The following is a 115,343-nucleotide window of genomic DNA, read 5'->3' as shown; positions in this document are numbered from 1 at the left end:
GGGAGACCACACTGCTGGTGTGGACGAAGGACGGGGCGCGCAAGGCGTACAAGCTCGCCATCCAGGGCTGAGCCGGGCCCGGTGGCTTCCCGTGACGGCGCGCGCCTGCGACAATCCAGAAGCGATGTCCCTGGAATCGAGGTTCCGCGCGCCGGACGGGTGCCCGGACGAGAATGTGCTCGCGGGTTTTGCCTCGGGCGCGCTGTCCCATGAGGACACGCCGCGCCTGGAGCAACACCTGGACGGGTGCGCCGCGTGCCGCGCCCTGGTGGCGGCGGTGGCGGCCGAGGCCTCGCAGCCTGGTGACAGCCTCGCTCCCACCCGTCTGGATACGGGCTCGCCCACACTGCCCATGCACTCCGGCGCGCTCTCGCTGGAGCCGGGGGCGCACGTGGGCCGCTACGTCATCGAGGGGCTGCTCGGTGAGGGCGGCATGGGCGTGGTGTACGCGGCGAGGGACCCCGCGCTGGGGCGCACGGTGGCGTTGAAGCTGCTGCGCCCGGGCGGAGGCGGGGAAGAGGGCCGGGCGCGGCTGGTGCGCGAGGCCCAGGCGATGGCGCGGCTGTCGCACCCCAACGTGCTGCCCCTGTTCGAGCTGGGCACGGAGGGCGGGAGCGTCTTCCTCGCGATGGAGCGGGTGGAAGGCCCCACGCTGGCGGGCTGGCTGCGTGAGCGCGAGCGGCCGTGGCGCGAGGTGCTCGCCCTCTACCTTCAAGCGGGAGAGGGGCTGGCGGCGGCGCACCGCGCGGGACTGGTGCACCGGGACTTCAAGCCGGCCAACGTGCTGGTGGGCGCGGACGGGCGGCCCCGTGTCACGGACTTCGGGCTGGTGCGCCACGAGGCCTCGGTTGACGAGGCTCTCCCGGGAGACGCCGGGGCCGGAGACACCGGAGAGGCGCTCACCCGTGCGGGAGTGGCGCCGGGAACGCCCGCGTACATGTCCCCCGAGCAGCTCGCGGGCCGCGAGGTGGACGCGCGCGGAGACCAGTTCAGCTTCTGCGTGGCGCTCCATGAGGCGCTGTATGGCATTCGCCCCTTCGACGCGCGGGCCCGGGGAGAGGCGCGATGGAGCCGGGTGCCGGTGCCGCGAGGCCCTCGCCTGCCGGGCTCCGTACGGGCCGCGCTGGAGCGGGGCCTGTCGCTGTCTCCGGAGGCGCGCTTTCCCTCCATGGATGCACTGCTGGTGGCGCTGGCCCCGCCCTCGGGACCGCGCTGGCTTCCGGTGGTGACGGTGGTGGCCGGGCTGGGGCTGGTGCTCGCGGGGGCGGACGTCGTGGTGTGGCGGACGCGGGCGCCCGTGGCGGAATCGATGCCGGAGGCCGTGCCCGTGGCTCTGGTGTTGGGCTCGCCCGTGGAGCTCGTGCTCCCCGAGGTGGTGCGCGTGGCGGTGGGGGCCCCAGGCGTGGTGGATGTGAAGGTGCTGAGCGGGGACAAGGTCCGGCTCCAGCCCCTCGAGACGGGCACCACCTCGGTGCTGATGTGGACGCGGGACGGTACCCGCCGGGCGTACACCGTGTCCGTGGGTCCTTGATTGAGCGGAGCCCCCTTACGGGTGCGTGGGCGCGGGGACTATCGTGGGAGTCCACTCGTCGCGGAGGGCTGCTCGTTGCGCTCCATCAATCCCCTGGCGTCCTGGCGGTGGTGTCTTCTCGCGGTCCTCGCGGTGGGCTGCGCGCACTCGAGCACGGGCCCGGCGGCCGTGACTCCGGAGCCGGCTCCTCGTGCCGAGGTGGCTCCCGTGGACACGAATACGGCGGAAGCCCGCGCGCTCACGGACCAGATGTTCGGCCCCGAGATGCAGGCCACGAAGCGCAAGCAGCAGAAGGTGCGCCGGCTGATGGCGCTCACGGGCGCGGAGGACACGGGCCGGCAGATGATGGAGATGATGACGAGCCACTTCGAGAAGTCCTCGAGCATCCCGCCGGGCTTCATGGAGAAGTTCCGCGAGGTGGCGCAGCAGGAGTCCATCGTGGACATGCTGGTGCCGGTGTACATGAAGCACTTCTCCGAGGAGGACCTGGACGCGGCCATCACGTTCCACGAGTCCCCGGCGGGCAAGCGCTTCCTCGCGGCGCAGCCCCGGGTGATGGAGGAGGCGAAGGTGGTGGGCGAGCAGTGGGGCGTGCGGCTCGCGGAGAAGGCGCTGCGGGCGCTCGTGGAGGAGGAGGAGCGCAAGGCCCGGCCCGCGCGTCACGAGGGCCAGGAGCTGTAGGCCGCGGGGGGAGGGTCTACACGCGACCCCTCACGACACGAGGAACAGGGCGTTGGCGCTGGCGATGGGCCGGGAACGGTCCTCCTGCCAGGCCTGCACCTGCAGGTTGGCCACGCGCCGGCCGAGCCGTGTAATCGTGGCCTTGGCCAGCGTGTCCTGCGGACGGCCCGAGCGCAGGAAGTCCACGGTGATGCTGATGATTTTGGGCACGCGGTCCGTCTGGGTGCGCAGCAGCAGCTCGAAGATGGCGGCGGACTCGAGCAGGCCGCCGAGCGTGCCACCGTGCAGCGCGGGGATGGAGCTGTTGCCGATGAGCATGGGCGCGTAGCGCATGCGGCACAGCACCTCGCCGGTGGTGTTCTCCACGCCGATGCCGAGGAAGCGCGCGTAGGGGATGGCCTCGGCGAGCAGGTGGTATTCACCCGTGAGGCGCACCTGGCGCAGGATGTTGGCGATGCGGAGCGAGGGGCTGGGGGGAGTGCTGTCCATGGCTCAGTCCTCCACGATGATGAAGGTGCCCTGCGCCGAGGCCACCGGGTTGGCCGGGTCCCCGTGGTGCGCGAGCGCTCGCACGAAGGCCACCGCGCGCGTGAGCTTGTAGCACTCGGCGCGAGCCAGCAGGTCCTTGCCGGGCATGGCCGGGTGCAGGTAGTCGATTCTCAGGTCCAACGTGGCGATGCGCGCCATGCGGGCCATCTTCATGAAGACGGAGATGCCACACGCGGCGTCGATGAGCGTCGTCACCGCGCCGCCGTGCAGCACGCCCGTCTCGGGGTTGCCCACCAGCTTCTCCGCGTAGGGCAGCCGCATGGTGGCCTCCGCCACCCCGAGGTCCACCACGCTCAGCCCCAGCTCGTGGTTGTGCGGGACGGAGTCCTGGAGGAAGCGGTTGATGCTCTCCATCATCTGCCGCCGGTCATCGGGCAACGTGTCATCGCTGGCCATGTGGAGGGTGGATAGCAGCTTCAGGCACCGCGCGAAATGCACACCGGGGTGTCGGGCAGGAGCACACCCGGGCGCGCACTCGACGAACGGATGCGGCTGGTGGACGACCCTGGAGTGAATAGGCTCCGGCGCGGTCAGTCTGGAGGAGCCATCATGAAACGGATCGCACGCGTCACCCTGGGAGTCGTCTTCTGCTTCGCCACCGAGTCACTCGCGGAGGGGGCCCGCCCCGCGCCGCTCCCCGAGAGCCACACCGCGCCCGCCATGTATCTCCCGCCGGACCTGAAGGAGCTCTGGGAGAAGGCCGGGGGCACGGTCAAGGAGATCAAGACCGAGCTCAACCCCTTCTACCTCTCGGGGGACTTCGATGGGGACGGCCGCCGGGACTACGTCATCTGGGCCCGGCGCAAGGGGTGGACGGGCTTCGTGGTGCTGTTCGCGAATGGGAAGCAGGCCCGGCTGGACCGGGATGAGCAGCTCACGTACCCGGGGACGACGGACTACTGGTACGTGCACTCGCGGCACCTCCCCGTCAAGGCGAGCCCGGCCGAGGACGGCAAGCCGGCCCCGAAGCTGGAGGGAGACGCGCTCCTGTTCATCAAGTCGGAGGCGTCGAGCGCGCTGGTGTATTGGAACGGCAAGCGCTTCGTCTCGTACTGGCAGGCGGACTGAGCGCGGCTCAGAAGCGGGGATCCAACCGCACCGAGTCCAACTCCTGGCGCACCATGCGCTGGAAGAGGGCGGGGCCCACCCAGGTGTACACGGCGAGCCCCATCCAGACGAGCTGGATGATGCTGGCGAGGCCAGGCTGGCCCAGGTCCTTCGCGGCCAGGGTGGCGAAGCGGTAGGCCACGAAGGCGCCCAGCAGCACGAGCGTGCTCTTGCTGTCGCCCAGCGAGCCCATGAACATCGCATAGCGCCACCACAGGCCGAGCAGCCGGCTCTGGCGCGCCTTGATGCTGGCCAGCAGCCGCAGCGAGCCCTCGTCGGTGGCGTCCTGGCGCAGGGCCCACAGCGCGTGCTCGCGCGCGTCCTCGATGCGGCCCTGGCGCAGGTACACCTGTCCCATGAGCACCAGGCCGTCCTGGAACTCGGGCTGGGCGGTGAGGGCGTCGCGGGCCCACTGCATGGCGTGCTTCACGTCCCCGCGCTCCAGCGCGTCCTCGCCCAGCGCCACCAGCGTGGCCGGGTCGTCCGGAGCCAGGGAGTGGGCCCGTTGCAGCACCTCGCGCTTGCCGTCCTTCTTGCCCGTCAGGTCGAGGAACCGGGCCTGGAGCAGGAGGTTCTGCGTGTCGTCCGGCTCCAGCTCCAGCAGGTTCTTGATGTGCTGCTCGGCGTCCTTGAAGCGCCGGCGCGCCAGGGCCGCCGAGGCCGCGGCGTAGTGGGCCAGGGGCAGCAACGCCTCGAGCGAGAGGGCGAGGCCGGCCTCGTGCTCGGCGGCGTGGGGGCGCTTGAGGGCCAGCAGCACCAGGGACAGCAGGGCATGGGCCTCGGGATCCTCGGGGTCCTCGGCGAGGGCGCGGCGCAGCGTCTCCAGCGCGCCCCGGTGGTCCCCGCGGGCGAGCTGCATCTGCGCGTAGCCGCGCCACTGGAAGGAGGGGCCGTCATTCATGGTTTCACCCGAGCAGTGCCAGCAAGAACCGATTGCCGCCGGTGAGCGTCATGATGATGCGCGGGCCGATGAAGATGCTGGCCACCAGCACGAGGGCCCCGTTGCGGACCACGCCACCGTAGTACTCGTGGAGCGCGAAGTTGCGCTGCTGGAGGTTGAAGAGCGCGTACCCCACGGCGAGCTTCCACACGGTGAGGCTCACCCCGGCGTAGGGCCCGGACGTCGGCGTCAGCACGTCGAGCTTCACCAGCGTGCCGAGCAGGATGAACAGTAGCAGCGTCCCGGGGACCAGCAGCACCGCGAGGACCGTCTCCTTGCGGCGCGTGCTGCTGCCCATGGCGAAGCTGTTGAAGATGAACCACGGAATCCCGAGCCACGCGCCCCCCACCATGAGGGACAGCAGGGGGAACACGGGGTTGACGACGAGGTGCCCCATGGCGCCGGGGCGGGGCTCGTCCTGGATGCGGTAGGTGGTGCTCATGCTCAGGACTTTCCGTGGGCCTGGAGGAAGGCCAGCACCTCGTCGTACTGGCCGGCGTCATTGGCGTAGCGCGCGTAGTTGCGCGCGGTGGTGAGCCACTCGAGCGCGGTGGGTTTCACCTCCTGGAGGGCCTCCTTGAGGTCCGCCGAGGTGATGGGCGCCTCGTTGCCCTGCTCGAGCGAGCGCTCGATGGCGGCGTCGCTGGCCGTCTCCACCACGTTGGCCAGGTCCGCGCCGGAGAAGGTGCTGGTGTGCTTCACCACGAAGCCCAGGTCGAGGTGGGAGTCCTGGGGCCGCTCCTTGAGCAGGAGCTTGAGGATCTCCTCGCGTGCCGCGGCATCCGGCGGAGGGACGAAGAGGACGCGGTCGAAGCGGCCGGGGCGGCGGAAGGCCGGGTCGATGGCCCAGGGCGTGTTGGTGGCGCCGAGAATCAGCACACCGGCGTTGTTCTGCGCGAAGCCATCCATCTCCGCGAGGAACTGGCTGACGAGCTTGGCGCTGGTGCCCTCGCGGCTGAACTGGCGCTTGGCGGCGAGCGCTTCCAGCTCATCGAAGAAGAGGACGGCGGGAGTCGTCTGACGGGCCTTCTCGAAGAGGGCGTGCAGCTTCCGCTCCGACTCGCCGATGTACATGTCGAGGATGTCGGAGATGGCGATGTTGTAGAAGGTGGCGCCGCACTCGCCGGCGGTGGCGCGGGCCAGGAGCGTCTTGCCGCAGCCGGGAGGGCCGTAGAGGAGGATGCCGCCGCCGGCCTTCTTCTTGAAGCGCTCGAAGAGACTGGGCTTCTGGAAGGGGAGGATGATGCGCTTGCGGATCTGCTTCTTGATGTCCTCGAGGCCGCCCACGTCGGCGAAGGTGAGGGGCGTCTGGGGAGGGGCGAGGACGCGGTCCACCTCGTTGGAGGAGGTGTCGTCGTTGGAGATGACGCGCAGGCGGGGGCCGCCGAGAGCGGAGGGCTGCACGTCGCGCACGGAGGCGGTGAGCTGGGCGAGGAGGTCGCGGTCCTCGAGGGTGGGGTTGAGGGAGACGGCGCGCTGATAGGAGGAGCGGGCTTCGTCCTTGCGGCCGAGCGCGGCGAGGGCACGTGCGGAGAGGAGGGCGGCCTCGGGGGCGGGGTGGTTGGCGCAGAAGAGGAGGGCGCGCTCGTGTTCGCCGGTCTGGAAGAGGGTGCGGGCGGCGTGGAGCCGATCGGGCTCGGAGAAGAGATCGGGGGCGTGTTCGCCGAGGATGGCGCGGGCCTGGGGGACTTCGTTGCGCTCGAGGTGGGCCTTGAGGACGAGGCCGCGCAGGGGCGCGTTGTCGGGGCTCGCGGCGAGCGCGGCCTTGAGGGAGGCGAGCGTGGTGTCATCCATGGCGGGAGGGAACGTCGCACAGGCCCGAGGGCCCCTTCAAATGCGAAGGCACGGGGGTGCACGCGGAGCGTCCGGCCCCTCACGGCCGGTGTGGCTTGGTGTCCGGCTCAGCGGACCTCCAACTCCTTGAAGACGACACCGTCCAGCTCCAGGCGGCGCACCGCGTCCACCAGACGCTCGTTGGCGATGATGAGCGTGGAGGCGTCGGCCAGCCGGAAGATGTCTACGTGCTCCGGCAGCGAGGCTGCGTCGAGCACATACGGGTCTGGGACGCTGTGGCTCATGGCGACGCCACAGGTGGCGCACGGCGGATTCGGGGGCGGCAGGCAGGCAGGGTGGAAGCGCCCGTGGATTTCGAGCTGGATGTCCCGCAGGTCGGGTGAGTGTTTGGTGCGGAATCGCACCTGGGTGGGGCAGCCGGTGAGGCCACGAACGCCCGCGCTCTGCACTTTCTCAAGGGCCTCGCGGCGCATGCAGAGGGACCAGGGATTCTGCATGACGAGCTGGCCGAAGTAGCCCAGACCGCTTCCCTGAAGCGGACCGAAGCGCGCTCCCGATGTCAGCACGGCGTAGGGAGGCGCCAGGGGACGAACCAACTCGCGCAGCCGGATGAACTCCTCACGCGGGAGGGGCCAGGAATCCACCAGCGTCTCCTGGTCCTGGGGCGGCAGACCCGACAAGTCCACGCATGGGTATTGACCCATCGTATACTTCTCCGGCGGCAAATCACAGACAGGGCACCGCTCCACGCCGGGAAGCCCCCACTTGTGGGCGGCGTTCAGGTTGCCGGTGTAACGAGGGGACGGGTCTCTTCCCAGTTCGTAGAATTTCATGTGGTCAGGTCACGAGCCCGAAGCTCAAGGGGCGAGAAGCTGCGGTCCAGGTGCGGGCACCGGAGAGTAGTACGGGCGAATGGGGCCAGCGATGTCGAAGCGTAGAGCCAGCTCAAAGGCCTTGCTGATGAGGACTTCCCGTGGCACGTAGTCTGGATTGGCCCTCATGAATTGCTGCCACGCCTGATTCCACGAGCCACCATTGGCACCCCGATGGATTCGCAGGTGCACTTGCTCCGGAATGAGCATCGTCCATTCGTGGATGTTGATACCGCCGTTCTTGAACCATGTTCTGAACTCCTGCGCCTGGGGGAAGAGGTGGTGCTTGATCAGCGTGCCTTCGAGCCGAGGAAATGCGGGAAGGAAGCCCTGGCGGTAACGGAAGTGGAAGGTCATCCGGGGCCGGGCGTCCTCCCGAAGCCCCGCGCGTCTCCAGTTGCGGTGATGACTGGGGGCGCGAAAAGGCGGACGAGGGAATCGCGCCAGCTCCGCACCATGCGCCAGGGGTCCTTGTGTGAGCATTTCCGGGTCCACGTCCTCGCAGTCGAAGAAGGCACATTCGCCCTCGTCGCAGGCGAGCACGACGCACTGGTCGGCGTCCGCGTCGTCGCAGGAGATGGTCTCGTCAGTCCCGGTGCCTTCCCGGGCACTCAAAGAGGGCGAGGTGGCACACGAGGCCAGCAGCAGCGCGGTGAGGAACAGCGGCAGCAGGGGTCGGGGCCGGAGGGCTTGAGTCATGGAGCCCCGAGTCTACGGGGTACAACGGCAGGGTGGCATGACGAGCGGGCGCTGGTATCTTCCCGCCTCCGGGGAGAGTGCATGGCCAGGGTCACGGAAAGCGACATTCTTCGGCAGATGGCTGTTCGCGAGGAGCCCGGAGCCTACGTCCTCGGGTGCTTCGAGCGGCGCATCACGCTCTACACGCAGCAGGTCCGCGCGCTCAACCTCATCCATTCGCTCTTCGTCGAGGAGCGGTTGAAGGAGGGCTCGAAGCTGGCGGTCATCGGCGGAGGCGCGGCCGGGCTCACGGCCGCTGCGGGGGCCGCCATCCGGGGAGCGAAGGTCACCGTGTTCGAACAGGCGAGCGACCTGCTGGCCATGTTCCGCAACAACCGCCAGCGCTGGCTCCACCCCCATCTCTACGACTGGCCCGAGGAGGGCTCGGAAGAGCCACGGGCGAATGTGCCCGTGCTCGACTGGACGGCGGACTTGGCGGGCAACGTGGCGGAGCGGCTCCTCGCACAGTGGCAACCGCTGGTGCAGCGCCATGGCATCGAGATCCACACGCGCGTTCGGCGTCTCCAGATCCACCCCGGGTCCAGCACTCCGCGCCAGCTCACGTGGAACACGGACTCCTTCGATGAAGGGGATTTCGAGGTCGTCATCCTGGCGGTGGGTTTCGGAACGGAGAGAACGCTGGAGGGGGCTCCAGTCCGGTCGTACTGGGAGGACGACAACCTGGACCGCCTCATTCACGCATCGGGCTCGTCCACGCGCTACCTCATCTCGGGCACGGGAGACGGGGGATTGATCGATCTGCTCCGTGTCCGCCTCCGGGACTTCCGTCACGAGCGAATCATCCAGAGATACCTGGGGGAGACGTCGCTGGGAGCGGTGAGGACGGAGCTGCTGAAGCTGGAGGAGGAGTTCCGCAAGGGGCGGTTCAAGGAAGGGGACTTCTTCAGGAAGTACAAAGGTCTTCCTGAGACGAAAGTGCTCGATGCGCGCTTGCAAGAGGACCTGCGGGGAGACACCACGGCTGTCCTCAACGGGAGGGATGCGTTTCCGCTCAGTGCGGGAGCCAGCATGCTCAATCGCTTCCTGACTTCACGGCTGATGAATCTGGGCCGCGTGCGCTACGAGTCGGGAACGCTCTCGGTGAAGCGCGTCGAGAAGAAGGGGGCCTACGAGGTTTCCTTTCTCGACGAGAACGGGAAGTCGAAGCATGTTGAGGAGTTCGACGACATCATCGTGCGGCATGGCCCCGAGCCGGCGCTCGAGCGCTCCTTCGAATCCATCTGGAAGAAGACGGGTGCGAGGATGCGTGAGCTCGCGGAACTGGACCAGACCCGGAGGCCACTCTTCAGAGCGGAGGACTTCGCCAAGGCTCCGAGCGGTGCCCGCCCGAGCACTCCCGCCGCGCCCGTGAACATGAGCACACCGACGGCGGCGCCCTCTCGAGGGGACTGCTTCGGCCGGGAGGAATTGACGCGCCGGCTCGTGGAGGAGGTCCTGGCGGAAGAGCCTCGACCGACGATGGTGCTCGGTCCTCCGGGCATTGGAAAGAGCACCCTCACGCGCCAAGCGTACCACCACCCCGAGGTGGTCCGGCGATACGGGAACCGGCGCTACTTCGTCCGGCTCGATGGCGCCACCTCGCGGGAGTTGGTGGTCAGCGCCGTGGCCGCCGTTCTCGGCATCGGTTCTGAGCCCCAGCTTTGGCACGCGGTGAAGCACTCGCTCCAAGCGGCTCCGGCGTTGCTGGTCCTCGATAATCTCGAGACCCCCTGGCACGAGGACCGCCCGGGGACGGAGGCGTTGCTGGCTGAGCTGGGTGCTGTTGCCGGGCTGGCGCTCGTCGGATCGGTACGAGGCGGGGAGCGTCCCTACGTGCCACGCAGTCGTCCTCCTATCGAGGTGACGCGGCTCGATGACAAGTCCGCGCTCGACCTCTTCTGCTCCATCGCCTCGAATGCCGACCGGACGGAGCCTCTGCTCGAGTCTCTCCTCCGAGAGCAGGATGGGCTTCCCCTTGCCATCAAGCTGCTCGCGTTTGCCGCGGAAGGGGCGTCGCTTGAGAATACCTGGGCACTCTGGCGGACGGAGCGCGCGGCGCTCTACGAGAGGCCCGGTGGCTCCGACAGGGAGTCCAGCCTCTCGGTTTCGCTTGAGGTCTCCATCAAGGGGCCACGCATGACAGACGAGTCCCGGCGGCTGTTGTCCCTGTTGGCGACTCTGCCCGGAGGTGCGGCCCAGTGGGACCTGGACCGTTTCCTGCCGGGCATGGCTCATGGCGCCGCGCAGGTGCTGGCCAAGGTGGGACTTGCTTTCTTCGAGCAGGGACGGATTCGCATGCTGGCGCCCATTCGGGAGCACGTGCGGCGTTCACGCCCTCCAGGCGTGGAGGAGCGCGAGCGCGTGCGCACCCATTACCTTGGAATGCCACGGGAACATGGGGGGAAGCTGGGACGCATGGGAGGAGGCGGTGCGTTGACGCTCCTCATCACTGAGTTCGCGAACATCGAAGGACTCATTGAGGAGGAACTGGATGGCAAGGAGGCCACCGATGCCATGGACGCGGCCATTGCCTTGTCGGAATTCATGCGTTTCTCGGGGCATGGCACGTCGCGCGTATTGCAGATGGCCCGCGCAGTAGCGCGGAGCAAGGGGGATGCGGGACGTGAAGCCAACTGCATCCATGGCATGGGCAACATCGCACTGGTGCGCTCGCAGCATGAGGAGGCGCGCAGGAGGTACGAGGAGGCGCTGCCGCTCTACGAGCAGGTAGGAGCCGTGCTCGGGCGGGCCAACTGCATCCAGAGGCTGGGCGACATCGCGCTGGCGCGCTCGCAGCATGAGGAGGCGCGCAGGAGGTACGAGGAGGTGCTGCCGCTCTACAAGCAGGTAGGAGACGTGCTCGGGCGGGCCAACTGCATCAAGAGTCTGGGCGACATCGCGCTGAGACGTTCGCAGCATGAGGAGGCGCGCAGGAGGTACGAGGAGGCGCTGCCGCTCTACGAGCAGGTAGGAGACGTGCTTGGGCGGGCCAACTGCATCCGGAGGCTGGGTGACATCGCGCTGGAGCGCTCGCAGCATGAGGAGGCGCGCAGGAGGTACGAGGAGGCGCTGCCGCTCCACGAGCAGGTAGGAGACGTGCTTGGGCGGGCCAACTGCATCAAGAGCCTGGGCGACATCGCACTGGAGCGCTCGCAGCATGAGGAGGCACGCAGGAGGTACGAGGAGGCGCTGCCGCTCTACGAGCAGGTAGGAGCCGTGCTCGGGCGGGCCAACTGCATCCGGAGGTTGGGCGACATCGCACTGGAGCGCTCGCAGCATGAGGAGGCGCGCAGGAGGTACGAGGAGGCGCTGCCGCTCTACGAGCAGGTAGGAGACGTGCTCGGGCGGGCCAATTGCATCCTGGGTCTGGGCGACATCGCGCTGAGACGCTCGCAGCATGAGGCTAGAGATTTCTTCGAGCAGTCTCTTTCTCTCTACATGCTCATTCCCGAGCCCTATTCCATCGGGCAGACACATCGGCGACTCGCCAGAATCGCTCCCAAGGCCGAGGAGCGCCGTCGCCACATCACCGCCGCACGACAGGCCTGGGAAAGTATTGAGCGTCCGGATCTCGTCCAAGAACTGCACGGCGAGTTCGGTGATTGATGAAGATCCGGCTCATTACGGCCGGTGCGGCCCTTCATCCGGTTCAGCGGACCTCCAGTTCCTTGAAGACGACGCCGTCGAGTTCCAGGCGACGCACCGCGTCCACCAGGCGCTCGTTGGCGATGATGATCGTGGAGGCGTCAGCCAGCCGGAAGATGTCCACGTGCTCCGGGAGTGATGTGGCGTCGAGCACGTACGGCTCCGGGACGCTGTGGCCCATGGCGACCCCACAGGTGGGGCACGGAGGATTCGGGGGCGGCAGGCATTCCGGGTGGAATCGCCCGTGGCTTTCGAGCTGGATGTCCCGCAGGTCGGGGGCATGTCTGGTGCGGAAGCGCACCTGGGTGGGGCAGCCGGTGAGGCCACGAATGCCCGTACTCTGTAATTGCTCCAGGGCCTCGCGGCGCATGCACAGGGACCAGGGGTTCTGCATGACGAGCTGACCGAAGTAGCCCAGCCCTGATCCTTGAAGCGGGCCGAACGCTGCTCCTGATTCCAGCACGGTATAGGGAGGCGCCAGGGGTCGCACCAATTCGCGCCGCCGGATGAACTCCTCGCGCGGGACGGGCCAGGCATCCAGCAGCTTCTCCTGGTCCTCGAGCGGCAGACCCGACAGGTCCACGCATGGGTATTGAACCATCGTTCCACCCTCTGGCTGCAAATCACAGACAGGGCAGGGTTCGACACCGGGCAGCGCCCACTTGTGGGCAGCGTTCAGGTTGCCCGTATAGAGGGGCGACGGGTCTCTCTGCAGTTCGTAGAATCTCATGCGGTCGAGTCTCGAGAGCTGCCCCCGCTGTGAGCGCCCCGGGCCAGAACATCAGCGCCAGTCAGGCGGGGCCAGGGTGAGGCGTGGCATCGGGTGGCCCTTGGGGTATTGCAGCACCGTCTCGAAGCGCGGGTCGTTGAGCACCACGCTGCCAGGGCTGCGGTCCACCTTCGCCGGGTCCACCACCGAGCCGTCAATGGGCTCCTTTGCCCATGTGGGCACCCCGTAGGACGTGAAGTCGTCCACCGCCACGCCGCAGATGGGCCACCACGTGCCGTCCGGCAACTGCATCCGGTCGAACTGGATGTAGAGGCGGTAGGGCGTCGTCATCGCCACGCCCGTGATCTTCGTCTCGACCTCCTTCCCCTTCACCACCGCGAACATGGTGGCCATCACAGGACCGGGTTTGATGTTGAGGGAGCCTCCCTCCTCGATGGGATTCTTCGAGGCAGGAGTGCCTGTCTCCAGGAAGGTGGGGTTCTCCAGGGAGTCGAAGCTCAACTTGACGGGGGTGGCGGTGGCTTCGGGTGGGCAGTGCGCGAGGTAGCGGGCGGAGTCGGGCGGTACGGGCGTGGTGACGCACCCGGCGAGCTGCGCGGCGGCTACCCCGCCCAGCAGGCGGGTGAGCATCGAGCACGGGCGAGAGGGCGTTGAATCGGAGGCAGTGGGAAGCGTTTCGGAAGGGGAGGTGGGCACGGGCTGTGTTCCTTTCGCCGGGGGCGCCGGAGGAGCCGACGCGGTGATCTCCGCGCGAGGGACGTCCTCCCGATGAGGAACGGGTGCCGCGCGGACGAGTGCCCACCCTAGCCCGAGCACCCCCAGCCCAAGGGCCAGCACGGCGAGCCGCGAAGGCCACCCCCACCGCTTCCCCATGCGCTCGGGCTCCGGCTCGTGAGCCTCCTCCAGCATGTCCACGTCCGGAAACCGTTCCCGCACCCACGCACACTCCGACGGCCGCTTCGATGGCGCCTGCCAGGCGGAGGTGTGTCCTTCTTGTTCGCGCAGCCGCTCCAACTCTTCGCGTACGGCGCGGGCACTCGGGGGGCGCTGCGCGGGGTCCTTCGCCAGCAGCCGCAGGGTGAGCGCGCGCAGGGAGGCGGGCATGTCAGGCGCGAGTTGCCCTGGCTCCAGTGGAGTCATGGTGGCGATGGCGGGCAACAGCTCGTCCAACGGCCGCCGGGTATCGAAGGGACGGCAGTTGGTGAGTGTCTCGTAGAGGAGCACGCCAAAGGCATACAGGTCCGCGGCGGGCCGGGCCTCCAGCCGTGAGCCCGGGGGCGGAGGATTCTCGGACAGCAGGGACGCCAGGAAGAGGACGGCCTCGGGTGGCTGGCAGTAGAGCGTTCCCGGAGCGAGTCCCTCTGTCAGTACGCGGGCCCAGGGCAGGTGTGCCGTGCCGAAGTCGATGAGGAATGGCGTGTCGTTCCCATGCCGTACCAGCAGGTTGTCCGCCTTGACATCGCGATGGACGATTCCGTCTTCGTGCAGGACCTCCAACGTCTTCAAGTGCTCGCACAGCACGCCCACCGCCCGCTCCAGCGTGGCGTGCTTGCACCAGCGCCATACATGGAAGGTGCTCCCGGAGACGTAGGGCGTGACGAAGTAGCCGTAGCCCGTCTCTGGATCGGGCCATCGTCCCCACTCCAGGACGGGCAGCAAATAGGGGTGGTGCACATGCTCCAGCGAGCGCACCTCGCGGCGCATCCAGTCATCCACCCGGTCCGCGTCCAGAGGTGAAGCGGGCCGGGCCGCCATCTTCATCGTGTAGTGCTGGCCCCCGCGCTCCAGCAGGAAGACGAAGGCGAAGCCCCCCACTCCCAACCGGCGGACCACGCGGAAGTCGCGCACGCGGTGGCCCGCGCGCAGTTGATCGGGGCGATGGGGTCTCCTCATGGTCGTGGTTCCTCGTCCTCTGGAAGTGGGTGGAAGCGGCCTGGCGCGTTTTCTCCGTCCAACGCCACTTCCGGATGCGAGGTGCCCTCGGGGAGCAGGCTGGTGAAGACGTATCGCTGGCCCTTCACTCCGGGTGAGTCGGAGACGAGATGGGCGGGCCATTCCAGGTGCGAGCCGTCCGCGAGGGTGGCCCTCAGCCGCACTTGCACCAACCTCCATGGCGGGGCTCGCTTCTGGCTGTCTCTCACGGAGGCGGTGGCGAAGAAGCGCTGGCCCATCCACAACACGGACTCCACACGCACACGGTTGTGTCCCGGGGCACTCGCCACCGTTCGGGGCCAGATGAGTGCGACGCGGGCCGGGGGCGTGGCGAGCAGGTGGAGCGCCAGAGCCCGTGCGGCCTCATCCTCGGTGGCGGACTCGGCGCGGACCACACGCACCGTCACGTCCGTTTCCTCGCGCCGGGTGACGAGCGTGAAGCGGAGGGGCTCGGTGTTGGGTCCAGCCTCCAGGATGAGTGGTACCTCTTCGCCCTCGGCCAGGGAGGTGGAGGGGAGAATCAGCCACGAGCCGGGACTCAACGGGACGAGCTGGATGCGGGCCTCGTCCACCGGCAGGCTCGGCGTGGAGGGTGGCAGCGGTGCTTCGAGCTGGAGGAGCGTGGGCACGCCGGCCGTCACGTGCAGCGCCAGGGGCGGCACCTCGCCGGATCGAGCAGGGGCCACGAGCGTGCGCGCGCGGAGTAAGGGCCCACCGGCCGATTGCCGGGCAGCGGCTGGGGCGGACGCCAAGAGGGACAGAATGAGGAGCCAGGAACCGGAGCGCACGCGAGCCTCGACGAGCAGGCGTGCACGCTAGGAGCGGCCCGTTCCAGGGAGCAAGCAAGAAACCACCTCCGCCGTCATCCCGGCGTGGGTGACTCCGGAGGACGTCCGCTATCCGTTCTCCTCTTCTGCCTCCGCCGAGTTCCGGGCAGTGGCCTTCTTCTTCTCTTCCCAATCGGCCAGGGCAGAGGCGACGTGATGGAGCGTGTGGCGCTCGAGCCTCTTGTGATGCACCGCGAAGTAGTACTGCCCGGCGATGGAGACGAAATCGAAGGGAGCGGCGGGGTGAGTTTTCAGCCTGTCGTCTGCTTCCGCGCGAGTTTCGAAGGAGGGCGCACTGGGATGTATTCCCCGCGCCACGAACTCTTCGATGTAGGGCTCGATGACGTAGTCGCGGTGTATGTCGCGAGCATTGTCTTCACGAGAAGACCAGGCCAGATGGTACTCATCCCCGATGAGGATGTCCGCTGGACTGGGGGGCTCCGCGAGTCCATTCAGCCAGGCCTCCGCCTCGGCATGCGTCGGAAAATAAGCGATAGCGAGCGGAGCGTATTCGAGGCGATGGTGGATGTAGTCCTCGCAAGCCTTGAGTTGTCCGGTGTCGGCGATGAAGTTGACCTGGTGGATGAGGGTGCTCGCGGGCTGCTTCTCGGGTGTCTCATCGAACGTCTTCAGCAGAAGCGTCATGACCCTTCGCGAGGTCGAATCCGGGCGTGCCTCAATGACAGTACTCATCTGGGGGCGTAGCGAGGGCGCGACCCCATCGAGGTAGTCCTCGAACAGGTATGCCTGACCCGTGGAGACAAGAAAGTCCCTATACGCCTTCACTTGAATCCAGAGCCGCTGTTCTGCCTGCCTGCCGGCGAGTTCCGCTGCTTGTCTCCGGGATGCGGCGATGCGTGATGCGCTTACAAGAGCCTCATGAATGCTCATTACGTCAGCCCATCTCCTGGAGCCTGTGGCGCAGGTCATCCGCGAGCCCGGATGGATCTCCCTCGCGCAGCGCCGCGAGTCCCGCCTCGAAATCCGCGCGGGCCCCGGCCGTGTCACCCAGTCTCGTGCGCAGCACGCCCCGGTCGCGCAGCAATTCCGCATCCACCGGCTCGCCCTCCTGTGCGGCGAGCGCGTCCGTGATGTCTTGCACCGCCTCCTCCAGCCGGCCCAGCCTCGTCCGCGCCGAGGCCCGCTGGTGCAGCAGCCAGGGATTGTCCGGGTCCTCCGCGAGCGCCAGCGTCCAATCCCTCTCCGCCTCCGCGTGCCGGCCGAGCGCCTCCAGCGACTCGGCGCGCTTCATGTGCAGCACGAGCGCCTTGCGGAAGCCCACGGCCTCCAGCGCATCGAAGTCGGCCACGGCCTCGGCGTGACGTCCCAACGCCGCGAGCGCGAGCGCGCGGTGCAGGTGCGCTGACGCGTGGCCGGGTGCCATCTCCAGCACGCGCTCGTACCAGGGCAATGCCTCCGCGGGAGCACGCCCCCAGATGCCGAGCGTCAACCCCATCTCCAGCAGCACGCGGGCCTGGCGCGGGTACGTTTCCGTGAGCTGGCGCATGCGCGAGAGCGCCTCCGTGTAGCGCCCGCTGCGCCGCAGCTTGTCCACCTTGCGCAGCAGCTCGGTGAGCTCCGGCGGCCACGCCTCGCGCCCGTTGCGCTCAGTCATGGTCTCTCAGCCGCGCGGCGTCTGGGTGCCGAGCCACGCCTCGACGCGGGCGCGCAGGGACTCGGTGCCGGGCTGGTCCAGGGTGCTCACGGCCTCCTGGGCGAGCACCCGGGCCCGCGCGGTGTCCTTGTGCGCGTCCGCCAGCGCCCGGGCGAGGGCGAAGCGCGTCTCGGCCAGCTCCACCGGCGCCACGGTGTGCTTCACGCGCAGGGCCAGTGCCTGCTCCAGCGGCCCGAGTGCCTCCTTGGGGCGGCCCAGCTTCAGCAGCGCCTCGCCGCGGCCCGTGAGCGGCCCGGCCAGCTCGGGGTGCTGTGCGCCCAGGGTCCGCTCACGCAGGCGCACCGCCCGCTCGAAGTGGCCCAGCGCCTCGGCGGGGCGCCCGGCGTCCACCAGCACCAGGCCCAGCGAGCTGCTCGGTCCGGCCACGTCCGGGTGCTCCGGCCCGCGGGCCAGCTCCGCGGCTTCCACCGCCTGGTGCAACACCTGGAGTGCCTCGTCCGTCTTCCCGTCCCGCCACAGCACGCCGCCCAGCGCGTCCAGCGCCATGGCGCGGAAGGCGTGGCGCGGCGACAGCGAGCGGTCGACGATGGCGACGCCCTGGCGCAGGGGCTCCAGCGCCTCGGCGTGGCGGCCCAGGGCGCTGAGCGTGGTGCCCAGGCTCACCAGCGAGCTGCCCACGCGCGGGTGCTCGGCGCCCAGGGCCTTGCTGAAGGCGGCATAGGCGCTCTGGTACACCTCGAGGGCCTCGGTGTGGCGTCCCTGGGTGCCCAGCGTGTTGCCCAGCCGGCGCAGCACCATGGCCACCTCGGGGCTGTCCGGCGGGGACACCGTCCGAAGCGCGGCGAGCGCGTTGCGGTGCGACGTCTCCGCGGCGCCCGCGTCGCCCTGGGCGGCGTACACCAGCCCGTGGGCGCTCTCGAGTCCGGCCAGCAGGCGGCCCTCGCGCCTGGTGCGCACCAGCAGGGCGCGGGCCTGGCGGTACCAGTCATGCCCGTCCTGCACGCGCGCCACGTCGTAGGCCACCAGCTGGGTGAGGGCCACCAGCGCCTCGGCGCGCACCTCGTCCAGCCGCACCTCGTCGGCCCGCCACATGGCCTCCTTGAGGGTGCGCTCGGCCTCGGAGTTGCCGAAGCCCGCCTGCAACTGGCCCAGCTCCAGCAGGGCCTCGGCCTCCAGCGGGTGGTAGCCCAGGGTGCGCGCCTCGGTGGCCACGGGGGCGGCCACGGCCAGGCCCGCGGGGAACTGGCCGGAAATGCGCAGGGCCCGGGCACGCGCGAGCGACGTGCGCAGCTCCTCCACCCGGGCGGCCACCTCGGGCTCCTTGGGCGGCTCGCTGGCGGCGAGCGGATCCGCCGTGTCGCACGGGGCGAGCTCGGACAGGCCGCGCACGGCCTCCACGGCGCGCTCCACCACGCGGCCATCCGCCTCGGCGAGCACGTCCGTGAGGGCCTTGAGCTCCGAGCGCCGGCGCTCCATGCAGGTGGTGCGCGCGGCGAGCACCTCCTCGGAGGCCTCGCCGCGCAGCTTCGTCGCCTCGCACGCGCCGCGCTGGCCCTTCACCCACTGGGAGGCGTAGGTGTCGAGCCCCTCCTTCACTCCGTTCCACGTGTCGGCCGCGTAGGGGGCGCCGGTGGCGAGGAAGGCCTGGCGCATGGCGTCCTGGCGGGGCGCGTCCCACACGCCGTCCATGCGCGCGGCCACGCCCTGGCACAGGCCCTGGCGCTGGTGCCACTCGCCCACGGCGCCGGCCACCATGGCCACCAGGAAGGCGCCGGCCACGGCGACGAAGGCCTGGCGGCGGCTGCGGGCGCTCGGGTCGTCATGGAGCGCGTCCAGCAGCGCCTGCATGGAGACGTAGCGCTCCTGGGGTTGGACGTGGAGCCCCTTGAGGACGACGCGCCGCACCCACGTGGGCACCCCCGAGTCGCGGGGTGGCGGGCGCAGGTTGCCCTCGAGGGTGGCGCGGGCGAGCGCTGCGGCCCCGCTGCCGGCGAAGGCGTGCTCGCGGTAGAGGGCGTAGTAGAGCGTGGCGCAGAAGGAGAACTGATCGGCGCGGGCGGTGACGGCCTGCTGGCGGTACTGCTCCGGGGCCATGTAGCCCGGGGTGCCCATGATGTGGCCGTGGCGCGTCACCGGCGTCTCGCGCGGCTCGCGCGTGCTCGGGGCGGAGAGGGAGCCGGACTCGGAGGTGGCGGGCAGCTCGGCGCGGAGGATGTCCGCCAGGTCCACCGGGGTGGGCGCTCCGGGGGCGCCGCTGCCCTGCTCGCAGGCGAGGCCGAAGTCGAAGACGAGCACGCGCCCATCGCGCCCCACCAGCACGTTGTCCGGTTTGAAGTCGCGGTGGACGAGCCCGGCGGCGTGCGCGGCCGCCAGTCCCCGGCCCGCCAGTGTGAGGGCCTCCACCACCTCGCGCCAGCCGCGCGGCTGCTCCTTGAGCCACTGCCGCAGCGTGCTGCCCTCCACCAGCTCCAGGGCGATGAAGACCTGGTCCCCGTGCTCGCCGATGTCGTAGACGGGCAGCACGTTGGGGTGCGACAGGCGGGCCATGGCCTGCGCCTCGCGCATCAGCCGCAGGCGGGCCTCGCCCCCGTCCAGCCCCTCGCCTCCGGGCAGCAGCAGCTTGATGGCCACCCGGCGGTTGAGCTGGGGATCGAACGCCGCATACACCTCGCCCATGCCGCCGGCGCCCAGGCGCTCCAGCACGAGGTAGCGGCCCACGGAGGTGCCTCGGGGCAGGGGCTGTCCCTCGGGGGCGGTGGGCAGCGGGAGCGGCGGGCCCACGACACAGGTGGGCTCGGTCTCTCCCTCGCACTGGCGGGCGTGGCGCTGCAGCTCCTCTTCCAGCACCTGCGCGAAGTCGTCGGCGTCTCCCGGGCGGTCGTCCGGCTGCCGCTCACCCGCCGTTTCCGGTAGGGCGGCTTGCTGCTCCGGCTGGGACCGCTTCAGGCTCTCCACCGCATCCCCCTGACGACGTCAGGCCCTCGTGTCGAATCGAGGCCAGAATATTACAACCGTGAAAAAACGGAAATATTGTTGATCCAATTTTTCGAGGAACTTCACTCCTACACGGCGGTGCATCATGGCCCAAAGGGCCCGGTGTGTCTTGCAGCCAGACGGACGGGCCCCTGTTAGCAGGTGAGGGCCTGGGAGGCGGGGCGGAGGCCCCGGCTGACCCTACTTTTAACGAGAGGTGGTGCCGTTCGCTTGGGGCCGTGAAGCGGCGGTGCGGAGGCATACACCAGGTGAGGAGAATCGGGAATGGGGGTGCGAGGAGTGGAAGGGCAGCGGGAGAGTGGGTGGAGGTTCCTGCTGAGGGCGTTGGCGCACCGCAACTACCGGCTCTTCTTCATGGGGCAGAGCGTGTCGCTGGTGGGGACGTGGCTGACGCGGGTGGCGACGAGCTGGCTGGTGTACCGGCTGAGCGGCTCGGCGTGGCTGCTGGGGCTGGTGATGTTCTGCGGGCAGATTCCGTCGCTGGTGCTGGCGCCGTTGGCGGGGGTGCTGGTGGACCGGTGGAACCGGCACCGGCTGCTGGTGGTGACGCAGGTGCTGGCGATGCTGCAGTCCTTCGCGCTGGCGGTGCTGGCGCTGACGGGGGCCGTGGCGGTGTGGCAGGTGGGGGCGCTGTGCCTGGTGCAGGGGTTGATCAACGCCTTCGACGTGCCGGCGCGGCAGTCCTTCGTGGTGGAGATGGTGGATGACCGGGCGGACCTGGCGAACGCGATTGCCCTCAACTCCTCCATGTTCAACGTGGCGCGGCTGCTGGGCCCGTCGGTGGCGGGAGGGCTGATTGCGTGGGTAGGGGAGGGTGGGTGTTTCCTGATTGATGGGTTCAGCTACCTGGCGGTGATTGCCTCGTTGCTGGCGATGCGGCTGAAGCGGACGCCGCGGGTGGAGCCGCACGGCGAGGTGTGGAAGGAGCTGAAGGAGGGCTTCCGGTACGCGTACCACTTCACGCCGATCCGGGCGCTGCTGGGGATGCTGGCGGTGATGAGCGTGATGGGGATGTCCTACACGGTGCTGATGCCGCTGATGGCGACGCGGGTGCTGGAGGGAGGCCCGTCGACGCTGGGGTTCCTGATGGCGGCCACGGGACTGGGGGCGCTGGGAGGAGCGGGGTACCTGGCGTCGAGGCGGTCGGTGATGGGATTCGAGAAGACGATCATGCGGACGGGGGCGTTGTTCGGGGCGGGGCTGGTGGCGTTCGCGGTGTCGAGGTGGATGGGGGCGTCGCTGGTGCTGTTGGTGGTGGTGGGCTTCGGGATGATGGTGATGATGGGGGCGAGCAACACGCTGTTGCAGACGATCGTCGAGGAGCGGATGAGGGGGAGGGTGATGAGCTTCTACGCGATGGCGCTGATCGGAACGGCGCCGTTCGGGAGCCTGTTGGCGGGGGCGCTGGCGGCGCGGATGGGTGCACCGGTGACGATCGGAGTGGGAGGAGTGGTGTGCCTGGGAGTGGCGGGGTGGTTCGGGGTGAAGCTACCGGCGTTGAGGGAGCGGGTGAGGCCCATCTACGAGCGGTTGGGCATCATTCCCGAGGTGGGCCCCGCGAAGGACTGAGCCCATCCACGCCCATTTCCCAGCCGAGCCCATTTCCCCTCTCCCCTCGGGAGAGGGACGGGGTGAGGGTGTCGCGGACCCCAGGTTGAACCCCGTGGTTGGCCGGTGTGCTCCTCAAGGCAAGGAGGCAGGCTCACTCGTGAAGAGCGCGTGGAAGAGCGTGGTGTTCGGCGGTTCCACCGGCTCGACATGGAGAGGAATGTGAATGCCGGCCATATCGCGCGGAAGCGCGTCCACGCGGAAGTTCGCTTCAATCCTCCTGGAGATGGCATCTGCGGGGTGTTGCATTTCAGCCGGGAGCGGCTCGAAGAAGACCCTGCGGTCGTGTCGCTTCTTGTCCATCAATATGTAGTCCACGCCATAAACCGTATAGACGGGCGCCAGGATGCTGACGCACCCGACGACGATGAACCGGCGCGCGCTCGATGAATCGTCTACAGGCGAGTAGGCCGCGCACCGGAAGCAGGCATCGGGAGTCGCGGTGGCATTGCCGAGAGTGAAGCCAGGAAGCTCCCGCCTGAGTTCATCCAGGAGAGCCCACCATTGATCGAGCTTCTTGAGCTCCAGTTCCCACAGATCGGTGAGCCGTCTGTGCTCGGGGCTACCATCGTAAGCCTTGTCGGCGCGCCAGTAGTTCCGAGCAATCGCCAGAAGTTCTTCCGTCGAGAGGAGCATGTGGTCAGCGCTCTGCCCTGGCGGATTCGGCTTTGGGATGACATGCCGTCTTGACGCGAGAGCCAACGACGGCGGCATCGAGAGTCAAATGAAATGCCGTCTTGAAGTTTTCACACAAGATGCCCATGGGTGTCTCGATGGTCGTGGGCGCAAAGGCGATTTGCGCCGCGGCATTGCCAGAATCCGCCGCGATGCGCTGGGCGGCTGGAAGAGTGATCAAGCCGTCCTCCAGGGTCTTTATCGGCATGTCGACGCCCATTTTGCAGATGATGGCGTCTCCCGTATCGCTCTTGATGGGCAACCGAAGACAGGCCGCACGCCACCCGCCTGCTTCGTCGCCGCGTTGCTTGACGATGGTGACAAACCGGAAGTTCCTCGGCACGAGCGCCCCCTCGACGAAGGTGACGGTTCTCGGCGTCGTGCATCCTGAGATCAGCACGGCAATGAGCAGAGGAAGTGCGTAGGCGTTCACGGCTGCTCCTCGAAGGGGCTCCCTGGGCTGTGGAGTCCACGAGCCGCCGATCTCAGAAAATAGCTGATCGCCAAGTCAATCCATTGGGGCTGGTCAGGTGCTGAAAACCCAACGGAGCCGTCACCCATCCGTATGCCGGGGCTCGGAGAATGGGGACTCCATGCTCCACGGCCGTGACACCGTGCTCCACTCCTCGGTGTCGAGCAAGGCGAGCAGGTTGCCCTGGATGGTTTCGCAGATGGGATCCAGCGGCAGGTGGCTGAGGTTCTTGGGGGAGAAGGGGTTCTCCAGCTCGACGGCGATCTGATCGATGGCGAGGAGCGGGTACGCCACGAGCGCCGTCACCAGCCCCGGGAACCACCACGTGTCCACCGCGGCGATGGGAAGGGCGAGCAGATAGAGAACGATGAACCGCCGCAGCTTGGACGTATGCACCTTGGGCAGAGGCGTCTTGAGGATGCGTTCGCAGCCGCCCACGTGGTCGATGAGCTGGGTGCGCTCGCGGTCCACGGCGAGGAAGGCGACGCGGTCCATCTCCCCGTGATCGACAGCGTCGCGCAGCATGCCGGCGATGACCCGGGCGACGAAGGTGGGCATGTGCTGCGCGCGGGCGATGCGCTCCACCGCATGGTCATCCTGGAGCAGTGGGCGCAGCTCGGGCACGTCGCGCTCGCCGCGCAGGCTGCGCCGGGACACGTGGCAGAAGGCGGCCGTCCATCGCACGAAGCGCTCGCGCCACTCGGGGTCGCTCGGACCGTAGGAGAGCCCCGCGATGGCCAGGTTGCGCGACTGGTTGACGATGCCGCCCCAAAGCTTGCGCGCTTCCCACCAGCGATCGTAACCACTGTTGGTGCGCAGCACGAGCAGCAGCGCGAGGAAGGCGGCGGTGAACTGCACGGGGCCGCTGCCCATGGGCGACCAGTCGAGCACCTCGTGCACGAGCCCGACGAGCAGCCCATAGACTCCGAAGAAGAGCACCCGCGGCATCACGAGCGGCGTCACCGTGCCCTTCCAGGCGAGCGCATCGCGCCAGAAGCGGCGGGCCCAGTGCTCCCGGGTGCTCGCCGACAGCAAGGGCTGCTGGGCCTCGGCCCTGTTCTTGCTCGTGCTCAAAGGCATACCCGGAGAGGTAGGTCCCCGGGGGGGCCGTGACAAGGACGGGGACGGGCGAGCAGCCGCCGGGTGCGGATTCCAATGGACGGCACCACCCATGGAGGAGAGGCTCGCGGCCATGACCATCGCAGGCATTCCCCCCGCTCCCCTGCCCGCCGACCAGGCGCTCCAGCGTCTGCGGGAAGGCAACCGCCGCTTCGTCCAGCACGTCCGCATCCCGGACGCCGCGGGCGAGCGGGCGGCCCTGGCCGCCGGGCAGAGTCCGTTCGCCGCCATCCTCTCGTGCTCGGACTCGCGGGTGCCGTCGGAGCTCGTGTTCGATCAAGGCCTGGGAGACCTGTTCGTCATCCGCGTGGCGGGCAACGTGGTGGCGCCCTCGCTGGTGGGGAGCGTGGAGTTCGCGGCGGCCACCTTCGGCACGCGGCTGGTGGTGGTGATGGGCCACTCGCGCTGCGGCGCCATCAAGGCGACGCTGGACTTCATCCAGCACCGCGTGGACGTGCCCTCGGAGAACATCCACGACATCGTGGACCGGTGCCGGCCGGCGGTGGAGAGCGTGGTGCATGCGGCCGGGCCGGGCGTGGACCAGGCGCGGCTGGTACACGAGGCCGGGCGTGCCAACGTCCGCCAGTCCTGCGCCCACCTGCGCCACGGCAGCCGGCTGCTCGAGCGGCTCATCCAGGAGGAGGGGCTGATGGTCGTCGGCGCCGACTACTCTCTGGACACCGGCGAGGTCGACTTCTTCGACGGTTTGCCGCAGTAGCGTCCGGCGGCGCCTGCATGCCTCGCGGGGCGGGTTGCGGAAAACGCGTGCCCTTCGCAGGTCTCCGGAGCATCGTTGGATGCAGGGGGTCTGCCCATGTCCGTCGCGCGATCGCGGTTCCTGCCGCTCGTCCTCTTCCTTTCGCTGCTGGCGGGCTCGGGGGCGCAGACCCCCTCACGGCGGGACGCACCCGCTTCCCCTGGCCGGACGATGCGGGTCGCCTTCATCAACATGCTGGCGCCGACCAATCCCATGCATCGCGGTCTGGGGGACGCCACGCGGGCCGCGGCGCATGACCTGGGAGTCGGCCTGGTCCAGTACGACGCGGCGTACTGGCCAGCGGAGAACCTCGAGTTGGTCCGCCGTGTGGTGAGCGGCCCCGAGAAGCCCGACTACCTCATCATCTCGATGCACCGGGGCATGTCGGTCCGCATCCTCGAGCTCGCCGAGCAGGCCCGCGTCCCGGTGTTCGTCATCATCACCGGGCTGAACGCCGAGGAGCGGGCGCGCTTCGGAGGGCCCCGCGGGTCCTTCAAGTCCTGGCTCGGCCAGATGGTGCCGGACGATGTGGTGGCCGGACAGCGGCTCGTCCGCCTCCTGCGGGACGCGGCGCAGGGGCTGGCACCCGGTGCGAGGGGAGAACGCAAGGGGCTCGTCGCGCTCACGGGGCGGGGGGATGACTACGCGCTGAAGCGCATCGAGGGTCTGCACCAGGCCCTGGGCGAGCTGGAAGACATCGAGTTGCTCCAGGCCGTGGACGTCATCGTCTGGGAGCCGGAGATGGCCCATCGCAGGATGTCGCTGCTGTTGCGCCGCTATCCGGACCTGCGGCTCGTCTGGGCCACCAATGATGTGATGGCCCTGGGGGCGCTGCAGGCGTTGGAGGAGGCGGGCCGCCGTCCCGGAGCGGATGTGCTGGTGGGGGGCATGGGGTGGACACCGCGGGCCCTCGAGGCCGTCCGGGAGGGCAGGTTGGTGACGAGCCTCGGGGGACAGACGCTCCAGGGGGCGTGGGCCCTGGTGCTGCTCTACGACTACCACCACGGCAGGGACTTCGCGTCCGAGCGGCTCTACTGGCGCACGGAGATGATCGCCATCACGCGCGGCAACGTGGACACCTATCTCCACCTGCTCGGGGCTCCGGCGTGGGAGAAGATCGACTTCCGCGCCTTCTCGAAGGTGGCCAACCCCGCCCTGAAGCACTACGACTTCTCCTTCCAGGCCTTGTTCGCGCAGCTGCGAAAGCACGAGCGCTAAGGACTGTTCCGGTCGGACAAATCTAATCCCCGGAGGGGTCAATCATCGCATGAGCCATCTTGAACTTCCTCAGGACCTCCAGCGTCCGGCTGGAAACCTCCAATCGAAAGTCCGGAGTGAGGCGGAAATCGGCATCGCGATCCTCGCCTGTAATCTTGAGCCATCGGAACTCTGGCAGGGTGCGTCCAGGGTATAGCTCCTGGAACTCTGGCGACGTGCTCACTTCGACATCGTCCAGGTTGAAACCGGTCAGCCCTGCCTCCTCCAGTGCCTTCGCGAGAAGGGAAGAGACGAGAAAGCAGGGGAAGACTTCCAGCAGTTCATCGCCCAGCCACCCCTCGAAGCGATGATGGAAGTGAGACACCGCAGGAGGATGAACCGACGTATTCATGATTGTATTCTCCCCCAGTTCTCCAGCGACCTCGGGAGACACCACCCACCGTTCCCTGCTCATGGATGCCTCTGTTCAATCTAAAGCGGGGGCTCGAAAAGCGCACCAAAGCACGGAGGAGCCCAGCCTACGGGAACATCACCGCGGAGACGATGATGCGTGCGCCGGGGCCAGGAGGGAACGCGGATTTCCCGCCCGCACCCGGCTGGGCTCGTTCTACCCGCACCGGACGTGGAAACGTGCCCGCCCGCCTGCTTCAACTCACTCCACACGTGACCTCGCCGGGGTAGGCTGCGCGCCCCATCACGCCAGACCGACGAGGAACCGCGGTGAACCGATTGAGCCTCCGTTGCCTCGCGCTCGTGCTGACGAGCGCGTTGCCCCTGTCCGCCCGCGCGCAGGCGCCGGCCCCCAAGCCCGCTCCGGCCACGCAGCCGGCGAAGGACGCGGGCAAGCCCGAGGAGAAGAAGCCCGAGGAGAAGTGGGACGTGAACGCGCCCGGCTTCCCCGCCACCCACGTGGACCTCGACGTCACCGAGGGCACGTGGATGAGCCTGGACGTGAGCCCCAAGGGGGATGAGCTCGTCTTCGATCTGCTGGGCGACCTCTACACGTTGCCCATCGGCGGCGGCGAGGCGAAGGCCCTCACCAGCGGCGTCGCCTGGGACATGCAGCCGCGCTACAGCCGGGACGGCAAGTCCATCGCCTTCACGAGCGACCGGGGTGGCGGGGACAACATCTGGGTGATGAAGCGCGATGGCTCGGAGCCCACGGCGGTGACGCAGGAGAAGTTCCGCCTGCTCAACAGCCCCGCGTGGTCGCCGGACGGGCAGTACCTCATCGCGCGCAAGCACTTCACCTCGCGGCGCTCGCTGGGCGCGGGTGAAATCTGGATGTACCACCGCTCGGGCGGTGACGGCGTGCAGCTCACCGAGCGGCCCAATGACCAGAAGGACGTGGGCGAGCCCGTGTTCTCTCCGGATGGGCGGTATGTCTATTACAGCCAGGACATCACGCCGGGGAAGGTGTTCGAATACAACAAGGACCCGAACGGCGAAATCTACGTCATCCAGCGGCTGGACCTGGACACGCGGGAGACGGAGCGCTTCATCACGGGCCCGGGCGGCTCCATCCGCCCCACGCCGTCGCCGGACGGCAAGTCGCTGGCCTTCGTCCGCCGGGTGCGCGGAAAGACAACGCTCTACGTGGCGGACCTGGCGAGCGGCGCCGAGCGCCCCATCTTCGACGGGCTCGAGCGGGACATGCAGGAGACGTGGGCCATCCACGGCGTGTACCCGGTGATGGCGTGGACGCCGGACAACAAGTCACTGGTGTTCTGGGCGGGCGGCAAGCTGCATCGCATCGACGTGGCGACGAAGAAGGTGACGCCGATTCCCTTCCGCGTGCGGGGCACCCGGACGATCCACGAGGCGGTGCGTTTCCCGCAGGCGGTGGCGCCCGAGAAGTTCAACGTGAAGATGCTGCGCTGGGTGCAGGTGTCTCCGAAGGGGGACAAGGTGGTGTACCAGGCGCTGGGGCACCTGTACGTGCGCGACCTGCCGAACGGCACGCCGAAGCGGCTGACGAAGCAGACGGACCACACGGAGCAGTACCCGTCGTTCTCGCGGGACGGGAAGAGCATCGTCTACACGACGTGGGACGACGAGAAGCTGGGCACGGTGCGGGTGGTGCCGGTGACGGGTGGCGAGGGCAAGGTGGTGAGCGCGAAGCCGGGGCACTACGTGGAGCCGGCGCTGTCTCCGGACGGGCGTTTCATCGTGTACCGGGCAACGGGCGGGGGCTATCTGCGCACGGCGTTGTACAGCCGGGAGCAGGGGCTGTTCGTGATGCCGGCGGCGGGAGGCGCGCCGAAGCGGCTGGTGAAGGACGGAGCGTTGGCGCACTTCGGGGCGGGCTCGGAGCGGGTGTTCTTCCTGACGGTGGAGCAGCGGGAGAAGGACGACGAGCGGGCGCTGAAGAGCATCCGGCTGGACGGGACCGAGCCGCGCACGCACGTGACGAGTGACGAGGCGACGGAGTACCGGGTGTCACCGGATGAGCAGTGGGTGGCGTTCCGGGAGAACTTCAACGCGTTCATCATGCCGTTGCCGCGCGGGGCGAAGGGCGCGGTGGCGAGCCCCGAGGGCAAGGCGCTGCCGGTGGCGAAGGTGTCGCGGGACGCGGGCGAGTGGCTGCACTGGTCGGGGGATGGGAAGCGGCTGCACTGGGCGTTGGGGCCGGAGCTGTACACGCGCGAGCTGAAGAACAGCTTCCGTTTCCAGGAGGGCGCGCCGGAGAAGCTGCCGGAGGTGCCGGAGAAGGGGATGGACATCGGCTTCCAGGCGAAGACGGACGTGCCGGAGGGGACGGTGGCGCTGGTGGGAGGCCGCGTCATCACGATGAAGGGGGACGAGGTCCTCGAGGAGGGCGTGGTGGTGGTGAAGGGGAGCCGCATCGTGGCGGTGGGCCCGAGGGGGAAGGTGGCGGTGCCGGCGGGGGCGAAGGTGGTGGACGTGAGCGGGAAGACGCTGATGCCGGGCATCGTGGACGTGCACTGGCACGGGGCGATGGGGGACGGGGGCGTGCTGCCGGAGCAGAACTGGAAGCTGTTGTCGTCGCTGGCGTTCGGCGTGACGACGGTGCACGACCCGTCGAACGACACGGGCTCCATCTTCGCGACGAGCGAGCGGGTGAGGACGGGGGCGATGGTGGGACCGCGGGTGTTCTCGACGGGGACCATCCTGTACGGGGCTGCGGGGGCCTCCCGGGCGCCGATCGATACGCTGGAGGACGCGCGCTCGCACCTGCGGAGGATGAAGGCGGTGGGGGCGTTCAGCGTGAAGAGCTACAACCAGCCGAGGCGCGACCAGCGGCAGAAGGTGCTCCAGGCGGCGCGCGAGCTGCAGATGATGGTGGTGCCGGAGGGAGGCTCGCTCTTCCAGCACAACATGACGATGGTGGTGGACGGGCACACGGGCATCGAGCACTCGTTGCCGGTGGACCATGCGTACGCGGACGTGCAGCAACTGTGGAGCCGGAGCGAGACGGGCTACACGCCGACGCTGATCGTCGCGTACGGAGGCGTGTGGGGTGAGAACTACTGGTACCAGAAGACGAACGTCTGGGATGACAAGAGGCTGTTGGCGTTCGCGCCGAGGCGGGTGGTGGATGCGCGCAGCCGCCGGCCGGTGATGGTGCCGGATGACGAGTTCAACCACTTCCAGATCGCCCGGGTGACGAAGCAGCTGAACGACAAGGGCGTGAGCGTGCAGTTGGGAGCGCACGGGCAGCGGGAGGGGCTGGGGGCGCACTGGGAGCTGTGGATGTTCGGGCAGGGAGGGATGAAGCCGCTGCAGGCGCTGAGGGCGGCGACGGTGTCGGGGGCGCGGTACCTGGGGCTGGATGGGGAGATCGGCTCGCTGGAGGAGGGCAAGCTGGCGGACCTGCTGGTGCTGGAGAAGAACCCGCTGGAGGATCTGCGCAACAGCACGAGCATCCGGTACACGATGGTGGGGGGGCACCTGTACGACTCGCTGACGTTGAACGAGGTGGGGGGGAGCGCGCGGAAGCGGGAGCCGCTCTTCTTCGAGCGGGAGGGTCAGGAGGCGTGGGGTCCGACGGCGACGGTGGGCACGCACGAGGACTGAGCGGGACGTTACGTGGCGAACCAAGGAGGAGTGAGAGGGGTGACCCACAATCCCCTCTCCTCCTTCGACAACGCTCGTCCGGGTGGGTTCTGCTAGAAGGAGCGCATGTTCACCTACGCCACCATCGAGAACTTCCGAGGCATCGAGCGGCTCACGGTCTCCGGGATGGGGCGCGTCAACCTCATCATCGGAAAGAATGACGCCGGCAAGACGGCTTTGATGGAAGCAGTCTGGATGGCCGGGCATGGGGAGGATGCGGCGCGAGCGCTGTGGACCCTGCAGGAGATGCGGATTCCAGACGTACCAGTGGAAGACTTCGATGGATTTTGGCGTCCCATCTTTCGTGGCAACGATGCGGAGCGGGGCTTTCTGGTGGACGCGAGGTTGATGCCGCCCGGGCAAGCTCGCGGGGCGGGAACCAGGGTCCAAATGAACAAGGCCCGGCGTTCTCCACCCCTGTCGGGTACCGAGCCGGCGGGTGGGAATCCGCGAGCGGGAACCTGGGCGCTCGAATGCTCGATCGAACGTGAGGGTGAAACCCATGAGCAGCTCGTGACGGGGAGCCCGCGTGGGGTGGAGTTCCCCGACGAGGTGTACCCGGAGTCGCTTGGAACATGGATTCCCTCGGGTTCGGTCGACTACAGAAATGCCATTCGTCTCTTCTCGCGGCTCAAACAAGAGGGGCAGGACTCCCTCGTGCGCGAGCTGATGCGGTTGATTGACGAGCAGGTCGAGGGAGTGGAAATCCTCTCTCCCACAGGCGGCCAGGCCGCTCTTTTTGTCCGCCTGAAGGGACAGCCTGTGTTGCTTCCCATCCGGTTGATGGGTGAGGGGGTCCAGCGTTGTTTCGACATCGCCGTGACTCTCGCGAGTGGGGAAGCCCTGTTGCTGGGGATCGATGAAATCGAGAACGGCCTGCATCACTCGACGCTCGAACCCGTCTGGAAATGGTTGGCGACGGTTTCAGCGGCTCGCAGCATGCAGATCTTCGCTACGACCCACTCCGAGGAGTGTGTCCAGGCGGCATGCCGTGCCTTCTCCGCGCTGGATGATCCCGGGCTCCGGGTCATCCGGTTGGATCGCCGGGCTCACGAGACCGTGGCCACTGTCTACGATCGCAACCTCGTCGCCGCAGCCGAGCGTATGGGAGTCGAGATCCGCGGATGAGTCGCCGAAACCTTCCTCCCTTTCCTGTGACCGGGTTCGGGCTCCTCCTGGTCGAAGGGGGAGATGAGCGCTGGCTGTGTGAGTCCGTCGCGGGGCCTGCGGTGTGGCAGGGCCTGGTGTGCTGGTATGGAAGCGGCCGTTCGGACCTGCCGGCGCTGGCGGCGCTGGCGGCGAGGGATCCGAGTTTTGGCCATGCACGAAGCGTAGGGCTCCTCCTGGACGTGGAGGACGACCCGAACGGAGCATATCGTCTCGCCGAGGAGACCCTGGCGGCATTCGGCGCCTCGACACCTCCGGTGCATGGCCTCCTGGCCGGGAATCCCCGCAGGTTGGGTGCATTCCTCGCCCCGGACGGAAAGGCGCCCGGGAGTATCGAGCACCTCTGTCGGCTGGCGGTTCGCAACCAGACGCTTTCCGCTTGTGTGGATGCGCTGGTCGGTTGTGCACAACCAACACATGGCACCGCGGCGTTGGCGGCCAAGGGGTGGCTCAACGCGTATCTCGCGATGTGCCCAGACCCGAGGCTTCGCTTCCATCAGGCTTTCGACCCGGGTGCTGGAGGTATCGATCCTGGGCACCCGGTGTTCGAACCGTTGAAGAACTTCCTCCAAAGCCTCTGAGCACCGTGGTTGTTACCTCTCCCTGGGACCCACGGCCGCCCCCTCGACGGAGGGCGAGTGCGAGATACGGATGGCCGGGTCATCCACGAGCGCCCCATTCTTCTTCACGCGGGAGCCGAGGATGACCTGGAAGGGAGGCTCATCGACGGCAGGCGCGGCGCACCAGGCGACGAAGTGAGTCCCATCCGCGTAGGCGACATCCTGCTGGACCTCGCGGACGAACTCCCCGGTGGAGAGCGGGAATCCAACCGGGGAAGCCAGTGAGCCATCGGCGCGCACGAAGTTGCCGCGGACGGAGAAGCGCCCGGGGCTCAACCGGCTCCAGGAGGCGAGCACGCGGGAGCCGTCGTAGGAGACGGCGGGGTCGAACTCATCATCCGGGCTCGACTCGATGAGGAAACCATCGGGGTCGGGGACGGAGCCATCGGGCTTCACGAGGGTGCCGAAGATGTCTCGGGTGCCGAGGCGCGTGTCGCTCCAGGCGATGAAGAACCCGTGCTTCGTGGCGACGACGTCCGAAAATGACTGCACGCCGGGCGATGTGGAGACCGGGATGCCGGACGGGTCGAGCACGGTGCCATCGGGCCGCACGCGCGCGGCGAGGAGCTTGGGGATGCCGGTGCGCTCATCGCTCCAGACGACGAGGAAGCGGTCGTGGCCCCAGGCGGCCGAGATGCCGAACGAGGTGAAGGGCTGGGCGGGAGAGGAGATGACGAGCTCTCGCGTGCCGAGGCCCATGTCATCGGACTCCACGATGACGCCGCGGATGCTGCTGGGGCCGGCAACGTCGGGCCAGGCGACCAGACACTTGCGCCAGCCGCAGGCGATGGTGGGCGCGGGAGACGGGCTGGCGAAGATGTCGGCGATGGGCAGGACGGGAGGCACCACGGTGCCATCGCGGTTCACGCGGACGAGGTAGAGCGTGAGGCTGCCCTGCCAGACGACGAGGAACTGCTTGCCATCGAAGGCGATAGCGGGATCTCCCGCCTCGACCGCGGGGTCCAGGTTGAGCCGGATGCTGTCGGGATCGAGCAGCTCGCCGTCCGTCGACACTCGGGCGGCGAAGAGCTGGCCGGGCCGGAGCACGTCACGCCAGGCGGTGAGGAATTGCTTCCCATCCGTGGCCATCGCCGGAACGGCGGCGAAGGTGGGCGAGGACCACGTGGGAAAGGGATCCTGCCCGCCGCCGGTGTCATGCATCCCAGAGACGGGACGCTCCTCGCGCGCGTCCGCCGCCGGAGGCTCGGACACGGCGCCGCATGCGGTGAGCGCGAGCATTCCCAGCACGAACCACTTCCAGCCCCGGTGTGGGGCCTGCATCTCGAACGTCATCGGACAACCCCCCTCGAGTGAACGTCGGGGGCAAGGTTCGTCTCACGTGAGAGGGCCACAACATCCCCGAGGTGAGGCGCGAGCGCTGGTTGGAGGACGGAGCCAGGCCCTCGGGGATCAGCCAATGCTCGCCTGCCTGGAGGGGGCGCCAGCACACGGCATGCACGGACACCCCGTCAGACGATGGCGCCCACCTCGCGCGTGAACAAGCTCGCGGGGACCGTGGGGTCGCGGGCGAGCGGGAGGGGGACGGCGTGAGACGCGGCTGGCGAATGGGTGTCGCGGTGTGTCTGGGATTGGGGTGGGGGTGCGGAGCGGTGACGGAGCCACCGGAGCCCAGGCCCTCCCTGGCGAGCCAGGCACGGGAGTCGCGGGTGGAGCGTGGGGCCACGCGTCAGGTGCGAGCGGTGGAGGGCCCGGTCTTCGGGTGGACGGTGAGCGTGGACCGGGCGGGGAACGCCTTCGCTTCCCTGGCGTACGAGCGGAGCGGGGTGGACCTCGGGGGAGGCGCGCTGCCGGGGGAGGCGGGGCTGGCGCTGGCGAAGTACGCGCCGGACGGCACGCACGTGTGGTCCATCGGCTTTCCCACGTACCACGGTGCGAGGCCCACGGTATCGGCGATGGTGGTGGATGGAGCGGGCAACCTCTACATCGCGGGGGAGCACCGGGAGCCCACGCTGAGCCTCGGGGGCGAGCCGCTGCCCGCGGGGCCCTTCCTGGCGAAGTACGGGCCGGACGGCACGCACGTGTGGTCGCGCACGGCGGTGTTGCCGGGGGTGCAACTGCTACCGGCCGGGGCGCTGGCGGTGGACGAGGTCCGGGGGCAGCTGGTGGTGGCGGTGGACTTCCTGGACAAGGGCCAGCCGCTCGGGGCGGCGCTGGTGGGCCGGGTGCGAGCGGAGGATGGGATGGTGCTCGCCTTGAGTCCGGTGGTGCGCCGGGGGCGGTTGTCGGTGAAGTCGCTGGCGCTGGAGCCCTCCGGGCACATCGCGGTGGCGGGCCACTTCGTGGGCGAGGTGGACCTGGGAGGAGGCGCGCTGTCCACGACGAAGGCGCGCAGTCCCTTCGTGGCGCGCTTCACGCCGGAGATGAAGCACGTGTGGTCGCGAGGGCTGGGGGAGGCGGAAGGGACGGCGACGGGGGTGGCGGTGGAGGCGCAACGGGTGCTCGTGGTGGGCGAGTACACGGGGGACATCGCGTTCCGGGGGCGGACGCAGAGGGCGGAGGGGAAGGACGGCTTCGTGGCGGCGTACGGAGTGAAGGGCGGGGAATTGTGGATGCGCCACTTCGGGGAGAGCGCGACGGGCGTAGCGCTGGATGAGGAGAACCGGCTGGTGGTGACGGGGCAATACCGGCCGGGAGACGGCGTGGGAGGGCCGAAGCTGCCGTGGCGGGAGGGAGGAACGCCGGACAACCACCTCTACGTGGTGAAGCTCTACCGGGGCTCGGGGGGGCACGAGTGGTCGAGGGGGCTCGTATCCGAGGGCGAGCTGCGCGCGGGAGCGCTGGCGGTGACACGGGGAGGCGAGGCGGTGCTGCTCCCGCGAGCCGGGGGAGCAGCGGACGTGGGACACGGACCGGTCACGGTGCCGCCGGACTCCGCCCTCTTCCTCCGTTTCATCCGTTGACCCGAACCCACCCACTTCCCCTCTCCCCTCGGGAGAGGGACGGGGTGAGGGTATCTGTTTCCCGGGTTCGCACTTCGGGCCACCACTGGCTCAGAATCCGAGTTCCTTGAGCTTGGGAGTCAGCTCCTCGGCCATCTTCGCGTGGGACTCGTTGGTGGGGTGCCAGTCCTCGCCGTAGGGGTCGCCGACGATGGGGGTATAGGCGAAGTAGATGACGTTCTCGTCCCCCAGGGAGTCGACCATCTCGCGCGCGTACTCCCGCATCTTGGTCCAGTGTTGGCGGCCGGCCGGGTAGTTGTCGTTCATCATCGGGCCCACGGTGCAGATGATCTTCGCGTTCGGGTAGTACTCGCGCAGTTGCACGACGAAGGCGGCGTAGGCGTCCTTGAACTCTTTTTCGGGCGGGGCGGTCGGGAGCTTGTCATCCCCGGTCACGTTGAAGTCGTTGTTGCCCAGGTTGATGACGATGAGATCGGGTTGGTAATACGCGGGGTTCCAGAGGGGCTTCTCCTCATCGGGGTAGATGCGCGTATAGAGGTAGGGGAAGGCCCTGCCCTCGGTGGAGCCATCGAGGTTGCGGTAGATGCCGGTGCCGGAGATGCAGGTGGTGACCACCTCGGCGTTGAACTTGCGGCCGAGGATGGAGCCGTAGGCCTGGGAGATGTCCTCGTTCTTCGAGTGGTAGCCGGTGTTGGGCTCGGTGTAGGTGGGGGCGTAGATGTCCACCTCGTTGCCGTAGCCGCAGGTGATGGAGTCGCCGATGAACTCGAAGCGCTTCTCGGGCCAGGGCGGCGGCTCTATCAGTGTTCCCTGCAGGCTGACGCCGAGGAAGGTCACCTTGCCGGCATAGGGCTCGGTGCGCTTGACGATCTCGACGAGGTGCTCGCCCCGGGGGAGGTTGCGGGCGCCGCGCAGCAGGTTGCGTCCGGGCTTGAGCTGCACCTTGGCCTCGGTCTTCCCGTCGACGATGACGTTGACCCAGTTGGTGTGCTCGTCGCCGCCGGTGCCAAGGTCCTCGAAGGCCACGTCCACGCCGGTGCAGTTGCAGCGGAAGCGGACGGTGACACCCGAGTGGGCATACGTGGGGCCACCCTCGGTGGACCAGTCCATGCGTCCGATGTGCTGCAACTGCTTGTCATCGGGGGCGTAATCGAACCAGGGATCGAAGGGCTCACAGCCGGCCATGAAGAGGACGGGCAGCAGCCAGGATAGGCGCAAGCGGCTCATGCGTATCTCCTCCAGGCGGCGAGTATCGCCGGGTGCGTGGGCGGCGTCATCCGCGCGAGCCTGACTATCCAGCAGGCGGGTGCAGGAATTGCGTGGGAGCGGAGCGAGCGCAGCATTTGCGCCGCGGGGGCGGGTCTTTCCGAGGGAAGGCGGGTGGGAACGGCCATTGCACCAGGGAGGGGAGACCCGACCTGGAGTGAAGCCATGAACAAGATTCAGCGAATCCTCGTGCCGGTGGACTTCTCGGAGACCTCGAAGCGGGCGCTCGAGTACGCGTACCAGTTCGTCGGCCGTTTCGACGCGAAGCTGGACGTGTTGCACGTGTGGAGGCAGTCGGAGTACGCGGGGGACGAGATGGTGGTGCTGACGCGCAGCGAGCCGGAGCTGACGCTGTCCACGTTCCTGCGCAACCACGCGGACCAGCAGTTGACGGAGTTCCTGAAGGGCGTGCCGCACTCGAGGCAGATGTTGGAGTCGGGCGAGCCGGCGCACGTCATCGCGAGGGTGGCGGGCGAGGGAGGGTATGACCTCATCATCATGGGTACGCACGGGCGCACGGGCCTGTCGCACCTGATGATGGGCAGCGTGGCGGAGAAGGTGGTGCGGATGGCGCCCTGCCCGGTGCTGACGTTCCGCGTGCCGGAGAAGAAGTAGGGCCGGTTTGGTGTGCGGGGCCCGTCTGGGGTAGCAACACCCGGGCATGGATACGGAAGACATCGTCGTCCTGACGGTGGTGCTGCTCCTCGGAGTGGGCCTCGTGGCGCTCGGAGTGGGGAACCTGTGGTGGAGCAGGACCCGGCTCGCGAGGGTGCGCGCCACGCCGAGGAGCCGGGTGAAGGAGGCGCGTCCGGGCACCACGGTGAAGGTGGTGGGCCGGCTGAGCGCCAGGCAGCCGGTGCGGTCGCCGCTCGCCGGAGTGGACTGCGCGTACTACCACCTGCGTGTCGACGAGCAGGACAACGACAGCTCGACCACGCTCTTCCGGGAGAAGGAGTACGCGGAGGGCTGGGAGGTGGAGGACGAGTCCGGCCGCATCGGGTTGGAGCCGGCCGGGGCGTCGCTGGCGGGCCTTCTGGTGCGCGAGTACACGCCCGGGGGGCTCTTCAACGGCTACGAGGTGCCGGCCCACGTGTTGTCGCGCTACGTGTACACGGAGACGGGCCGGGGAGACACCGGCCGCACGCGCCTGAGCGAGGAGCGGCTGGAGGTGGGGGCGAGCGTGGTGGTGTTGGGGCAGGTGGCGCTGGGAGATCGGGGGCCGGTGCTCGTGGGAGGGGAGCGGCTGGAGGTCTTCCAGGGCACGGAGCAGGAGGTGCTGGGGCAGAAGGACTTCAACCTCATCGCCTGGCTGATGGTGGTGGGAGGGGTGCTGCTGTGCATGGCGGGGGGCGCGGCGATGTTCGAGGAGCCGGAACCCGCACCGGTGGTGAAGGACGAGCCGCTGAGACCCGTGGTCCCCTCGCGAGCTGGCGAGAAGCCGAAGTAGGTGGAGCACGGAGGCGCTTGCGAGGAAGCGCTGGTGGACGGAGAGTGCAGGCCCCCTCTCACCCCGGAGTCACGACGTGTCCTCGGTTCTTCCTCTGTCCGCCGCGCTCCTGTCCCTGCTCACCGCCGCGCCGAAGACGCCGGCCCCGGCGGCGGTGACGGGCCCCTCGCCCCAGGTGGCGGAGAAGCTCATTGGCGCGGCGCTCACCGAGGGCCACGCGTACGCGCGGCTGGCGGAGCTGACGGATGGGATTGGGCCGCGGCTGTCGGGCTCGGAGGGGGAGAAGGCGGCGGTGGCGTGGGCGAAGCGGAGCTTCGAGGCGGACGGGGTGAAGGTGTGGCTGGAGCCGGTGAAGGTGCCGCGCTGGGTGCGAGGGCAGGAGAGCGGGCGGGTGCCGGGCACGGAGCGTTACCGGGAGCACCGGCTGGCGCTGATGGCGCTGGGCGGGAGCGTGGGGACTCCGGCGGAGGGGCTGACGGCCGAGGTCATCGAGGTGCGCTCGCTGGAGGAGGTGGCGGCGCTGGGGGAGAAGGTGAAGGGGAAGGTGGTGCTGTTCAACCACTCGATGTCGGTGGCGGCGGATTACGGCAAGGCGGCGGCGTTGAGGACGCGGGGCGCGTCGGTGGCGGCGAAGGCGGGGGCGGTGGGGATGCTGGTGCGCTCGTTGGCGACGGCGTCGCTGCGCTCACCGCACACGGGGGCGATGCGTTACGACGAGGATGGGCCGAGGATTCCGGCGGCGGCGGTGTCGGTGGAGGACGCGGAGTTGCTGCACCGGTTGCTGGCGGGAGGGCCGGTGAAGGTGGAGCTGAAGCTGGGGTGCCAGACGCTGCCGGACGCGGATTCGTTCAACGTGGTGGCGGAGGTGCCGGGCCGGGAGAAGCCGCGGGAGGTGGTGTTGCTGGGGGCGCACCTGGACTCGTGGGACGTGGGGACGGGGGCGCACGATGACGGTGCGGGGGTGGTGATGGTGATGGAGGCGGCGAGGTTGATCGGAAAGCTGAAGCCGGCGCCGAGGCGGACGGTGCGGGTGGTGCTGTTCGCGAACGAGGAGAACGGGCTGAAGGGAGGGCGGGCGTACGCGGAGGCGCATGCGGGGGAGCTGGCCAACCACGTGGCGGCGCTGGAGATGGATTCGGGGGGCTTCAAGCCGTTGGGGGTGGCGCTGCGAGCGGGCCCTGGAGGAGCGGAGCTGGTGGCGCCGTGGCTGAAGCCGCTGGAGGCCTTGGGGGCGGGGAGCATCGTGCAGGGGGACGCGGGAGGGGCGGACATTTCACCGCTGATTCCGGCGCGGGTGCCGTTCGTGGGGGTGAGGGTGGACAGCAGCCGGTACTTCGACGTGCACCACTCGGAGGCGGACACGTTGGACAAGGTGGATCCGAAGGAGCTGGCGCAGGCGACGGCGGCGGTGGCGTGGGTGAGCTACGTGTTGGCGGAGGTGCCGGGGGTGTTGCCGCGTCCCGAGGCCCCGACGCCGGCCGAGGCCCCGAAGGCGCCGAGCGCCTCACCGAAGCCTTCGGCACGGTAATTCCTCCCAACAGTCATCACAGTTCCCCCAAGACAGTTCCCCCAAGTTTCACTGAGCCCAAGAACCCCTCGCCCCCCGGGTTCGCCACCGAGTCCCCGAGAGAAGACCATGAGCAACGAAGCGGATCCGGAGGATCGCCGGACGCCGAGAGAGAGCCGGCTGAAGCAGGAGCATCGGGAGTCCATCCTGAGTGCGCTCAAGCAGGTGCACGAGCGCGTACACGAGGCCCAACCCGACGGAGCGAGCCCGATGCTGTCACAGGGCTGGGTGGATCGGCGGAGGCTGCTGCTGGTGGACCTGGCGTTGCACCTGTGTGAGGAGGCGGTGAAGGGGGAGACGGTGGGGACGAGGGAGTTGGCGGAGAAGGTGCACTCGGTGCTGTACGTGGCGAAGGATCTGGCGCCGGGGCACGCATTGGAGAAGGCGGGGGAGCTGGTGCTCGAGGCGCTCGGGGAGGGAGACCCGGACGCGCACGTGGATTGAACCTCAGTAGGTGACGATGCCGTAGTCCTGTGGCATCGCGGCCTCCGGGTCCGCCTGGAGGATGACCAACAGCTTGTCCCCTGCGGCGTTGAAGAAGACGAAGCGGCCGTGGCTGTCGTAGGCCATGCCCTCCTTCATGAAGGGGGACAGCGGCATGCTCCTGTCGAGGTCGAGGAATCCAGCTGTGTAGAGATGGACCTTCGTGTCCTCCAGCTGCTTGCCGGGGAATGCAGTCCCGGGGTCTGGCACGAGCGCGATGCGGTCCGCCGCGGTGGAGTGACTCAGGTGCTGGATGAGGGGCTCTGGTATCGAGCCCGCGTAGAGCATGTCCTTGGACTGGATGCTGGAGGTGCGGAAGGTTCTGCCGCAACGGGTGAAGAGGCGAGCGCCGTCCTCTGAGAACCAGAGGTCTCCGCACGTGGGCTGGTCGCTGCGGTAGGGCGAGTCGTAGAGCAACTGGGCCGGTCCCTGGGAGATGTCGTACTTCGCGATGCCGCTCGGGGAGAGTCCTCCTCCGACGCCGTAGAGGGCCCCACCAGGGTGCAGGCGGGCCCGGAAGTCCGCGGGGCCGCTGCTCGGCGTCACCACGCCAGTGGAGAGGTCGAGGCAGTGGATTCCCGCCGACTGCTTCGAACGTGGGAAGGCATACGCGTAGCCATTGCCCGCGAGGACGAGGTCGAAGACATCAATGCTCAAGGGCAGGGTCTTCAGGAGCGTGGGCGTGGAGAGGTCGACGTAGGAGACGAAGGCATCATGGCCCACGGCGGCGAAGAGGCCATCGGGCCCGACGCTGACGGAGGTGGGAGCCTTGGGAAGGGCCACCGCGGTCTCGGTGCGTGTCACCGGGTCATACACRTAGAGRGCGTTGGGGYTGTCGGACACCATCACCAGCCGGTCGAGCGTCTGGCTGTAYTCGGCGTCGAGGACCTGGTGGGGGAGTGGGTGGATGGGAGGGTGGGCGGTGAGGGTGACGGTGACGGGGGGGCTGGTGTCCAGGCCATCGCTCACCGTGAAGACGAACTGGTAGTCCCCCGCCACGTCGGGCGTGAAGGTGGGAGGGAGGGTGTACGTCCCATTGAAGACGGCGGCGCTGCCTGGAGGCCGCTGGGTGAGCGTCCCGGAGTAGGTGAGCGGATCTCCATCCTGATCCATGCCAAAGCTTGGAAGGTGGATGGCAGTGCCCACGATGGTGATGAACTTCTCGTTGGCCCAGGTCGTCGGTGGCGCGTTCAACAGGGTGAAGTGGATGGTGGCGGCAGGGGACGTGCGCTTTCCGTCGCTGACCACCAGCTGGACGACGTACTCCCCCCTCAGGTCCGGAAAGAATCGGGTGCTGCTGGCTTCCGGCTCCGCGATCGTGGCAACGCTGCCGGAGGGGCGGGAGCGGAAGGACCAGGCGAAGGTCAGGGGATCTCCATCCGGATCCGAGCTCTCGCTTCCGTCGAGCACGACGGGAAGGAGGCGTGTCACCGAGTACGAGGGGCGGATACGGGCCACGGGGGCATAGGCCTCATCGGGCCGCAAGGGCTGGCAGGCGCAGTGCAGCGCGAACACGAGCAGCGCAAGGCGAAGACTCAGCGGCATGGAGCTCTCTCCAGGGTCTCAGTAGGTGATGATGCCGTAATCGTTGAGCATCGCGGATTCGAGAGGGGCCTGGAGGAGCACCACCAGCTTGTCTCCGGCGGAGGTGAAGAAGACGAAGCGGCCAAGGCCCGCGTAGGCCCTGCCCCTCCTCACGAAGGGCGGTAGGGGCACGCTCCTGTCGAAGGTGAGGTCTGGCCTGAAGAGGTGGACCTGCGTTTGCACCGGCATAGGAGGGACGTTGGGGTCTTCGGGGTCCAGCACCAGGGCAATCCGTCCGGCCGCGGTGGAGTGGCTCAGGTGACGGATGTTGCCCGCGCTCGGGAGCACCCCCACATAGCGCATGTCCTCGGAGCGGATGGAGGAGGCGCGGAAGGTGTTGCCGCAGCGGGTGAAGATGCGGTCACCTTCCTCGGAGAACCAGAGGTCTCCACACGGGGGGGACTCGGTGGCGGAGGGCGAGTCGTAGAGCACCTGGGCCGTTCCCCCGGAGATGTCGTACTTCTCGAGGCCGTTCGGGTCGGTCCAGCGCTCGGCGGCGTAGAGGGCGGTGCCGCCGGGGTGTAGGCGGACCCGGTTGCCAGCGACGATGGACGGGCCGTCGTTCAGCGTCACCGTCCCTGTGGCGAGGTGGATGCTGTGAATCCTCGCCGGCTGTTCCCCCTGGCCACCTCCCGGAAAGGCATACGCGTAACCATTGCCCGCGAGGACCAGCTCGAAGCTGTTGGCGCTCACCGGCAGCGTCTTCAGGAGCCTGGGGGTGGCGAGGTCGACGTAGGAGACAAGGGCTTCATGGCCCACGGCGGCGAAGCGGCCATCGGGCCCGATGCTGACGGAGAGGGGGGCCTTGGGAAGGGCCACCGCGGTCTCGGTGCGCGTCGCCGGGTCATACACGTAGAGGGCGTTGGGGAACTCGGACACCATCACCAGCCGGTCGAGCGCTTTGCTGTACCCGGCGTCGGCGACACGGTGGCCGAGCAGCTGGATGGGACGGTGTGCGGCGAGGGTGACGGTGACGGAGGGGCTCGTCTCCAGGCCATCCCCCACCACGAACGCGAGCCGGTACTCCCCTTCCACGTCGGGAGTGAGGGAGGGCGTCGCGGTGTCCGCTCCGGTCAGGACGGCGGTGCTGCCTGGAGGCCGCTGGGTGAGCGTCCAGGAGTAGGTGAGCGAGTCGTTGATCGGACCGCTATCCCAATCCCAGCCATGGCCTGAAAAGGTGAAGGGGGTGCCCACCACACCGGCTTCGAGCCCCATGTCGGAGTCTGCCTGTGGCCTCTGGTTCTCTATCCTGACGATGGCGGTGGCGGGTTCGGACCAGCTCAGGCCATCGCTGACCACCAGCTGGACCTTGTAATCCCCTTTCTGGTCGGCCTTGAAAGAGGGTCTGGCGGAGGCCGGCTCCAGGAGCACGGCGTGGCTGCCGGAGGGACGGGAGATGAAGGACCAGGCGAAGGTGAGGGCCGCTCCCTCCGGATCGGAGCTCTGGCTGCCGTCGAGCACCACGGGCCAGCGGTGGGTCGCGTTGCTCAGTGAAGGGGAAAAGCTGATGCGGGCCACGGGAGGTCCGGAGAGCTGGCAGGCGCAGAGCAGGGTGCTCGCGGCCAGCAGGCAATGAAGGCGCAGGGACATGTCGAAACTCAGTAGGTGAAGAGGCCGTAGTCGTCGGGCATGCCGGAGCCCAGGCTGGTCTGGAGGATGACCAGCAGCTGGTCCCCGGCCGCGGTGAAGAAGACGAAGCGTCCATGGCTCGCGTAGGCCTTCCCCTCCTTCATGAACGGGGGCAGCAAGACGCTCCTGTCGGGGGCGAGGAAGTCGGGCGTGAAGAAGTGGACCTTCGTGTCGTCCGGGGCGGAGGAGCCGCTGAGCAGCGCGATGCGGTGGGCCCCGGTGGAGTGGCTCAGGTGCCGGATGTAGAACGGTAGCGAGCCCGCGTAGGTCAGGTCCTCGGACGGAGCGTTGGAGGCGCGGAAGGTGTTGCCACAGCCGGTGAAGATGCGGCTGCCGTCCTCGGAGAACCACAAGTCGCCACACGCGGGATGGTCAGTCGAGGAGCCCGAGGCGTCGGACACCCGGGCTGTCCCCTGGGAGATGTCGTACTTCTTGAGGATGCCGCGGCCAGCGTAGATGGAGGTACCACGGGTGTGCAGGCGGGCCTGGGTGTCCGAGGAGAGGCGGTCGCCGCTGCTCAGCGTCACCACGCCGGTGGATAGCTGGATGCAGTGAATCCTCCCCGCCTGCTCCCACGGGGCTTTTCCCGGGAAGGCATACGCGTAGCCATTGCCCGCGAGGACGAGGTCGAAGACAGCGATGCTCAAGGGCAGGGTCTTCAGGAGCGTGGGCGTGGAGAGGTCGACGTAGGAGACGAGGGCATCATGGCCCACGGCGGCGAAGAGGCCATCGGGCCCGACGCTGACGGAGGTGGGAGCCTTGGGAAGGGCCACCGCGGTCTCGGTGCGTGTCACCGGGTCATACACGTAGAGGGCGTTGGGGTTGTCGGACACCATCACCAGCCGGTCGAGCGTCTGGCTGTATTCGGCGTCGAGGACCTGGTGGGGGAGTGGGTGGATGGGAGGGTGGGCGGTGAGGGTGACGGTGACGGGGGGGCTGGTGTCCAGGCCATCGCTCACCGTGAAGACGAACTGGTAGTCCCCCGCCACGTCGGGCGTGAAGGTGGGGGTGGCGGTGTCCGCCCCGCTCAAGACGGCGGTACTACCCGGGGGCCGCCGGGTGAGTGTCCAGGAGTAGGTGAAGTAGGTGGGTCGATTCCAATCCGCATCCGAGCCCTCGCCAGACAGGGAGAGGGCGGTGTCCACCACGGCGGAGACCTCCGTGACGGCATGAGCCTGCGGCCGCCTGTTGGCGGTGGCGGTCGTGAGGACGACGGTCGCTGGCTCGGACTCCTGGGTGTCGTCACTGACCACCAGTTGGATGACATAATCGCCCATCACGTCGGGGGTGATGCTGGGACGGGCGAGGGTGGAGAGGAGCTCTTTCTTGCTGCCGGGGGGGCGGGAGACGAGGCTCCAGGAGAAGGTGAGGAGCGCTCCCTCCGGATCGAAGCTCCGGCTGCCATCGAGCGTCACCGGCTCGTGGAGGAGATGGGTGGTACCCAAGAGCACCGGGCGGGCCACGGGCGGGGCGTTGCGCCCGTGGAGCGTGTCTTCCTGGAGGGGAGTGCAAGCACCCGGCAGCAGGAGGATGAGGGTGATGGCCACGAGAAGGTGGAGACGTGCGGGTATCACGAGGGCCTTCCTGCGAGAGAAGGGTTACCGGTAGTACGGAGCGGGTCTCTCGTCCGGGTCATCGGTGCCAGTCGATTCCCCAGACCCATGCCGGGGTGCCCCCGGGTCCGTTCGGTCCGATGGCGCTCGGGGAGGGGGACCCGGACGCGCACGTGGACTGAGCCTCAGTAGAGGACGATGCCGTGGTCCTGCGTCATCCCCGCCTCGGGATCCGCCTGGAGAATGACCAGCAGCTGGTCCCCGGCGGCGTTGAAGAAGACGAAGCGGCCATGGCCCGCGTAGGCCTTGCCCTCCTTCATGAAGGGGGGCAGGTGGCAGCCACGAGCAGGTGGGGGTGCACGGGGAGCAAGAGGGCCTTTCTGGAGGAGCCATGCCTCAGCGCTGCAGGGTCAGCTCGATGCCGTACGACAGGTCCCATCGGCCCTGGTCATCCACGGTGATGTAGTCGGAGCCCACCATGCCGCGCAGCCGGAGGGCGCCTACGGCGGTTGGCAACCGGAAGCCCAGCGCCAGGTGGCCCGCGAACACCTTCGGGTCTCCCTGGGTCCCCTCCGGGTAGGTCAGTCCCACCAGCGCCCAGCCCGCGGCGGCTTCCATGAAACCAGACACCGGCCCCATCTCCTGGACCAGGCCCCCGAGGGCCTGGACCGTGAGCCGGTGCAGGCGCACGTCACTCCTCGCGAATGGCGTCAGCGCATAGGCGGAGCGCAGCCCGTAGTAGCCGCTGCCCAGGGTGGCACTTCGCCACGCCACGCTCGGCCCGGTGGCGAGGAGGGACTGCTCCAGGGGCGCCCGGTACACGCCCACGCCCCATTCCCACCCGCCGGGCTCCCTGTGCATGGGTCGGGGCGCCCGCCAACCGGAGAAGTCCACCGGCACCAGGCCCTCGCTCGTCACGTATTGCTCATAGAAGGGGCGATCCATCGGGATGCTGAAGAGCCCCTGCAGCAGTGCCTCCTCGATGGGGCCGCGCACCACCAGGGGCGCCTCGCGCGGCTGGAATCGCAGCGACCGCTCGCCAAGCTGTGAGCGCTCGACCCGGGCCTCCCTCGTGGGAGTGCGTACCCAGTAGACCTTGCGCTCGGGCAGGTGCAGCTCCACCGATTGGCCGTCCACCCGCCGGACGTCCGCGAGCCGGAGGCCTGCTTCGTCCTCGATGGAGAGGCGGGTGTCCTCGAGGTGGGCCGGAAGGACGAGCAGCGGCCCTTGGGGCGCGGGACCCACCATCGGGCGCCGGGGGGCGCCAACCGGGGCGAAGGTGTACACGGTGAGTCGGGAGGGCATGGACTCCACTCCCTTCAGCGCGGCGGTGATGAAGGCACCCAGCTCGCTGTACTCCACCATGCCATCGGCGTTGACGTCCGCGCCGCCCATCAGCCCGGAGCGCGCCACATGGCTGAACACACCCGCGCGGATGCCGGACCACTCGTGTGTCTCGCCGTTGTCGCTCTCGGCGAAGAGGGCGCCCACGTGGGGCCGAGCGGCGAGCTGCTCGCGCTCGAGCATTCCCTGCAGCTCCTCCAGCACCGCCGCGTCCGCCTGTCCTCGCCGGCCCACCACGCCCGAGGCCCGGCAGGCATCCACGATGACGTGCACGTAGTCCGCCGCGAGCGCGTCCACCACCTGCGCATAGAAGGAGGAGCGGTCCAGCCGGCCCCCGGCGAGGGTGAAGTAGGAGCGCCCGGCCTCGTCGGTGTTGCCATGGCCCACGTAGATGACGAGCACGTCCGTCTCCCGCCCGGCCTCACGTTCCGCCAGGTGCGTGGCGCGCAGCCGCGCCACCTCGCGGGCCACCTCCTGGGGCGTAGGCGTCCGGGCGCCTGCGAGCACGGGCCGGCGGGATTGACGCGTGGACTCGTCCGGGTCCACCAGCAGTGTCGTTTCCACTCCCAGCCGTTGCAGCATCTCCGCCCACAGCACGCCGTCGTCATCCGCGTAGCGCAGCGGCTTCAATCGCGCATCGTCACTGCCATTGTGGGCGATGACGAGCGCACGGCGCACCCCGGGCGCACCGGGGGCGGACGGCGCGGCCAGCAGCGTGGCGAGCCCGAGCAGGATGACAAGAGTCCTCATCGGTCCTCCTGGAGAAGTACGAGTTGCCGCCTCATCACTCCCTTCACCTGGGCCCGTGGTGCGAGCAGATCCTGGAGTGCTGCCTCCGGGCCGGAGGCGAAGGCCGCCTCCACCACCACCTTCTTGCCCGGCGAGGAGGGCAGTTGGATCGTCAACTCGAGCGGCGCCTCCTGGCCGGGCCTGCCGCCCACGGGAAAGGGTCCTCCTTTGTGCCGCCACGGCCCCTCATCCTCGGGCGGCGGGGGCCTCACTGTCTGGGGTCGCGGCTCCATGGACGCCTCCGCCACTACCATCTGGCCCCCGCTGTCCGGCTGCACCTCCTTGTACGCCAGCACCGCCACGTGCGAGAGCGGTGATTCAGCTCCCGCGGCGAAGGCGAGCTTGGCACCTGGTGGGCACGTGTCCTCCGGACCCACCAGCTCGCGCAGAGGCTGGCCCGGCGTGGCGCAGAAGAGGCGCATCGCGGCGCTGGGCGATGGCATGCCCACCCCGCGTGGCTGCCACTCCTGCACGTTGGACGGAGTGAGTCGCCCCACCACCAGCAGCACCCCGAACGCGGCGGCGGCCATCGTCCCCAGCAGGGCGACCAGGGCCGGCCAGCGCACCCGGACCGGCGCAGGCGCCGCAGCGGCCAGGGCGGCCTCCAGTCCCGAGGCCCGTCGCGCCAGGCTCTCCGCGGGCGTGGGGACGTTCACGTCTCCGCTCTCGAACATGCGGTGGGCCCGCACCCACTGCTCGTACAGGTGGCCGCACCGCTCACAGGTGTGCGCGTGACGCAGCAGCCGGGTGGCCTGGGAGGACGTCAGCTCTCCCAGGGCCCACGCCTCCATCCAACGGTCGATGTGTCGCTCGAACCAGCTCACGGCATGCTCCCCAGCGTGCCCAGGACGCTGAACGCGAGAATGACGGCCAGCTCGCGCTGCTGCGGCGTGGGCAGGGACTCCAGCCAGCCCGAGGCCTTCAGGTACTCGGTGAACTGCACCCGCAGGCGGCGCTCGCGCACGCGCAGCTCGGCCCGCGTCAGCCCCAGGCGCTCGGCGGCGGCTTCCTGGGACAGCCCCTCCATGAAGCGCAGCCGGGCCAGGTCGCGCTCCTGCTCGGGCAGGCCCTCCAGGAAGTGGCGCACCAGGCGGCGCACCTCGGCCTCCATGGCCTGCTCCTCGGGGCCGGGTGTCTCGCCGGGGACCTGCTGCAGGTGCGGCGCCTCGTCCAGGGAGATGGACTCGCGGGCGACCCGGCCCGAGGCGCGCATCAGGTCGATGGCGGTGGAGTTCGCGATGGTGAGCAGGAAGCCCAGGTAGGGCCGCACCCCGTCGTAGGCCAGCCGCATGGAGGGCCGGAAGGCGCGGACGAATGTCTCCTGGTGGGCAGAGTCCAGGTCCAGCGGCGTGAGCGACACCGGGCGGGTGCCCGCCTGCGAGCGGACCAGGAATCGCCGTGACAGGTAGCGCTCCACCTCGGGCGAGTAGGTGCGGTAGACCTGGGTGAGGACGGACGGCTCTCCTCTGCGGAAGGCCTCCAGGGTGGCTCGGTCGTTTGCTGGCAGCACGTCTTCTCCCTTCACCGTGGGTGTGACTGCCCACCTGGGTTCAGGCACTCGGCGGTTCCTACCCTGCCATACGGAGCGTCCTCCGGAGTCTGGCTGTCGGGCGCGGCGGAATCCGCTCGCCTCCGGACCCGGGGCCTCTGGGCGGGTGGGGGCGGGGCTTTGCTGCCAGGAGTAGAGTACCCGCGTCTGGCCCGCGAGCTTGCGCAGCTCCTTCAGGAGGTGCTCCAGCCGGTGGGCCCCCTCCGCCGTCTCGGACAGGGCCTCCCGTACCTCCTCCAGTTCCCGGGCCAGGCTCCCCCCCTCCCCGTGGAGCGACTGGCTCAGCCGGCCCAGCTCCTCGCACGCATAGGCGAGATTGGACAGCATGAAGGCCAGCGGGTTGCTCATCTCTCCCGACACCGTCGAGGCCAGCGAGCCCAGCGCCGTCAGCAGCCGGTGGTCCGCCAGCATGGGTTCTCCAGGGTTCATGGCTTGTCCTCCCTCATTTCCTCCATACGGAGCGATCCCGGGAGTCTGGCTTTCTGGCGCGGCACCTCGGCTTCACCACATGCAGAACGCGTTGTTCTGCTCCTGATGGCCGTTGGAGCACTTGATGATCCAGGGAAACTGGTTGTAGCCGGTGGTGCACTGGCTGACGCCGTCCACGATGACGCAGCGCTCCCGGTATGGGTTCCAGAAGGTCCAGGTTCCCGAGCACTGCCCGTCAAAGTGGGTACAGGTCCAGACGTCCTGCTCCACGCACCTCCGCTCTGTCCTGCAGCACCGGGAGGCTCCTTGCTCGGGAAACAGCTTGCAGGTCGAGCCAATCGGGCACTGGTAGCCGCAGACGTTGTCGAAGATGGGGCCGCTACAGAGCTCCACGTCCTCATACCTGCGGCAGGTGCCGTACTTCGTCTCGGTCCATTGATGGACCACGCCCTCCGTGGTGAACGAGAGCGCCTGGGCGGAGAACATTTCAGGCTCGTGTCCTGCCGCCTCCAGTTCCGGCTCGTCTACGGGCCCACAGCCAACCGCCACGACAGCGCACACGGCCAGGAACAGCTTCCTCCTCTTCGGATTCGTCATTTGCATCGTCCTTTCCGGCCTACGAGCCACATTTCCCCTTACGGAGCGGGCGCGTGGCTCTGGTCATCGGGGACGACGGCTCGCGGGACGGTGATGAAGCGGGGCCCGGATGGGGTGACGCGGATTCAACCTGGGATGCCCGATACCCTCACCCCGGGGGGCTTGCCCCCCCTTTGAACGACGGGGGGCTCCTCTCCCGGGGGGAGAGGGGAGGGCGCGCGGATGGGCAGTGGCGGGCACGCGGAGAGGACGCGCGGAGGCGCGCGGCTCAGAACCCCGGAGGCTTGCGAAACGCCCCGGTGATGTGGGCCAGTGACTCGGAGAGGGCGAGCAATTCCTCATCGAGCCACCGGCGCCCCACCACCTGGATACCCAGGGGCAGCGGTGAATCCACCAACTGAGTCAGAGGCAGCACGACCACGGGGTGTCCGGTGAGGTTGAACACGGAGGTATAGCCCGCGGTGCCAGCCATATAGGGCACGTGCTGCTCATCCACTTCAATCCATTCGCCGCTGGGCCGGTGGGTGAAGGCCTGTCCCACGGAGACGGGACACAGCCACGCATCCCAGTCGGAGAGAAATGATTCGACCTGTCCGGTAATCCGGTCGCGGATGGCGAGTGCCTCGATGTACTCGGGCATTTCAATCTGCATCCCACGGATGACGCCGCGGTTGAGGGTGGCCTCGCCGCGCATGGCGTTGAATCGCACGCTGATGGCGAAGCGGAACAGGAAGGGCATCTCGGAGCCGATCTCCGCGCCGAGCACGCGGCCCCACACCTCCCACAGCTCGTCGTAGTTGATGCCCTTGGGCGCCGCACGCTCCACGCGGCACCCGAGCCCTTCCAGGGTGCGCGCGAGCTTCTCCAATGCGGTACGGGTCTCCCGGGTGACGGGGAGGCCGCCGAAGTCATCGGTCCAGGCGATGCGGTAGTGGCGAGGCTCACGCGGAGGCACCTCGCGCACGGGAAGCGGAGGCACATCGAAGTCCTCATCATCCGGCCCGGCGAGCAGCTTGAGCCCGAGCCGCAAATCCTCCACGCAGCGAGCAAGGGGCCCGGCGGCGCCCTCATACCTCACACCCCGGGGGCGGCCAGGCAACGGCGGAATATGCCCGGAGATGGGGACGCGGTGTTCGGTGGGCTTGAAGCCGAACACGCCGCAGTAGTGCGAGGGGACGCGGATGGAGCCCCCCAGGTCGCTGCCCACCTCGAAGGGAGACATGCCCGCGGCCACGGCTGCCGCACCGCCACCGGTGCTCCCCCCGGGCGTGCGCGACTCATCCCAGGGATTGCTGGCGCGGCCGAAGAGGTGCCCACTGGTCTGCAAATCCAACGTGAGGGTGGGCAGGTTCGTCTTGCCCAGGAGGATGCCGCCGGCGGCCTTGAGGCGGGCGACGACGGTGGCGTCGTGCGAGGGGATGTGGTGGCGCAGCCGCTTGTAGCTGCTGGTGGTGCGCACCCCGGCCGTCATGAACGAGTCCTTGATGGTGATGGGGACACCGTGGAGGGGCCCCCAGGACTCGCCGCGGGCGGTGGCCTCGTCGGCCTGGAGGGCGCGTTCGCGGGCCCGTTCCTCATCCAGGGTGATGAGGGCGTTGAGGCGCGCGTTGTGCCGGCTCACCTGTCCGAGGTGGACTTCGAGCAACTCCCGGGCCGAGACCTCGCGGGTACGGACCAGGGCCGCGAGCCGGTGGGCCGAAAGGAAGTGAAGCTCCTGCATAAGGCGCCGTCCTCCGCGCAATGTGCGCTGCGTCGTGGACTCCAAAAGCTAGACACGGGCCACGAGGGCACCGTCGTGCACTGTCCGGAAGTGTGACCCGGCCGTTCACCACATGGCGGTGGGCGTGCGTATCTCCGTTGGCCGAGGACACTCGGGGCCTGGGGCGAGGTCACCCGTCACCCGGCGCGGGTCCGGACCGAACCCCCCGTCAAGCCGTTCCGGTACCCGCCCGGGTCCACTATCCTCTCGCCCCCTCAGGAGGACGCATGGCGAGCCAGGAGCCCACGAAGTCCGAGCGCGCGCACAACTTCATGGCGCTGATGAACCGACTTCACATCATCGACGACGAGGCGGCCGAGCAGGCGCTGCTCGACGAGCTCTCCCGCCCCACCCGTCCCTTCATCCTCTCCTTCCTCAACGCGCACGCGGTGAACCTGGGGTGGAATCAACCAGGCATGCTGGAAGGGCTGCTGCGCTCGGACATGGTGTTGCGAGACGGCATCGGGGTGAAGCTGGGGCTGAAGGCCTTCCAGCGGCCGTTCGGGCTGAACATGAACGGCACGGACTTCATCCCCAAGGTGGCGCGCACCTTCAAGGGCCGGAAGGTGGCGCTCTTCGGGACGCGCTCGCCGTGGTTGGACAACGCGCGGCGCACGCTCGAGGGGTGGGGGCTGAACGTGGTGGCGAGCCAGGAGGGGTTCGACCCGCCGGAGACGTACCTGCGGCTGGCGGCGGAGACGAAGCCGGACCTCATCATCATGGCGATGGGCATGCCCAAGCAGGAGGAGGTGTCGGTGAAGCTGCGCGAGGCGCTCACGCACCCGGTGCTCATCGTGAATGGGGGCGCCATCCTGGACTACATCGGCGGCAAGGTGCCGAGGGCGCCGGTGGTGATGCGCAAGGTGGGGATGGAGTGGCTGTTCCGGCTGGCGGTGGAGCCCAAGCGGCTCTTCAGCCGGTACGTGCTGGGCATCCCCATCTACTTCGCGCACGTGGCCGAGGTGCGGCGCTCGGGGGAGACGGGAGAGCCGCCGGGCGGGCGAGCGGTGCGCTAGCGGCAAGGCCGGGGCGCGTTCTGCGCACCCTTGTCGTGGGCGGGGAATTCTGCGTTGCTGAAGGCGCGCATGGAATCCGCCCAGACCGCCCATCAAGCCTTTCTCCGCACCAAGACCTTCGGAGCCCTGGACGGGCTGCGAGCCCTCGCCATCTTCGCGGTGGTGCTCTACCACGTGCTGGAGGCGCGCGAGGGGCTGGTGGGCCGTTTCTACCTGAGCGTCTCGCTCTTCTTCGCCATCAGCGGATTCTTGATTACGACGCTGCTGCTGCGCGAGCGCGCCCAGACGGGGACCATCTCGCTCAAGGGGTTCTACGCGAGGCGCTCGCTGCGCATCTTCCCGCTCTACTACGCGGTGACGGCGCTCTACATCGTGCTCGTCTCGCTCTTCGAGACGGACCAGGTGGTGCGCGGGGCCTTCTTCGACAACGTGAAGTACTACCTCACGTACACGTCGAACTGGTTCATCAACCTGGAAGAGGGGCGCATCATCTTCTACTTCGCGTGGTCCATGGCCACCGAGGAGCAGTTCTACCTGCTGTGGCCCTTCGTGGTGCGCTACTTCAAGAGCACGTGGGGCCCGGTGGTGTTCATGTCGGGGATGCTGGCGGTGGGCATCTTCATGGGCTGGGCGACGAAGACGGGCTTCCTGGACACGCGGCACCTGTGGGTGCGGATTCTGGCGAGCATCTCCATCTCGGTGTGCATGGGCTGTCTGTCGGCGTACCTGGTGCACTTCCCCAAGCCCTTCGCGTGGACGTGGAAGGTGCTGGGGCAGGTGTGGAGCGTGCCGGTGATGGTGGTGTTGGTGTTCTTCGCCATCTACAACTACAACACGCCGCTGTGGGTGTCCTCGCTGCTGCTGACGCTGATGGTGCTGGCGATGTGCATCCGGCCGAACCACGTGCTGGCGCCGCTGATCGACCACAAGTGGCTGCGCTACGTGGGCTCCATCACGTACGGCATCTACCTGATGCACATGATTTCGCTGAACATCGTGCGCCGGGTGGTGCCGCACAACCTGCCGCTGTACTACGTGCTGACGCTGGCGCTGAGCATCATCTTCGCGACGCTGAGCTACCGCTACTTCGAGAAGCCGTTCCTGAAGCTGAAGGACCGTTTCGACTGGCGCTCGAAGAAGCCGGTGGCCGAGGCGCCGCAGCCGGTGGTGAGCACGCCGGTGAACCCGGGCTGAGAGACACGAGGAAGCCGACACCATGACGACGCAGTCCCGTCCCCCCATCCTGCTGACGATGGCCGACTACTACGGCACGCTGGCCGCGGTGCGCAGCCTGGGCCGTTTGGGGATACCGGTCACCGTGGCCGAGTCCAAGCTGCTGGCGCCGGCGCGCTGGAGCCGCTACGTGACGAGGCGGGTGGAGTGCCCGGACGTGGGTGACTCGGACGCCTTCCTGGAGTGGCTGATGCGCTTCGGCGAGGCGGAGCCGGGGCACGTGCTCTACCCGACGAGTGATGACATGGCGTGGCTGTTCGCCCTGCACCGCGAGGAGCTGGGCCAGCACTTCCGGATGTACCAGCCGGGGGTGGACGTCATCTACGGGCTGCTGAACAAGAAGCGGCTCCACGATTTGTGCAAGGACGTGGGGCTGGACGTGCCGGACACGTGGTTCCCGGAGGGCGAGGGGGACCTGGAGAAGGTGGCGGCCGAGGCGCGCTTCCCGGTGCTGCTCAAGCCGCAGACGCAGATCCTGTTCGAGAGCCACGTGAAGGGCTCGCAGGTGGAGCGCGCGAGCGAGCTGTTGCCGCGCTACCGGGAGTTCCTGGAGCGCAACCGGTACGGGCGGAAGCTGCTGGATTACGACGCGAAGGCGAACCGGCCGATGGTGCAGGCCTTCTACACGGAGGCGGCGCAGAACATCTTCAGCCTGAGCGGCTTCGTGGACCGGACGGGCGAGCTGTTCGTGGCGCGAGGGGCACTGAAGGTGCTGCAGCGGCCGCGCAAGCTGGGCATTGGCCTGTGCTTCGAGGAAGTGCCGGTGGAGCCGGAGCTGGCGGAGAAGGTGCGGGCGCTGTGCATGAAGCTGGGCTACCACGGCACGTTCGAGGTGGAGTTCATCCGGGCGGGCGGGAAGCAGCTTCTCATCGACTTCAACCCGCGCTTCTACAGCCAGATGGGGTTCGATATTGCCCGGGGGAGCCCGCTGCCGCTGTTCGTGTACGAGGCGGCGTGTGGGCACGAGGACCGGTTGGGCGAGGTGGCGCGGGAGGCGTTGGGGTGGAAGGGGGCGGGTCAGTACATCTACTGCCACCGGGGCATCTTCGAGCTGCTGTTGAGGGCGCAGGGGTTGTCGGGGAGGCTGAGCTCGGACGAGGTGAAGCAGTGGCGCGAGTGGTACGCGCGCAACCGGGAGAGGGCGGTGGACGCGGTCATCGACACGGGGGACTGGGTGCCGTGGATGGTGGACGTGGCCATGCACCTGCGCTCGTACGCGAGGCACCCCAAGGGCTTCATCCGGACGATGGTGCTGGACCGGTAGGGCCACGCGTCAGGGGGGCGGCGTGCGGTCTTCGGGGGGGCCATCCCGGGGAGTGGGTTCGTTCTGTATACTGGAGAACCCCCCTGCCCTGCCCCTGTTTACACCGCGCATGACCCTGTTCCGACACCCCGAAGACCGAATCCCCGTCCTGTTGTTCCTGTGTGTGTTCGCGCTCGACCTGACCGTGTACTTCACGGCGAGCAGCTGGTGGCTGCCCGTGCTGTGGCTCGGTGTGATGGCCATTCCGAAGGGGTGGATCAGCGCGTGGAACCACCACCACCAGCACCTGAACATGTTCCGCCACGCGCCGCTCAACCGGCTGCTGGAGGTCGTGTTCGGCTTCCAGACGGGCATCATCTCGCACGCGTGGTTCCTGCACCACGTGGTGGGCCACCATCTGAACTACCTGGACCAGGAGAAGGACGAGTCGCGCTGGAAGCGCGATGACGGCACCACCATGGGTGAAGTGGAGTACTCACTCAAGACGGCGCTGACGGCCTACCCGCGGGCCTACAAGGTGGGGCTCCGCTACCCCAAGGCGCTGCGCGTCTTCCTGGCCATGGGCGTGCTGCAACTCGCGCTGCTCGGCGTGCTGTTCTGGCACAACTGGTACAACGCGCTGTTCGTCTTCCTGCTGCCCATGTGCCTGTCGCTCTATCTCACCGTCTGGGCCACGTACTTCCACCACGTGGGGCTGGAGACGAAGGAGCACGCCGAGGCCTCGTACAACATCCTCCACCGGGGCTACAACCTGATGACGGGCAACCTCGGCTACCACGTCGCGCACCACGCGAAGCAGGGGCTGCACTGGTCGAAGCTGCCGCAGCTGCATGCGCAGATGGCGAAGGACATCCCCGCGACCCTCTACCGCCAGCCGGGCATTCCCTTCGTGTGGAGCGGCTCGGAGGAGAAGCTGGAGCTGAACGACGAGCAGGTGGCGGCGGCGCTCGCCCGGGTCCGGCCCGCGGGCTCCTGAGTCCGGACACCAGAAGTGGAGTGGCACACGGAGGGGCTCGCGGTGGACGCGGGCCCCTCTGCTTTTCCTCAGGAGGCGCTCACGGTGCGCGGCCGCCGGATGCGGCGCGTGAGGAGGAAGCTGGCGGTGAGGATCGCCGGCAACAGCGCCTGGAGGGGCACCAGCCACTGGTAGGCCAGGAATTTCCCCGTGGGCAGCTCCTCGCGAATCGCCGGCCCGACGAAGGGGTCATAGAGATCATCCTGGAAGCGCAGCCCAGCCCAGACACACGAGAGTACCCCGGCGAGCAGGACGGGGATCCACCGGGGCCGCCGCGCCAGGAGCGTGCAGGCCAGGGCCACGATGCCGGTGGCGAGGATGAAATGGGGCTCCCAGGGGAGCGGCACCTTGTCCATGACCTCGGCCCGCGCCAGAGACGGAAGCGTGACGGCTCCGAGGGCCAGCAGCGAGGGCAGGGCGTGCCGTGGGCTCATGTGTCAGACGGTAGCACGTGGCCATCTCGGCTTCCGCGCCGCGACTGATGCCATGTCAGCCTCCTGGTCACGCCCCGTATGAACTTGTCCAACTGTTGGACAAGTTTGGAGAGACCGGGCCCGGCGCGCTCCGCTTCGGAGGGCTCAGTGCCCGGAGCCCAGGCCCTGCCCATCCGCATGGCCGTTGGCGTGTCCGTCGGCCTGCCCGTCCTCGTGCCCGTTGCCCAGGCCGAGTCTGTTCGTGCCAATCATCTTGGGCAGCATCTGGGCCAGCACGAGGGTGGAGAGCGCGGACTGCTCGCCGCCGCCGCTGCGCACGACGACGGGGCGCGGGGCGTGGCGCATGAGGGACTCGGCCACCTTCAGCCGCCGCAGCGCGAGCTGGTACTGCAGCACGGCCCGGTTGTCCTGATACGACCTGCCGAGGTGTTGCAGCCCGCGCGCCTCGTTCTCGGCCTCCTTGAGGGTGGCCCGGCCGCGCGCCTCGATTTCCCACCGCACGCGCTGTGCCTCGGTCTCCTTCTCCTGGAGCATCCGCGCCACGTCCTCGCGGGCCTTGTTGGTGGCGGCCTTGACCTCGACGAGCCGCGCATCGCGCACCTTCTTCGCGCGCTCTATCTCCATGAGCAGGCTGTCGGCGCGCTGCTTGCGGATGAGCTCCCAGCCGCGGGCGTAGGCTTCCAGCTCCTTGGCGACCTTCTCCCGGGTGGCCAGGTGCTCCTGGTACTGGTCGGGCAGCTGCACGTCGGGGATGTTCGCGCCGAGGATGCGCACGCCGTACCGGGACATCTGCCGGTTGAGATAGGTCTGCATGTCGCCCACGTCGCTGCCGCGCAAATCGTAGGCGCGCTCGGTCTGCACCTGCCGGCTGCGCTGGCGGATGGCGTCCTGCACGGCGCTGCTGAGCACCATGTCGAAGTTGCTCGCGCCGATGTGGCGCACGAAGGCGACGGGATCCTCGATGCGGAACTTGAGGAAGAACTCGATGGCCTTGAGCGGCACGTTCTCCTTGGTGGGGCAGGCCACCACGGGCGCGGTGTAGGGCACCTCCGTCGAGGTATCCACCACGGCCTCGACCTTCTCCCACGGCCACCAGAGGTAGTGCCGCCCCGGCGTCAGCGTGCCCACGATTTCGCCGTAGCGGGACAGGATGCCCGTGGTGCCTTGTTCAATCTCCACGATGGAGCCGCGCCACAGCCACAGCAGCGCGAGCACGAGCGAGCCGAAGGCTCCCAGTCCCGCCAGTGCGCGGACGAACCCGAGGTCCGCGAAGAGGGCGATGCCCGCGAGGTAGAAGGCCAGCGCGGCGAACAGCAGCCAACCGTAGCGGCGCCGGTCCTTGGGGATGACGACGGGGACGACCTGGCCCTCCTCGCCCGAGCGCAGCAACTGGCGGATGCGGCCCCAGGTGGCGACGGCCTCCTTGATCTTCGAGAACTCCTGACGCTTCACCGGGGCGCTCATGCCGGACCTCCCGGAGCCGCCTCGTCCGAGGGGGCTCCCGCTGCCATTTCCCGCAACTGCTGCTCACGCGCCTGGATGCGCGCCTGGATGTCCCGGGTGCGAGCGCGGATGCTCTGGATGTCCGCCTCGCTGTAGAGCGCCTGGTCGGAGATGCCGAGCATGTGCCGCGCCGTCTCCAGGTAGTCGATGCGCTGGTCCTCCTCCACGCCGATGTCGATGATCTGCGGCAGGTGCGCGGACACGGCCTCGAGCCGGTCGAGCACGTCCTGCTGGAAGCGGTACTGGAGGATTTCCGGGTACGAGGCGCTGCTGACGGCGCGGATGTCGAGCGCCTGGGCTTCCAACAGGGCGGCGTTGGCCTTGGCGGCGCTCTCGGCCTCGCTCAGGAGCTGGCGCGCGTAGGCGTTGGCGCGGTGGACTTCCTTCTCCCGCGCGGTGTCGATCTGCGCCTGGTAGGTGGCGATCTCCGCGCGGATGGCGGACAGCGTCTCGTGGAGCGAGGCGAGCTCGCGGTTGAGGTCACCCTCGTCCTGCTCCTTGCGCAGCTTGAGCTCGTACTGCCAGGTGTAGGCCTCCTTGGCCACGCGGACCATTTCGGGCGCGGCGAGGTCCATGCGGTAACCCTGGCTGGAGGGCTCGGCGTGGGTGATGTTGGCGTTGACGAAGCGCACGGCGGGGAGGAATTGCTGGTTGAGGCTCTCCAGCATCGCCTGGGTGCTCTCGCCGATGAGGTCGTAGATGTCCTCGGCCTTCTGCTCGTAGATGAGGGCGCGGGTGACCTCGCTGATGGCGTTCTGGAGCTTCTCGGAGAAGCCGTTGGCGCCGCCGAGGGCGAAGATGAACTGGGCGGGGTCCTCTATCTTGAACTGGAGGAACAGGTCCACCGAGGCGTTGACGCGCTCGGCGGTGGGGGCCTCGCGGATGGGGGCGTTGTAGGGGTACTCGCGCGTGGTGTTGATGATGTAGCTGACGCGCTTCCACGGATTGAGCAGGGTTTTACGGCCCGGTCCGGCGATCTCCTCCAGCTTGCCGAAGCGGGTGATGAGGGCCTGGCAGCCGTCGGGCACCTTGACGAAGCTGTTGCGCCACAGGCTGAAGGCCGCGTAGCCGAGCACCACCAGCCAGTAGTGGGGCCCGAAGAGCACCGTGGAGAGATTGCCGAAGCCGGGCAGGCCCCCGAGGGCCGAGGTCAACCCCGCGCCCGTCAATCCGAGCACCACCAGCCCCAGCACGATGGCGGCCCAGAGATAGGAGCGGTGGTCCTTGGGGATGACGACGGGGGAGATGACGTTGGTGTACTGGCCCGAGTTGGCGTCGCGCTGGGGAAAGCTGCGGTTGACGATCTCCGCGGAGTCCTCGAGCGCGGCGCTCATCTGCTCGATGCGGGTGCCGGCCGCTTCACCGCGCTCGCGGGCGGAGAGGAAGTCGGCGGCGTCGATGCGGAACTGTTCGATCTCCTTGCTCCGGGCCAGCTTCTGGACGGTGTCCACGGTGTCCTGCCATCTGCCCATGCCATCCCCCTGCGTGCCTCGCTGGCGCCGAAGGTAGCGGCGCCATCACACACGGACAGGGAGCGAGCGGGCATGGCGCCCACTGTTGAGCAGAGCGAGGGGGCAAGGGTGCCCCGCTCAACGATGGTCACGTCCCGAGGGGTGGGGCAGGCGAGGAGGCGCCAGGTCAGCCCCGCACGGTCTCCGGCCGCTCTCCCGGCTCCGCTTCCCGGGGACCCCAGGCCTTGGTGAGGTAGACCCGGAACTCCTTCACCACGCTCGACCGGGCCCGCATGTAATTGAGCGAGTTGTAGTCGCCCATGTGCTCGGAGGGCAGGAGGCCGAGCGAGGGCGGGTGGTGGAACAGCGAGAAGCGCATCTGGTTCCCCTCCGCGCGCGGGAGGATGGACTCGAGCTCCACCGTGGCGAGGTCCATATAGGGATGGGTGGCCTCGTCCCAGGCGACGTTGCAGTTGAGGATCTCCGGGCTGTCGTCCGGCTGGGGCGTGTGGAGTTGAATCTGCAGCACGTAGTGGACGGGGCCGCGAGCGAGCCGGTCGACGAGCTCCTGGCGGAGGTAGTCGGGGGCGCGGGTCTCACCGGGCTCCAGCGCCTCCTTCCAGCGGTTGCGCAGCTCGTCCTTCGTCATGAGGCCCGTCTCGGGGCCGCCGTCCGCGGGAACCAGGCGGTACTTGGCGTAGCGCAGCACCCCGTCCTTGCCGACGAAGCGCGTGGCCGTCTGCGAGTGGTAGTACATCTGTGCGAACGAGGCCGGGTACTTGCGGATGCCGTCCTCGGCGGCGAGCAGTCCGCGCGGGTACTTGTCGTAGTAATTCCAGTACGCGAGCTCGTTGACGCGGTGGCGCCGCTGCTGGGCGAACTCGGCGAAGTTCCGTGCCGTCCAGAACAGCGAGATGGTGCCGGTGTTCAGCTCGAGGTCCAGGGGGCTATCGTAATCACTGTCCGCGAACTTCAGTGACGCGGCGCGTACCTGGATGATGGTGTCGTCCTCGTAGGACGCCGAGGCGTGCCGGACGCGGCATTTGAACTCGCGGCCGGGCTGGAAGAAATCGTGCTCGGGGAAGGCGGGCGTCTTCGTGATGCGGATGCGCCCCCGCGCGGTGATTCCACTGTTGTGGGACATCCGCTCGCGCTTCAGGGAGAACACCAGGCACAGCGCCCAGGCCCATGAGTATGAGAACAGCCAGAGCTGCGCCTTTTTCAAAACACTGGTCATGTCAATGATGTCTTTGCCTTCTAAACCAACGGGCGGGGGACTGTAAGAAGGAGAACATTTTCACGCAAGCCAGGTGCCCGGGCAGGCACGAGGAGCAGCCATGGAGCCGGGTCGTTGCTTGGGATACCGACTCGATTTCAGAGGCCCGGCGGTACGCGGGGACGGTGGAACATGAAGAGCCATGTGATTGCGGGATACGGCCTGCGGGAGAAGCTCTTCGAGAGTCGTCACTCCCTCATCTACCGGGCCGTGCGTGAGGCGGACGGCCACCCGGTGGTGCTCAAGCTGGTCCACGCGGAGTATCCGGCGAGCGAGCAGCTCGCACGCTTCCGGTATGAGTTCCGGATGACGCGCCAGGCGCGCGGCGAGGGGGTCATCGAGGCACTCGGGCTGGAGGAGTTCCGGCATGGCGTGGCGCTCGTGCTCGAGGACTTCGGTGGCCGGCCCCTGTCGGAGTTGCTCGCCGCCGGGCCGCTGGGACCGAGGCGCTTCCTGGACCTGGCCGCGCGGCTGGCGGAGGCGCTTGGGGGCGTGCATCAGCGGCGCATCATCCACAAGGACATCAACCCCTCGAACATCCTCTACAACCCGGACTCGGACACGCTGAAGCTGATTGATTTCGGCATCTCCACCGAGCTGTCGCGCGAGGTGCCGGCGCAGGTGGGGCCGCGGGTGCTGGAGGGGACGCTGGCGTACATCTCGCCCGAGCAGACGGGACGGATGAACCGGGCCCTCGACTATCGGACGGACCTGTATTCACTGGGCGTCACGCTGTACCAGCTGGCGACGGGGCGGCTGCCCTTCACGGCGGCGGACCCGATGGGGCTGGTGCATGCGCACATCGCCCAGGTGCCGGTGCCGCCGCACGAGCTGGTCCCCTCGGTGCCGGCGGTGGTGTCGGACATCATCCTGCGGCTGTTGGCCAAACGCGCCGAGGATCGCTACCAGAGCGCCTTCACGCTCCGGGCGGACCTGGAGCGGTGCCTGGAGCGCCTGGGCCCAGGGGGCGCCATCGCCGCGTTCCCCATTGGTGGCAACGACGTGCCGGACGTGCTGCGGCTGCCGCAGCGGCTGCATGGCCGCGAGCGTGAGACCCAATCACTGCTCGAGGCCTTCGAGCGCGTCGCGAGCGGGGGCAAGGAATTGCTGCTGGTGGCGGGCTACTCGGGCATCGGCAAGAGCGCGCTGGTGCACGAGCTGCACAGGCCCATCGTCGAGCGGCGGGGCTATTTCATCTCGGGCAAGTTCGACCAGTTCAACCGCAACATCCCCTATGCCTCGCTCATCCAGGCGGTGCAGGAGCTGGTGAGGCAGCTGCTCACCGAGCCCGCGGAGGAGCTGGTCCGGTGGAAGGAGCGGCTGCTGGAGGCGGTGGGCGCCAACGGGCAGCTCATCATCGACGTCATCCACGAGGTGGCGCTCGTCATTGGCGAGCAGCCGCCGGTGCCCGAGCTGCCGCCGACGGAGGCGCAGAACCGGTTCAATCTCACCTTCGAGCGCTTCTTCCGGGTGTTCGCGGACGAGTCGCACCCGCTGGCCATCTTCCTGGATGACCTGCAGTGGGCGGACCTGCCGTCGCTGAGGCTGCTGGAGCGGCTGATGACGGACGCGGAGACGCGGCACCTGCTGCTCATGGGCGCCTATCGCGACAACGAGGTGGACGCGGGCCATCCGCTGCTCGTCACCGTGGAGGGGATGCGCGAGCAGGGCGCGACGGTGGGGGAGATATCGCTGGGGCCGCTCGGGCGGGAGCATGTCATCGGGTACCTCGTGGACACGCTGCAGTGCGGGCGGGACGAGGTGGTGACGCTGGCGGAGCTGTGTCTGAAGAAGACGGGGGGCAATCCGTTCTTCCTGGGGCAGTTCCTGCTGTCGCTGCACGAGCGGGGCGAGCTGCGTTACGACACGCGAGCGGGCCGGTGGGAGTGGGATGCCGCGCGCATCTCCCGCATGGAGATGACGGACAACGTGGTGGACCTGATGGCGGGACGTCTCCGCGGTCTGGCCGAGCCGGTGCAGCACACGCTGAGGGTGGCGGCGTGCATCGGCAACGTATTCGAGCTCCAGACGCTCGCGGTGGGCCTGGGTGTGCCCGCCTCCGAGGCCGCCACGGCGCTCTGGCCGGCGCTGAAGGAGGGGCTCGTCCTGCCGCTGGATGGCGCGTACCGGTTCGCCGGTGAAGGGGTGGAGGGCGAGGGCGAGTCCTCCGGCGCCCAGGGCATCACCTACCGGTTCCTGCATGATCGGGTGCAACAGGCGGCCTACTCGCTCATTCCTCCGCCGCTGCGGGGCGCGCTGCACCTGCAGGTGGGCCGGCAACTGCTGCGAGGGGCCAGCGAGGAGGAACGCGAGGAGCGGCTCTTCTCGCTGGTGGGCCACCTCAACGTGGGGTCCTCGCTCATCGAGTCACGGGAGGAGCGGGACGAGCTCGCGGAGTTGAACCTCGTGGCCGCGCGCAAGGCGAAGGCCTCCACCGCGTACGCGGCGGCGATGAGCTATCTCCAGAAGGGCATCGCGCTGTTGGGGGAGGACGGCTTCCAGCGGCGGCACGCGTTGGCGATCGAACTCCACCTGCAAGCGGCCGAGGTGAGCTACCTCAACAAGGAGTTCGACCGCATCGACCTCTACGCGCGCGAGGTCCTGGCGCACGACGCGGACGTGCTGCTGCGGGTGAGGGTGGCGGAGATCCGCATCCAGGCGTTCAACGCGCAGAACAGGCTGGGGGACGCGGTGCGCACCGCGCTGGGGATTCTCGAGGTGCTCGGCGTGCGCTTCCCGGACAAGCCCACCGAGGCGGATCTCCTGGCGGCGGTGGGCGAGCTGGACGCGGCGCTGGCGGGCAGGCCCATCAGCTCGTTGCTGGAGCTGCCGGCGCTGACGGAGCCGGTGAAGGTGGCGGTGCTGCGCATCCTGGCCAAGACGATTCCGACGTCGTACCTGTATGACCCGGGGCTCTTCCCTCTGCTGGCGGTGCGGCAGGTGGCGTACTCGGTGGAGCACGGCAACGCGGGCCCCTCCGCGAGTGGCTATGCCTCCTGGGCCATCATCCTGTGTGGAGCGCTGGGGCGCATCGACGACGGGTACGAGTTCGGCAAGCTCGCCTCGGGGGTGCTCGCGCGCTACGACGCCAGGAACTACGAGGCCCGGACCGAGTACATCGTCTCCTGCTACATCACGCACCACAAGGAGCACGTGCGCGGGAGCGTGCGGGCCTTCAAGGACATCTACCGCACGGGGCTGGAGACGGGAGACCTGGACTTCGCGAGCTACTCGCTCGTGTCCCAGGCCACGCAGCTCTACCTGGGGGGAGTGGAGCTGGAGCAGGTGGAGCAGGTGACGGCGGGCAGCATCCCGGCGCTCGCCCAGCTGCGGCACGAGCCCGCGCTGAACTACACGAAGGCGGTGCGCCAGGTCGTCCTCAACCTGATGGGCCGAGCGGAGGACCCCTGCCGTCTGGTGGGCGAGGCGTATGACGAGGAGGAGATGCTCGCCTTCCACCAGGAGGCGAGGGACTCGTATGGCCTGGGCAGTGCGTACCTGTGGAAGTTGCAGCTGTGCTTCCTGTTCGGCCGCCGCGCCGAGGCGCTGAAGCACGCGGACGCATTGAGGACGCAGCTCAACGGACTGGTGGGCCAGTTCCAGGTGCCCGCCGCGCTGCTGTTCGACTCGCTGGCCGTGCTGGCCAACCACGCGGAGGCCTCGCCCGGGACGCGGGGACTCCTGTTGGAGCGGGTGGAGGGGAACCTGGAGCGGCTGAAGGTCTTCGCCGCGCATGCGCCGATGAACCACGCGCACAAGGACAGCCTGGTGAGGGCGGAGCGGGCGCGTGTGCTGGGCGAGCCGGAGAAGGCGCGGGAGCTGTACTACCAGGCGATGTCCCTGGCCCACGAGAACGAGTACCGGAACGAGGAGGCGCTCGCGGCGGAGCTCTTCTCCGAGTTCGCGGCCAGCCGGGGGGAGCAGGACGTGGCGGGCCTGTTCCTGGAGAAGGCGCACCACCTGTACGAGCTGTGGGGCGCGAAGGCGAAGGTGCAGGAGTTGGAGCGCCGGCACCCGGAGCTCGCCATGGTGGTGACGGCGAGGCACAACGCGCGGCGGATGGACACGCGGCAGACGGACACGGTGAAGGAGCTGGAGAGCGTGGGCTCGGCGCTGGACCTGTTGTCGGTGCTGAAGGCCTCGCAGGCGCTCTCGGGCGAGGTGCACCTGGACGGGCTGCTGAAGAAGTTGATGGGCATCGTGCTGGAGAACGCGGGAGCGCGCCGGGGCCTGTTGATGGTGGAGGGCGAGTCCGCGTTGGGCGTGGTGGCGGGCCCGGGTGGAATCGAGCTGGTGCACGAGCCGGTGGAGCAACGGGAGGACGTGTCACAGGCCATCGTGCGGTACGTGCGCAGGACGCACCAGGCGGTGGTGCTGGGAGACGCGGCGAACAGCGGGGCGTTCATCTCGGACGCGTACGTGGCGAGGCACCGGCCGAAGTCGGTGCTCTGCCAGCCCATCCTCCACCAGAAGAAGCTGGTGGGAATCCTGTACCTGGAGAACGAGCTGGTCTCCAACGCCTTCTCCCCGCAGTTGCGCCAGGTGTTGGAGCTGCTGTCGGCGCAGGCGGCCATCTCCATCGAGAACGCGAAGCTGTACGAGACGCTGGACAGCCGGGTGAAGGTGCGGACGCGGGAGCTTTCCGGCGCGTTGGAGCGGCTCAAGGAGACGCAGCGGCAGCTGGTGGTGCAGGAGAAGCTGGCGTCGCTGGGGATGCTCACCTCGGGCATCGCGCACGAGCTGAAGAATCCGCTCAACTTCGTGAACAACTTCGCGGACCTGTCGGTGAAGCTGGGCGAGGAGCTGGTGCGGGAATTCACCGAGCAGAAGGAGCGGCTGTCTCCGTCCAGCTACGAGTACCTGAGGGAGCTGGTGCAGGACCTGCGGCAGAACGCGGTGAAGATCCACGAGCACGGCAGGCGGGCGGACGGAATCGTGAAGGCGATGCTGCAGCACTCCTCGAGGCCGGGGACGGGGCAGCGGCAGCCGGTGGACGTGAATGGCCTGGTGCGGCAGTACACGGCGCTGGCGCTGCAGGGGAGGGGCGTGGGCGCGGCCAGCGGGGTGAAGCTGGAGACGCACTACGACGAGTCCTTGGGGCAGGCGGAGCTGGTGGCGGACGAGATTGGCCGGGTCATCATCAACCTGCTGGAGAACGCGTTGCACGCGGTGCAGGCGCGCAAGGCCCGGGAGGGGGCGGGGTACACGCCGGTGATTTCGGTCTCGACGCGGTTGGTGGGCGACAGGATGGAGCTGAGGGTGAGGGACAACGGGACGGGGATACCGGCGGCGGTGAGGGAGCGCGTCTTCAGCCCGTTCTTCACGACGAAGGCGCCGGGGAAGGGGACGGGGCTGGGGCTGTCGCTGAGCCACAACATCATCGTGCAGGCGAACGGGGGCACGTTGACATTCGAGTCAGAGGAGGGCCGGTTCACCGAGTTCGTGGTGACGCTGCCTCGGAAGGCCCCACCTCCGGCCTCCACGCCCCAGCGGACGGCCTGAGGTGCCGCTGTCCGTCCCTCTATCAGTTTCCCCCTATTTGGGAATCCGGCCGGGCGCTATGTATCCTGCGCGGCCCCACCTCGTCCATTTGGCTGAGTGAAAGACGAATGACCTTGTTCCGGCACCCCGAGGATCGAATCCCCGTCCTGCTGTTCGCGTGCGTGTTCGCGCTCGACCTGACGGTGTATTTCATGGCGAGCAGCTGGTGGCTGCCCATTCTGTGGTTCGGCATTGGGATCATCCCCAAGGGGTGGATCAGCGCGTGGAACCACCACCACCAGCACCTGAACATGTTCCGCCATGCGCCGCTCAACCGGCTGCTGGAGCTCATCTTCGGTTTCCAGACGGGCGTGACGTCCCATACGTGGTTCCTTCACCACGTGGTGGGCCACCACGTGAACTACCTGGACCAGGAGAAGGACGAGTCACGCTGGAAGCGCGACGACGGCAGCACCATGGGTGAAGTGGAGTACTCGCTCATCACGACGCTGACGGCCTATCCGCGGGCCTACCAGGTGGGGCTCCGCTACCCCAAGGCGCTGCGCGTCTTCCTGGTCATGGGCGTGCTGCAGCTCGCGCTGCTGGGCGTGATGTTCTGGCACAACTGGTACAACGCGCTGTTCGTCTTCCTGCTGCCCATGGCCACGTCGCTGTACGTGACGGCCTGGGCCACGTACTTCCACCACGTGGGGCTGGAGACGCAGGAGCACGCCGAGGCCTCGTACAACATCCTTCACCGGGGCTACAACCTGATGACGGGCAACCTCGGCTACCACGCCGCGCACCATGCGAAGCAGGCGCTGCACTGGTCGAAGCTGCCGCAGTTGCACGCGCAGATGGCGAAGGACATTCCCGCCGCGCACTACCGCCAGCCGGGCATTCCCTTCGTGTGGAGCGGCTCGGAGGCGAAGCTGGAGCTGACGGACGAGCAGGTGGAGGCCATGGCCCGCCCGGCGCCGTGAGCGCCTACTGCGCGATGGTGAGGTCCAGCACGGTCATGGACCAGGGCTGCAGGAGCACCTGCAGGCTGCTGCCCGCCTGGAAGAAGGACTTGCGCTCGGCGAAGCCCGAGGGCTCGCCGGCGTAGCCGAGCACCCGCGCGTTGGAGACGTTGCCGCAGCCCTTGAATTCCACCTGGGTGCTGCGGGCGGAGTCCGGCTCCAGGTTGAGGGCGATGGCCACCACGCGCTTGCCGTCGGGGCTGCGCGAGGCGAACAGCGACATGCCCTGCGAGTCCGCGGCCTTCTCGAACCTCGACGGCACGTAGTTGTCCTGGAAGCGCCCGCCCTTGCCGTCGAAGTTACGGAAGGCGCGGAACGCCCAGAAGGTGGGGCTGCGGTTGGGCGGGTAGGTGAAGAGGAAGGCCGAGGTGAGGTTGTGCTCGGCGAAGCGGCCCAGGGCCTCTGCCTGCGCGAGGCCTCCGCTCATGTGCGCCGTGGCGCCGAAGTTGTACTCGCCGATGGAGATGCCACGGCCCGGGTAGTTCTCCGCCACCCAGCGCTTCATGCGCGGAATGAGCTCGACGTTGTCGTCGATCCACGACTCGTCCTTGTACTTCGGGTCCCACAGCGCGCGCGTGGAGCGGATGCGCCGCGCGGACGTGTCCGGGTCCGTCGCCCCGCGCTCCTCGAAGCCGATGCCGTCGCCCTGCGGGTAGAAGTGCAGGTCCAACACGTCGAGGACGCGCACCCCGGTCTGCTTCTCGTGCTCGGCGAGCTTCTTGAGGTACCAGGCGATGAGCGGCGTGTTGCCGTGGGCCTTGCGGTCCTTCTTGTTGCCGCCCGGAGCCACGTCCGCGGCCGAGTTGAAGTAGTTCGTCCAGCCCCACTCGGCGGGGCCGGCGATGAGGCCCTCGGGGTCCGCCTGGCGCACGGCGGTGCCGTAGGCGATGGTGCGCTCGAGCAGCTCGTCGTAGGTGACGGGCTCCGGGTGCACGTCGCGATGCGTGGTGTTCCAGAGCATCGGCTCGTTGTCGAGGATGTACTGGTGCACGCCGCGCCCGCGCGTCTTGTCCTTCTCGCGGATGGAGCGCACCCACGCGTTGATGAAGGCGGGAGGCGCCTCGACGCTCGTCTGGGCGGGAGGCAGCGGCGTGAGGCCCTCACCGGAGAGGGAGATGCCGTTGCCGGCCTCCATCACGTCCGGGTCCATCTTCTGCTGCGCGCCGAAGAGGGACTTGGGGAAGCCGACGGAGGTGGAGTCCTTGGCCACCCAGCCGAGCATGGGCACGGTGAGGGCGGACTGGAGGCCGCGCTGCTGGTTGGCCTGGAGGAAGCTCTCGTAGGTGTACTGGGGGCTGGTGCCGAGGATGATGTTGCGGAAGAAGTAGTCGTTGGCCGTGTTCCAGACGTTGCCCAGCTTCCAGTTGTAACGGGAGGTGGGGTTGCCGCCCCAGCGGCGCGCGGTGGCGCCGAGCTCCCACTGGTGGTTGTCCTTGAGCTCGCGCAGGTTGTTGAAGGCGATGCCGTAGATGAGCGGGTTGATGGGGTGGCCGGGCTGGGTGCAATCCACCACCACCTTGGACGTCTTCGCGTCGCCGAGCGCCACGCGGCCACCGCCCACGGCGGACGCATCCAGAGGGCCCTGCTGTCCACCGGCGGCGGCCACGGGGAAGGTGCCGACGTTGGCGCTGGTGATGAGCCGGGCGAGGCCCACCTGGTTCAGCTCCACCCAGTCCCCGGTCACCTTCTTGTGCGCGCGCACGACGATCTGCGTGAAGGCCTGCTTGTCCGGGTTGAGCTCCTCCATGGGGACGAACACCTGCGTCCAGTCGCCGTCGCGCGCGGTGACGTACGCGTCCGACAGCTTCACGCGCGGGAAGAGCGTCTCGCCCTCGGTGTCCAGCCGCAGCTCGAGGAAGTCTCCGAAGCCCGAGGGGGCCCGGAAGCGCAGTGCCACGCCGCCGTACTCGCCGCCCAGGTCCTTCTTGTGGAGGATCCACCCGCCCAGGTTGGCCATGCGCAGCTTCGCCGGGGTGGTCTCCTTCAGCTCGCGCTCGGACCAGCCGCGGTCGTCCCAGCCTGGCCGCAGACCGTTGTCATAGGCCAGCTCCACGGGCTCGACGACGGCTCGCGCGGCCTCGCCCGGCTGCTGGGTGGTCATCGCCAGGGCGCTGCTGCCGTCCGCGGGCGTCATGCCACCGGGCGCGGTGAGCCCGACCTGATCCATCTCCACCCAGTCGTTGCCCACCTTCTTGTAGGCGCGGATGACGAGGCGGCTGAAGGGCACCTTCTCCGGGTTGAGCTTCTCGAAGGGGACGAAGAGCTGCACCCACTCGCCCTCGCGGCGCGCCACGTGGCTGCCGTCCACGCGCACGCGGGGGAAGAGCGTCTCGCCCTCCGAGTCCAGCCGCACTTCCAGGAAGTCGCCGAAGCTGGAGGGCGCCTTGTAGCGCAGCGCCAGTCCGCCGAAGTCGCCCTGGATGCCCTTCTTCTGCAGCATGAAGCCGCCCAGGTTGGCCATGCGCATCTTCGCGCTTCCCTGGTGCTTCGGATCGCGTTCGGACCAGCCCTCGTCCTTCCAACCCGCCTGCAGGCCACCGGCCCACGCGGGCTCGGTGAGCGGGGGGATGTTGTAGACGCCCGAGGGCGCGGACGGCCCGCTGTGGGTGGTGGCCGCCTCGGAGGTGTTCCGCTTGCAGGACTGCAGCACGGGCACGCACAGATACACGCCGGCCAGCAGGGCCGCCCGGGCCCTCCTGCCATGCATGAAAGCGCCGCTCCGGCCGGACCGCCGCATCACTCGCCGTCCACGTCCTTGCGGGGAATGATGCGAGCGGGAATGCCCACGGCCACGCTGTCCGGGGGCACGTCCTGGAGCACCACCGCGTTGGCGCCGATGCGCGAGCGGGCGCCCACGGTGATGGGGCCGAGGATGCGCGCGCCAGCACCCACCCACACGTCATCCTCGATGACGGGGTAGCCGTCGTCCTTGGCGGTGCCCACGGTGTTGTTGCCGTAGAAGCGCACGCGGTTGCCCACCTTCGCGTCGCCGCCCACCACGGTGCCCAGGCTGTGGACGAAGTACACGCCGCTGCCCAGCTCCACGTCCTTGCCAATCTCCACGCCGAGCACCGCCGTCTGCGCCACGCGCAGCGCGTGGTTGCCCAGCGGAATGCCCAGCCCACGCGCGGCCTCGCGCAGCCGTTGCAGCGCCAGCACCCGGTAGCCGTCCGAGGTGAGCACCATGGCGGCCACGGACTTCAGGCCAGACTGGCCGTACTCGGAGCGCGCCACCTGCAGCGCATCATCCTTGAGCGCCTTCGCCAGCTTCACCACCTGGCCGGGCCGGCCCGCGGTGAGCGCATAGCGCGCCACGTGCTTGGCCGCCTTCGGGAGCGAGCCCGCCTCGGTGCGAGCGCCGCGCAGGTACTCCATGGCGTACGTCACCGAGGTGCCCATGAAGGCCGCCTTCTTCAGGCCCGCCTTGTCCGCCAGCCTCGCCGCGGCCATCACCGCCTGCGTCACCGGACGGGTGGCCTCGGGCGCCACCACCGCGGCGGCCAGCAGCGGCCGGGCCAGCGGATTCATCTCGAAGAGGTAGCGCCACGGGTCCACCTGCGGCACGTCCGCGTGCTTCGCCGCCACGCGCGAGTCGAAGATGCCGTAGCGGTGCGCCCGCTTCAGCCACTTCTCGAAGCTGGTGTGATCCGAGCCGTGCAGCACGTACGCCTCGGTGCAGAACTCGAAGCGGCAGCCGGCCTTCTCCAGGCGCACGCCCAGTTCAATATCCTCGGACTGGCCCAGGCTCTTGTCGAAGCCGCCGGCCTCCACGTAGTCCTGGCGGCGGAACGACACGTTGCCGGTGAAGAGCTGCCAGCCGTGGGCGCGCCGCTTGGGGCCGCTCATGCTCGCGGCGATGCGGTTGTTGAGCCACGCGTACCACCGCTCGAAGAGCGGCATGTCGGAGATGGCCGGGTCCGGGCGGATGCTGCCGATGACGACGTTGCGCGAGCCACGCGGGTGACGCGCCAGGTGTTTCGCGAGGAAGTCGTCCGCCACCTGCATGTCGTCGTCGGTGATGAGCACCACCTCGCCGCGCGCCGCGAGCACGCCGCGGTGACGGGCCGCCGCCGCGCCGGCGTTGGCCTGCGTCTCCACGCGAAGGCTGTAGGGGAGCGTCAGCTTCTCCAGGTGGGGAGCCGCCGGCTCGCGCGAGCCGTCATCCACCACCACCACCTCGAAGTCCGAGGCGGGCAGCGTCTGCCGGGCGAATTGCCCGAGCAGGCGTTGGATGAGATCCACGCGGTTGTAGGTGGCAACGACGACACTCAGCCGCGGGCGCAAGGCCACGGGCCGAGGTGGAACGGCGGCGCCAGAGGCGCCGTTGGCTGCGCTCATTTCTTCGGAGCTCCGGACGTGGGCTGGAGGGTAACGCTTCCGAGGAAGCGCTCCTTCCCAATCAGGTCCAGCGTACGGCGAGCGGAGGTGTAATCCGAAGTGCCGAGTGAGACGCACAGCAGCGCCCGCTCGGCCGCCAGGGCGACTTCCAGGCCCACGGGGTTGGCGACCACGGAGTCGAGCAGCACCACCACCCGGTCTCCCTGCTCCACGTAGGCCATCATCTCGGCCACCACGTGCTGGGCGGCGCCGATCTCCAGGCCCTCGGCATCCAGGAAGTGCACCGGGGTGCTGCTCTGCTTGTTGGCCACCTCGAGGATGGCCTGCACCACCTGCAATCCAGAGCCGCCCTCGTGCGAGGGCACCACCACCAGCGACGACCACCGGCCGCGCTGGTTGAGCATCGCCCACAGGTGCAGCAGGGTGCTGGAGGGGACGGAGCCGGTGGGCTTCTGCGGCGCAACGGGCTGCTGCGGCTGCTGCTCGACGACCTCGGCCGTACCTTCCCCGTTGAGCACGGGGGCGGACGGAGACGCAGGAGTGGGCTGGGGGCGGTTGCCTCGAATCACCGACAGCGGCTGCACCACGCGCCGCTGATCCGGGGGATTCGGACCTCCGCCCCGAGAGCCACCCTTGGTCTTCTTGTCGTGAGGCTCGAACATGGGCAAAGCCATGTTACCGCGTTGCCGGGCGTTTGGCATCTCGGAAGCGACAGGACGCTGGGCCTGAGTGTCGTATTTCCGTGGCCTCTTCGGTTTGCGGTGCGGTATCATACCAGATTTCCTGCCGGGCTGGCTGAATTCTCAGGCGCCGAGACTTCGTTTCGCAGACGCTGAGGTGCCGGCCACGCATTTGTCACCGTCGCGAGCTTCCCGGCACACGTCGCCGCCATCGCCGCGAGGATGGTGCCCAGCCAGCTGATGCTCCCCATGTCTCCGAAACACTGGTTGGTATAGGCCACAATCACCGACATCGCCACCAATCCACCTGCACGGGCCTCCGGCTCATGCGCCCGGTGATAGGCGCGGACGGCGAGGAACATGGTGACGGAGACCCAGGCCCACAAGCCCGAAAAGCCGAGAATCCCGCCATACGCGAGCATTCCGAGGACGGAGTTGTGGGGGTGGTACAGGTAGTCGGCGAAGGCGTGGGAGATGTCGGGCAGTTTGATCTTCTCGAGGAAGGGGTGCCCCCAGCCCGTGCCCATGATGGGGTTCTGCTCCCAGGTGTAGACGACGTCGAGGTTCTCGATGTCGCGGTAGTCCATCTGCCCCTTCTGGAGGTTCTCGCCCTCCACGAGGGACTTGAAGACGCCGACGATGCCGAAGATGCCGGTGGGGTTGGACCAGCCCACGGCGAGGTAGAAGGGGAAGAGGGGGGCGACGAACAGGCCGGCGCGGGTGACGTAGCGCTTCACCCAGTGCCAGGGGCTGACGGCGTAGATGGCGATGAGTGAGAACGTGAAGCTCACGTACGCCAGGCGCCGGTCGTTGTAGTGCATGCCCATGAAGATGACGGCGCACACCCAGACCATGCGCCAGAAGTTCTTGCGGATGGGCTGCTCCATCCACGCCGTGACGACGGTGACGAGGCCGGTGACGTAGAGCACCGTGTCCGAGTGCGTGGTGGCGTACTCGTGGTACAGGCCGCGGGGCCGGGCGATGGTGAGGATGAAGAAGGCGCCCATGAAGGCCTTCGTGCAGCAGCCCACGACGACGATGCGGCCCAGGGTGCGGAAGTCCTCGGGCCCGCGCAGCGCGACGTTGAAGAGCGCCACCAGCAGGGACAGCGACAGCATCTGGTGCCACTGCCACTTGGCCACCACCGAGTTGCCGCCGTTGATGTAGATGCCCCACACCTGCAGCCAGAGGATGGTGACTGGCACGGCGATCAGCCCGATGACGAGCGGCTTGGGCAGCGGCGGCGTGGGCGGGCCGTCGATGGTGATGCCCATGGCGCGACGGTAGGCGTTGAGCCCGAGCAGCCCGACGGTGGCCACGTCGATGAGGGGCAGGGACATGCCCGGCTTGGTGAAGAGCAGCAGGCCGGGGAAGTACAGCGGGGACTGCCAGTGGCCCTCGTAGGGCACCTCGGTGACGAGGTCCACGGTGACGGCGGCGGCGAAGATGGCGAGCGCCAGCGTGCGGATCTTCTGCTGGCACAACCACCACCCGCCGACGACGGCCGCCACCGGCATCAGCGCGGCGGCCGGGGCCATGACGAGCAGCCCCAATGTCGCCAGCACCAGGACGGCCAGCGACGCGTAGAAGACGAGGGGACGGGAGAGGAAGTCCTGGATCATCGTCCGAAACGGGCGGAGCTTCCGCCGTCAGCTCAGGGCTTGGGGGCCTCGCGGGTGGTGCGCACCCACTCGCCCTTCTTCTCCTCGGGGCGGCTGAGCATCAGCCACACCTTCCAGGCCACGTAGAAGGGCGCCCACGCCAGGGCGGACAGGCCCGCCAGGCCCATGCCGGACACCCACCAGCCGCGCATCACATAGAGCACCAGCGACAGTACGCTCGCCGCCGACAGGTACGAGGACAGCGCCGGGTGCCCCAGCCACAGCGACAGCGCTCCGGAGGCCACCGCCACCGCGCCTGCGCCCAGCACCACCCAGCTCAGCGGCGGCACCAGCAGGTCCATGGCCAGGTCCACTAGCACCTTGTCGCCCTTGCGCAGGCCCTCGGCGAGCAGCGGCAGGCCGAACTTGCGCGTCATGGCCATGCGCCCACCATCCCAGCGGCGGCGCTGCGAGCGCGCGGCCTTCTCGCTCGTCACCATCTCGCCCAGCGCCTCGGCCTCCCAGGCGTAGTGCACGCGCTGGCCGGCCTTGCCCAGGCGGATGCCGTACTCCAGGTCCTCCACGATGGAGAAGGCCTCGTGGGGCACCTGGCGGATGATGGCGTGGGTGAAGCACATGCCGTTGCCGCGCAGGCCGCAGGAGACGCCCAGCCGCTCACGGCCCAGCGAGCGCACCTTGTGGAAGAGCGCCATGGCCACCGCCATCAGCCGGGTGCGCCAGGAAGCGTGCGGGTTGAGCACGCCGTAGTGCGCCTGCACCGCCTGGGCGCCCGCCTCCAGCCGCAGCGCGAAGGCGTGCAGCAGGTTGGGCGTCACCTCGGTGTCCGCGTCCACCACCACCACCGCGTCGGCGAAGCCATCCGCGAGGCTCCGCTCGAAGGCGTGCTGCAGGGCGTAACCCTTGCCGCGCAGCTCCTGGTTGTGGCGCACCAGCACCGTGGCACCGGCCTCGCGCGCCCGGTCCGCCGTGGCGTCCGAGCAGTTGTCCGCCACCACGAGGATGCGCCGCAGCTCCACCGGCCAGTCCACCCGCGACAGGTTGGACACCGTGCGGGCGATGCCCGCCTCCTCGTTGTGCGCGGGGATGATGATGTCGAACTTGAGCCGCGGCGCCACCTGGGGCGGTGCCTCCTTCTCCCCCGACAGGAGCGTGAGGAGCAGCAGGTACCCCGCGGCGGCGAACACCGGAAGGGCCAGGAGGACGAGCAGCAAGTCGAGAATCATGGAGGCGGACTTCTGGGGGCTAGCGGGAGGAAGAGGACTGGGTCTCGAACTGGGGCGCTTCCAACTCCGCGAGGACGGGCAGCCCCAGCCCACGCCGGACCTGCCAGGCCTGCAGCAACTGGCCGCTGAGCACGTCCCGCGCGAGCGCCGCGAAGACGCCCAGCAGGAGGCCCGCGAAGATGCCGCCCAGGGCGATCACCTTCGCGTTGGGCTTCACCGGCGTGCGGGGGAACTCGGCCGGGGTGAGCACGGTGTAGCGGTACTTGAAGGAGGCCTGGGAGATGTCGCGCTCCAGCTTCGCCCCGTCGATGCGCTTGCGCAGCTGCTGCATGATGATGGTGCGCGCGCGCACCTCATCCAGGGACACCGCCGCCTTCGGGTTCTCCGACACCGCCGGGAGGATGCCCATCAGCACGCGCTCCAGGCCGTACGGGTCCGGCACCGGCTCGTCGGGGAAGGGCACGGAGCCGCCGCCGAAGCGCGTGTACTCCTTCGTCAGCTCGTCCTCCTCGCCCTGCAGCACCGCCGTGTTCGGCGAGCCCTGGGCCCGCAGCCCGTTGATGCGCTGCTGCATCTCCACGATGTTGGGGTGGTTCTCCCCGTACAGCTTGCGCTGCGCCACCAGCTCGGCGTTGAGCCCTTCCAGGCGCCGGTTGTGCTGCTCCTCGGAGTCCGAGATGGCCCGCCGCTTGGCGCGGATGAGGAAGCGCAGCTCCGCCAGATGCTGATCCGTGTTGAAGCCGCCCACGCGCGGGTCTCCCACCGCGCGCCGGCGCTCGATCATGATCGCCGCGAAGATCTTCTCGAACTCGAGGAAGGCCTTCTTGTAGTTCTCCGTGGCCAGCTTCTCGTGCTCCTCCAGGATGGCGAGCGCGTCGGTGATGCTGGCGTTGTCCTCGCGCTGGCGGGCCTCGAGGAAGCTCAGCTGGGCGGCGTCCACCAGCTCGTAGGCGAGCTGCGGATCCGGCCAGGTGATGCCGATGACGACCTTGCCATCATCGGTGCTCACCGAGAGGGCCTTCTCCAGCATGCCCACCATGGCGTCCAGCTTGATGTCCTCGCTGGGCCGGCCGGACAGCAGGTTCATCACCTGATCCTTGAAGCGCAGCAGCGGGGCGCGCGTGGCGTCCCAGCGGTCCAGCAGGTTCACCCGCTTGATGAGGGCCACCAGGTTCTCGCGCCGCATCACCGCCTTGGAGGCGGCCAGCGTCACCGAGTCCACCTCGCCCGCCGGGTGCAGCGGGTTGGGCGGATCCGGGTCCAACGCCGGAATGCGGTCCGGGTTCACCAGCGCGGCGATCGTCTGCGCGCGCTTGGGCAGCAGCGAGGCCTGGGCGTAGTAGCTGCGCGGCAGGAACTTGGCGAGCGCCAGCCCCAACGCCGCCACCACCACGAAGGTGGCCAGGGCCAGCAGCTTGTGGCGCAGCACCGCGTTCTTCACGAAGCCCGCGTAGTCGCGCAGCGCCTCCCAGTCGAAGATCTGGGCCTGTGCGCGCTCCACCTCGGGAAGCTCGTCACGAGACTGGGGCATGACGTCTCTACGCCTCCTTCCGCGGGCGCGCCGCCATCACCCGCTCCACCTGCTGGCGCAATTCCTCGGGGGTGAAGGGCTTGATGAGGTAGCCACTCGCACCGGCCTCCTCCGCCTGAGCCCGGTCCATCGTCTGCGTCCGCGCGGAGATCATCAGCACGGGCACGTCCTGGAGGACCGGCGTGGAGCGGATGAACTCGCACACCTCGTAGCCGGAGATGTCCGGCAACGTCAGGTCCAGGCACACCAGGTCCGGCCGCTGCTCGGCGAGGAGCTCCAGGGCCGCCTGTCCGCTGAAGGCCTCGAGGACGCGCGTGTAGCCGAGGCTCTGCAGCATGTCGCTGAGCATCCTGCGGAACATGGGCGAGTCCTCCACGACGAGGACGGTTGTTCCCTGCTGCTGCATAGAATCTCTCAGGCCTTTTCTCAGTCTTCCAGCTGCGTCCAGACCGACAGGACGAGGAAGGCATAGAGGAAGTTGTACGCCACGAACAACGCCACCGCCCGTTTTACGCCACGCACCGCGTTGCGCTCGCGCGCCGCCAGGCTCGGCAGGATGAGGACGGCGTATAGCACCGACATCAGGATGAACTTCTTCATGGCCTGGTGCGCCTAAAGCCTACCACGATCATAACGGACCACCAATCCAACACTGGTGTACCACTGGGCGGCCGGTTGGCTGCCGATGACCACGTGTTTCGTCCAGGTGTACACGCCCTTGCCCTGGGCGTAGACGTACCGTGAGAACGGCAGGGGCCACAGCGCCTCGGCCTCGGCGCGCAGCTCGGCATCGCCGCGATGGACGCCCGCGGTGAAGGGGTGGGCATAGCGGAGTTTTCCCAGCACCTTGGCCTCGCGCCGGCCCTTCCATTCCAGGTCCAGGCCCACATCGGCTCGGGGGATGAGCTTGGTGGTAAGGGGATCCATGTAGGGCAGGTACCGCGCGCGCACCTTGGCCTGCACGGGCCAATGGTTGCCAAGGGGAACGGGAGTCTTGAGGGTAGCCTCCAAGGTGGGCATCGCCAGGTTGGTCGGCAACTCGCCGGGCGAGCGGTGGTACACCCGGCCCGCCGCGACACCGGCCTCGACACTCAGGTCCACCAGGGGCGTGAACTGGTGCTGGATGCCCGGGGCGAACTGGAGCAGCGAGTTGTGGTTTCCGGTGGAGAACTCCACGTCCCGGCCGTACAGCGACAGCGTGAAGTAGTCGCGGCGCGTGGCGCCATAGAAGGACTGGAGGCGCAGCTCGGGGTAGCGCTGCTGCGGATAGGCCGCGCTGCCGCGCCGCAGCGGGCGCACGGGACCCTCCAGCAGACCGTTGACGACCCAACCGATGGTACCGGCCACCGACAGGCGCTTGATGCCGAGCGACGTCCAGAAGCCGGCCGCGGTCTCCGTGTAGACGTAGGCACTGTCCGTGCGGGTGGCGCCCACGGGAGTCACCGGCAGGCCGATGGTGCCGACGCCCGCGTAGTTCTCGAGGGGGAAGGCGCCGAAGGTGGTGGTGTGGACGCCAATCAGCGCGAAGTCGCGGCGAATCTTGTAGTCAGCGCGCGTGTAGACGGACTGGAGGATCTCCAGCGACGGCTTCAGGAACGACTGACGGATGAGGAACTGCGGCTCGTAGGAGAACTTCACCTCGAGGAGGTTGGTGTAGAGCACGCCCTCCAGCCGCGGCACGATCATCAGATCCGTCACCACCGGGGATGTGGACGTCTCGGTGAGCAGCGGCGTGCGGATGACGGACTCGACGCGGGCCGAGGCCTTGTATTTGACGGCCGGGGCGGAGGCCACCAGCAGCCAGCCGAGGGCCAGTGCAGGCAGCGCCATGGGCTTACTCCACCACCATCACGTCGCCCGTCTTCAGGCGGAAGGTGGGCGCGGAGCCCTCGCTGCGGGTGAGGGCCTCGTAGGTGAAGCGGATGCGCACGGGGGTGGCGTAGCCGGGCTCCTTGCGCAGCACGTAGATGGCGTCGTCGCGCGCGTAGTCGGTGAAGCCGCCGGCCTCGGAGAGCGCCTGCAGCGGGCCGGAGCCGGAGTCGAGCAGCTTCTTGCCCGGGTTGCGCACCTCGCCGAGCACGGCGATCTTGATGGGCTGGGCCTCGTCCACGATGACGGTGACGACGGGGTTGGCCACCAGGTCCTTGAGCTTCTGCTCCATGGCGCGGGCGAGCGCGGCGGGCGTCATCCCGGCGGCATCCACGTCGTTGAGCAGCGGCAGGCTGATGCGGCCATCGTCACGCACGCGCAGGCGCGAGGAGATGTCGCGCTGGTTCCACACGTTGACGTTGAGCACGTCACCCCTGCGGATGAGGTAGCTGTCGTCCTGCTGCTGGGTCTGGGGCTCGCGGTAATCATCCACCCAGACGAAGCGGCCCGGCTTGTAGCAGGCCGGCAGCAGCAGGAGCGTGGCCAGCAGGGACCAGCGGCGGAGGGAGTTGCGGGAGGGCAGGCTCATGGCGGGCTTCATGCGGCGCGGACCTCGTCGGAAGAAGGAGATCCGGAGGGAGTCGGGCCGGCGTCGGGCTTGGACTTGCGGCGGTTGCGCACCAGGCGCACCAGGCCGAGGACCTCGTCCTTGCGCACCGCGCCGGTGAGGAGGATGAGAGACACGTAGAGCAGGCCGTCCACGACGAGCCGGGCCAGGCCGCGTGCCAGGTCTCGCGAGTCCAGGCCCAGCTGGCCCAGCAGCAGGTGGGCGGCGGTGACGGCGGCGCATACCCCCACCGTCTTGCCCAGCACGGCGAGGCTGCGCGCGTCCCACGCCCGCGAGCCGATGGCGTACACGAGGACGATGGTGACGATGATTTCGTAGAGGGCCAGGGAGGTGGCCGCGGCGCTCGCGCCTCCGGTGAGGCCCCGCCACTGCATGAAGGGGCCGATGAGCACCAGGTTGAGCACCAGCTTGAGGCCCACGGCCAGCACGGTGGTGCGCGTCACCGTCCACGGGCGGTTGGCCGCCATCAGCCAGCTGCCACACACGGTGGCCACGTAGGTGAAGACGAAGATGGGGGCCAGCAGCCGCAGCACCGGGGCGGCGGGCAGGTAGGCCTCGCCGATCAGCAGCCGCACCCACGTCTCGGCGCCCAGCGCCAGCGCCAGCGTCACCGGCACGGACAGCGAGACGATGCCCTCGAGCCCCCGGCGGAGGATGCGGGTGAACTCCTCCTGGGAGCTGGCCGCCGCGCGGGACATCATCGGCAGCAGCACCCAGCCGAGGATGGGCGAGAGCAGCATCGTCATGCCCGCGATGCCCCAGACGGCGCCGTAGTAGCCGACCTCGGTGGTGTTCGCGAGGGTGCCCAGGACGAAGATGTCCAGCGGGCCATTGCTGGCCAGCGCCGCGTCGTTGAGGAAGAAGGGCAGGGCGGCCAGCAGCACCACGCCGGTGGCGCGCAGGTCCAGGCGCAGCCGCAGCCCGGCATGCTGGCGCGTGAGGCGGAAGAGGAAGACCGTCTTGAAGATTTCCGCGGCGATGAAGGGCGCGGCCAGCCACGGCAGGGGAGCGCGCAGCAGCAGCAGCGTGGCCAGACCAAAGCCCCAGATGCACTTCATCAGGATGTGGGCCACGGACAGGCCGTCCACCTTCTCGTGCGCGTGCAGCACCGCGGCGAGGATGGCGTTGAGGCGGAAGAAGAACTGGTAGACGCCGAGCGACAGCGCCAGGGTCCGCACCTCGGGAGGCGCGCCGCGCAGGTGCATCACCAGCGCCAGGGCGCCCAGCAGCAGCACCGCGAGCACGGTCTGCAACAGCAGGGTGCCACCGAAGAACTCGTTGGCGTGCTCCTTGCGGACGGCCACCTCCTTGCGGATGTAGACGTCCAGACCCAGCGCGCTGAGGATGAAGAAGGCGGTGGCGGTATTGGTGGCCCAGTTGTACTGGCCGAAGCTCTCGGGGCCCAGCAGGCGGGGAACCAGCACCTGCAGACCGAACCCGATGACGTACGTCACCAGCAGCGACCCGCCCAGCTTCAGGGCGTTGCGCAGGGGCGTGTGGGTGTCCACCGGTGCGGGTACGGCCCGCGGGGTGGCCGCCTCGCTCGTCTGGGGCGTTTCGATGACGGGTACCTCAACGGGAATGGCCGAGCGCAGTGAACGACACAGGTACCCCCCCGTCAAATACACGGCTACATGTCTGTAGGGCGGACGGGCGGGCCTCTCACCCCCTGAGAGGGCCCTGTAGGATGGACGGCAGGGTGACTGCCCGCCCGCCGGGCTTGCTGGTCAGGAGGGCGCCCATGGAGACGATCCTCCTGCGGGGCACGCTGCTGTAGCCGCGAGGCGTTTCATGAACGAGAAGAGCTGGTGGGGGTTGCTGCTCGGTGTGTTGCTGGCCGGGTGCGCGGCCTCGGAGCCGGCGCTGCGCGAGCAGGAGGCGGAGGGGGAAGCGGCCGATACGTGCCTGACCCTCCTGTGTGACGAGGAGGTGTGCGGCTTCTTCCGCTGCGAGGACGTGGCCGGGGCCATGGCCGTGAGCGAAGGCGCGGAGGTTGCGCCCGGCGGCGTGGTGAAGGTGCTCGACATGCAGGGGCTGGGTGTGTACCCGCCCGGTTACAGCGGTTCACCCATGAGGTACTGGGGCCGGCCGCTGCCTCTGCAACGGGAGCAGGGTGCCGTCTTCATCATCCCCTGGCGGAACCACCACCTCCGCAAGCTGCTGCCGAGCCAGAAGCAGCTCATCGATGAGGCCAACAGGAAGCTGAACCGGCCTCACGACAAGCACCACATCTTCCCGCAGGAGTTCAAGAAGTGGTTCGACCGCAGGGGTATCAACATCCATCAATGGACGATGTTCATCGAAACGGAGCTACACCAGCGCATCCACTGCGGTGAACGTGGTGGCCCCTGGAACGCGGCGTGGCGGCAGTTCAAGCTGGCCAATGAAACAACCGCGACGAAGGAAGAAATCTGGCAGCACGCCTGGGAGCTGTGTGTGCGCTTCGGCCTGATGGCTCCCCTGCAGCCGTATTATGGCAAGACGCAGTTGCATCCCCCCATCCCATTCTGAGGAGAAGATGAAGTACTACCGGCTGGACTCTGTTTCGTACGAGAGTGTGCGCTACACGGGGGAGTACAGGGCCGAGCGGAGATGGGGTCTGCCCGGGCTGCATTGCCCCACGTGTGGTGGAGACTGCGTTGGCTTGGAGTTCTACCCAAGCGTCGACCTCTCGGGTTTGCCAGCGGCGAAGCAGCTCGAAGCGGCGTGGCAGGAAACGGACGTCGAGAAGTTCGAACGCTTGAGGCAGTTGGTGAAGCCTCTGGCTCCGGCCTGGGCTCGTCTGGCTCCTGGGGCCAGCTTTGGTCCACTCACCGGCTCAGCGCATGGCCGCTTCGCGCAGATCTACACGCTGGACGGTGACACGGTGCTCATCCGCCGCGAGGCGTTGGAGCAACTCCAGGCGGAGGGGCTGCGGGAACTGAAGGGAGTCCGCACAGGCCTTCGTTTCAGGCAGAAGAACGCGCCGGAGTTGCTGGAACTGGAGGTGGAGATGCATGGCCTCTTCCACCCGGACTGCCTGCCACCCGGCAAGGTCGACCCTTGCGGCACATGTGGCTGCTATCGCTTCGCCCTGCCCAAGCAGCCTCTGCTCGACGGAGCCTCGCTGCCGGAGCACCTGGATGTGTTCCGGCTGCGCAACTTCACCAACGTCATCGTCATCACCGAGCGCTTCGCGGACACCCTGAACCGGCTGGGCTTCGAGGAGTTCTCCCTGCGCGAGCTGCCCGTGCGCTGAGTCCCCAGTCCTGGGACCCAGCGCTTCACCACCGCCCCTGACTAGCTCGCGCCGCTGCCGGTGAGCACCACCGGCACCGTCTTGAGGATCAGGTTGATGTCGTTCTTCAGGCTCCAGTGGTCGATGTACTGCATGTCCAGGTACATCCACTCCTCGAACGAAATCTGATTGCGGCCGGAGACCTGCCAGATGCACGTCAGGCCCGGGCGCACCGACAGCCGGCGCCGCTGCCACGCCGCGTACTTCTCCACCTCGCTCGGGATCGGCGGCCGCGGCCCCACCACGCTCATCTCGCCGCGCAGCACGTTGATGAGCTGCGGCAGCTCGTCGATGGAGTACTTGCGGATGAACCGGCCAATCCGCGTGATGCGCGGATCGTTCTTCATCTTGAAGACCGGACCCGTCTGCTCGTTGAGCGCCTCCAGCTTCGCCTTCAGCTCCTCGGCGTTCACCACCATGGAGCGGAACTTGAGCATGTGGAACGTCTTGCCGTGCAGCCCCACGCGCTTCTGCTTGAAGAAGATGGGCCCCCGGCTGGTGAACTTCACCCCCAGCGCCACACCAATCAGCAGCGGCGAGAGCACCGCCAGCGCCGCCGCCGAGCTGACGATGTCGAACAGCCGCTTGAGCGCCATCTGGTGCGGCCGGAACGCATGCGTCATGAAGTGCAGGTAGCCGTCGGAGATCGCGTGGTCATCCACCGGCCGCGCCCGATCGAACCGGAAGTGGTACGCCGGCAGCGCGAACGGAATGCCGAAGTTCTCGCACAGCTTCACCGCCGCCTGCATCTCCGCCGAGTGCTTCAGCATGTTGCCGGCGATGTACACCTCGTCCACCGGCACCGTGCACAGGATGTGCTCCAGATCCTTCGCCGTCCCCAGCACCGGCGCAGGCGGCGCCGCCGTGGACGACTCGTTGCTGAAGCTCAGGAAGCCGATCACCTTGCGCCGGTGCTTGTTGTTCAGATCCTCGCCCGTGAGCCGGCCCATGGCCCCCACGCCCAGGATGAGCACCTCGTCCAGCGGCTCCTCCTGCACCGACAGGTTCCGGAACAGCTTCAGGCGCAACAGCGCCACCGACGGCCACAACAGCGGCGGGAACAGGCTCAGCGCGACGATCCACGACTCGGTGCCCATCACCAGTCGCGTGACGAAGAGCACCACCGTCACCACCATCACCTGGATGGAGATGAGCGCCAGATCATCCAGCCGCTCGCGGTCCGCGAAGCGCACGTCATAGAGGCACAGCGCCGTGCCCACCACCAGCCACGACACCACGCCCACCCCGAGCAGCACCCACACATCCGTGCGCTCCAGGTGCAGATCGTGCCCCATCATCGTCGTGGAGATCAGCAGCGCGGCCACCACCAGCACCACGTCCACCGCCAGGTTCAGCTTGGCGGCGAACCCCGGAGCGAAGCGCGAGGGCGGTGACTCGGGCTTGGGGCCCACCACCGCCAGCTGCTTCTCCGTCGTCTCCAGGCCCGGCGGTGGCGTCTCGGCGGGTCCCAGCCCCGGCGGCGGCGTCTCGGCGGGAGCCAACCCATTGGGTGGGGTCTCCGCGCCCGCGCGTGCGCTGGTCGAGGGCGGCTCGCTAGAAGTCACGTCAACTTGAGATGCGGGTCGCATGGAAGCCTTCCCTGATTCAACGCCAACAGAACCGCATGATAGGGGCCCTCGACGCCCTGAAAAAGCCAGGGATCGCGAACTGTTAAGACGACACACGCCCTTCGTCGCGCGGTGCGCAGCGTAAAAGGCTGTCCGGAAATCCGTCAACCCTCCCTGGATTTTTACATTTTGGGCGTTGCTCCCAGTGGACACGGGTTCGCCCCGCAGTCCGAGCACACACGTGCCGTACTTGTAGGGGCATGGGATGTGCACGTCATGAAAAGGACGTGTTGGGTCCTCCATGCCCCGGCTCCCGCTACTGCTTCTCCGGGAGCTGGTAGTCCGCCACCCATCCCGTGGGCGTGCGCACGAAGGCGAGCTGGTGCCTGGAGGCCGTACGGGCGGCGGAACCCTTCTGGGCCCAGCGCTCCAGGGCCTCGAGGCGTTGTGCCGTGTCCCTGGCGGTGAGTAGCCCGGGTTCATGAAGCCGCAGATCCTCCGAGGAGGGCGACCGCTGCACGAGGTAGAAGACGATCACGTTCTCCACGACACGTGTTTCCGTGATCTCACACCGGACATGGTGAGCCAGGTCCGCGTAGAGGCCAGGCACGTCGAAGTCCGTATGCGGTACCCGGGAGGGATTGCTCTGGAGGAAGTCGAGATCCTCCTGCCGGATGAGGCTGGACGGGTTCACGCCTTGCGGAAGGCGCGAGGCCACGGGCGCCTCGAGCATGTGGTGCGTGCAGAGGAAGAGCGCCTTGTCGCGCAGCCCCCATTCGGCGGCTGGCCTGGGGAGATCGCGCAACTCCCTGAGCACGGGGAGGGGCTTGTCTTCTCGGGGAAGCCACAGCCGGATGTTGAAGGTGTAATCGACCCGGACAGGCTTGCCTTGAAAGAGCACGGGCGTGACGCGATGTTGATGCAGACTGGTGAGTATCGCGTCGTTCATGTACGGGAGGGGCTTGATGATGCGGCACCGGGTCACCCAACCCGTTTCGATGATGACGCACTTGGCGATAACCAGTCCCTGAACCTTGGCGGCGAGCGCGTCGGCCGTGTAGACGGGCGGGGGTCCCTCGAGCTTTTCGGGCCGGGTCATGCCCGCGCCAAAGGAAAGCGCATCGCCGAATCCGGAATCGGCGTTGAGCCGCAGTGCTTCACTGATGCGTTCCTCCGGGGTCCCGTCCGTCATGCCGGCGGCGGGAACTCGTGACTCTGTCCGGGCTGGGTCCGAGGAGGCGGGAGGCACGGGCTTGCGAACGGGAGTCCTGGATGCGCGCGCAGACGGGAAGCGCCGGGCTTCTTCCGGGAGTCGATAGTGGGCGCGCCAGCCCCGGGGCGATTGGAAGAAGCGGAGCAGGTGCCGGGAACTGACGGTCTCGGGTTTCGACTGTTGCATCCAGAGCGCCAGGGCCGCTCGACGCTCTTCTGGCGAGGACGGTTGGAGGACCTGCTGTGGCAGTTGCCGGGCATCCCACCGGGGCTGTCGTTGCTCGACCCAGACGTCCAGGAGAAAGCCGCGTGTGCCCGCGAAGGTGACGTCGCACTCGACATAGCGTGCCAGCTCCGCATGGAGGCCCGGCCTGTCGAGCTCCGACACGGGAATCAGCGAAGGCTCCTTCTGTATGAAGTCGAGGTCTTCCTTTCGAATGTAGAGGGAAGGATCGACCGCCTCCGGAAAGCGGGAGGGCACGGGCATCAGGAGCTGCTGGTGTTGACAGAGCAGGAGCGCTGTCTCCTGCACTTCCATCGGCAACCGCAGCGTGGCCTGTGGCTTCGCGGACTCTCGTCCCGCCGAGCATGCGGGCAGGGCCGCGGGTGCCAGCAGCAGGAGGAAGAGTCTCGTCCACATCGGGTATCGCAGGCTGAACATGCTCCCCATCCTAGGAGTGACAGGCCGCGAGAGGTGTGACGGTTGTATGGGCGGGAGCCCTGGTGGGGAGGGGCAACCCGCACCGGGGTCATCATGTCCACCTCCGAGCCGTCCGCTTCCGCCGCCGTCGTGTTGTCGCGTCGTGACCTGGACGCGGCCTTGTTCGACCTCGATGGCGTGGTGACGCGCACGGCTCAGGTTCATGCCGAGGCGTGGACGCGCCTGTTCGATGCGTACCTGGAATCGCATGCGCGGCGGAGGGGCGGTCCCTTCCGGCCCTTCACGGCGGAGGACTACCAGCGCTACGTGGATGGCCGGCCGCGCCTGGATGGCATCCGCTGCTTCCTGGAGAGCCGGGGCCTCACGCTGCCCGAGGGCTCGCCGGAGGAGGGCCCCGAGGCGGAGACCGTGCAGGGGCTGGGCAAGCGCAAGAATGGCTACTTCCTCGGGGCGCTGGCGCAGCGGGGAGTGGAGGTGTTCGCCGGGGCGGTGGGGCTGCTGGAGCGGCTGCGGGCCGCGGGCTTCCGCACGGCGGTGGTGTCGGCCAGCCGCAATTGCGAGGCGGTGGTGCGGGCGGCGGGGCTGGAGCACCTCTTCGACGCCCGGGTGGACGGCGTGGAGGCGGGCAGGCTCGGGTTGCCGGGCAAGCCAGCGCCGGACACGTTCCTGGAAGCGGCACGACGTTTGCGCGTACCTCCAGAGCGCGCGGTGGTATTGGAGGATGCGCAGGCCGGTGTGCAGGCGGGCAGGCGAGGTCACTTCGGGTTCGTCATCGGCGTGCGCCGCGCGGGGCCGGAGGGGTCACTGGTGCGGGCCGGTGCCAACGTGGAGGTGGCGCATCTGGCCACCGTGAAGGTGGAGAAGGAGATCCCTGAGTGATGCGGCCCATACGGGAAGTGCCCTCGGCGCTGGCGCGGTGGGACGAGGTGTCGCGGCGGCTGGAGGGCCGGCGGGTGGCCTTCTTCCTCGACTATGACGGCACGCTCACGCCCATCGTCCCCAACCCGGAGGACGCGCGGCTGTCGGAGGACATGGTGTCCACCCTGGTGGCCCTGGCCCGGCACTACCCGGTGGCCATCGTGAGCGGGCGGGACTTGCCGGTACTCGAGGACTTCGTGGGGCTGACGGGCGTGTACTACGCGGGCAGCCACGGCTTCGACATCAAGGGGCCGGGCGGGCAGGCCTTCCAGTTGGAGGAGGGCCGGGCGCTGTTGCCGGAACTGGACGCGGCGGAGCGGGAGCTGACGTCGGGCCTGGCGGACATTCCGGGCGCGAAGCTGGAGCGCAAGCGCTTCAGCGTGGCGGTGCACTGGCGGCACGTGGCGGAGGCGCGGTACGCGGAGGTGGAGCGGGTGGTGGACGCGGTGCTCGCGCGCCATCCGCGGCTGCGCAAGGGCGGCGGGAAGATGGTGTTCGAGGTGCAGCCGGACATCGACTGGCACAAGGGCCGGGCGGTGCAGTGGCTGCTGCGCTCCCTGGGCCTGGAGAGCCGGGACGTGCTGCCGGTGTTCATGGGCGATGACCTCACGGACGAGGACGCCTTCCAGGTGCTGGAGGGGCGGGGACTCGGGGTGGTGGTGCGGGGCGAGGTGGAGCGGCTCACGGCGGCGGACTACGCGCTGGAGGACGTGGAGGAGGTGCGTCAGTTCCTGGAGCGGCTCATCACCCGGGCGGGAGGAGCGACGCGATGAATGGGCCGCACTGGCTATTTACCTACGAGGGCTTCGAGCCGGGCAGGGAAGGGCTGCGCGAGGCGCTGTGCACGCTGGGCAATGGCTACTTCGCCACGCGCGGGGCGGCGCCGGAGGCCGAGGCGGACGAGACGCACTACCCGGGGACGTACCTGGCGGGCGGGTACAACCGGCTGAAGACGGACCTGGCCGGACGGGTGGTGGAGAACGAAGACCTGGTGAACATGCCCAACTGGTTGCCGCTCACCTTCCGGTTGGAGGGCGGCGACTGGTTCAACGCGCAGGCGGTGCGGCTGCTGGAGTACCGGCAGGTGCTGGACCTGGCGCGGGGGCTGCTGTTGCGCACGGTGCGCTTCGAGGACAAACGGGGACGGCGCACGCGGGTGGAGCAGCGGCGCTTCGTTCACATGCGCGACAAGCACCTGGCGGGGCAGGAGTTGGTGCTGGTGCCAGAGAACTGGAGCGGCCGGGTGCACGTGCGCTCGGCGCTGGACGGGCGGGTGGTGAATGGCGGCGTGCCGCGCTACCGGCAGCTCAACTGCAAGCACCTGCGGACGCTGGTGACGGAGGAGGTGGACGCGGAGACGCTGCTGCTCGAGGTGGAGACGGTGCAGTCCCGCCTGGAGGTGGCCGAGGCGGCACGGACGCGGCTGTACGTGGACGGGCAGCCGGCGAAGGCGCAGCGGGGGCTCGCCGTGGAGGAGGGCTACCTCGCGCACGACTTCACGCTGGAGCTGCGCGAGGGCCAGCGGCTGGCGGTGGAGAAGGTGGTGGCGCTGTACTCGTCGAGGGACCTCGCCGTGTCGGAGGCGGCGATGGAGGCCCGGCACGCGGTGGAGCATGCGCCCGCGCGTTTCGACGAGCTGGTGGAGACGCACGTCCGGGCCTGGTCGCACCTGTGGCGCCGAAGCGACCTGGACCTGGCGCTGGACGAGCCGGACCACATCCACACCACGTTGCGATTGCACATCTTCCACCTGTTGCAGACGGTGTCTCCGCACACCATCGACCAGGACGTGGGGGTGCCGGCGCGCGGGTGGCACGGCGAGTCGTACCGCGGCCACATCTTCTGGGACGAGCTGTTCATCTTCCCCTTTCTCAACCTGCGGCTGCCGGCGCTGACGCGGGCGCTGCTGCGCTATCGCCACCGGAGGCTGCGGCGGGCGCGCGAGGCGGCGCGGGAAGCGGGTTTCCGCGGGGCGCTGTTCCCCTGGCAGAGCGGCAGCGACGGGCGCGAGGAGAGCCAGCGGGTGCACCTCAATCCCCGCTCGGGGCGGTGGGTGCCGGACGTGACGTGGCTGCAGCGGCACATCAACGCGGCCATCGCCTACAACGTCTGGCAGTACTACCAGGCCACCGCCGACACCGAGTTCCTGTACTTCTACGGCGCGGAGATGCTGCTGGAGCTCGCGCGCTTCTGGGCGAGCATGGCCCGGTGGAACCCCGAGCTGCGGCGCTATGAGATTCTCGGCGTGATGGGGCCGGACGAGTACCACACCGGCTACCCGGATCGGCCCGAGCCAGGGCTGGACAACAATTCCTACACGAACCTCATGGCGGTGTGGGTGTTGTGCAAGGGATTGGAGGTGCTCGAGCTGCTGCCCGGTGAGCGCCGGGATGAGCTGCTCGAGACGCTGCAGTTGGGCCCCGAGGAGCTGGCGCACTGGGAGGACGTGAGCCGGAAGATGCGGCTGGTGTTCCACGAGGACGGCGTGCTGAGCCAGTTCGAGGGCTACGAGCAGCTCGAGGAGTTCGACTGGGAGTCGTACCGGGCGCGCTATGCCGACATCCAACGGCTGGACCGGATTCTGGAGGCCGAGGGCGACTCGCCCAACCGCTACAAGCTGTCGAAGCAGGCGGACGTGCTGATGCTGTTCTACCTGTTCTCGGCGGAGGAGCTGGAGCAGCTCTTCGAGCGGCTGGGGTACCCGTTCGACCACGAGATGATTCCGAGGACGGTGGACTACTACCTGCAGCGGGCCTCCCATGGCTCGACGCTGAGCGGGGTGGTGCACTCGTGGGTGCTGGCGAGAAGCGATCGTCCGCGCTCGTGGAAGCTGTTCACCGAGGCGCTGCGGAGTGACATCTCGGACGTGCAGGGCGGGACGACGCCGGAGGGCATCCACCTGGGCGCCATGGCCGGCACGGTGGACCTGATGCAGCGGGCCTATACGGGCATCGAGGTGCGCGGGGACGTGCTGCACTTCAATCCGAACCTGCCCGAGGGGCTGACGCGGCTGAAGTTCCTGCTGCGCTACCGCAAGCACATGGTGGAGGTGGAGATCACCCAGGACAAGCTGGTGCTCGACAGCCGGTGGCCCGCGCCCGCGCCGCTCGAGTTCGCGCTCCGGGGCCAGCGCTACCAGCTCCAGTGCTGCGAGACGCGGGAGTTCCCCATCCAGAAACCCCCGGTCTCGCCCGAACCGGAACTGCACGGCGCGGGCCCCTGAGCGCCCGCGCCCGAGGGCTCAGTACGTGCCCTTGAGGGAGACGCCCGAGAAGGTGCTGTAGGCGCGGAGCATGACGTACATACGCTGGGCCGTGATCTGCGCGGCGATGTTGCACGTCTCGGCGTTGCCGCTCAGGTACGGACGGCAGTTGTACGAGGAGGTGCTGGGCGCCGCGCCGATGCGGACGTAGAGGTCCGCATCACCCGTGCCGCCGCTGCTCACGAAGGTCGAGGCGCGTGAGGCGGGCACGTCCAGGTAGTAGTGCTTCTCGGCGCCCGTGGAGGCCGACTGGCCGGTGAGCGCCACGCCGTTGGTCAGCGCGGTGGGCAGCGGCGGAGGAAGGCCCACGCCCACGGCCTGCCAGGCCAGGCTCACCGCGTTCTGCTCGAACGAGCCGGAGCCGTAGAGCATGGCGGCGGCCTGCTCGGTGTACGTCTTCGCCTGGGCGAAGGTGGTGGAGGCCGTGAAGAGGTCGCGGTTGGCGCGGTAGAAGATCTGACCGGCCTTCTGGCAGCCGATGGCCGGGACCTCGATATCGGTCTTGCCACGCGGGTGCTTGCCGCCCGTCACCAGCAGCTTGAAGACGAGGTTGACGATGCCCGAGTTCCAGTGCACGCCGCCGTTGTCGGACGTACCCGTGTAGCGCTCGGGGTAGTAGTCCTTCGACGAGCCGTCCTGTGTGGGGTTGTCCATGTAGCGGAGCGCGTCACCCGGGGTGTTGGGCGTCCACACGTCGTCACCCACCAGCCACACGGGCCGGTCCCAGACCCAGTTCTTCTGCCAGCACTCGCAGTAGGCGCCGAAGATGTCGCTCAGGCCCTCGTTGAGCGCGCCGGACTCGTTGGCGTAGGTGAGGTTGGACTCGGAGCTGGTCACCGCGTGCGTCAGCTCGTGCACCGTCACGTCCTGCGACTTGCCCAGTGGAGCGGCGTCCACGCCGTTGCTGTCGCCGTACACCATCTGCGTGCCGTTCCAGAAGGCGTTGGTGTAGTTGGTGCTGTAGTGCACCGTGCTGCGCAGCTGCGCGCCCGCGCCGTTGTACGAGTCGCGGCCGAAGTTCTGGTAGTAGCACTGATACGTGGTGCCCAGGTGGATGTAGTTCTCGTCCACATGGGAATCGCCCGTGGCCGCGCCGCCCTCGGAGCGCTTGAGCGTCCCCGGCAGCGAGGTGCCGTTGTTGGACGAGTACACCGCGCGGCTCTGCGCCGAGTAGATCTCCGTGTTGCGGCCCTCGATGGCTCCCGTCAGCGCGTTCACGTAGACGCGGTCCCGGATGGGCAGGTCCAGGCCCTCGCCCGTCACCACCACCTCGTAGACCAGCTTCAGGCGGTCATCCTGTCCGGAGCGGATGTACACCAGCCGGGCCTCGCCCTCGGAGGCGATGTGCCTGCCCGAGGTGCTGTCCAGGGCGGCGACCCTGGCGGCCTCGCCGGAGATGCGCGCCTTCGCGGGGGCGGACTCGCCATCCCGCGCCGTGCCGTTGACCGCGAAGACCTGGCCGGCCGGGTCTACGTGAAGGATGAGCTCCTGGCCCACCACCTGGAGGCCATTGCGCATCTGGCCGTAGCGCAGGTGTGTGTTGCCCTGCTCGTCCACGGAGACCCGGCGCACGATGAGGTTCGAGGCATCCATCCGGAACGCGGGCGCGATGCGCGCCAGCACGGTGCCGACCCGCGCATGGGCCTCGGGCGCAGACAGGCCCTTCACGGACGTGCCCGCCGAGCCGAGCCGGCCCCGAATCATGTACGGCACGCCGTTGTCGTGGGCTCCGAGCACCTCCGCCGAGGGCAATGCGGCCAGCGCCGCCCGGAGGTCCGCGGTGGAGCCGATGTCATCGGCGTGCTCCTGGGCGGCGGACGTCTCCTGGGTCTCCGGGGTGTGGCAGGCCGTGAGCGTCAGCGAGAGACAGGCTGCGAGCATCCGGGTACGCATGCGGTGTTTCCCCTTTCCCGGCGGCGGCATGCCACCGAAAGAGGGAATCATGCGTGCCATTCACGCCCGTAATCAATCCATGTCTTGGAATCCCCGGGCTCGAGTGTCCGCACCCGCTCGCATGCCCCGGGGTGTATCACCACCGCACGGGCAGCGACTCGAAACCCCGGAAGAGCAGCCCGCCCGCCTTGATGCGCGGCGTCCGCGTCTCGTCCAGCCGCAGCTCCGGCATGCGGTGCAGCAACTCCTCGAAGGCGATCTCCAGCTCGCGCCGGGCCAGACCGGCCCCCAGGCAGTGGTGCGGCCCGAAGCCGAAACTCATGGACTTCTGCTGGTGGGGATCCCTCGTGATGTCGAAGCGGTCCGCGTCCTTGTAGGCCGCCGGGTCGTGGTTGGCCGCCGCCAGCCCCAGGAACACCACGTCTCCCTTGCGGATGGTCCGGCCGCGCAGCTCGATGTTGTCCACGGCGATGCGGTGCACGAAGGGCACTGGCGGGGCGAACCGCATCATCTCCTCGATGGCCGGCTTGAGCAGCGTGGGCTCCTTGCGCAGCAGCGCGAGCTGGTCCGGGTTCGTGAGCAGCTCGTACAGGCCGTTGCCGAGCTGATCCGTGGTGGTGAGGTGCCCGGCCGCGAGCAGCAGGCCGGTGTTGGCCACCACCTCCTCCGTCGTCATCCCGCCCTGCTCCTGCGAGCGCAGCATGTAGCTGACGAGGTCGTTCCCAGGCTCGCGGCGGCGCTCCTCGACGAGGGCCGTGAGGAACTGGTTGATCTTCGCCTGCCCTTCGTTGGCCTGGCGGGCGGCCTCCACGATGTTCCGGGCCGCGCCCGTGCTGGTCAGCTGCGTCACCGCGTCGCCCCACTGCTGGAGGCGCTCACGGTCCTCGGCCGAGATGCCGAGCAGCTCCGCGATGACGAGCGGGGGCATCTGGTAGAAGACCTCGGGAACCAGGTCCGCCTCGCGCCGGTGGCGCAGCTTGTCCAGGTGCGTCACCAGGGTGCGGTGGATGAGCGGACGCCAGCTGTCGAGCACATGCGGGGCGAAGGCCGCCGCCGTCTGCCGGCGCGGTTTCAGGTGGGCCGCTCCGTCCTTGCAGGCCATCTGCCGCTTGAAGGTGTCGGTGACCTCGCGGATGGACTCGGGGCTCAAACCCATGAGCTGGAACTGGTGCTCCAGCACCCTGGCCCGGTCCGCGCTCAGCCGCGAGTCCCTCAGCCCGTTCATCACGTCGTCGTGCCGCGTGAGGAACCACCCGTGCACCACGTCCGACCAGTGCACCGGATCCTGCTCCCTCAACTCCTTGTAGAAGGGAACGGGGTCGAGCAGGTTCTCCGGATCGACAGGATTGAGTTGGAGCTTCCGGGCCGCGCTCGCCATGGGGGTTCCCTCCTCACATCCACCAGCGATTACCCGTCTGGCGGAGTGTGCCTGAATCGCACCGTTGTCTTGGTTTGATATGCAGATGCCGGGCCAGAGACGAATGCAACACATTGGCCGACATCGCGAGGGTCGAAAGCATGGGATTCCAGCGCGCTTCGTTTGTAGGGCTGGGTATGTGTCTGGGTGCAAAGCCGCTCGAATCGTGGCCCGGGGGCAGGGTGGCTGGAGACTCCTGGGTCACGTGGCACCCAAGTTGTGGAAATCCACGAGGGAAATGTCACGGGACGGTCGCGAGGCGGCCCTGGAGTCCGAGCGGAATGGGCCGTGGTAGAGGGGCGCTCGCATGAACACGGAATTGTTGAAGCGGGTGGTCATCCGCGAGGCGCGGCCCGAGGACGACGCGGCCATTGGCGAGTTGCTGGTGGAGGCGTTCGTGACCCAGTACGCCAAGAAACTACCCGAGGTGGTGTATACGGACGCGCGCAAGCAGAGCCTCCGGGACACGGCGGGCAAACGCGCGGTGGCGAAGGTGCTGGTGGCGGAGCTGGAGGGGCGTGTGGTGGGGACGGTGGCGCTGTGGCCGCCGGGGGCGCCCGGCTCGGAGGCGTGGCTGCCGGGCGCGGCGGACCTGCGGCACCTGGCCACCGCGGTGGAGCTCCATGGGCAGGGCCTGTCCGATCCGCTGATGGAGGCGGCCGAGCGGGTGGCGCGTGAGTGGGGCGTGCCCGCCATCTGCCTGCACGTGCGCCGGGGCGCGGCCGGCGTGGCGCGCATGTACCAGCGCCGGGGCTTCACCCGTGAGCCCTCGGCGGACCTCGACACGCCCAGCGTGTACCTCGAGGCCTACGTGCTGAGATTCCAGGGCTAAGGCGAGTGCCCGCTCGCCCTCCCGCTGGGGAGAGGACGAGGAGCCTGGAAGCGCATGCCTAGATTCAGGGCGAACGGGGGACATTCATGCGCGCGCCGCCCATCTCCGACTACGCCTTGCTGTCCGACTGCCACTCGGCCCTGCTCGTGAGCCGCCGGGGCTCCGTGGATTGGCTGTGCTACCCCCGCTTCGACTCGCCCTCCGTGTTCGGCCGGCTGCTGGGCGCGGAGGCGGGGCACTGGGTGCTGCGGCCGGTGAAGGGCCGCTCGCGCCGGCGCTACCTCGAGCGCACGCTCGTGCTGGAGACGCTGCACCACACGCCCACCGGCATCGCCGTGCAGGTGGAGGCCCTGGCTCTGGGCCGGGGCAAGCGCGAGCACGACCTGGGGGCCGACGCTCCCGGCATGGTGCTGCGCCGGGTGATGTGCGTGGAGGGGCAGGTGGAATTCGAGACGGAGTTCACCCCTCGTCCCGAGTACGGCCTGGTGCACCCGCTGCTGCGCGAGGTGGAGGGCGGCGTGCTGGCGCAGGGCGGCGCGGACCGGTTGCGGTTGTCCTCGCCGGTGCGCCTGAGCTTCGGGGATTGCAGTGCGTCCGGGCGCTTCACCCTGCGGGCGGGGGAGTCCGTGTGCTTCGCCCTGGAGCACCGCGCGTCCTGGGAGCCGCATCCGCGGGCCTGGAATCAGCGGGAGCTCCACGCGTGGCTCCAGGACACCGTGATGGGGTGGCGCAGCTGGTCGGACATGCATCAGAACTACGAGGGCCCCTGGCGCGAGCTGGTGCACCACAGCGGCCGCGTGCTGCAAGCGCTCACCTTCCAGCCCACGGGTGCCATCGTCGCCGCGCCCACCACCTCGCTGCCCGAGGCCGTCGGCGGCGAGCGCAACTGGGACTACCGCTACACGTGGCTGCGCGACACGAGCCTCACGCTCGAGGCGCTCTGGGTGGCCGCCTGTCCGGACGAGGCCTGGCGCTTCTTCGACTTCCTCACCTCGGCCCTCACGCAGATGCACCGGGGAGAGGACCTGCAAATCATGTTTGGCATTGGCGGCGAGCGCGACCTGAGCGAACGCGAGCTGCCGCACCTTCCCGGGTGGCGGGGCAGCGGGCCGGTGCGGGTGGGCAACGGCGCGTGGAGGCAGCGGCAGTTGGACGTCTACGGCGAGGTGCTCGCGGCGGCGCACCGGCTGGAGCCGCAGTTGGACGGGTTGGACGAGGCGGGGCGGCGATTCCTGTGCACGCTGGCGGACACGGCGGCGGACCGCTGGGTCGAGCCGGACCAGGGCATCTGGGAGATGCGTGGCCCGCCACGCCATCACCTCTACTCGAAGTTGATGTGCTGGGTGGCGATGGACCGGGCGCTCGCGTTGAAGGACATGCTGGGCGCGGACGCGGAGCGCGTGGCGCTTTGGAAGCGGGCACGGCGCGACATCCGCGCGGCCATCCTGGAGCACGGGTGGAACGCGCGCGTGGGGGCCTTCACCCAGTCCTTCGACTCGGACGTGCTGGATGCGTCGGCGCTGATGCTGCCCATCGTCGGCTTCCTGCCGGCGGGAGATCCCCGGATGCGGGCCACGATGGAGGCGATCGCCACGGACCTCACGGATGAGCGGGGACTCGTGTACCGCTACCGGATGGAGGACGGGCTGGCGGGCGAGGAGGGGACCTTCTTCCTGTGCACCTTCTGGCTGGCGCAGGCATACGCCCTGGCCGACGACGTGGAGCGGGCCCGGGAGACCTTCACGCAGGCCGTGGAGTTCGTGAACGACGTGGGGCTGCTGTCCGAGGAGGTGGAGCCCGAGAGCGGCGAGCTGTTGGGCAACTTCCCGCAGGCCTTCAGCCACATCGGCCTGGTGAACGCGGCGTGGGCCATTGCCCAGGCCGAGGAGCGCCGCCGGTGGCGCCTGGCCTCGTCCACGCGGGGCACCAGGCCGGTGGGGGCGTGGGCGGGTGCCCCAGGGCAGGGACCTTGATCTGATCGTTCCTGGATACTCCCGTCCGACCCCTGGGGGAGGGCGGGCGCCGGGGGATGTCATACTCCCCGGGTACGCTGGCCTCGCGCCGGTCGTCCCCGGTGCACATTCCCATGCCCCGTTACCGCTTGTCGCACAGTGATGCCGTCGAATGGCTCCGCACCCTGCCGGAGTCCTCGGTGGACCTCGTCATCACCGACCCCGCCTACGAGTCCCTCGAGAAGCACCGCGCCATCGGCACCACCACGCGCCTCAAGCGCAGCAAGGCGTCCAGCAACCTCTGGTTCCGCATCTTCCCCAACGCGCGCTTCCCCGAGCTGTTCGCCGAGGTCTGGCGCGTGCTCAAGCGGGACTCGCACTTCTATCTCTTCTGCGATCCCGAGACGATGTTCGTCGCCAAGCCGCTCGCCGAGGCCGCGGGCTTCCGGTTCTGGAAGCCCATCGTCTGGGACAAGCAGCACATCGGCATGGGCTACCACTACCGCTCCCGCTACGAGCTCATCCTCTTCTTCGAGAAGGGCCGGCGGCGGTTGAGCGACCTGGGCGTGGCGGACGTGCTGCCCGTGCCCCGCATCCACCGCGGCTACCCGGCGGAGAAGCCTCCCGCGCTCAGCGAGGTGCTCATCCGCCAGAGCAGCTCGCCCGGTGACGTGGTGGTGGACCCCTTCATGGGCTCGGGCTCGGTGGGCGTGGCGGCGGCGCGGCTCGGGCGCGACTTCCTGGGCACCGACATCTGTGACGAGGCGCTCGACATCTCCCACATGCGGCTGCGCGCCGAGGGGGCGGTGCCCGAGGAGGCAGCGGACGCGCACGGCATGCGCCTCGCCCGGAGCGGGTGAGGCCAGACGGGAGGGGCCCGGATGACTGGACACGAATACGCGGACCTGGTGGCCAGATACGTCGTGAAGAACTTCGCCTCGCGCGGCGTGAAGGTGTACCGCGAGGTGCAGCTCGGCAAGACACTCACCGGCCGCGGACGGCGCGTTGACATCTTCGTGCTCGAGCCCACCACGCGCACCGCGCTCGCCATCGAGTGCAAGTTCCAGGGCAGCGTGGGCACCGTGGACGAGAAGATTCCCTTCGCCCTCCAGGACCTGGAGAGCATGCGCCTCCCCGTTTGTGTCGCCTACGCGGGCGATGGCTTCTCCCAGGGCATCCTCCACATCCTCTCCGCCTCGCCCATCGCCGCCTATTGCCTCCCAGGCTACAAGTCACTCGCTCCCTCGAATGACACACGCGAGCTGGACTCCATCCTCGCCATGACCTTCAAGTGGTGGGATGTGCTCGTGCGCGGCAAGAAGCGCGTGGCCCTCTGAATTCCTCGCCGGGAATTGCTTGGAAATCTCGTCTCCAACCGCTTACACGGCCTCCCGGGAGTGATACGGGTATTGGCAGCGACGCGCGTGGGTTGGACGGAGTAGTCTGCTCCCCCTACATTTCGAGCGGCCTTACACGTATGGCCGGGGGAGCAACATCATGCGCGCGCTGCAGCTCGAGCGGTTGGACGGTCCCGAGGGTTTGAAGCTGGTGGACGTGCCGGAGCCCGAAGCGGGTGACCAGGTGCTCATCGACGTGGTGGCGGCCGGGGTGAGCTTTCCGGACCTGCTGCTGACCCAGGGCAAGTACCAGATGAAGCCGCCGCTGCCCTTCGTGCCGGGCGTGGACGTGGCCGGCGTGGTGCGCAGCGCACCGGCGGGCGCGGGCGTGAAGGCCGGAGACAAGGTGATGGCCTTCACCATGCTCGGGGGCTGGGCGGACGTGGTGGCGGTGGCGCCGGGTATGACGTTCCGCATCCCCGAGGGCTGGAGCTTCGAGGCCGCCGCGGGCACGGTGATGAACTACCACACGGCCTACTTCGCGCTGCACCGGCGCGGCCGGCTGCGCACCGGCGAGACGGTGATGATCCACGGCGGGGCCGGAGGGTTGGGGACGGCGGCCATCCAGGTGGCGCGCGGCTCGGGGGCGCGGGTGTTCGCGGTGGTGAGCACCGAGGAGAAGGCCGAGGTGGCGCGCAGCGCGGGCGCGGACCGGGCCTTCCTGTCCTCGGGCGACTGGGTGTCGCGGGTGATGGACGCGACGAAGGGCAAGGGCGTGGGCATGGTGTTCGACTCGGTGGGCGGGGACATGTTCGACCAGAGCATCAAGTGCGTCGCCCCCGAGGGCCGGCTGCTGGTGGTGGGCTTCGCGAGCGGACGGATTCCCGAGGTGAAGGTGAACCGGCTGCTGCTCAACAACATCGACGTGGTGGGCGTGGCGTGGGGTGCCTTCGTGATGCAGAAGCCCCAGTACGCGGCGGAGGCCGGCAAGGCGCTGGCGGGGCTCGCGGACAAGGGCTTCGTGGAGCCGGTGGTGAGCAAGGTGTTCCCCCTGGAGCAGGCCGCTGACGCCCTGCGCGAGCTGGAGTCCCGCCAGGCCACCGGCAAGGTGGTGCTGCGTCTCCGGGAGGGGTGAGCCGCGCGTTTGGAGGTAGCATCGGTGCCCTCTTCCCATGGGGGATGCACCGATGCTCACCGGACGCATGATGGACTTCCCGCTCACGCTCACCCACTTCCTCGAGCGTGCCCGCACCTACTTCGGCCGCTCGGAGATCGTCAGCCGCCAGCCGGACAAGACGCTCCACCGCTATACCTACGCCGACTTCTACCGGCGCACCTGCAAGCTCGCCCATGCGCTCACCCGGCTCGGCGTGAAGCCGGGCGACCGCGTGGCCTCGCTCAGCTGGAACCACCACCGCCACCTGGAGCTCTACTTCGCCGTGCCCTCCATGGGCGCCGTCATCCACACCCTCAACCTCCGGCTCCACCCCAACGATCTCGGCTACATCGCCCGCCACGCCGAGGACCGCGTCATCGTCGTGGACCGCTCGCTGCTGCCGCTCCTCGAGAAGTTCATCGCCGCCGTCCCCTCCGTCCAACACGTCATCGTCATCCCCGATGACGGCCCCACCCCCGACGGCCGCCTCGACTACGAGAAGCTGCTCGCCCCCGAGCAGGACTCCTTCTCCTGGCCCGAGCTCGATGAGCGCACCTCGGCGATGCTCTGCTACACCTCCGGTACCACCGGCAACCCCAAGGGCGTCCTCTACTCCCACCGCTCCTGTGTGCTGCATGCGCTCGCCCTGTGCATGACCGATACCTTCGGCATCGGCGAGCCGGACGCCATCCTCCCCGTGGTGCCCATGTTCCACGCCGCCGCCTGGGGCATGCCCCATGCCGCCGTCTTCACCGGCGCCCGGCTCGTCTTCCCCGGGCCCCACCTCGATCCCACCTCGCTGTTGGACCTCATGGCCGGCGAGCGCGTCACCCTCGCCGCCGGCGTGCCCACCATCTGGCTCGGCATCCTCGCCCTGCTCGACCAGGAGCCGAAGCGCTGGGACTTGCGCACCGTGCGCACCATGGCCATCGGCGGCTCGGCTGCGCCCCCGGCGATGATCGCCGGCTTCCTCCACCGCCACGGGCTCATCGTCACCCACGCCTGGGGCATGACCGAGCTCAACCCCGTGGGCACCATCGCGCGCCCCCGCCGCCACCACGAGCATCTGCCGCAGGAGGACCGGCTCGCCATCCGCGCCACGCAGGGCTTCGCCCTCCCGCTCGTCGAGGTGCGCCACGTGAGCGATGACGGAAAGGTGCTCCCCTGGGACGGCTCCACCATGGGCGAATTGGAGGTGCGTGGGCCCTGGGTCGCCTCCTCGTACTACGGCGGCGAGGGCCCGGATCGCTTCACCCCGGATGGCTGGTTCAAGACGGGGGATGTCGTCACGCTCGACACGGACGGCTACGTGCGCATCACCGATCGCTCCAAGGACGTCATCAAGTCCGGCGGCGAGTGGATCAGCTCCGTGGACCTGGAGAACGCCCTCATGGCCCACCCGGCCGTGCTCGAGGCCGCCGTGTTCGCCGCCAAGGACCCCAAGTGGGACGAGCGCCCCCTGGCCGCCGTCGTGTTCAAGCCGGGCCAGTCCGCCTCCAAGGACGAGCTCGCCGCCCACCTGGAGAAGCGCTTCGTGAAGTGGTGGCTGCCGGATGACTACGTCTTCATCCCGCAGATTCCTCGCACCTCCACCGGCAAGTTCCTCAAGACGAAGCTGCGCGAGGACTACGGCAACTACCTGCTCGAGACACAGCGCAAGAACAACTGACGTCCCGGCGCCGCCCGCTTCAGCTGGCGGCGCCTTGGCGCAGGGCGTCCCAGCCCACCCGCGCGATGGCCTCGTCTCCCTCGGCGTCTCCGTAGAGCACCAGCGCCACCCCGTAGTGGAATGCCCGGAAGCGCGCCCGGTCCCACGTGGCCTCGTCGATGTCCCCGTAGGCCTCGCGGAACACGCCTCGTGCCTCCGGCGGCAGGAAGGTGAAGGCCAGCGTCAGATCGATCGCCGGATCTCCCAGGTGCACGTCTCCCCAGTCGAACACCCCCGTCACCGTGTGGTGCTCGTCCACCAGCAGGTGTCTCGCGTACAGGTCCCCGTGCACCCAGCACGCGCGCCGCTCCCAGCGCGGTGTGTCCACCAGCCGGGACAGCCAGGCCCGAATCGCTTGCCCGTCCATGTCCGGGTGGGCCGCTTCCACCTTCTCCAGCCGCTCGAGGATCATCGGCGCGCGCTTGTGCAGGTCCGCCCGGGCCAGCTCGTCTCCCGGGCCTCGCGCCAGTGTCTCGTCGTCCACCGGAATGCCGTGCAGCGCCCGTAGGAAGCTCCCGAGCGCCGCGGCGTTGCGCAGCCGCTCCCCGGGCGTCCATGCCACCGTGCACGCGGTGACTCCGGGCAGCAGCGCGTACCCGGCGAAGGGGTAGGGGTAGTCGCCCTCGGGCCGGCCGTGCCACACCGGCTCGGGGATGCGCAGCGGCAGGTGGGGCGCCAGCCGCGGAAGGATGCGCGTCTCGTTCTCCAGCAGCGGTACCGCCACCTTCCGGCGCGGGAAGCGGAACACCCACTGCCCGTTCACCACGTAGGCCGTGTTGTCCCAGCCCGTTCCCAGGTGCTCCAGCCGTGCCGGGGCCAGCGACGGACACTGCCGCTCCACCAGCCGCGTGGCTTCCTCCTGCGTCAGGTGGATGTCCGCTTCCCACACCGGTGCCATGGCTTCCTCCTCGCTCGTTGTAATCCGCCAGCATCCCCGGGTGGAGTGTGCCGCGCCCGGCCGTGAGGTCCCCTCTCCCTCTGGGAGAGGGTGCTGTGGCGGAACGCCTCAGTCTCCCGGAATGCCTCACCCACTCCTGTGGCGGAACGCCCCGGTGCCCCTGGCACTGCTCGTTCCCTCCCGAGGCGGACCCGGATGGCACACCCGTCGCAATGGCCCCCTCCGTCATTCCCCGGAGGTGGGCGCCATGAAGGTCGGTACCAAGGTGATGTGGCTCGCGATCGTGGCCGGCATTCTCATGGCCACCTGCGCCGTCCTCGTTCATCGGTGGAGCCCCGGGAACACCGCCCTCATGTCCCTGAGCCTCGTCCTCGCCCAGCTCGCCGCCCTCCTCCTCCCGTTTCAGCGCTCCCGGGAACTCACCACCCAGGCCAAGGTCATCCGCGCCCCCGAGGCCCGCTCTTCACGGCCCTCGTCCCGCTCGTAAGGGGTACAACCTGGGATCCGAGATACCCTCACCCCGTCCCTCTCCCGGAGGGCGAGGGGATATTGAGGACCTCGGGTTCTCCGTGTGTCCGTGCTGCTGGGTGTCCGTGCTGCTGGGTGTCCGTGCTGCTGGGTGTCCGTGCTGCTGGGTGTCCGTGCTGCTGGGGGTCCGTGCTTCAGTCCGGCAGGTACAGCCGGTGGTGGCGCAGGGGCTTCGCCACGTTCTTCACAGGGGTCTCCGTCAGCTCGCCGTAACGCAGGGATTGGATGACGGCGTCCTGGCTCCCCTCCAGCGCCTGCTTCACCGGCTCCATCACCAGCATCTCGCGGAACCCCGCCAGCGATTGCAGCCGCGCCGTCTGGTTCATCCCCGTCGAGAAGCCCGTGTACTCCTGGTTCGGTCCGAAGAGGCCGCACAGCGTCGGCGCCAGGTTGAGTCCCACCGCCACTCCCAACCCCGGCATCCCCACCCGCTCACAGATGGTCCGCACTTCTGGATCCGCGCTCATCGCCATCGTGGTGCGCTGGATGTCACACGCCGCCCGCACCAGAGCCTCGCACCGCTCGCGCCGGCTGCTCCGGAAGAACGGCGGACCGAATAGCCCGATGATGCAGTCACCCACCATCTTGTCGAACACGCCCCCGTGCCTCCACAGGAGCTCCACCATCCGCTCGCTCCACCGGTCCACGAAACGGCCGATGCGCGCCGGGCTCTCCAGCTGCTCACACAGCCGCGTGAAGCCGTTGAGGTCCGCGAAGAGGATCCCCACCTCCTCGTCCCGCCCCACCAGGTAACGCGCCCCGTAGTCCGGCACCTGCAACAGCTCGTCGATGGTCTCCGCCGGGAAGAACTTCGACAGGTGCGTGCGCTCGCGGTTGTAGTCCACCAGCCGCTGGCTCAGCGTCGAGGCCAGCACCCGCACCAGGTCCATCGTGTGGCTGGAGAAGCCCTCCTCGCCCGACCACAACAGGATGCGGCCCAGTTGCTTGCTCTGCAGGTGGCCCGAGATGAGCACCGCCTCCATCACCCGCGGCTGTCCCAACGCCCGCTTGAGCCGCTCCTCGCCCGGCTGGAGCAGCTCGGCGCCGTGCGCACGCAGCAGCGTGTCCAGCTCCGTCGAGGGCTTGTCTCCCGAGTCGTGCTCCAGGTGCCCGTTGCGGTACACCCGGTAGTGCAGCACCGAGGGCCGCACCGCGTCCCGATACACCAGCAGGAAGCCCGGCACCCGCACCCGCTGCGCCAGTGTCAGCACCACCTGGTCCATGCCCGCCTCGAAGACGGGATTGGACAGCAACTGGTTGAGCCGGAGGATCAGCTCCTGCTTCTCACACGCCGTGTGCACCAGCAGCAGCACCGTGTCGAGCTGCTCGGCCACGGTGTCCAGCATGTGCTCCAGGCGCTGGGCGTGCTCGGGCCGCGTGTGGTCTCCCGCCAGGTACAGGCCGATGTGCCCCACCGTCTGGCCCATCACGTCCAGCGTCTGGCTCACCAGCGTGCCGTCCCCCTCGCGCCGCGTGCCCCGCGGCCCGGCGAGCAACGGACCCGGGAAGACGCCGCCGAAGTCCCCCGCGTGGAAGGTCTGCTCGGCCAGCTCCTCGTTGCGCGTGGTGACGGCGATGCCCTGCGCCCCCATCTCCTTCAGCACCACGGGCAATATCCGCTGGAAGGTCTGCGCCAGGGACAGCTGGTCCCGGATGCTCCCCTCGATGAGATCGTCCACCGCGCGATTCAGGGCGTGCAGCATGCGCAGTTCCTCGAGCCCGGCCTCGGGGGCCTCCGGCGTGGTCCGTGGGGAGTTCATGCTCTGGGTTGCAGCAGCTCGGTGGAGAAGTAGCGCTCCATCCGGTCCGGGAAGAGCGTCACCACCTGAGCCTGCGGGCCCAGCCGCTTCGCCGCCTCCACCGCCGCCGCGTAGTTGAGCCCCGACGAGGGCCCCACCGGGAAGCCCCGGCGGATGAGCGCCCGCGCCGTGCTCATCGCCACCTCGTCCGAGACGTTCAGCTCCACCAGCCCCGGCAGGTCCGCCTCGCGGTACAGCCGCGACAGGCCATCCACCACGCCCGGTACGCGCGAGCTGAAGCTGCAGCACTCGATGTCGGTGCCCAGCCCCGAGATGGGCCGCGCCACGAAGGGGGCCACCGGGCAGCCGGCCTCGGCGAAGGCCTGGTACAGCCCCACCACCGTGCCGCCCGTGCCCACGCCGCTCACCACCGCGTGCACCAGCCCGCCCGGCACCTGGGAGAGGATTTCCTGCCCCGTCCACACCCGGTGCGCCTCGGCGTTGTCCGGGTTCTCGAACTGGCGCGGCGCGAAGGCCTTGCGCTCCCGGGCAATCTCCTCCGCCCGAGCGATGGCGCCCCGGATGCCCGAGTCGCGCGGCACCAGCTCCACGTTGCCCCCGTAGGCGCGGATGGTGAGCACGCGCTCGCCCGTGACGCCCTCGGGCATGACGGCGGTGAACTTCAGGCCCATCTGCGCCGAGGCCAGCGCCAGCGCGATGCTCGTCGAGCCGCTCGAGGCCTCCACCACCTCGCCGCCCGGGCACAGCTCGCCCAGCCGCCAGGCCTTCTCGAGCATGTAGCGCGCGATGCGATCCTTGGTGGAGCCGCTGGGGTTGAGGAACTCCAGCTTGCACCAGATGGTGGGGCCCTCGGAGTCGAGGCGGACGGGGACGAGCGGCGTGGGGGCGATGGCCTGGAGGAAGCGGCCATCCGCGGGCAGCGGGCGACAAGGAGGACGTGAGGTCATGGCGGAGTCCGGAGGTCCGCCCCACATATCGTGAAAATCCCCGCTCCGGGAGTCTCCCTCCGGGATGACGCACTGCTTCTCCGCCTGCTTCCCTGGCGGGATGGCGGAGTGGCGTGGCGTCATCGGGTAGGGGGACGAGGGACCCGGGCTCCCCTCTTCGCGTGCGCGAGCGACTCCAAATGCTCCCTCCGCAGGGGATTCTTCAGATGGAGCCGGTGCACTCTGCGCTCCGCGTCGTCCAACATCTCCCAGGCCTCACGGGCCCGGCGGGGGAAGAGATGGAGCGACTGCACGTAGAGGCAGGTGATGTGGACGCGCAGCGCGAGGTTGGAGAAGCCGAGCTGCTGAACACGGCGAAGACACCGGCCGAACTCCGGCCACGGTTTGTTGAACGAGTACGCCAGCGTGACGAGATCTTCCGCGATGCCTCGCCGGGTCCGCAGGCGTCCGGCCTCGGTCTTCTCCTCGCGCAACCACCTTTTCTCCAGCGCTATCAAGGCCCGCCGCCGTTCCTCATAGGGCGCCTTGGCCTCGATCATCGCCAGGAGGAGTTGGTCTTTCTCCTGTCCACGAGCCAGTGCGTGCTCTGGTCGCGTGCGCCGCACGATCACGCTCCCGGGCACGGCTTTCCATTGGCCCGGAGGGGCCAGTATCCGTAGCGCATACAGGCATCAAAGCAGGCCTGGCATTGGGTCTCCCCGCTTTTCCGGCCCTCGATGCTTCCACCCCCCGCGCGGATGCACTTCGCGTAGTGTGGCTCGCATATATCGGTCCGCCATCGCTCCCTTTCCTCCTCCGTCGGAAGCTCGGGGATGGGCGAGGCTTCGGATTCGGGAGAGCCAGGCGGGAGGTTGTTGGGACGACCAGGCTCGAGCGGAACCGCCGCACCGCATCGCTCGTACTGGCCAGGGTTCTGTTTGAGGCAGCAACTGATGGTGGTGTCGGTCTGGTTGCACTCGCCTTGAGCGAGTGCGAAGCCGCCAGCATACCCAAGGGTGCTCGTTGATACGCACCCCGAGGCGAGGAGCGTCATTGCCAGAGAGAGGAGCAATGCATGACTCCGCCCATGATGCGTTACGACACCCGCGTATCGCATGGCTCCTCCCAGAGGCCTGGAGCTCAGAAGTGCAGGCCGAGGCCCACGAACGGGCCGCCCATCTTGTCCCGGTGCACCACGCCGTCCAGGTGGCCTCGATCATCCAGCAGCAACCCGCGCCAGCCCGCCCTCACCGTCATCGCGCCCATGTGCATCGCCAGGGCCGCCTGTCCATCCAGTTGCAAATGCGGCAGCGGTACCCACTGCAACCGGCCTTCCAAGTCGAACGGACCGAACAGGCACCGCTCGAACGACAACGCCAGGCTCGGGCCGATGAAGGTGATGTCCGGCGCTCGCGCCATGGCCACGCCCGCTTCCCACCTCATCCGGCCCCGTTCACTCGAGATGGGGGAGAACGTCAGGGCCACGTCCGCCAGCTGGATGTGGTCCTTTCCCTCCGAGCCGTCGTCCGTGTTCAGCGTCAGCGCCGTGAAGTGCGTGGACACACCCCAGCGCCGCTCCTCGATGCCCAGGTTGAACCCCACCGCTCCGCCGTTCTTGAGCGCGTTCGCCTCCACGCCCATCCGCACCATCACCGGATGGTTCCGCTCCTCCGGCTCCTGCGTCACCGGACGCGGGCGGTACCGGCGGTAATACGGAATGTACGCCCCAGACACGGGAATCCACGCCATGCCAGGCGTGAGGATGGGCCCTCGGGGACGCGGATCCTTGCCCCCTCCATCGCCGCTGCCGGGGTCCGGCGAGTCGTCCGGGTTCCGGCCCACCGGCGAGGCATCGTGGACCTTGGATTTCCCGCCGTTGACAGCGCTGCTGCCGTGCTCGTACGCGCGCCACCCTCCAGAGCCGCTCCCGGAAGAGCTGGAGCCCGAGGAGCGTGAGCCGCCGGATGAAGACGAGCCGGAGCCCGAGGAGCGCGAGCCTCCGGACGAGCTCGAGGACGAGCCGCCCGACTTGCCGAAGCGTGCCTCGGCCACGGTGGTGGTGAAGAAGCACCCGGCCGCCAGCGCGGCACACAGTGTCTGCTTGGGAGATGGCACGGGAGGCCTCCTGGGAATGCGGTTCCTCGCGGCTCCATCCAAGCACTTTTCCGGCGCGTCAGGCCGTCACTCCCTGGTGGGTGATGTCTGCACGACAGGGTGAGTGTCCATGTCAGGAATCCCGCCGTGGCGAGTGTCATCCGCCGCACGGCCGTGCCTCGCGCCGGGAGTGATAGCCTCCCCCCATGCTGTTCTTCGACCTGGAGGCCTATGCCCCTCCCGATGACCGCAACGCGAGCCTGAGCTCGCTCACCGTCAATCCCGCGCGTCCGGGACATCTGCTGCTGGGCGGGTGCTTCTTCAGCAAGCGCTTCGAGGATCCCATCCCCGACACTCCCGAGGTGCAGGGGCTCTGGCTCTGGAACTTCGAGTCCGAGGCTGCCCTGCTCGCAGCCATCAAGGCGCGCTTCGAGGAGGAATGGCGCCGCCAGCGCGAGGAGAAGGTCCGGGTGCTCGGCAAGCCGGCGGTGGACCTCGTCGTGTGTGGCGCGGGCATCTCCAAGTTCGACCTCCCGGCGCTCTACTGCCGCTCGCTCTTCAACGAGATCGCCAGCCCGGCCGAGCTGTTCGAGGTCTTCTTCAAGTCCCGCCCCATCGACCTCGCCAACGAGGCCAGCTTCCTCTTCCCCAAGGAGCCCATCCTCTATCCGAAGACCACCCGGGAGATGGCGGGGCGTCTGGGATTGCAGGAGCGCAAGGGCTCCAGCAAGGGCGTCTGGGAGAGCTACGAGAGCCGCGACTACGGCGCCATCGAGCAGCGGACCGAGCAGGAACTGCGCCTCGTGCTCGAAATCTACAAGCGTCTGCAGGCGAAGATCGTCCGGGCCTCCTCGTGAGCCGCTAGGTGACGGTGGTGACGGAGCGCACGGCTTCCACCACCACCTCGGGCTCCGTGAGCTGCGGGAAGTGTCCGCTCCGGCTCGCGAGCATCTGTCTTCCCCGGGGCGACAGGGCGGCCAGGCGCCGCTGGTGTTCCGCCCGTGCGGCGAGGGCCTCCTCCGGAGTGGCCCAGGCCATGGCGGGCCGGCCGCCCGTCACGACGGCCAGTGGGACGTCCGGAAAGGGGCCCGCCCGCTGGATGAGGCCGACGGTGCGCGAGACGTGTTCCGTCTCGCCGAGTTCATCCTTTCCGAGCAGCGCATCGAGCGTGCGTTGGGCGAAACGCTGAAAGCCGCTTCGATGGTTGGCCATGACACCGACATCCTCGGGCGCGGTGGCATCGAGCAGCACCACGCCTGAAACCTCCGCGGAGTAGGTCCGGGCGAAGAGATTGACGGCCAGGCCTCCGAGCGAATGACCCACCAGCACGTAGGGCGGAGCCAGTTGGGCGTGACGCAGGAGCGCACGGAGCGACTCGACGATGACGTCTCCCGTCTGCGGGACCACCGGCTTTCCACTGCCGCCGAGCCCCGGGCGGTTGTACGCGAAGACGGTTCCCAGCGCGGACAGTGGCTCCCATACCCTGAGCCATCCCTCGATGGGGCCGCCGGCTCCGTTGATGAGCACCAGGGTGGGGGAGCCCTGTCCCGCGATGAGATATTCGAGCTCCTGCCCCTGGATGCTGGCCTTCTGCTTCGGAGGAAGTGGCTTCATGTGGACGGGGGAGCGGTTCTCTCACGTTTCAGCGGCGGCTGACACGGCCGGAGGAACGCGAGCGGGTCCGCGCCGGGCCAGGCCTCGAACACCTTGACCGAGACATACAGGTGATGGCCGCGGGCGATCCGCTCCACGGCGGTGAAGCCCGCGGGGAGATCCTCGAACACGGCGCCCAGCCGCAGCATCGGTTCTCCGAAGCCGTCGCCCTCCTTCCACGCGGGGATGACCTTCCCATCGAGTCCCTTCACCAGGGGTCCATCCTCCGCGTTCAGCTCCTCCACCAGCGCCTCGAGCAGCCTGCCCCTGTCCTCCTGGACGTGCTGGCCCTTCCAGAGCTCGAAGACGCTCACCACCGGGTGGTGTGCATGGTCCAGCTCCGTCTCCACCCGCCCTCCCCGGGCGTAGATGAACTCGCCAATCGTGCGCGGCAGCGTGACGGTGTACTCGTGGTGCACGAACACCTGATGGCCGATGGCCCAGGCGTCCGGCGCCTTCTTCTCGGAGTAGCACGGCCAGTCATCCCAGGTGCCGGTGTCCTCGTTCCCCCTGAGCCCGTGCTTCTGGATGAAGAGGTCCAGCGGTGAGGGCCGCTCGGGTTCCTTCGTCGTCGAGGATGCCGCCTCGAACCAGACGCCATGGGCATCCAGCACCTCCTTCAGCTCGGCCGCTACCTGCGCCGCCTGCTCCTCCTGCTCGAACCGGCCCACGATGGTGTAGCTGCCGCTGTTGTTGCTCGCGAAGGCATTCCAGATGTGAATCTTCAAAGGTCGATCTCCTCGCTCCCAGGACTCGCGCCGGGAGCTACTCGGCGGGGCGCAGCTCCGCGTTCGCTCCGCCCTCGCGCAGGAACTTCACGGCCTGCTCGGCCCGGGCCCGGGTGAGCCGCTTCAACACCGCGTCCGGAATCCACTTCAACACCGTGGGGCCGTCGATGTATCCGCCGCGCCGCAGCTCCGTCAGCCGCCGCGCCACCTCCTTCGACGAGAACCCCGCCTCCAGAATCCAGACATCGAACAGCTTCCGCTCGAGCGGCGGATGCGAGGGCCTCAGCCAGCCCAGTGGATCCCCCGGGGACTGGTCCTCGGAGACCCGCACCGAGACCCGCAGGCCATGACGGCGCGCGATGCCCTCCACGGCCGTGTAGCCCGGGGCGAGGTCGAGATCCTGGAACACCGCGCCCAGCGTCAACACCGGCTCGCCGGGCCTGGAGTCATCCCTCCACGCGGGCTGCACGTCGAAGGGCGCCAGCGTCACCAGCGGCCCGTCATCCGCGTACAGCTCCTCGACCACGGCCGAGACCGTCCCGGCCTTCGTCTTCTTCGGCAGCGTTCCGTGCAGCTCGAAGAGGCTCACGATGCAGCCATGCGCGTGCCGGATGCGCGTCTCCACCTTCCCGCCCCGCACCCGCAGGTACTCCTCGTAGGAGTCCTGCAACGTCACCGTCCAAGGGTCGTGGAGGAACACCTGGTGGCCCGTGCTCCAGACGCGCAGCTCGCCCTGGTCCGCCAGGTCCGCCTCGCTCTGCGTGAGGCTGTACGTCTGCGTGAGGACCCGCAGCGGCGAGGGATTCTCCGGATCCTCGTGCCGCGGCCCGGGCGACCTGCGCCACCGCTCGTGCTCCTCGAGCACCTGGGACAGCTCGGCCGCCACTCGCGCGGCGAGCTCCTCGGTGGGGAACCGGCCCACGATGGTGTAGCTGCCGCTGTTGTTGCTCGCGAAGGCATTCCAGACGTGAATCCTCACGGCGTCCCTCCCGCGTACGTCTCCAGCCCGTACCCCGCCACGCGCGCGCAGCCCGGCAGCCGCGACGCAGAGCCCAGCTCCTCCCTCCGCTCGCGCCACACCGCCATCACGTCCGCCGCGTCCCCCACCGGAATCGCCACGTGGTGGAAGCTGCAGGGCATCACCTTCCGGTCGCTCGTCAGCACGAGGTAGTCCCTCCCCGCGCCGCAGTCCGTGCGCCGGAACAGCCTCGGCACTCCCTCCATCCGCTCGCCCCAGCAGACGTCCAGCTTCAGCTGGCACCGGCCCGCCAGCGCCCTGCCCAGCAGCTCCACCTTCCTCGCCAGCTCGCCCGCTTGCACGGGGGACAGGTGCAGCGCCCGGTCCACGCCGTTGTAACTGAGCAGCAGCACGTCCTGGCACCCGCGCGACACCAGCTCCAGCACCACCGTCTCCAGCGATGCGAGCCGCTCGGGTGTCACCAGGTAGTTGACGCCGAAGCGTGCCCCCGCGTCCGCCAGTTCCTCCACCTTCCGCCGCCAGTCATTGTCCTCGTAGAGCGACAGCCGGCACTGCCCGTAGCGTCCCCGGACGGCCGCCAGCCGGCGCGCGGTGAGCGCCAGCCCATTGGTGGTGAAGCTCACCGCCAGGGGCGTCTCGTCATACAGCCGGCACACCAGCTCCTCGAAGCGGGGGAACACCCACGGCTCGCCCCCTCCGAAGGCCACCTCCAACACCCCCGCCTCCGCCAGCCCCGCCAGCACCTGGAAGGCCTCGTCCGCCGTCCAGGCGCTCTTCGCCTCCAGGTCCCGCGAGCAGAAGGTGCATGCCAGGTTGCAGCGGTTGGTGATGCCGAACTGGAGTGCCCTCGGCGCGCGCTGGCGCAGGTGCGCCGTCTCCGGCCCCTCGCACAGCGCGTTCATCCCGCTGTCCCGATCGAAGAGCAGCAACGCTCCATCCATCGGGAAGCGCCGCAGGCGGGCGAGCGCTGGCGGGACGGGGAGGTGCTCGAAGGAGGGGCGGGTGGCTTCGGACATGGCGGGGCGCTGACGCCGGGCGGGCGGCGGTCCTGACGCTCTCTCCCGGCAGGGCCCCGCTCCTCGGGTCAGGGGCGAGGATACCGGAGGTGCCCGCCCGTGGGCGGCCGAGGCGCCGGGTGTCTTCCCCTGCTCGCGTCGCGTGGGCGGTCGTGCGAGCATGCCCGGGTGGTGGTTCGAGACGAGGCCCGGCGATGACGATTCGCGCCAAGGTGTTCCTGTTCGCCTTGTTGGCGGTCGGGCTCGTGTGCCTCATGGGCGCCTACCTCTATGCCGGGGCCCAGAAGGGCCAGTACATCCGCGAGCAGCTCACCGCCATCCAGGAGCAGCGCGACTCCTACGAGCGGCTGCATTCGCTCGCCTGGCCCTACCTGAACATGCTGGCCCAGACGCGGCGGGTGGAGGGCAGCACCATGCTCGCGCAGCGCGAGCTGATGCAGAAGGTGGACTCGGAGCTGGCGCTGCTCGAGGACAGCCTGGTGCGCGAGGAACGGTGGCTGGGCGACAGGTCCGAGGAGAACGAGCGGCAGCAGCAACGGGAGCTCCGCGAGGCCCTGCGGCAATGGTCGGAGTGGGCGGCGGACCGGGTGCGCGCCCTCCCCGAGGGCTCCTCGGTGGGCTCCACGTTGGAGTGGTTGCTGTACTCCCAGTTCGAGCAGACCGTGGGCCAGCGCATCAAGGACATGCAGGATGCCGAGAAGGCCGAAATGGACGAGCTGCGGCGCCGCTGGGACGACAACGTCCAGCTCACCCGGCAACTGGCGCTCGTCTTTCCCGCCATCTGCCTCGTGCTCGTGCTGGCGCTCGCCTTCGCCATCCTCACCCCCCTGCAGCGCTCGCTCCGCGGGCTCATGGCCGTGGCCGAGCGCATCGGACGGGGGGACTTCGACATCCAGCTTCCCGCGGCGGGCCATGACGAGCTGGGCCGGCTCACGCATGCCTTCGACCGGATGGCGCGCGAGCTGCGCGAGTCGCTCGAGGAGAAGCAGCGCCTCACCCGCGCCGAGGCCGAGGCCTCCGAGCGCGAGGCCCGCCGCTACAACGCCCTGCTGGAGGACACGGTGCGCACCCGCACCGCCGAGCTCGCCGAGGCCAATGTCCGCCTCCAGGACAGCCTCCAGCAGCTCCAGTCCGCCCAGGAGCAACTGCTCTTCGCGGACCGGCTCGCCTCCGTGGGACGGCTCGCCGCGGGCGTGGGCCATGAAATCAACAACCCGCTCGCCTACATCCTCAGCAACCTGCGCTACGTCCACCAGGAGTTGAAGGAGCAGTCCGGCGCTCCCTCCCCGGAGGCCCGCGAGGAGATGATCTCCGCGCTCTCCGAGGCCAGCGAGGGCGCCGAGCGCGTGCGCCTCATCGTGCAGGACCTCCGGTCAATGGCACGGCCGGATGACGTGGCGCTCGGCCCGGTGGACCTGGCCGAGGTGGTGCGCGGCTCGGCCAAGATGGCCCGGCACGAGGTGCGGGACAAGGCCCGCCTGGTGGAGGACTGTGGCGGCGTGCCTCCCGTGCAGGCCAACGCGGCGCGTCTGGGGCAGGTGTTCCTCAACCTCATCATCAACGCGGCGCACGCCATCCCGCCGGGCCAGGTGCAGGAGAACGAGATTCGCGTGGCGGCCCGGCTCTCCGCCCCGGATCGCGTCACCGTGGAGGTGCGCGACACCGGCGCCGGCATCTCCCCCGAGAACCTGCGGCGCATCTTCGATCCCTTCTTCACCACCAAGCCCATCGGCGTGGGCACGGGGCTGGGGCTGTCGGTGTGCCACCGCATCATCACCGCGCTCGGCGGAGAGATTCGCGTGGAGAGCGAGCCGGGCCGCGGCACCTGCTTCTTCATCACCCTGCCCGTGGCCGAGAGCTCCGGGGACGCCGGACCGCCATCTTCTGGCCAGTCCGCCGCCTGAGCTGTCCAACGCCGGACGTCCGGCGAATGCAAGGGGTTGGCGAACGCGGGATGTTCACCATCTTGGGCTCGCAAGTCATCCGACATTCAGGAGGAGGACCGGATGCCACCGCGTGGAGTGAAGAGCCCGAAGCGTCAGCGTCAGTACTCGAAGATCAAACAGTCCGCGCGCAAGCGTGGCGCCAGCACGGGCCGGGCCGAGGAGCTCGCCGCCCGCGTCGTCAACAAGCAGCGCAGCAAGGCCGGTGAGACGAAGGGCACCTCCAAGCGCTCGGCGAAGAAGACGTCCGCGAAGAGCTCCTCGCGCCGGGCGAAGCCGGCTCGCAGCACGCGCAGCTCCGGAGCCAAGTCCCGCAGCCGCACCACCGCCGCGAAGTCCCGGCGCAAGCCGGGCAGCTCGTCCAGCTCGCGCTCCCGCTCGTCCGGCACGCGCAGCCGTTCCCGTTCCTCCTCTCGCTCGAAGAAGTAGACACCTCAGCGGCCCATGGCTGACTGGTACACCCGAGCGAGCGCCCGGGCCTCATTGGCCACGCCGAAGCGGGCCCGGGCTTCCTCGGCGGCGTTGAGTCCCACCTGCCTTGCCTGCTCCGGCTCGTGCAGCAGCTGGCGGAGCAGCTCGCTCAGTTCGGCCACGTTGCCCGGCTCGAAGAGGAAGCCGGTGCGGCCGTGCTCGATGAAGGAGGGCACGTGCGGCAGCCGGCTCATCACCGTGCAGCAGCCACACGCCATCGCCTCCAGCATCACCATGGAGAAGGATTCGAAGTGCGTGGGGTTCACCAGCACGCTCAATCCCTGGTACCAGGGCACCACCGGGCGCTGCTCCCCGGCCAGCACCAGCCGCCCGCCCGTTTTGACGCGCAGCTGTTCGGCCCAGGCCTGGTCCCGTCCCTTGGCCAGCCCCACGAGCACCGGCGTCCACTCGGACGCGGGGAGCTCGGGCAGCAGCGGGGTGAGGGCCTCGACGAAGTCTCCCTGGCCCTTGCTGGGACGGATGCGGCCCACCACGCCGATTCCCCGCCGGCCGCCGAGCCCCAGCGCCTTCCACGCCGCGTCCCGGTCCACCGGTGGCGTGAAGCGCTCCAGGTCCACGCCGTGCGGCACCAGCTGCGAGGGCCTCCCCATCCACTCGGCGCTCTGCGCGTTGAGCGTGACGAGCTGCTCGGCGAAGCGGGTGAGGAATCGCGTGAAGCGGCCCGGGGGGTTGCCTCCGTGGCGCGTGTAGACGAGCCGCACCTCCCGGCCCATCCACCGCAGCAGCAGCCCGGCCAGCAGCTCGTTGTTCCGGTGCGCGTGCCACACCACCGGCTCCTGGCGGATGCGCCGCCACAGCTCGCTCCAGGCGATGCGCGGCACGTCCTCCTCCAGGTTGCCTCCCACCGCCCGCGTCTCCATCAACCGCGCCAGCTCGGTGACGATGCGCTCGGTGTGCGCGGTGACGCCCGTGCGGCGCCGATGGAAGTGCGGATGGACGACGAGCAAGGCGCCACCGTCTGTACTCCACTCCCGCTCCGCCCGCATCTGATTCTGTCCGAGGAGCACATGGGGCTCTTCGCTGATCGCACGCATGGAGAGCGGCCGGGCCCGGGTCTCCGCGCGTGCCGCCGTGAAGAAGGACCCGAGTTCAGAGGTTGACTCCAGGAAGTTACCTCCGGAGTCATCATGGATCGTACGGGCAGTGCAGACCTTCCCCTCCACTCGGGCCGCGTGCCGGACTGGCTCGCCGAGCGCATGGCGCGCATGAGCCGCGTCCTCGTGGAGGCGCTCGTGCTCCACTACGGCCGTCACGAAGTCCTCCGCCGGCTCGCCCACCCCTTCTGGTTCCAATCCCTCGGCGCCGTCATGGGCATGGACTGGCACTCCTCGGGCGTCACCACCACCGTGCTCGGCGCCCTCAAGCGCGGCCTCACCCCCGGTGGCCGGCAGCTCGGGCTCTACGTCGTCGGCGGCAAGGGCCTCCAGGCGCGCCGCACCCCCGACGAACTGCGCATCATCGGCGACCGGGTGGGCATCGACGCCGAGGCGCTGATCCGCGTCAGCCGTCTGGCCGCCAAGGTGGACAGCGCCGCCGTGCAGGACGGCTTCGAGTTGTATGCCCACAGCCTCATCCTCTCGGACGACAACGCGTGGGCCGTGGTTCAGCAGGGAATGAACGCCGACGCCCGCCAGGCCCGGCGCTACCACTGGCTCTCCGAGGGCCTGGGCAGTTTCGTGGAATCGCCCCACGCCGCCATCGAGGGACCCAACCAGGGCGTCATCCTCAACCTCACCGACAGACGTGCCTCGCGGGCCCGCGCCGCGCAGGTGGAGCTCGTCTCCCAGGGGCCCGACGTGGTGCTGGGCGCCCTGCGCAAGCTGCGTCCCCAGCCCACGCCCGAGCCCGTGCCCTTCACCCCTCCACTGCCCCACCTTCACATGCCCGTGCACGAGGAGGTGACGCGCGATGACGTGGTGCTGCGCCGGCTCCACGGCACGCTGGCCGCCGCGGCCGAGCAGGGCCCTCGCGACTTCGCGGAGCTGCTCCTCACGCCCAATGTGGGCGCGCGTACCGTGGCGGCGCTGGCCAGCGTGGCCGAGGTCATTCACGGCACTCCCTCGCGCTTCACGGATCCGGCGCGTTTCGCCTTCGCCCAGGGCGGCAAGGACCGGCAGCCCTTCCCGGTGCGGTTGGATGTGTATGACGAAACGCTGCGTGTGCTGCGTTTGGCGGTGGACGCGGCGAAGCTCGGCAATGACGAGCGGCTCCATGCCATCCGCGAGCTGGACCGTCAGGCGCGGCGGCTCGAGTCCGTGGTCTCCGCGGCTGCCTCGGGTGCTTCCTTCGAGGCGCTCGTCCAGGAGGGGTGGAAGGACGTCACCGAGTTGTTGCCCACCGACGCGCCCCCGCGCCGGCCCACGGGACGCCCTGGCTGGCGGCGCCGTGTGGCCCGGAAACAGCTGGAACTGCCGGGCATGGACGAGGAGACGAAGGGCGACTCCTTGCTTCCCTCCCGATAGGCACTCCGGGTGGTTTCATTCCAACACTCCAGGTAAACAAACGCCGGCGCTTGCTCCATCGGAGAGCGAGGGGCCGAGCCAGGGCGGGGACGCGTACGGTGGCGGACAACTGTTGGGTTCCAGGGCGGGAGGGAGCGGCGGGCGGGAGGGGAGATGGCGGTAATCTGTCTGGTGGCGCCTGCCCCCCCCAGGCGAGTAGGGAGCCCTCATCGTGCCGAGCAGCAGCCACTCCGCCCCGCGACTGGGGACCCAGGACAAGCGGGCTTTTCCTCCCCGGTTGGATGGACGGGTGCTGGTGGTCGACGACACGGAGGCCAAGCGCTACCTCATCGCCCACACGTTGCGCATGGCGGGCATGGAGGTGGTGGAGGCGGCCAACGGCAAGATGGCCCTGGCCGCGGCCCTGTCCGGTCCGGACGTGGTGGTGTTGGACGTGCGCCTGCCGGACATGAGTGGCTTCGAGGTGTGCCGCCGCCTCAAGGAGGACCCCGCCACCTCCG

At 68.7% G+C, this 115,343-nt stretch carries 96 protein-coding genes (2 of these 96 only partly in view); 38 read left to right on the top strand and 58 right to left on the bottom strand.

Going from position 1 to position 115,343, the window contains the following annotated elements:
- The 3 genes from BO221_RS07530 to BO221_RS07520 all read left to right on the top strand — a co-directional run.
- Positions 1–71, top strand: the end of a protein-coding gene (locus tag BO221_RS07530; protein WP_073559706.1) for a pilus assembly protein N-terminal domain-containing protein. It extends 262 nt beyond the left edge of the window; only the last 71 of its 333 coding nucleotides appear in the window; the start codon falls outside the window, past its left edge; it ends in the stop codon at positions 69–71.
- A gap of 53 nt (positions 72–124) precedes the next feature.
- Positions 125–1,531, top strand: coding sequence for a protein kinase (locus tag BO221_RS07525; protein WP_073559705.1), 1,407 nt, complete (start codon positions 125–127; stop codon positions 1,529–1,531).
- A gap of 75 nt (positions 1,532–1,606) precedes the next feature.
- Entirely contained in the window at positions 1,607–2,212 is a 606-nt protein-coding gene (locus BO221_RS07520; RefSeq protein WP_073559704.1) for a DUF2059 domain-containing protein, read from the top strand.
- A 30-nt stretch (positions 2,213–2,242) separates the two neighbouring features.
- Here the strand turns inward: BO221_RS07520 and BO221_RS07515 are convergent, their stop codons facing one another.
- A complete protein-coding gene (locus tag BO221_RS07515) occupies positions 2,243–2,701 on the bottom strand; it encodes a PaaI family thioesterase (protein WP_073559703.1) in 459 nt (152 codons plus the stop codon).
- 3 nt (positions 2,702–2,704) lie between these two features.
- Positions 2,705–3,157, bottom strand: a complete 453-nt coding sequence (locus BO221_RS07510) for a PaaI family thioesterase (RefSeq protein WP_073559702.1) — start codon at positions 3,155–3,157, stop codon at positions 2,705–2,707.
- A 153-nt stretch (positions 3,158–3,310) separates the two neighbouring features.
- On the opposite strand from BO221_RS07510, the gene BO221_RS07505 reads away from it, so the two are divergent.
- Positions 3,311–3,829, top strand: coding sequence for a hypothetical protein (locus BO221_RS07505; RefSeq protein ID WP_073559701.1), 519 nt, complete (start codon positions 3,311–3,313; stop codon positions 3,827–3,829).
- A gap of 7 nt (positions 3,830–3,836) precedes the next feature.
- Here BO221_RS07505 and BO221_RS07500 read toward each other — a convergent pair whose 3' ends face one another.
- The 5 genes from BO221_RS07500 to BO221_RS07480 form a co-directional block, all read right to left on the bottom strand.
- The gene (locus tag BO221_RS07500; RefSeq protein ID WP_073559700.1) at positions 3,837–4,769 is read right to left on the bottom strand and encodes a lipopolysaccharide assembly protein LapB; all 933 of its coding nucleotides are present in this window, start codon (positions 4,767–4,769) and stop codon (positions 3,837–3,839) included.
- Positions 4,770–4,773: 4 nt separating this feature from the next.
- A complete protein-coding gene (locus BO221_RS07495; RefSeq protein ID WP_073559699.1) occupies positions 4,774–5,250 on the bottom strand; it encodes a hypothetical protein in 477 nt (158 codons plus the stop codon).
- Positions 5,251–5,252: 2 nt separating this feature from the next.
- Entirely contained in the window at positions 5,253–6,602 is a 1,350-nt protein-coding gene (locus BO221_RS07490; RefSeq protein ID WP_073559698.1) for a 26S protease regulatory subunit, read from the bottom strand.
- Positions 6,603–6,709: 107 nt separating this feature from the next.
- On the bottom strand, positions 6,710–7,435 hold the full coding sequence (locus tag BO221_RS07485) for a double-CXXCG motif protein (RefSeq protein WP_073559697.1): 726 nt from the start codon (positions 7,433–7,435) through the stop codon (positions 6,710–6,712).
- Positions 7,436–7,459: 24 nt separating this feature from the next.
- A complete protein-coding gene (locus BO221_RS07480) occupies positions 7,460–8,173 on the bottom strand; it encodes a TIGR02269 family lipoprotein (RefSeq protein ID WP_073559696.1) in 714 nt (237 codons plus the stop codon).
- An 81-nt stretch (positions 8,174–8,254) separates the two neighbouring features.
- On the opposite strand from BO221_RS07480, the gene BO221_RS07475 reads away from it, so the two are divergent.
- Positions 8,255–11,818 (top strand): tetratricopeptide repeat protein, encoded by a 3,564-nt coding sequence (locus BO221_RS07475; protein ID WP_073559695.1) that lies wholly within the window; start codon positions 8,255–8,257, stop codon positions 11,816–11,818.
- A gap of 43 nt (positions 11,819–11,861) precedes the next feature.
- Here BO221_RS07475 and BO221_RS07470 read toward each other — a convergent pair whose 3' ends face one another.
- The 6 genes from BO221_RS07470 to BO221_RS07445 form a co-directional block, all read right to left on the bottom strand.
- Positions 11,862–12,587 (bottom strand): double-CXXCG motif protein, encoded by a 726-nt coding sequence (locus BO221_RS07470; protein ID WP_073559694.1) that lies wholly within the window; start codon positions 12,585–12,587, stop codon positions 11,862–11,864.
- A 51-nt stretch (positions 12,588–12,638) separates the two neighbouring features.
- On the bottom strand, positions 12,639–14,480 hold the full coding sequence (locus BO221_RS07465) for a protein kinase (protein ID WP_073559693.1): 1,842 nt from the start codon (positions 14,478–14,480) through the stop codon (positions 12,639–12,641).
- Positions 14,477–15,307: a DUF2381 family protein gene (locus BO221_RS07460; RefSeq protein ID WP_073559692.1), complete on the bottom strand. Its 831-nt coding sequence runs from the start codon at positions 15,305–15,307 to the stop codon at positions 14,477–14,479. Before BO221_RS07460 ends, BO221_RS07465 begins: the two co-directional genes overlap by 4 nt.
- A 108-nt stretch (positions 15,308–15,415) precedes the next feature.
- Positions 15,416–16,237: a hypothetical protein gene (locus tag BO221_RS55950; RefSeq protein WP_233165773.1), complete on the bottom strand. Its 822-nt coding sequence runs from the start codon at positions 16,235–16,237 to the stop codon at positions 15,416–15,418.
- A 4-nt stretch (positions 16,238–16,241) separates the two neighbouring features.
- On the bottom strand, positions 16,242–16,961 hold the full coding sequence (locus tag BO221_RS07450; protein ID WP_073559691.1) for a tetratricopeptide repeat protein: 720 nt from the start codon (positions 16,959–16,961) through the stop codon (positions 16,242–16,244).
- A 6-nt stretch (positions 16,962–16,967) separates the two neighbouring features.
- Positions 16,968–19,916 (bottom strand): serine/threonine-protein kinase, encoded by a 2,949-nt coding sequence (locus tag BO221_RS07445; protein WP_073559690.1) that lies wholly within the window; start codon positions 19,914–19,916, stop codon positions 16,968–16,970.
- A gap of 303 nt (positions 19,917–20,219) precedes the next feature.
- On the opposite strand from BO221_RS07445, the gene BO221_RS07440 reads away from it, so the two are divergent.
- Positions 20,220–21,524 carry an MFS transporter gene (locus BO221_RS07440; RefSeq protein ID WP_073559689.1) on the top strand — a complete coding sequence of 435 codons (1,305 nt, stop codon included), beginning with the start codon at positions 20,220–20,222 and terminating at the stop codon, positions 21,522–21,524.
- Between the two features lie 114 nt (positions 21,525–21,638).
- Here the strand turns inward: BO221_RS07440 and BO221_RS07435 are convergent, their stop codons facing one another.
- The 3 genes from BO221_RS07435 to BO221_RS07425 all read right to left on the bottom strand — a co-directional run bounded on the left by BO221_RS07435 (position 21,639) and on the right by BO221_RS07425 (position 23,784).
- On the bottom strand, positions 21,639–22,199 hold the full coding sequence (locus BO221_RS07435; protein ID WP_073559688.1) for a hypothetical protein: 561 nt from the start codon (positions 22,197–22,199) through the stop codon (positions 21,639–21,641).
- 4 nt (positions 22,200–22,203) lie between these two features.
- The gene (locus BO221_RS07430; RefSeq protein WP_083680827.1) at positions 22,204–22,671 is read right to left on the bottom strand and encodes a hypothetical protein; all 468 of its coding nucleotides are present in this window, start codon (positions 22,669–22,671) and stop codon (positions 22,204–22,206) included.
- A gap of 120 nt (positions 22,672–22,791) precedes the next feature.
- Positions 22,792–23,784: a bestrophin family protein gene (locus tag BO221_RS07425; protein WP_198956074.1), complete on the bottom strand. Its 993-nt coding sequence runs from the start codon at positions 23,782–23,784 to the stop codon at positions 22,792–22,794.
- Between the two features lie 118 nt (positions 23,785–23,902).
- On the opposite strand from BO221_RS07425, the gene BO221_RS07420 reads away from it, so the two are divergent.
- Both BO221_RS07420 and BO221_RS07415 read left to right on the top strand, forming a co-directional pair.
- Positions 23,903–24,547, top strand: a complete 645-nt coding sequence (locus BO221_RS07420; protein WP_073560251.1) for a carbonic anhydrase — start codon at positions 23,903–23,905, stop codon at positions 24,545–24,547.
- A gap of 96 nt (positions 24,548–24,643) precedes the next feature.
- A complete protein-coding gene (locus BO221_RS07415) occupies positions 24,644–25,804 on the top strand; it encodes an ABC transporter substrate-binding protein (protein ID WP_073559687.1) in 1,161 nt (386 codons plus the stop codon).
- 22 nt (positions 25,805–25,826) lie between these two features.
- Here the strand turns inward: BO221_RS07415 and BO221_RS07410 are convergent, their stop codons facing one another.
- Positions 25,827–26,195 (bottom strand): hypothetical protein, encoded by a 369-nt coding sequence (locus BO221_RS07410; RefSeq protein ID WP_143195322.1) that lies wholly within the window; start codon positions 26,193–26,195, stop codon positions 25,827–25,829.
- Between the two features lie 329 nt (positions 26,196–26,524).
- Between BO221_RS07410 and BO221_RS07405 the strand changes: the two genes are divergently transcribed.
- The 3 genes from BO221_RS07405 to BO221_RS07395 all read left to right on the top strand — a co-directional run bounded on the left by BO221_RS07405 (position 26,525) and on the right by BO221_RS07395 (position 31,629).
- Positions 26,525–29,842: an amidohydrolase family protein gene (locus tag BO221_RS07405; protein ID WP_073559685.1), complete on the top strand. Its 3,318-nt coding sequence runs from the start codon at positions 26,525–26,527 to the stop codon at positions 29,840–29,842.
- A gap of 105 nt (positions 29,843–29,947) precedes the next feature.
- On the top strand, positions 29,948–31,009 hold the full coding sequence (locus tag BO221_RS07400; RefSeq protein WP_073559684.1) for an ATP/GTP-binding protein: 1,062 nt from the start codon (positions 29,948–29,950) through the stop codon (positions 31,007–31,009).
- The gene (locus BO221_RS07395) at positions 31,006–31,629 is read left to right on the top strand and encodes a DUF3226 domain-containing protein (RefSeq protein WP_073559683.1); all 624 of its coding nucleotides are present in this window, start codon (positions 31,006–31,008) and stop codon (positions 31,627–31,629) included. The genes BO221_RS07400 and BO221_RS07395 overlap by 4 nt, the downstream gene beginning before the upstream one ends.
- Before the next feature lie 12 nt (positions 31,630–31,641).
- Here the strand turns inward: BO221_RS07395 and BO221_RS07390 are convergent, their stop codons facing one another.
- A complete protein-coding gene (locus BO221_RS07390) occupies positions 31,642–32,961 on the bottom strand; it encodes a hypothetical protein (protein WP_083680824.1) in 1,320 nt (439 codons plus the stop codon).
- 317 nt (positions 32,962–33,278) lie between these two features.
- Between BO221_RS07390 and BO221_RS07385 the strand changes: the two genes are divergently transcribed.
- Complete coding sequence (locus BO221_RS07385) at positions 33,279–34,589, top strand: hypothetical protein (RefSeq protein ID WP_073559682.1); 1,311 nt, start codon at positions 33,279–33,281, stop codon at positions 34,587–34,589.
- 90 nt (positions 34,590–34,679) lie between these two features.
- Here BO221_RS07385 and BO221_RS07380 read toward each other — a convergent pair whose 3' ends face one another.
- Complete coding sequence (locus BO221_RS07380; protein WP_073559681.1) at positions 34,680–35,816, bottom strand: SGNH/GDSL hydrolase family protein; 1,137 nt, start codon at positions 35,814–35,816, stop codon at positions 34,680–34,682.
- Positions 35,817–36,020: 204 nt separating this feature from the next.
- On the opposite strand from BO221_RS07380, the gene BO221_RS07375 reads away from it, so the two are divergent.
- The 4 genes from BO221_RS07375 (at position 36,021) to BO221_RS07360 (ending at position 39,313) form a co-directional block, all read left to right on the top strand.
- A complete protein-coding gene (locus BO221_RS07375; RefSeq protein ID WP_073559680.1) occupies positions 36,021–36,470 on the top strand; it encodes a universal stress protein in 450 nt (149 codons plus the stop codon).
- 46 nt (positions 36,471–36,516) lie between these two features.
- Positions 36,517–37,302 (top strand): hypothetical protein, encoded by a 786-nt coding sequence (locus tag BO221_RS07370; protein ID WP_073559679.1) that lies wholly within the window; start codon positions 36,517–36,519, stop codon positions 37,300–37,302.
- Positions 37,303–37,378: 76 nt separating this feature from the next.
- Positions 37,379–38,830: a M20/M25/M40 family metallo-hydrolase gene (locus tag BO221_RS07365; protein WP_073559678.1), complete on the top strand. Its 1,452-nt coding sequence runs from the start codon at positions 37,379–37,381 to the stop codon at positions 38,828–38,830.
- 108 nt (positions 38,831–38,938) lie between these two features.
- Positions 38,939–39,313, top strand: a complete 375-nt coding sequence (locus tag BO221_RS07360) for a hypothetical protein (protein ID WP_073559677.1) — start codon at positions 38,939–38,941, stop codon at positions 39,311–39,313.
- 3 nt (positions 39,314–39,316) lie between these two features.
- On the opposite strand, the gene BO221_RS07355 is transcribed toward BO221_RS07360, so the two are convergent.
- The 9 genes from BO221_RS07355 to BO221_RS07320 form a co-directional block, all read right to left on the bottom strand.
- Positions 39,317–40,897 carry a YncE family protein gene (locus BO221_RS07355; RefSeq protein ID WP_073559676.1) on the bottom strand — a complete coding sequence of 527 codons (1,581 nt, stop codon included), beginning with the start codon at positions 40,895–40,897 and terminating at the stop codon, positions 39,317–39,319.
- An 18-nt stretch (positions 40,898–40,915) separates the two neighbouring features.
- The gene (locus BO221_RS07350) at positions 40,916–42,526 is read right to left on the bottom strand and encodes a YncE family protein (RefSeq protein WP_073559675.1); all 1,611 of its coding nucleotides are present in this window, start codon (positions 42,524–42,526) and stop codon (positions 40,916–40,918) included.
- An 8-nt stretch (positions 42,527–42,534) separates the two neighbouring features.
- Positions 42,535–44,139 carry a YncE family protein gene (locus BO221_RS07345; RefSeq protein WP_143195321.1) on the bottom strand — a complete coding sequence of 535 codons (1,605 nt, stop codon included), beginning with the start codon at positions 44,137–44,139 and terminating at the stop codon, positions 42,535–42,537.
- A 164-nt stretch (positions 44,140–44,303) separates the two neighbouring features.
- On the bottom strand, positions 44,304–44,438 hold the full coding sequence (locus BO221_RS57025; protein ID WP_255408440.1) for a hypothetical protein: 135 nt from the start codon (positions 44,436–44,438) through the stop codon (positions 44,304–44,306).
- A gap of 76 nt (positions 44,439–44,514) precedes the next feature.
- Complete coding sequence (locus BO221_RS07340; RefSeq protein WP_073559673.1) at positions 44,515–46,212, bottom strand: caspase family protein; 1,698 nt, start codon at positions 46,210–46,212, stop codon at positions 44,515–44,517.
- A complete protein-coding gene (locus BO221_RS07335; protein WP_073559671.1) occupies positions 46,209–47,075 on the bottom strand; it encodes an anti-sigma factor in 867 nt (288 codons plus the stop codon). Before BO221_RS07335 ends, BO221_RS07340 begins: the two co-directional genes overlap by 4 nt.
- Complete coding sequence (locus BO221_RS55945) at positions 47,072–48,229, bottom strand: RNA polymerase sigma factor (protein WP_233165771.1); 1,158 nt, start codon at positions 48,227–48,229, stop codon at positions 47,072–47,074. Before BO221_RS55945 ends, BO221_RS07335 begins: the two co-directional genes overlap by 4 nt.
- 72 nt (positions 48,230–48,301) lie before the next feature.
- Positions 48,302–48,826 (bottom strand): hypothetical protein, encoded by a 525-nt coding sequence (locus BO221_RS07325; RefSeq protein ID WP_143195320.1) that lies wholly within the window; start codon positions 48,824–48,826, stop codon positions 48,302–48,304.
- A 268-nt stretch (positions 48,827–49,094) separates the two neighbouring features.
- On the bottom strand, positions 49,095–50,546 hold the full coding sequence (locus BO221_RS07320) for an amidase (RefSeq protein WP_073559668.1): 1,452 nt from the start codon (positions 50,544–50,546) through the stop codon (positions 49,095–49,097).
- A 266-nt stretch (positions 50,547–50,812) separates the two neighbouring features.
- Here BO221_RS07320 and BO221_RS07315 point away from each other — a divergent pair, with 266 nt between their 5' ends.
- The 4 genes from BO221_RS07315 to BO221_RS07300 all read left to right on the top strand — a co-directional run bounded on the left by BO221_RS07315 (position 50,813) and on the right by BO221_RS07300 (position 55,074).
- Positions 50,813–51,601 carry a WecB/TagA/CpsF family glycosyltransferase gene (locus BO221_RS07315; protein WP_073559666.1) on the top strand — a complete coding sequence of 263 codons (789 nt, stop codon included), beginning with the start codon at positions 50,813–50,815 and terminating at the stop codon, positions 51,599–51,601.
- A 69-nt stretch (positions 51,602–51,670) separates the two neighbouring features.
- Entirely contained in the window at positions 51,671–52,795 is a 1,125-nt protein-coding gene (locus BO221_RS07310) for an acyltransferase (protein ID WP_073560248.1), read from the top strand.
- Between the two features lie 22 nt (positions 52,796–52,817).
- A complete protein-coding gene (locus BO221_RS07305; RefSeq protein ID WP_073559664.1) occupies positions 52,818–54,098 on the top strand; it encodes a carbamoyl-phosphate synthase in 1,281 nt (426 codons plus the stop codon).
- A gap of 109 nt (positions 54,099–54,207) precedes the next feature.
- Positions 54,208–55,074, top strand: coding sequence for a fatty acid desaturase (locus tag BO221_RS07300; protein ID WP_073559662.1), 867 nt, complete (start codon positions 54,208–54,210; stop codon positions 55,072–55,074).
- Between the two features lie 68 nt (positions 55,075–55,142).
- Here BO221_RS07300 and BO221_RS07295 read toward each other — a convergent pair whose 3' ends face one another.
- The 4 genes from BO221_RS07295 to BO221_RS07280 all read right to left on the bottom strand — a co-directional run bounded on the left by BO221_RS07295 (position 55,143) and on the right by BO221_RS07280 (position 59,738).
- Positions 55,143–55,547 carry a hypothetical protein gene (locus BO221_RS07295; RefSeq protein WP_073559661.1) on the bottom strand — a complete coding sequence of 135 codons (405 nt, stop codon included), beginning with the start codon at positions 55,545–55,547 and terminating at the stop codon, positions 55,143–55,145.
- 144 nt (positions 55,548–55,691) lie between these two features.
- Positions 55,692–57,011 (bottom strand): SPFH domain-containing protein, encoded by a 1,320-nt coding sequence (locus BO221_RS07290; protein ID WP_083680823.1) that lies wholly within the window; start codon positions 57,009–57,011, stop codon positions 55,692–55,694.
- A complete protein-coding gene (locus tag BO221_RS07285; RefSeq protein ID WP_073559659.1) occupies positions 57,008–58,522 on the bottom strand; it encodes an SPFH domain-containing protein in 1,515 nt (504 codons plus the stop codon). The genes BO221_RS07290 and BO221_RS07285 overlap by 4 nt, the downstream gene beginning before the upstream one ends.
- Positions 58,523–58,688: 166 nt before the next feature.
- The gene (locus BO221_RS07280; RefSeq protein WP_143195319.1) at positions 58,689–59,738 is read right to left on the bottom strand and encodes a catalase; all 1,050 of its coding nucleotides are present in this window, start codon (positions 59,736–59,738) and stop codon (positions 58,689–58,691) included.
- 171 nt (positions 59,739–59,909) lie between these two features.
- On the opposite strand from BO221_RS07280, the gene BO221_RS07275 reads away from it, so the two are divergent.
- Together BO221_RS07275 and BO221_RS07270 are read left to right on the top strand one after the other, a co-directional pair.
- Positions 59,910–65,279, top strand: a complete 5,370-nt coding sequence (locus tag BO221_RS07275) for an ATP-binding sensor histidine kinase (protein ID WP_073559656.1) — start codon at positions 59,910–59,912, stop codon at positions 65,277–65,279.
- 107 nt (positions 65,280–65,386) lie between these two features.
- Entirely contained in the window at positions 65,387–66,241 is an 855-nt protein-coding gene (locus BO221_RS07270; RefSeq protein WP_073559655.1) for a fatty acid desaturase, read from the top strand.
- A 4-nt stretch (positions 66,242–66,245) separates the two neighbouring features.
- Here the strand turns inward: BO221_RS07270 and BO221_RS07265 are convergent, their stop codons facing one another.
- The 11 genes from BO221_RS07265 to BO221_RS07215 form a co-directional block, all read right to left on the bottom strand.
- Complete coding sequence (locus BO221_RS07265) at positions 66,246–68,987, bottom strand: glycoside hydrolase family 44 protein (protein WP_073560247.1); 2,742 nt, start codon at positions 68,985–68,987, stop codon at positions 66,246–66,248.
- Positions 68,988–69,016: 29 nt separating this feature from the next.
- A complete protein-coding gene (epsD, locus tag BO221_RS57565) occupies positions 69,017–70,618 on the bottom strand; it encodes an exopolysaccharide biosynthesis glycosyltransferase EpsD (RefSeq protein WP_233165763.1) in 1,602 nt (533 codons plus the stop codon).
- On the bottom strand, positions 70,615–71,280 hold the full coding sequence (locus BO221_RS07250) for a hypothetical protein (protein WP_083680822.1): 666 nt from the start codon (positions 71,278–71,280) through the stop codon (positions 70,615–70,617). Before BO221_RS07250 ends, epsD begins: the two co-directional genes overlap by 4 nt.
- A gap of 107 nt (positions 71,281–71,387) precedes the next feature.
- Positions 71,388–72,920 (bottom strand): exopolysaccharide repeat unit polymerase, encoded by a 1,533-nt coding sequence (gene wzy, locus BO221_RS07245; RefSeq protein ID WP_143195318.1) that lies wholly within the window; start codon positions 72,918–72,920, stop codon positions 71,388–71,390.
- A gap of 32 nt (positions 72,921–72,952) precedes the next feature.
- The gene (gene epsU / locus BO221_RS07240) at positions 72,953–74,143 is read right to left on the bottom strand and encodes an exopolysaccharide biosynthesis GT2 family glycosyltransferase EpsU (RefSeq protein WP_073559653.1); all 1,191 of its coding nucleotides are present in this window, start codon (positions 74,141–74,143) and stop codon (positions 72,953–72,955) included.
- Between the two features lie 19 nt (positions 74,144–74,162).
- On the bottom strand, positions 74,163–75,674 hold the full coding sequence (locus tag BO221_RS07235; RefSeq protein WP_073559651.1) for a chain-length determining protein: 1,512 nt from the start codon (positions 75,672–75,674) through the stop codon (positions 74,163–74,165).
- A 7-nt stretch (positions 75,675–75,681) separates the two neighbouring features.
- Entirely contained in the window at positions 75,682–76,080 is a 399-nt protein-coding gene (locus BO221_RS07230) for a response regulator (protein WP_073559649.1), read from the bottom strand.
- Positions 76,081–76,100: 20 nt separating this feature from the next.
- Positions 76,101–76,274: a hypothetical protein gene (locus tag BO221_RS55355; protein ID WP_198956073.1), complete on the bottom strand. Its 174-nt coding sequence runs from the start codon at positions 76,272–76,274 to the stop codon at positions 76,101–76,103.
- Positions 76,275–76,286: 12 nt separating this feature from the next.
- Complete coding sequence (locus BO221_RS07225) at positions 76,287–77,504, bottom strand: hypothetical protein (protein ID WP_073559647.1); 1,218 nt, start codon at positions 77,502–77,504, stop codon at positions 76,287–76,289.
- Positions 77,505–77,508: 4 nt separating this feature from the next.
- Positions 77,509–78,132: an exopolysaccharide export protein EpsY gene (epsY, locus tag BO221_RS07220; RefSeq protein ID WP_073560244.1), complete on the bottom strand. Its 624-nt coding sequence runs from the start codon at positions 78,130–78,132 to the stop codon at positions 77,509–77,511.
- 8 nt (positions 78,133–78,140) lie between these two features.
- The gene (locus BO221_RS07215; protein WP_233165762.1) at positions 78,141–79,793 is read right to left on the bottom strand and encodes an oligosaccharide flippase family protein; all 1,653 of its coding nucleotides are present in this window, start codon (positions 79,791–79,793) and stop codon (positions 78,141–78,143) included.
- A 169-nt stretch (positions 79,794–79,962) separates the two neighbouring features.
- Here BO221_RS07215 and BO221_RS07210 point away from each other — a divergent pair, with 169 nt between their 5' ends.
- Positions 79,963–80,682 carry a TIGR02269 family lipoprotein gene (locus tag BO221_RS07210; RefSeq protein ID WP_073559645.1) on the top strand — a complete coding sequence of 240 codons (720 nt, stop codon included), beginning with the start codon at positions 79,963–79,965 and terminating at the stop codon, positions 80,680–80,682.
- The gene (locus BO221_RS07205; RefSeq protein WP_369864470.1) at positions 80,645–81,409 is read left to right on the top strand and encodes a double-CXXCG motif protein; all 765 of its coding nucleotides are present in this window, start codon (positions 80,645–80,647) and stop codon (positions 81,407–81,409) included. Before BO221_RS07210 ends, BO221_RS07205 begins: the two co-directional genes overlap by 38 nt.
- A gap of 41 nt (positions 81,410–81,450) precedes the next feature.
- Here BO221_RS07205 and epsZ read toward each other — a convergent pair whose 3' ends face one another.
- Both epsZ and BO221_RS07195 read right to left on the bottom strand, forming a co-directional pair.
- Positions 81,451–83,013: an exopolysaccharide biosynthesis polyisoprenyl-phosphate hexose-1-phosphate transferase EpsZ gene (gene epsZ, locus BO221_RS07200; RefSeq protein ID WP_369864469.1), complete on the bottom strand. Its 1,563-nt coding sequence runs from the start codon at positions 83,011–83,013 to the stop codon at positions 81,451–81,453.
- Positions 83,014–83,332: 319 nt separating this feature from the next.
- Positions 83,333–84,889, bottom strand: coding sequence for an energy transducer TonB (locus tag BO221_RS07195; RefSeq protein ID WP_073559643.1), 1,557 nt, complete (start codon positions 84,887–84,889; stop codon positions 83,333–83,335).
- A gap of 93 nt (positions 84,890–84,982) precedes the next feature.
- On the opposite strand from BO221_RS07195, the gene BO221_RS07190 reads away from it, so the two are divergent.
- From BO221_RS07190 to BO221_RS07180, 3 genes are read left to right on the top strand one after another with little or no spacing between them, the layout of a single operon-like run.
- Complete coding sequence (locus BO221_RS07190; RefSeq protein WP_073559641.1) at positions 84,983–85,768, top strand: HAD family phosphatase; 786 nt, start codon at positions 84,983–84,985, stop codon at positions 85,766–85,768.
- Positions 85,768–86,580, top strand: a complete 813-nt coding sequence (otsB, locus tag BO221_RS07185; RefSeq protein ID WP_073559639.1) for a trehalose-phosphatase — start codon at positions 85,768–85,770, stop codon at positions 86,578–86,580. Before BO221_RS07190 ends, otsB begins: the two co-directional genes overlap by 1 nt.
- Positions 86,577–89,030: a glycoside hydrolase family 65 protein gene (locus BO221_RS07180; RefSeq protein WP_073559637.1), complete on the top strand. Its 2,454-nt coding sequence runs from the start codon at positions 86,577–86,579 to the stop codon at positions 89,028–89,030. Before otsB ends, BO221_RS07180 begins: the two co-directional genes overlap by 4 nt.
- Positions 89,031–89,048: 18 nt before the next feature.
- Here the strand turns inward: BO221_RS07180 and BO221_RS07175 are convergent, their stop codons facing one another.
- Both BO221_RS07175 and BO221_RS07170 read right to left on the bottom strand, forming a co-directional pair.
- Positions 89,049–90,962 carry a M4 family metallopeptidase gene (locus BO221_RS07175; protein ID WP_143195317.1) on the bottom strand — a complete coding sequence of 638 codons (1,914 nt, stop codon included), beginning with the start codon at positions 90,960–90,962 and terminating at the stop codon, positions 89,049–89,051.
- Positions 90,963–91,098: 136 nt separating this feature from the next.
- Positions 91,099–92,340 (bottom strand): cytochrome P450, encoded by a 1,242-nt coding sequence (locus BO221_RS07170; protein WP_073559634.1) that lies wholly within the window; start codon positions 92,338–92,340, stop codon positions 91,099–91,101.
- A 346-nt stretch (positions 92,341–92,686) separates the two neighbouring features.
- Here BO221_RS07170 and BO221_RS07165 point away from each other — a divergent pair, with 346 nt between their 5' ends.
- From BO221_RS07165 to BO221_RS07140, 6 genes are all read left to right on the top strand, one after another.
- Positions 92,687–93,211 (top strand): GNAT family N-acetyltransferase, encoded by a 525-nt coding sequence (locus BO221_RS07165; protein WP_073559633.1) that lies wholly within the window; start codon positions 92,687–92,689, stop codon positions 93,209–93,211.
- An 86-nt stretch (positions 93,212–93,297) separates the two neighbouring features.
- Positions 93,298–95,184 carry a glycoside hydrolase family 15 protein gene (locus BO221_RS07160; RefSeq protein WP_073559632.1) on the top strand — a complete coding sequence of 629 codons (1,887 nt, stop codon included), beginning with the start codon at positions 93,298–93,300 and terminating at the stop codon, positions 95,182–95,184.
- Positions 95,185–95,240: 56 nt separating this feature from the next.
- On the top strand, positions 95,241–96,023 hold the full coding sequence (locus BO221_RS07155) for a site-specific DNA-methyltransferase (protein ID WP_233165760.1): 783 nt from the start codon (positions 95,241–95,243) through the stop codon (positions 96,021–96,023).
- 21 nt (positions 96,024–96,044) lie between these two features.
- Positions 96,045–96,500, top strand: coding sequence for a PD-(D/E)XK nuclease superfamily protein (locus BO221_RS07150; protein ID WP_073559631.1), 456 nt, complete (start codon positions 96,045–96,047; stop codon positions 96,498–96,500).
- A gap of 160 nt (positions 96,501–96,660) precedes the next feature.
- On the top strand, positions 96,661–97,635 hold the full coding sequence (locus BO221_RS07145; protein ID WP_073559630.1) for an NADPH:quinone oxidoreductase family protein: 975 nt from the start codon (positions 96,661–96,663) through the stop codon (positions 97,633–97,635).
- Between the two features lie 52 nt (positions 97,636–97,687).
- Positions 97,688–99,325, top strand: coding sequence for a long-chain fatty acid--CoA ligase (locus BO221_RS07140; RefSeq protein ID WP_073560241.1), 1,638 nt, complete (start codon positions 97,688–97,690; stop codon positions 99,323–99,325).
- A 19-nt stretch (positions 99,326–99,344) separates the two neighbouring features.
- Here the strand turns inward: BO221_RS07140 and BO221_RS07135 are convergent, their stop codons facing one another.
- Positions 99,345–100,262, bottom strand: coding sequence for a phosphotransferase (locus BO221_RS07135; RefSeq protein WP_073559629.1), 918 nt, complete (start codon positions 100,260–100,262; stop codon positions 99,345–99,347).
- Positions 100,263–100,509: 247 nt separating this feature from the next.
- Here BO221_RS07135 and BO221_RS07130 point away from each other — a divergent pair, with 247 nt between their 5' ends.
- The gene (locus tag BO221_RS07130) at positions 100,510–100,749 is read left to right on the top strand and encodes a hypothetical protein (protein WP_073559628.1); all 240 of its coding nucleotides are present in this window, start codon (positions 100,510–100,512) and stop codon (positions 100,747–100,749) included.
- Positions 100,750–100,924: 175 nt separating this feature from the next.
- Here the strand turns inward: BO221_RS07130 and BO221_RS07125 are convergent, their stop codons facing one another.
- The 4 genes from BO221_RS07125 to BO221_RS07110 form a co-directional block, all read right to left on the bottom strand.
- Entirely contained in the window at positions 100,925–102,550 is a 1,626-nt protein-coding gene (locus tag BO221_RS07125) for an adenylate/guanylate cyclase domain-containing protein (RefSeq protein ID WP_073559626.1), read from the bottom strand.
- On the bottom strand, positions 102,547–103,497 hold the full coding sequence (locus BO221_RS07120) for a PLP-dependent cysteine synthase family protein (protein ID WP_073560240.1): 951 nt from the start codon (positions 103,495–103,497) through the stop codon (positions 102,547–102,549). The genes BO221_RS07125 and BO221_RS07120 overlap by 4 nt, the downstream gene beginning before the upstream one ends.
- Before the next feature lie 119 nt (positions 103,498–103,616).
- Positions 103,617–104,102 carry a hypothetical protein gene (locus BO221_RS07115; RefSeq protein WP_233165758.1) on the bottom strand — a complete coding sequence of 162 codons (486 nt, stop codon included), beginning with the start codon at positions 104,100–104,102 and terminating at the stop codon, positions 103,617–103,619.
- Between the two features lie 514 nt (positions 104,103–104,616).
- Positions 104,617–105,591 (bottom strand): hypothetical protein, encoded by a 975-nt coding sequence (locus BO221_RS07110; RefSeq protein ID WP_073559625.1) that lies wholly within the window; start codon positions 105,589–105,591, stop codon positions 104,617–104,619.
- A gap of 185 nt (positions 105,592–105,776) precedes the next feature.
- Between BO221_RS07110 and BO221_RS07105 the strand changes: the two genes are divergently transcribed.
- On the top strand, positions 105,777–106,427 hold the full coding sequence (locus BO221_RS07105; RefSeq protein WP_073559623.1) for a hypothetical protein: 651 nt from the start codon (positions 105,777–105,779) through the stop codon (positions 106,425–106,427).
- 4 nt (positions 106,428–106,431) lie between these two features.
- Here the strand turns inward: BO221_RS07105 and BO221_RS07100 are convergent, their stop codons facing one another.
- Genes BO221_RS07100 through BO221_RS07085 form a run of 4 tightly spaced genes read right to left on the bottom strand, consistent with a single transcriptional unit; the run spans position 106,432 to position 109,946 of the window.
- Positions 106,432–107,184 carry an alpha/beta fold hydrolase gene (locus BO221_RS07100; protein WP_073559622.1) on the bottom strand — a complete coding sequence of 251 codons (753 nt, stop codon included), beginning with the start codon at positions 107,182–107,184 and terminating at the stop codon, positions 106,432–106,434.
- On the bottom strand, positions 107,181–107,951 hold the full coding sequence (locus tag BO221_RS07095; protein ID WP_073559621.1) for a hypothetical protein: 771 nt from the start codon (positions 107,949–107,951) through the stop codon (positions 107,181–107,183). Before BO221_RS07095 ends, BO221_RS07100 begins: the two co-directional genes overlap by 4 nt.
- 37 nt (positions 107,952–107,988) lie before the next feature.
- Complete coding sequence (locus tag BO221_RS07090) at positions 107,989–108,930, bottom strand: hypothetical protein (RefSeq protein WP_073559620.1); 942 nt, start codon at positions 108,928–108,930, stop codon at positions 107,989–107,991.
- Entirely contained in the window at positions 108,927–109,946 is a 1,020-nt protein-coding gene (locus tag BO221_RS07085; RefSeq protein WP_073559619.1) for a radical SAM protein, read from the bottom strand. The genes BO221_RS07090 and BO221_RS07085 overlap by 4 nt, the downstream gene beginning before the upstream one ends.
- Positions 109,947–110,140: 194 nt before the next feature.
- Here BO221_RS07085 and BO221_RS07080 point away from each other — a divergent pair, with 194 nt between their 5' ends.
- The gene (locus BO221_RS07080) at positions 110,141–111,850 is read left to right on the top strand and encodes a sensor histidine kinase (protein WP_073559618.1); all 1,710 of its coding nucleotides are present in this window, start codon (positions 110,141–110,143) and stop codon (positions 111,848–111,850) included.
- A 140-nt stretch (positions 111,851–111,990) separates the two neighbouring features.
- On the opposite strand, the gene BO221_RS54780 is transcribed toward BO221_RS07080, so the two are convergent.
- Positions 111,991–112,278, bottom strand: coding sequence for a hypothetical protein (locus BO221_RS54780; RefSeq protein WP_158079797.1), 288 nt, complete (start codon positions 112,276–112,278; stop codon positions 111,991–111,993).
- A gap of 45 nt (positions 112,279–112,323) precedes the next feature.
- Positions 112,324–113,388: a glycosyltransferase family 4 protein gene (locus BO221_RS07070; RefSeq protein WP_369864461.1), complete on the bottom strand. Its 1,065-nt coding sequence runs from the start codon at positions 113,386–113,388 to the stop codon at positions 112,324–112,326.
- 120 nt (positions 113,389–113,508) lie between these two features.
- Between BO221_RS07070 and BO221_RS07065 the strand changes: the two genes are divergently transcribed.
- Both BO221_RS07065 and BO221_RS07060 read left to right on the top strand, forming a co-directional pair.
- On the top strand, positions 113,509–114,843 hold the full coding sequence (locus tag BO221_RS07065) for a DUF763 domain-containing protein (RefSeq protein ID WP_073559616.1): 1,335 nt from the start codon (positions 113,509–113,511) through the stop codon (positions 114,841–114,843).
- Between the two features lie 211 nt (positions 114,844–115,054).
- Positions 115,055–115,343: the 5' portion of a PAS domain S-box protein gene (locus BO221_RS07060; RefSeq protein ID WP_083680816.1), read on the top strand. It continues 2,237 nt past the right edge of the window; only the first 289 of its 2,526 coding nucleotides appear in the window; its start codon is at positions 115,055–115,057; its stop codon lies beyond the right edge, outside the window.

The sequence above is a fragment of the Archangium sp. Cb G35 genome, assembly GCF_001896145.1.
Classification (GTDB): domain Bacteria; phylum Myxococcota; class Myxococcia; order Myxococcales; family Myxococcaceae; genus Archangium; species Archangium violaceum.
Note: the sequence above shows the minus strand (reverse complement) of the source record. Positions and strands in the feature narration are given on the sequence as shown.

Coding starts and splice junctions, on each gene's coding strand:
- BO221_RS07480 (WP_073559696.1), bottom strand. CDS start 8,173: ATGACTCAAGCCCTCCGGCCCCGACCCCTGCTGCCGCTGTTCCTCACC.
- BO221_RS07180 (WP_073559637.1), top strand. CDS start 86,577: ATGAATGGGCCGCACTGGCTATTTACCTACGAGGGCTTCGAGCCGGGC.
- BO221_RS07295 (WP_073559661.1), bottom strand. CDS start 55,547: ATGAGCCCACGGCACGCCCTGCCCTCGCTGCTGGCCCTCGGAGCCGTC.
- BO221_RS07370 (WP_073559679.1), top strand. CDS start 36,517: ATGGATACGGAAGACATCGTCGTCCTGACGGTGGTGCTGCTCCTCGGA.
- BO221_RS07440 (WP_073559689.1), top strand. CDS start 20,220: ATGGGGGTGCGAGGAGTGGAAGGGCAGCGGGAGAGTGGGTGGAGGTTC.
- BO221_RS07360 (WP_073559677.1), top strand. CDS start 38,939: ATGAGCAACGAAGCGGATCCGGAGGATCGCCGGACGCCGAGAGAGAGC.
- BO221_RS07140 (WP_073560241.1), top strand. CDS start 97,688: ATGCTCACCGGACGCATGATGGACTTCCCGCTCACGCTCACCCACTTC.
- BO221_RS07105 (WP_073559623.1), top strand. CDS start 105,777: ATGCTGTTCTTCGACCTGGAGGCCTATGCCCCTCCCGATGACCGCAAC.
- otsB (WP_073559639.1), top strand. CDS start 85,768: ATGCGGCCCATACGGGAAGTGCCCTCGGCGCTGGCGCGGTGGGACGAG.
- epsY (WP_073560244.1), bottom strand. CDS start 78,132: ATGAGCCTGCCCTCCCGCAACTCCCTCCGCCGCTGGTCCCTGCTGGCC.
- BO221_RS07080 (WP_073559618.1), top strand. CDS start 110,141: ATGACGATTCGCGCCAAGGTGTTCCTGTTCGCCTTGTTGGCGGTCGGG.
- BO221_RS07100 (WP_073559622.1), bottom strand. CDS start 107,184: ATGAAGCCACTTCCTCCGAAGCAGAAGGCCAGCATCCAGGGGCAGGAG.
- BO221_RS07065 (WP_073559616.1), top strand. CDS start 113,509: ATGGATCGTACGGGCAGTGCAGACCTTCCCCTCCACTCGGGCCGCGTG.
- BO221_RS07465 (WP_073559693.1), bottom strand. CDS start 14,480: ATGAGGAGACCCCATCGCCCCGATCAACTGCGCGCGGGCCACCGCGTG.
- BO221_RS07280 (WP_143195319.1), bottom strand. CDS start 59,738: ATGACCAGTGTTTTGAAAAAGGCGCAGCTCTGGCTGTTCTCATACTCA.
- BO221_RS07130 (WP_073559628.1), top strand. CDS start 100,510: ATGAAGGTCGGTACCAAGGTGATGTGGCTCGCGATCGTGGCCGGCATT.
- BO221_RS07490 (WP_073559698.1), bottom strand. CDS start 6,602: ATGGATGACACCACGCTCGCCTCCCTCAAGGCCGCGCTCGCCGCGAGC.
- BO221_RS07210 (WP_073559645.1), top strand. CDS start 79,963: ATGAACGAGAAGAGCTGGTGGGGGTTGCTGCTCGGTGTGTTGCTGGCC.
- epsD (WP_233165763.1), bottom strand. CDS start 70,618: ATGAGCGCAGCCAACGGCGCCTCTGGCGCCGCCGTTCCACCTCGGCCC.
- BO221_RS07325 (WP_143195320.1), bottom strand. CDS start 48,826: ATGACGAATCCGAAGAGGAGGAAGCTGTTCCTGGCCGTGTGCGCTGTC.
- BO221_RS07395 (WP_073559683.1), top strand. CDS start 31,006: ATGAGTCGCCGAAACCTTCCTCCCTTTCCTGTGACCGGGTTCGGGCTC.
- wzy (WP_143195318.1), bottom strand. CDS start 72,920: ATGATCCAGGACTTCCTCTCCCGTCCCCTCGTCTTCTACGCGTCGCTG.
- BO221_RS07190 (WP_073559641.1), top strand. CDS start 84,983: ATGTCCACCTCCGAGCCGTCCGCTTCCGCCGCCGTCGTGTTGTCGCGT.
- BO221_RS07205 (WP_369864470.1), top strand. CDS start 80,645: ATGGCAAGACGCAGTTGCATCCCCCCATCCCATTCTGAGGAGAAGATG.
- BO221_RS07270 (WP_073559655.1), top strand. CDS start 65,387: ATGACCTTGTTCCGGCACCCCGAGGATCGAATCCCCGTCCTGCTGTTC.
- BO221_RS55355 (WP_198956073.1), bottom strand. CDS start 76,274: ATGAAGAAGTTCATCCTGATGTCGGTGCTATACGCCGTCCTCATCCTG.
- BO221_RS55945 (WP_233165771.1), bottom strand. CDS start 48,229: ATGAACCCTGGAGAACCCATGCTGGCGGACCACCGGCTGCTGACGGCG.
- BO221_RS07435 (WP_073559688.1), bottom strand. CDS start 22,199: ATGCTCCTCTCGACGGAAGAACTTCTGGCGATTGCTCGGAACTACTGG.
- BO221_RS07265 (WP_073560247.1), bottom strand. CDS start 68,987: ATGCATGGCAGGAGGGCCCGGGCGGCCCTGCTGGCCGGCGTGTATCTG.
- BO221_RS07515 (WP_073559703.1), bottom strand. CDS start 2,701: ATGGACAGCACTCCCCCCAGCCCCTCGCTCCGCATCGCCAACATCCTG.
- BO221_RS07250 (WP_083680822.1), bottom strand. CDS start 71,280: ATGTTCGAGCCTCACGACAAGAAGACCAAGGGTGGCTCTCGGGGCGGA.
- BO221_RS07195 (WP_073559643.1), bottom strand. CDS start 84,889: ATGTTCAGCCTGCGATACCCGATGTGGACGAGACTCTTCCTCCTGCTG.
- BO221_RS07310 (WP_073560248.1), top strand. CDS start 51,671: ATGGAATCCGCCCAGACCGCCCATCAAGCCTTTCTCCGCACCAAGACC.
- BO221_RS07120 (WP_073560240.1), bottom strand. CDS start 103,497: ATGACCTCACGTCCTCCTTGTCGCCCGCTGCCCGCGGATGGCCGCTTC.
- BO221_RS57025 (WP_255408440.1), bottom strand. CDS start 44,438: ATGAAGGAGGGCAAGGCCTACGCGGGCCATGGCCGCTTCGTCTTCTTC.
- BO221_RS07155 (WP_233165760.1), top strand. CDS start 95,241: ATGTCATACTCCCCGGGTACGCTGGCCTCGCGCCGGTCGTCCCCGGTG.
- BO221_RS07170 (WP_073559634.1), bottom strand. CDS start 92,340: ATGGCGAGCGCGGCCCGGAAGCTCCAACTCAATCCTGTCGATCCGGAG.
- BO221_RS07475 (WP_073559695.1), top strand. CDS start 8,255: ATGGCCAGGGTCACGGAAAGCGACATTCTTCGGCAGATGGCTGTTCGC.
- BO221_RS07500 (WP_073559700.1), bottom strand. CDS start 4,769: ATGAATGACGGCCCCTCCTTCCAGTGGCGCGGCTACGCGCAGATGCAG.
- BO221_RS07400 (WP_073559684.1), top strand. CDS start 29,948: ATGTTCACCTACGCCACCATCGAGAACTTCCGAGGCATCGAGCGGCTC.
- BO221_RS07350 (WP_073559675.1), bottom strand. CDS start 42,526: ATGTCCCTGCGCCTTCATTGCCTGCTGGCCGCGAGCACCCTGCTCTGC.
- BO221_RS07485 (WP_073559697.1), bottom strand. CDS start 7,435: ATGAAATTCTACGAACTGGGAAGAGACCCGTCCCCTCGTTACACCGGC.
- BO221_RS07470 (WP_073559694.1), bottom strand. CDS start 12,587: ATGAGATTCTACGAACTGCAGAGAGACCCGTCGCCCCTCTATACGGGC.
- BO221_RS07300 (WP_073559662.1), top strand. CDS start 54,208: ATGACCCTGTTCCGACACCCCGAAGACCGAATCCCCGTCCTGTTGTTC.
- BO221_RS07315 (WP_073559666.1), top strand. CDS start 50,813: ATGGCGAGCCAGGAGCCCACGAAGTCCGAGCGCGCGCACAACTTCATG.
- BO221_RS07495 (WP_073559699.1), bottom strand. CDS start 5,250: ATGAGCACCACCTACCGCATCCAGGACGAGCCCCGCCCCGGCGCCATG.
- BO221_RS07420 (WP_073560251.1), top strand. CDS start 23,903: ATGACCATCGCAGGCATTCCCCCCGCTCCCCTGCCCGCCGACCAGGCG.
- BO221_RS07380 (WP_073559681.1), bottom strand. CDS start 35,816: ATGAGCCGCTTGCGCCTATCCTGGCTGCTGCCCGTCCTCTTCATGGCC.
- BO221_RS07235 (WP_073559651.1), bottom strand. CDS start 75,674: ATGCCCCAGTCTCGTGACGAGCTTCCCGAGGTGGAGCGCGCACAGGCC.
- BO221_RS07340 (WP_073559673.1), bottom strand. CDS start 46,212: ATGAGGACTCTTGTCATCCTGCTCGGGCTCGCCACGCTGCTGGCCGCG.
- BO221_RS07285 (WP_073559659.1), bottom strand. CDS start 58,522: ATGGGCAGATGGCAGGACACCGTGGACACCGTCCAGAAGCTGGCCCGG.
- epsU (WP_073559653.1), bottom strand. CDS start 74,143: ATGATTCTCGACTTGCTGCTCGTCCTCCTGGCCCTTCCGGTGTTCGCC.
- BO221_RS07275 (WP_073559656.1), top strand. CDS start 59,910: ATGAAGAGCCATGTGATTGCGGGATACGGCCTGCGGGAGAAGCTCTTC.
- BO221_RS07165 (WP_073559633.1), top strand. CDS start 92,687: ATGAACACGGAATTGTTGAAGCGGGTGGTCATCCGCGAGGCGCGGCCC.
- BO221_RS07160 (WP_073559632.1), top strand. CDS start 93,298: ATGCGCGCGCCGCCCATCTCCGACTACGCCTTGCTGTCCGACTGCCAC.
- BO221_RS07175 (WP_143195317.1), bottom strand. CDS start 90,962: ATGCGTACCCGGATGCTCGCAGCCTGTCTCTCGCTGACGCTCACGGCC.
- BO221_RS07510 (WP_073559702.1), bottom strand. CDS start 3,157: ATGGCCAGCGATGACACGTTGCCCGATGACCGGCGGCAGATGATGGAG.
- BO221_RS07410 (WP_143195322.1), bottom strand. CDS start 26,195: ATGAATACGTCGGTTCATCCTCCTGCGGTGTCTCACTTCCATCATCGC.
- BO221_RS07290 (WP_083680823.1), bottom strand. CDS start 57,011: ATGAGCGCCCCGGTGAAGCGTCAGGAGTTCTCGAAGATCAAGGAGGCC.
- BO221_RS07390 (WP_083680824.1), bottom strand. CDS start 32,961: ATGACGTTCGAGATGCAGGCCCCACACCGGGGCTGGAAGTGGTTCGTG.
- BO221_RS07450 (WP_073559691.1), bottom strand. CDS start 16,961: ATGACTGAGCGCAACGGGCGCGAGGCGTGGCCGCCGGAGCTCACCGAG.
- BO221_RS07225 (WP_073559647.1), bottom strand. CDS start 77,504: ATGGCGCTGCCTGCACTGGCCCTCGGCTGGCTGCTGGTGGCCTCCGCC.
- BO221_RS07135 (WP_073559629.1), bottom strand. CDS start 100,262: ATGGCACCGGTGTGGGAAGCGGACATCCACCTGACGCAGGAGGAAGCC.
- BO221_RS07505 (WP_073559701.1), top strand. CDS start 3,311: ATGAAACGGATCGCACGCGTCACCCTGGGAGTCGTCTTCTGCTTCGCC.
- BO221_RS07525 (WP_073559705.1), top strand. CDS start 125: ATGTCCCTGGAATCGAGGTTCCGCGCGCCGGACGGGTGCCCGGACGAG.
- BO221_RS07145 (WP_073559630.1), top strand. CDS start 96,661: ATGCGCGCGCTGCAGCTCGAGCGGTTGGACGGTCCCGAGGGTTTGAAG.
- BO221_RS07305 (WP_073559664.1), top strand. CDS start 52,818: ATGACGACGCAGTCCCGTCCCCCCATCCTGCTGACGATGGCCGACTAC.
- BO221_RS07085 (WP_073559619.1), bottom strand. CDS start 109,946: ATGTCCGAAGCCACCCGCCCCTCCTTCGAGCACCTCCCCGTCCCGCCA.
- BO221_RS07375 (WP_073559680.1), top strand. CDS start 36,021: ATGAACAAGATTCAGCGAATCCTCGTGCCGGTGGACTTCTCGGAGACC.
- BO221_RS07415 (WP_073559687.1), top strand. CDS start 24,644: ATGTCCGTCGCGCGATCGCGGTTCCTGCCGCTCGTCCTCTTCCTTTCG.
- BO221_RS07320 (WP_073559668.1), bottom strand. CDS start 50,546: ATGCAGGAGCTTCACTTCCTTTCGGCCCACCGGCTCGCGGCCCTGGTC.
- BO221_RS07125 (WP_073559626.1), bottom strand. CDS start 102,550: ATGAACTCCCCACGGACCACGCCGGAGGCCCCCGAGGCCGGGCTCGAG.
- BO221_RS07150 (WP_073559631.1), top strand. CDS start 96,045: ATGACTGGACACGAATACGCGGACCTGGTGGCCAGATACGTCGTGAAG.
- BO221_RS55950 (WP_233165773.1), bottom strand. CDS start 16,237: ATGAGCATTCATGAGGCTCTTGTAAGCGCATCACGCATCGCCGCATCC.
- BO221_RS07230 (WP_073559649.1), bottom strand. CDS start 76,080: ATGCAGCAGCAGGGAACAACCGTCCTCGTCGTGGAGGACTCGCCCATG.